The 115,343-nt window shown below is 47.4% G+C and carries 112 protein-coding genes and 3 tRNA genes (1 of these 115 running past the window's edge); 85 read left to right on the forward strand and 30 right to left on the reverse strand.

The window, feature by feature from the left end:
- A partial coding sequence (locus tag CWI73_RS10140) for a DegT/DnrJ/EryC1/StrS family aminotransferase (RefSeq protein ID WP_198675184.1) occupies positions 1-533 on the reverse strand: 533 nt, incomplete at its 3' end.
- Positions 534-847: 314 nt separating this feature from the next.
- On the opposite strand from CWI73_RS10140, the gene CWI73_RS10145 reads away from it, so the two are divergent.
- The 3 genes from CWI73_RS10145 (at position 848) to CWI73_RS10160 (ending at position 2,354) form a co-directional block, all read left to right on the forward strand.
- Positions 848-1,102 (forward strand): AbrB/MazE/SpoVT family DNA-binding domain-containing protein, encoded by a 255-nt coding sequence (locus tag CWI73_RS10145; RefSeq protein WP_126752685.1) that lies wholly within the window; start codon positions 848-850, stop codon positions 1,100-1,102.
- Entirely contained in the window at positions 1,099-1,443 is a 345-nt protein-coding gene (locus CWI73_RS10150; RefSeq protein WP_126752686.1) for a type II toxin-antitoxin system ChpB family toxin, read from the forward strand. The genes CWI73_RS10145 and CWI73_RS10150 overlap by 4 nt, the downstream gene beginning before the upstream one ends.
- 380 nt (positions 1,444-1,823) lie before the next feature.
- Positions 1,824-2,354 carry a helix-turn-helix transcriptional regulator gene (locus tag CWI73_RS10160; RefSeq protein WP_126752687.1) on the forward strand — a complete coding sequence of 177 codons (531 nt, stop codon included), beginning with the start codon at positions 1,824-1,826 and terminating at the stop codon, positions 2,352-2,354.
- Between the two features lie 115 nt (positions 2,355-2,469).
- Here CWI73_RS10160 and rpsT read toward each other — a convergent pair whose 3' ends face one another.
- On the reverse strand, positions 2,470-2,730 hold the full coding sequence (gene rpsT / locus CWI73_RS10165; RefSeq protein WP_053952959.1) for a 30S ribosomal protein S20: 261 nt from the start codon (positions 2,728-2,730) through the stop codon (positions 2,470-2,472).
- 186 nt (positions 2,731-2,916) lie between these two features.
- Between rpsT and CWI73_RS10170 the strand changes: the two genes are divergently transcribed.
- The 8 genes from CWI73_RS10170 to ispH all read left to right on the forward strand — a co-directional run bounded on the left by CWI73_RS10170 (position 2,917) and on the right by ispH (position 10,972).
- Entirely contained in the window at positions 2,917-3,210 is a 294-nt protein-coding gene (locus tag CWI73_RS10170; protein ID WP_126752688.1) for a nucleotidyltransferase family protein, read from the forward strand.
- Positions 3,207-3,569, forward strand: a complete 363-nt coding sequence (locus CWI73_RS10175; protein WP_126752689.1) for a HepT-like ribonuclease domain-containing protein — start codon at positions 3,207-3,209, stop codon at positions 3,567-3,569. Before CWI73_RS10170 ends, CWI73_RS10175 begins: the two co-directional genes overlap by 4 nt.
- A 36-nt stretch (positions 3,570-3,605) precedes the next feature.
- Entirely contained in the window at positions 3,606-5,168 is a 1,563-nt protein-coding gene (murJ, locus tag CWI73_RS10180; RefSeq protein ID WP_126752690.1) for a murein biosynthesis integral membrane protein MurJ, read from the forward strand.
- Between the two features lie 61 nt (positions 5,169-5,229).
- Positions 5,230-6,168, forward strand: a complete 939-nt coding sequence (gene ribF, locus CWI73_RS10185; RefSeq protein WP_126752691.1) for a bifunctional riboflavin kinase/FAD synthetase — start codon at positions 5,230-5,232, stop codon at positions 6,166-6,168.
- Positions 6,169-6,194: 26 nt separating this feature from the next.
- Positions 6,195-9,029, forward strand: a complete 2,835-nt coding sequence (ileS, locus tag CWI73_RS10190; protein WP_126752692.1) for an isoleucine--tRNA ligase — start codon at positions 6,195-6,197, stop codon at positions 9,027-9,029.
- Positions 9,022-9,546: a signal peptidase II gene (gene lspA, locus CWI73_RS10195; protein ID WP_126752693.1), complete on the forward strand. Its 525-nt coding sequence runs from the start codon at positions 9,022-9,024 to the stop codon at positions 9,544-9,546. Before ileS ends, lspA begins: the two co-directional genes overlap by 8 nt.
- Before the next feature lie 9 nt (positions 9,547-9,555).
- A complete protein-coding gene (gene fkpB, locus CWI73_RS10200) occupies positions 9,556-9,996 on the forward strand; it encodes an FKBP-type peptidyl-prolyl cis-trans isomerase (RefSeq protein WP_058579513.1) in 441 nt (146 codons plus the stop codon).
- A 31-nt stretch (positions 9,997-10,027) separates the two neighbouring features.
- Complete coding sequence (gene ispH, locus CWI73_RS10205) at positions 10,028-10,972, forward strand: 4-hydroxy-3-methylbut-2-enyl diphosphate reductase (protein WP_126752694.1); 945 nt, start codon at positions 10,028-10,030, stop codon at positions 10,970-10,972.
- Between the two features lie 11 nt (positions 10,973-10,983).
- Here ispH and CWI73_RS10210 read toward each other — a convergent pair whose 3' ends face one another.
- The 5 genes from CWI73_RS10210 to CWI73_RS10225 all read right to left on the reverse strand — a co-directional run bounded on the left by CWI73_RS10210 (position 10,984) and on the right by CWI73_RS10225 (position 12,857).
- Positions 10,984-11,316 (reverse strand): helix-turn-helix domain-containing protein, encoded by a 333-nt coding sequence (locus CWI73_RS10210; protein WP_126752695.1) that lies wholly within the window; start codon positions 11,314-11,316, stop codon positions 10,984-10,986.
- A gap of 68 nt (positions 11,317-11,384) precedes the next feature.
- Complete coding sequence (locus tag CWI73_RS10215) at positions 11,385-11,729, reverse strand: PulJ/GspJ family protein (RefSeq protein ID WP_157980636.1); 345 nt, start codon at positions 11,727-11,729, stop codon at positions 11,385-11,387.
- A complete protein-coding gene (locus CWI73_RS12515) occupies positions 11,710-11,904 on the reverse strand; it encodes a Type II secretion pathway-like protein (protein WP_157980637.1) in 195 nt (64 codons plus the stop codon). Before CWI73_RS12515 ends, CWI73_RS10215 begins: the two co-directional genes overlap by 20 nt.
- A gap of 18 nt (positions 11,905-11,922) precedes the next feature.
- Positions 11,923-12,447, reverse strand: coding sequence for a prepilin-type N-terminal cleavage/methylation domain-containing protein (locus CWI73_RS10220; protein WP_126752697.1), 525 nt, complete (start codon positions 12,445-12,447; stop codon positions 11,923-11,925).
- Complete coding sequence (locus CWI73_RS10225; protein WP_157980638.1) at positions 12,441-12,857, reverse strand: prepilin-type N-terminal cleavage/methylation domain-containing protein; 417 nt, start codon at positions 12,855-12,857, stop codon at positions 12,441-12,443. Before CWI73_RS10225 ends, CWI73_RS10220 begins: the two co-directional genes overlap by 7 nt.
- A 157-nt stretch (positions 12,858-13,014) precedes the next feature.
- On the opposite strand from CWI73_RS10225, the gene flhA reads away from it, so the two are divergent.
- Genes flhA through CWI73_RS10285 form a run of 12 tightly spaced genes read left to right on the forward strand, consistent with a single transcriptional unit; the run spans position 13,015 to position 25,373 of the window.
- Complete coding sequence (gene flhA / locus CWI73_RS10230; RefSeq protein WP_126752699.1) at positions 13,015-15,162, forward strand: flagellar biosynthesis protein FlhA; 2,148 nt, start codon at positions 13,015-13,017, stop codon at positions 15,160-15,162.
- A 17-nt stretch (positions 15,163-15,179) separates the two neighbouring features.
- On the forward strand, positions 15,180-16,529 hold the full coding sequence (flhF, locus tag CWI73_RS10235) for a flagellar biosynthesis GTPase FlhF (RefSeq protein WP_126752700.1): 1,350 nt from the start codon (positions 15,180-15,182) through the stop codon (positions 16,527-16,529).
- A gap of 56 nt (positions 16,530-16,585) precedes the next feature.
- Positions 16,586-17,458, forward strand: coding sequence for a MinD/ParA family protein (locus tag CWI73_RS10240; RefSeq protein ID WP_058579505.1), 873 nt, complete (start codon positions 16,586-16,588; stop codon positions 17,456-17,458).
- Positions 17,451-18,176, forward strand: coding sequence for an RNA polymerase sigma factor FliA (locus CWI73_RS10245; RefSeq protein ID WP_088768641.1), 726 nt, complete (start codon positions 17,451-17,453; stop codon positions 18,174-18,176). Before CWI73_RS10240 ends, CWI73_RS10245 begins: the two co-directional genes overlap by 8 nt.
- A 36-nt stretch (positions 18,177-18,212) precedes the next feature.
- Positions 18,213-18,596 (forward strand): chemotaxis response regulator CheY, encoded by a 384-nt coding sequence (cheY, locus tag CWI73_RS10250; RefSeq protein ID WP_053953012.1) that lies wholly within the window; start codon positions 18,213-18,215, stop codon positions 18,594-18,596.
- A gap of 13 nt (positions 18,597-18,609) precedes the next feature.
- Positions 18,610-19,359 (forward strand): protein phosphatase CheZ, encoded by a 750-nt coding sequence (locus CWI73_RS10255; protein ID WP_088768640.1) that lies wholly within the window; start codon positions 18,610-18,612, stop codon positions 19,357-19,359.
- 13 nt (positions 19,360-19,372) lie between these two features.
- Complete coding sequence (locus CWI73_RS10260) at positions 19,373-21,541, forward strand: chemotaxis protein CheA (RefSeq protein ID WP_126752701.1); 2,169 nt, start codon at positions 19,373-19,375, stop codon at positions 21,539-21,541.
- A 15-nt stretch (positions 21,542-21,556) separates the two neighbouring features.
- Positions 21,557-22,723 (forward strand): protein-glutamate methylesterase/protein-glutamine glutaminase, encoded by a 1,167-nt coding sequence (locus CWI73_RS10265; protein WP_053952943.1) that lies wholly within the window; start codon positions 21,557-21,559, stop codon positions 22,721-22,723.
- Between the two features lie 12 nt (positions 22,724-22,735).
- Positions 22,736-23,512, forward strand: a complete 777-nt coding sequence (locus CWI73_RS10270) for a ParA family protein (RefSeq protein WP_126752702.1) — start codon at positions 22,736-22,738, stop codon at positions 23,510-23,512.
- Between the two features lie 3 nt (positions 23,513-23,515).
- Positions 23,516-24,388: a chemotaxis protein CheW gene (locus tag CWI73_RS10275; RefSeq protein WP_126752703.1), complete on the forward strand. Its 873-nt coding sequence runs from the start codon at positions 23,516-23,518 to the stop codon at positions 24,386-24,388.
- Positions 24,389-24,410: 22 nt separating this feature from the next.
- Complete coding sequence (locus CWI73_RS10280; RefSeq protein ID WP_126752704.1) at positions 24,411-24,914, forward strand: chemotaxis protein CheW; 504 nt, start codon at positions 24,411-24,413, stop codon at positions 24,912-24,914.
- Between the two features lie 21 nt (positions 24,915-24,935).
- The gene (locus CWI73_RS10285; protein WP_053952939.1) at positions 24,936-25,373 is read left to right on the forward strand and encodes a DUF2802 domain-containing protein; all 438 of its coding nucleotides are present in this window, start codon (positions 24,936-24,938) and stop codon (positions 25,371-25,373) included.
- Here the strand turns inward: CWI73_RS10285 and CWI73_RS10290 are convergent.
- On the reverse strand, positions 25,370-25,651 hold the full coding sequence (locus CWI73_RS10290; RefSeq protein ID WP_053952938.1) for an EscU/YscU/HrcU family type III secretion system export apparatus switch protein: 282 nt from the start codon (positions 25,649-25,651) through the stop codon (positions 25,370-25,372). The genes CWI73_RS10285 and CWI73_RS10290 overlap by 4 nt on opposite strands.
- On the reverse strand, positions 25,648-27,441 hold the full coding sequence (gene fliK / locus CWI73_RS10295; protein WP_241968884.1) for a flagellar hook-length control protein FliK: 1,794 nt from the start codon (positions 27,439-27,441) through the stop codon (positions 25,648-25,650). The genes CWI73_RS10290 and fliK overlap by 4 nt, the downstream gene beginning before the upstream one ends.
- Positions 27,442-27,519: 78 nt before the next feature.
- Here fliK and ccmA point away from each other — a divergent pair, with 78 nt between their 5' ends.
- Genes ccmA through CWI73_RS10350 form a run of 11 tightly spaced genes read left to right on the forward strand, consistent with a single transcriptional unit; the run spans position 27,520 to position 36,244 of the window.
- Positions 27,520-28,194 carry a cytochrome c biogenesis heme-transporting ATPase CcmA gene (ccmA, locus tag CWI73_RS10300; protein WP_126752705.1) on the forward strand — a complete coding sequence of 225 codons (675 nt, stop codon included), beginning with the start codon at positions 27,520-27,522 and terminating at the stop codon, positions 28,192-28,194.
- On the forward strand, positions 28,187-28,870 hold the full coding sequence (gene ccmB / locus CWI73_RS10305) for a heme exporter protein CcmB (RefSeq protein WP_053952935.1): 684 nt from the start codon (positions 28,187-28,189) through the stop codon (positions 28,868-28,870). Before ccmA ends, ccmB begins: the two co-directional genes overlap by 8 nt.
- A 1-nt stretch (position 28,871) precedes the next feature.
- The gene (locus CWI73_RS10310; RefSeq protein ID WP_126752706.1) at positions 28,872-29,609 is read left to right on the forward strand and encodes a heme ABC transporter permease; all 738 of its coding nucleotides are present in this window, start codon (positions 28,872-28,874) and stop codon (positions 29,607-29,609) included.
- Positions 29,609-29,812, forward strand: a complete 204-nt coding sequence (gene ccmD, locus CWI73_RS10315) for a heme exporter protein CcmD (RefSeq protein ID WP_058579495.1) — start codon at positions 29,609-29,611, stop codon at positions 29,810-29,812. Before CWI73_RS10310 ends, ccmD begins: the two co-directional genes overlap by 1 nt.
- 9 nt (positions 29,813-29,821) lie before the next feature.
- On the forward strand, positions 29,822-30,304 hold the full coding sequence (ccmE, locus tag CWI73_RS10320) for a cytochrome c maturation protein CcmE (RefSeq protein WP_126752707.1): 483 nt from the start codon (positions 29,822-29,824) through the stop codon (positions 30,302-30,304).
- Complete coding sequence (locus CWI73_RS10325; protein ID WP_126752708.1) at positions 30,301-32,253, forward strand: heme lyase CcmF/NrfE family subunit; 1,953 nt, start codon at positions 30,301-30,303, stop codon at positions 32,251-32,253. The genes ccmE and CWI73_RS10325 overlap by 4 nt, the downstream gene beginning before the upstream one ends.
- Positions 32,246-32,797 carry a DsbE family thiol:disulfide interchange protein gene (locus CWI73_RS10330; protein WP_126752709.1) on the forward strand — a complete coding sequence of 184 codons (552 nt, stop codon included), beginning with the start codon at positions 32,246-32,248 and terminating at the stop codon, positions 32,795-32,797. Before CWI73_RS10325 ends, CWI73_RS10330 begins: the two co-directional genes overlap by 8 nt.
- On the forward strand, positions 32,794-33,252 hold the full coding sequence (locus tag CWI73_RS10335; RefSeq protein ID WP_126752710.1) for a cytochrome c-type biogenesis protein: 459 nt from the start codon (positions 32,794-32,796) through the stop codon (positions 33,250-33,252). The genes CWI73_RS10330 and CWI73_RS10335 overlap by 4 nt, the downstream gene beginning before the upstream one ends.
- A complete protein-coding gene (ccmI, locus tag CWI73_RS10340) occupies positions 33,245-34,453 on the forward strand; it encodes a c-type cytochrome biogenesis protein CcmI (RefSeq protein WP_126752711.1) in 1,209 nt (402 codons plus the stop codon). The genes CWI73_RS10335 and ccmI overlap by 8 nt, the downstream gene beginning before the upstream one ends.
- Positions 34,450-35,199: an MlaA family lipoprotein gene (locus CWI73_RS10345; protein WP_126752712.1), complete on the forward strand. Its 750-nt coding sequence runs from the start codon at positions 34,450-34,452 to the stop codon at positions 35,197-35,199. The genes ccmI and CWI73_RS10345 overlap by 4 nt, the downstream gene beginning before the upstream one ends.
- Before the next feature lie 55 nt (positions 35,200-35,254).
- Positions 35,255-36,244 (forward strand): response regulator, encoded by a 990-nt coding sequence (locus tag CWI73_RS10350; protein ID WP_126752713.1) that lies wholly within the window; start codon positions 35,255-35,257, stop codon positions 36,242-36,244.
- Here CWI73_RS10350 and CWI73_RS10355 read toward each other — a convergent pair.
- Positions 36,213-36,560, reverse strand: a complete 348-nt coding sequence (locus CWI73_RS10355; protein ID WP_241968885.1) for a DUF6170 family protein — start codon at positions 36,558-36,560, stop codon at positions 36,213-36,215. The two genes, CWI73_RS10350 and CWI73_RS10355, sit on opposite strands and share 32 nt — an antisense overlap.
- Positions 36,561-36,628: 68 nt before the next feature.
- On the opposite strand from CWI73_RS10355, the gene galU reads away from it, so the two are divergent.
- Positions 36,629-37,519: a UTP--glucose-1-phosphate uridylyltransferase GalU gene (gene galU, locus CWI73_RS10360; RefSeq protein WP_126752714.1), complete on the forward strand. Its 891-nt coding sequence runs from the start codon at positions 36,629-36,631 to the stop codon at positions 37,517-37,519.
- A 14-nt stretch (positions 37,520-37,533) separates the two neighbouring features.
- Here the strand turns inward: galU and cmoB are convergent, their stop codons facing one another.
- Entirely contained in the window at positions 37,534-38,505 is a 972-nt protein-coding gene (gene cmoB / locus CWI73_RS10365) for a tRNA 5-methoxyuridine(34)/uridine 5-oxyacetic acid(34) synthase CmoB (RefSeq protein ID WP_126752715.1), read from the reverse strand.
- 17 nt (positions 38,506-38,522) lie between these two features.
- Complete coding sequence (gene cmoA / locus CWI73_RS10370; RefSeq protein WP_126752716.1) at positions 38,523-39,254, reverse strand: carboxy-S-adenosyl-L-methionine synthase CmoA; 732 nt, start codon at positions 39,252-39,254, stop codon at positions 38,523-38,525.
- A 165-nt stretch (positions 39,255-39,419) separates the two neighbouring features.
- Between cmoA and CWI73_RS10375 the strand changes: the two genes are divergently transcribed.
- The 18 genes from CWI73_RS10375 to CWI73_RS10460 all read left to right on the forward strand — a co-directional run bounded on the left by CWI73_RS10375 (position 39,420) and on the right by CWI73_RS10460 (position 58,715).
- A complete protein-coding gene (locus tag CWI73_RS10375; protein WP_241968886.1) occupies positions 39,420-40,817 on the forward strand; it encodes a diguanylate cyclase domain-containing protein in 1,398 nt (465 codons plus the stop codon).
- Between the two features lie 69 nt (positions 40,818-40,886).
- Complete coding sequence (gene aspS / locus CWI73_RS10380) at positions 40,887-42,656, forward strand: aspartate--tRNA ligase (protein WP_126752717.1); 1,770 nt, start codon at positions 40,887-40,889, stop codon at positions 42,654-42,656.
- Positions 42,657-42,690: 34 nt separating this feature from the next.
- Positions 42,691-43,440, forward strand: coding sequence for a YebC/PmpR family DNA-binding transcriptional regulator (locus CWI73_RS10385; protein ID WP_053952922.1), 750 nt, complete (start codon positions 42,691-42,693; stop codon positions 43,438-43,440).
- 6 nt (positions 43,441-43,446) lie between these two features.
- On the forward strand, positions 43,447-43,983 hold the full coding sequence (gene ruvC, locus CWI73_RS10390; RefSeq protein WP_053952921.1) for a crossover junction endodeoxyribonuclease RuvC: 537 nt from the start codon (positions 43,447-43,449) through the stop codon (positions 43,981-43,983).
- Positions 43,984-44,004: 21 nt separating this feature from the next.
- The gene (gene ruvA / locus CWI73_RS10395; protein ID WP_126752718.1) at positions 44,005-44,622 is read left to right on the forward strand and encodes a Holliday junction branch migration protein RuvA; all 618 of its coding nucleotides are present in this window, start codon (positions 44,005-44,007) and stop codon (positions 44,620-44,622) included.
- 9 nt (positions 44,623-44,631) lie between these two features.
- Positions 44,632-45,651, forward strand: a complete 1,020-nt coding sequence (ruvB, locus tag CWI73_RS10400) for a Holliday junction branch migration DNA helicase RuvB (RefSeq protein WP_126752719.1) — start codon at positions 44,632-44,634, stop codon at positions 45,649-45,651.
- Between the two features lie 398 nt (positions 45,652-46,049).
- A complete protein-coding gene (ybgC, locus tag CWI73_RS10405) occupies positions 46,050-46,460 on the forward strand; it encodes a tol-pal system-associated acyl-CoA thioesterase (protein ID WP_126752720.1) in 411 nt (136 codons plus the stop codon).
- A gap of 3 nt (positions 46,461-46,463) precedes the next feature.
- Positions 46,464-47,174 carry a protein TolQ gene (gene tolQ / locus CWI73_RS10410; RefSeq protein WP_126752721.1) on the forward strand — a complete coding sequence of 237 codons (711 nt, stop codon included), beginning with the start codon at positions 46,464-46,466 and terminating at the stop codon, positions 47,172-47,174.
- A complete protein-coding gene (gene tolR, locus CWI73_RS10415; protein WP_053952916.1) occupies positions 47,171-47,599 on the forward strand; it encodes a protein TolR in 429 nt (142 codons plus the stop codon). Before tolQ ends, tolR begins: the two co-directional genes overlap by 4 nt.
- Positions 47,600-47,601: 2 nt before the next feature.
- Positions 47,602-48,498 (forward strand): cell envelope integrity protein TolA, encoded by an 897-nt coding sequence (gene tolA / locus CWI73_RS12635; RefSeq protein WP_273268193.1) that lies wholly within the window; start codon positions 47,602-47,604, stop codon positions 48,496-48,498.
- A gap of 12 nt (positions 48,499-48,510) precedes the next feature.
- Positions 48,511-49,860, forward strand: a complete 1,350-nt coding sequence (gene tolB, locus CWI73_RS10425; RefSeq protein ID WP_126752722.1) for a Tol-Pal system beta propeller repeat protein TolB — start codon at positions 48,511-48,513, stop codon at positions 49,858-49,860.
- 48 nt (positions 49,861-49,908) lie between these two features.
- A complete protein-coding gene (gene pal / locus CWI73_RS10430; protein ID WP_126752723.1) occupies positions 49,909-50,445 on the forward strand; it encodes a peptidoglycan-associated lipoprotein Pal in 537 nt (178 codons plus the stop codon).
- 23 nt (positions 50,446-50,468) lie between these two features.
- Positions 50,469-51,227 carry a tol-pal system protein YbgF gene (gene ybgF / locus CWI73_RS10435; RefSeq protein ID WP_126752724.1) on the forward strand — a complete coding sequence of 253 codons (759 nt, stop codon included), beginning with the start codon at positions 50,469-50,471 and terminating at the stop codon, positions 51,225-51,227.
- 134 nt (positions 51,228-51,361) lie between these two features.
- Positions 51,362-51,437, forward strand: a tRNA-Lys gene (locus tag CWI73_RS10440).
- A 29-nt stretch (positions 51,438-51,466) separates the two neighbouring features.
- Positions 51,467-51,542 (forward strand) — tRNA-Lys (locus CWI73_RS10445).
- Between the two features lie 96 nt (positions 51,543-51,638).
- Positions 51,639-52,679, forward strand: a complete 1,041-nt coding sequence (nadA, locus tag CWI73_RS10450) for a quinolinate synthase NadA (protein ID WP_058579477.1) — start codon at positions 51,639-51,641, stop codon at positions 52,677-52,679.
- 133 nt (positions 52,680-52,812) lie between these two features.
- Positions 52,813-57,279 carry a glutamate synthase large subunit gene (gltB, locus tag CWI73_RS10455; protein ID WP_126752725.1) on the forward strand — a complete coding sequence of 1,489 codons (4,467 nt, stop codon included), beginning with the start codon at positions 52,813-52,815 and terminating at the stop codon, positions 57,277-57,279.
- The gene (locus CWI73_RS10460) at positions 57,279-58,715 is read left to right on the forward strand and encodes an FAD-dependent oxidoreductase (protein WP_126752726.1); all 1,437 of its coding nucleotides are present in this window, start codon (positions 57,279-57,281) and stop codon (positions 58,713-58,715) included. Before gltB ends, CWI73_RS10460 begins: the two co-directional genes overlap by 1 nt.
- On the opposite strand, the gene CWI73_RS10465 is transcribed toward CWI73_RS10460, so the two are convergent.
- Positions 58,682-59,524: an SDR family oxidoreductase gene (locus tag CWI73_RS10465; protein WP_126752727.1), complete on the reverse strand. Its 843-nt coding sequence runs from the start codon at positions 59,522-59,524 to the stop codon at positions 58,682-58,684. The genes CWI73_RS10460 and CWI73_RS10465 overlap by 34 nt on opposite strands.
- A 72-nt stretch (positions 59,525-59,596) precedes the next feature.
- Here CWI73_RS10465 and CWI73_RS10470 point away from each other — a divergent pair, with 72 nt between their 5' ends.
- From CWI73_RS10470 to CWI73_RS10500, 7 genes are all read left to right on the forward strand, one after another.
- A complete protein-coding gene (locus CWI73_RS10470; protein WP_126752728.1) occupies positions 59,597-61,519 on the forward strand; it encodes a PilZ domain-containing protein in 1,923 nt (640 codons plus the stop codon).
- Positions 61,520-61,591: 72 nt separating this feature from the next.
- Positions 61,592-62,977, forward strand: a complete 1,386-nt coding sequence (locus CWI73_RS10475) for a M28 family metallopeptidase (RefSeq protein ID WP_126752729.1) — start codon at positions 61,592-61,594, stop codon at positions 62,975-62,977.
- Complete coding sequence (locus CWI73_RS10480; protein ID WP_126752730.1) at positions 62,970-63,947, forward strand: amidoligase family protein; 978 nt, start codon at positions 62,970-62,972, stop codon at positions 63,945-63,947. Before CWI73_RS10475 ends, CWI73_RS10480 begins: the two co-directional genes overlap by 8 nt.
- Positions 63,920-64,582 carry a gamma-glutamyl-gamma-aminobutyrate hydrolase family protein gene (locus tag CWI73_RS10485; RefSeq protein ID WP_126752731.1) on the forward strand — a complete coding sequence of 221 codons (663 nt, stop codon included), beginning with the start codon at positions 63,920-63,922 and terminating at the stop codon, positions 64,580-64,582. Before CWI73_RS10480 ends, CWI73_RS10485 begins: the two co-directional genes overlap by 28 nt.
- A gap of 125 nt (positions 64,583-64,707) precedes the next feature.
- On the forward strand, positions 64,708-66,339 hold the full coding sequence (locus CWI73_RS10490) for a methyl-accepting chemotaxis protein (protein WP_126752732.1): 1,632 nt from the start codon (positions 64,708-64,710) through the stop codon (positions 66,337-66,339).
- 46 nt (positions 66,340-66,385) lie between these two features.
- Positions 66,386-66,473, forward strand: a tRNA-Ser gene (locus tag CWI73_RS10495).
- 349 nt (positions 66,474-66,822) lie between these two features.
- The gene (locus CWI73_RS10500) at positions 66,823-67,161 is read left to right on the forward strand and encodes a hypothetical protein (protein ID WP_126752733.1); all 339 of its coding nucleotides are present in this window, start codon (positions 66,823-66,825) and stop codon (positions 67,159-67,161) included.
- A gap of 53 nt (positions 67,162-67,214) precedes the next feature.
- On the opposite strand, the gene bfr (CWI73_RS10505) is transcribed toward CWI73_RS10500, so the two are convergent.
- From bfr (CWI73_RS10505) to CWI73_RS10545, 9 genes are all read right to left on the reverse strand, one after another.
- Positions 67,215-67,682 carry a bacterioferritin gene (gene bfr, locus CWI73_RS10505; RefSeq protein WP_126752734.1) on the reverse strand — a complete coding sequence of 156 codons (468 nt, stop codon included), beginning with the start codon at positions 67,680-67,682 and terminating at the stop codon, positions 67,215-67,217.
- Positions 67,682-68,158, reverse strand: coding sequence for a bacterioferritin (gene bfr, locus CWI73_RS10510; RefSeq protein WP_053952900.1), 477 nt, complete (start codon positions 68,156-68,158; stop codon positions 67,682-67,684). Before bfr (CWI73_RS10510) ends, bfr (CWI73_RS10505) begins: the two co-directional genes overlap by 1 nt.
- 34 nt (positions 68,159-68,192) lie before the next feature.
- Positions 68,193-68,417, reverse strand: a complete 225-nt coding sequence (locus CWI73_RS10515; protein WP_126752735.1) for a (2Fe-2S)-binding protein — start codon at positions 68,415-68,417, stop codon at positions 68,193-68,195.
- 85 nt (positions 68,418-68,502) lie between these two features.
- On the reverse strand, positions 68,503-69,477 hold the full coding sequence (locus tag CWI73_RS10520; protein ID WP_126752736.1) for a calcium/sodium antiporter: 975 nt from the start codon (positions 69,475-69,477) through the stop codon (positions 68,503-68,505).
- Between the two features lie 43 nt (positions 69,478-69,520).
- Positions 69,521-71,401: an acetate--CoA ligase gene (locus tag CWI73_RS10525; RefSeq protein ID WP_275046256.1), complete on the reverse strand. Its 1,881-nt coding sequence runs from the start codon at positions 71,399-71,401 to the stop codon at positions 69,521-69,523.
- 96 nt (positions 71,402-71,497) lie between these two features.
- Entirely contained in the window at positions 71,498-72,439 is a 942-nt protein-coding gene (locus tag CWI73_RS10530; RefSeq protein WP_126752738.1) for a CorA family divalent cation transporter, read from the reverse strand.
- Positions 72,440-72,451: 12 nt separating this feature from the next.
- The gene (locus tag CWI73_RS10535; RefSeq protein WP_126752739.1) at positions 72,452-73,510 is read right to left on the reverse strand and encodes an ABC transporter ATP-binding protein; all 1,059 of its coding nucleotides are present in this window, start codon (positions 73,508-73,510) and stop codon (positions 72,452-72,454) included.
- Positions 73,511-75,139, reverse strand: a complete 1,629-nt coding sequence (locus tag CWI73_RS10540; protein ID WP_126752740.1) for an ABC transporter permease — start codon at positions 75,137-75,139, stop codon at positions 73,511-73,513.
- A gap of 21 nt (positions 75,140-75,160) precedes the next feature.
- On the reverse strand, positions 75,161-76,186 hold the full coding sequence (locus tag CWI73_RS10545) for a Fe(3+) ABC transporter substrate-binding protein (protein ID WP_126752741.1): 1,026 nt from the start codon (positions 76,184-76,186) through the stop codon (positions 75,161-75,163).
- 172 nt (positions 76,187-76,358) lie between these two features.
- Here CWI73_RS10545 and CWI73_RS10550 point away from each other — a divergent pair, with 172 nt between their 5' ends.
- From CWI73_RS10550 to CWI73_RS10565, 4 genes are read left to right on the forward strand one after another with little or no spacing between them, the layout of a single operon-like run.
- Positions 76,359-78,179 carry a cation:proton antiporter gene (locus CWI73_RS10550; RefSeq protein ID WP_126752742.1) on the forward strand — a complete coding sequence of 607 codons (1,821 nt, stop codon included), beginning with the start codon at positions 76,359-76,361 and terminating at the stop codon, positions 78,177-78,179.
- Entirely contained in the window at positions 78,145-79,398 is a 1,254-nt protein-coding gene (locus CWI73_RS10555; RefSeq protein WP_126752743.1) for a PqiA/YebS family transporter subunit, read from the forward strand. The genes CWI73_RS10550 and CWI73_RS10555 overlap by 35 nt, the downstream gene beginning before the upstream one ends.
- Complete coding sequence (gene pqiB / locus CWI73_RS10560) at positions 79,395-81,038, forward strand: intermembrane transport protein PqiB (protein WP_126752744.1); 1,644 nt, start codon at positions 79,395-79,397, stop codon at positions 81,036-81,038. The genes CWI73_RS10555 and pqiB overlap by 4 nt, the downstream gene beginning before the upstream one ends.
- On the forward strand, positions 81,028-81,567 hold the full coding sequence (locus CWI73_RS10565) for a PqiC family protein (RefSeq protein WP_126752745.1): 540 nt from the start codon (positions 81,028-81,030) through the stop codon (positions 81,565-81,567). The genes pqiB and CWI73_RS10565 overlap by 11 nt, the downstream gene beginning before the upstream one ends.
- On the opposite strand, the gene CWI73_RS10570 is transcribed toward CWI73_RS10565, so the two are convergent.
- A complete protein-coding gene (locus CWI73_RS10570; protein ID WP_126752746.1) occupies positions 81,564-82,862 on the reverse strand; it encodes a capsule assembly Wzi family protein in 1,299 nt (432 codons plus the stop codon). The genes CWI73_RS10565 and CWI73_RS10570 overlap by 4 nt on opposite strands.
- A gap of 119 nt (positions 82,863-82,981) precedes the next feature.
- Between CWI73_RS10570 and CWI73_RS10575 the strand changes: the two genes are divergently transcribed.
- From CWI73_RS10575 to CWI73_RS10630, 12 genes are all read left to right on the forward strand, one after another.
- Complete coding sequence (locus CWI73_RS10575) at positions 82,982-83,464, forward strand: putative periplasmic lipoprotein (protein ID WP_126752747.1); 483 nt, start codon at positions 82,982-82,984, stop codon at positions 83,462-83,464.
- Positions 83,465-83,596: 132 nt separating this feature from the next.
- A complete protein-coding gene (locus CWI73_RS10580; RefSeq protein WP_126752748.1) occupies positions 83,597-83,920 on the forward strand; it encodes a BolA family protein in 324 nt (107 codons plus the stop codon).
- An 85-nt stretch (positions 83,921-84,005) separates the two neighbouring features.
- The gene (gene fabV, locus CWI73_RS10585) at positions 84,006-85,184 is read left to right on the forward strand and encodes an enoyl-ACP reductase FabV (protein ID WP_126752749.1); all 1,179 of its coding nucleotides are present in this window, start codon (positions 84,006-84,008) and stop codon (positions 85,182-85,184) included.
- A 174-nt stretch (positions 85,185-85,358) separates the two neighbouring features.
- Positions 85,359-86,699, forward strand: a complete 1,341-nt coding sequence (locus tag CWI73_RS10590) for a Na(+)-translocating NADH-quinone reductase subunit A (protein ID WP_126752750.1) — start codon at positions 85,359-85,361, stop codon at positions 86,697-86,699.
- Between the two features lie 2 nt (positions 86,700-86,701).
- Positions 86,702-87,904, forward strand: coding sequence for an NADH:ubiquinone reductase (Na(+)-transporting) subunit B (locus CWI73_RS10595; protein ID WP_126752751.1), 1,203 nt, complete (start codon positions 86,702-86,704; stop codon positions 87,902-87,904).
- On the forward strand, positions 87,897-88,673 hold the full coding sequence (locus CWI73_RS10600) for a Na(+)-translocating NADH-quinone reductase subunit C (RefSeq protein ID WP_126752752.1): 777 nt from the start codon (positions 87,897-87,899) through the stop codon (positions 88,671-88,673). The genes CWI73_RS10595 and CWI73_RS10600 overlap by 8 nt, the downstream gene beginning before the upstream one ends.
- A complete protein-coding gene (locus CWI73_RS10605; protein WP_126752753.1) occupies positions 88,666-89,298 on the forward strand; it encodes an NADH:ubiquinone reductase (Na(+)-transporting) subunit D in 633 nt (210 codons plus the stop codon). Before CWI73_RS10600 ends, CWI73_RS10605 begins: the two co-directional genes overlap by 8 nt.
- Before the next feature lie 5 nt (positions 89,299-89,303).
- Complete coding sequence (nqrE, locus tag CWI73_RS10610; protein ID WP_088768577.1) at positions 89,304-89,912, forward strand: NADH:ubiquinone reductase (Na(+)-transporting) subunit E; 609 nt, start codon at positions 89,304-89,306, stop codon at positions 89,910-89,912.
- A 40-nt stretch (positions 89,913-89,952) separates the two neighbouring features.
- Positions 89,953-91,185 carry an NADH:ubiquinone reductase (Na(+)-transporting) subunit F gene (nqrF, locus tag CWI73_RS10615; RefSeq protein ID WP_380299030.1) on the forward strand — a complete coding sequence of 411 codons (1,233 nt, stop codon included), beginning with the start codon at positions 89,953-89,955 and terminating at the stop codon, positions 91,183-91,185.
- A 114-nt stretch (positions 91,186-91,299) separates the two neighbouring features.
- Complete coding sequence (locus CWI73_RS10620; RefSeq protein ID WP_241968887.1) at positions 91,300-92,220, forward strand: FAD:protein FMN transferase; 921 nt, start codon at positions 91,300-91,302, stop codon at positions 92,218-92,220.
- Positions 92,221-92,228: 8 nt separating this feature from the next.
- Positions 92,229-92,441, forward strand: coding sequence for a (Na+)-NQR maturation NqrM (gene nqrM, locus CWI73_RS10625; RefSeq protein ID WP_126752755.1), 213 nt, complete (start codon positions 92,229-92,231; stop codon positions 92,439-92,441).
- A 62-nt stretch (positions 92,442-92,503) separates the two neighbouring features.
- Complete coding sequence (locus CWI73_RS10630; RefSeq protein ID WP_126752756.1) at positions 92,504-94,615, forward strand: aminotransferase class V-fold PLP-dependent enzyme; 2,112 nt, start codon at positions 92,504-92,506, stop codon at positions 94,613-94,615.
- Here CWI73_RS10630 and CWI73_RS10635 read toward each other — a convergent pair.
- Positions 94,566-95,642 carry a WD40/YVTN/BNR-like repeat-containing protein gene (locus CWI73_RS10635; RefSeq protein WP_241968888.1) on the reverse strand — a complete coding sequence of 359 codons (1,077 nt, stop codon included), beginning with the start codon at positions 95,640-95,642 and terminating at the stop codon, positions 94,566-94,568. The genes CWI73_RS10630 and CWI73_RS10635 overlap by 50 nt on opposite strands.
- Before the next feature lie 73 nt (positions 95,643-95,715).
- Positions 95,716-96,468, reverse strand: coding sequence for a YciK family oxidoreductase (locus CWI73_RS10640; RefSeq protein WP_126752757.1), 753 nt, complete (start codon positions 96,466-96,468; stop codon positions 95,716-95,718).
- A gap of 186 nt (positions 96,469-96,654) precedes the next feature.
- On the opposite strand from CWI73_RS10640, the gene CWI73_RS10645 reads away from it, so the two are divergent.
- The 3 genes from CWI73_RS10645 to CWI73_RS10655 all read left to right on the forward strand — a co-directional run bounded on the left by CWI73_RS10645 (position 96,655) and on the right by CWI73_RS10655 (position 101,461).
- Entirely contained in the window at positions 96,655-99,012 is a 2,358-nt protein-coding gene (locus CWI73_RS10645) for a VolA/Pla-1 family phospholipase (RefSeq protein ID WP_126752758.1), read from the forward strand.
- Positions 99,013-99,083: 71 nt separating this feature from the next.
- A complete protein-coding gene (sohB, locus tag CWI73_RS10650) occupies positions 99,084-100,082 on the forward strand; it encodes a protease SohB (RefSeq protein WP_126752759.1) in 999 nt (332 codons plus the stop codon).
- 83 nt (positions 100,083-100,165) lie between these two features.
- A complete protein-coding gene (locus CWI73_RS10655) occupies positions 100,166-101,461 on the forward strand; it encodes a dicarboxylate/amino acid:cation symporter (protein ID WP_275046257.1) in 1,296 nt (431 codons plus the stop codon).
- Positions 101,462-101,479: 18 nt separating this feature from the next.
- On the opposite strand, the gene miaE is transcribed toward CWI73_RS10655, so the two are convergent.
- Complete coding sequence (miaE, locus tag CWI73_RS10660; RefSeq protein ID WP_198675186.1) at positions 101,480-102,271, reverse strand: tRNA isopentenyl-2-thiomethyl-A-37 hydroxylase MiaE; 792 nt, start codon at positions 102,269-102,271, stop codon at positions 101,480-101,482.
- 188 nt (positions 102,272-102,459) lie between these two features.
- On the opposite strand from miaE, the gene CWI73_RS10665 reads away from it, so the two are divergent.
- A complete protein-coding gene (locus CWI73_RS10665; protein ID WP_126752762.1) occupies positions 102,460-103,062 on the forward strand; it encodes a Yip1 family protein in 603 nt (200 codons plus the stop codon).
- A gap of 79 nt (positions 103,063-103,141) precedes the next feature.
- On the opposite strand, the gene CWI73_RS10670 is transcribed toward CWI73_RS10665, so the two are convergent.
- Positions 103,142-104,686 (reverse strand): M17 family metallopeptidase, encoded by a 1,545-nt coding sequence (locus CWI73_RS10670; RefSeq protein ID WP_126752763.1) that lies wholly within the window; start codon positions 104,684-104,686, stop codon positions 103,142-103,144.
- A 21-nt stretch (positions 104,687-104,707) separates the two neighbouring features.
- Positions 104,708-106,087, reverse strand: coding sequence for a cysteine--tRNA ligase (gene cysS, locus CWI73_RS10675; RefSeq protein ID WP_126752764.1), 1,380 nt, complete (start codon positions 106,085-106,087; stop codon positions 104,708-104,710).
- A 116-nt stretch (positions 106,088-106,203) separates the two neighbouring features.
- Here cysS and CWI73_RS10680 point away from each other — a divergent pair, with 116 nt between their 5' ends.
- Together CWI73_RS10680 and CWI73_RS10685 are read left to right on the forward strand one after the other, a co-directional pair.
- Complete coding sequence (locus CWI73_RS10680; RefSeq protein ID WP_126752765.1) at positions 106,204-106,701, forward strand: peptidylprolyl isomerase; 498 nt, start codon at positions 106,204-106,206, stop codon at positions 106,699-106,701.
- A gap of 2 nt (positions 106,702-106,703) precedes the next feature.
- Positions 106,704-107,405, forward strand: a complete 702-nt coding sequence (locus CWI73_RS10685) for a UDP-2,3-diacylglucosamine diphosphatase (protein WP_126752766.1) — start codon at positions 106,704-106,706, stop codon at positions 107,403-107,405.
- Between the two features lie 58 nt (positions 107,406-107,463).
- On the opposite strand, the gene CWI73_RS10690 is transcribed toward CWI73_RS10685, so the two are convergent.
- Positions 107,464-109,110 carry a M28 family metallopeptidase gene (locus CWI73_RS10690; protein ID WP_126752767.1) on the reverse strand — a complete coding sequence of 549 codons (1,647 nt, stop codon included), beginning with the start codon at positions 109,108-109,110 and terminating at the stop codon, positions 107,464-107,466.
- 154 nt (positions 109,111-109,264) lie between these two features.
- Between CWI73_RS10690 and CWI73_RS10695 the strand changes: the two genes are divergently transcribed.
- The 3 genes from CWI73_RS10695 (at position 109,265) to CWI73_RS10705 (ending at position 114,200) form a co-directional block, all read left to right on the forward strand.
- Positions 109,265-111,379: a TonB-dependent receptor gene (locus tag CWI73_RS10695; RefSeq protein ID WP_126752768.1), complete on the forward strand. Its 2,115-nt coding sequence runs from the start codon at positions 109,265-109,267 to the stop codon at positions 111,377-111,379.
- 153 nt (positions 111,380-111,532) lie between these two features.
- On the forward strand, positions 111,533-113,755 hold the full coding sequence (locus CWI73_RS10700) for a S9 family peptidase (protein WP_198675188.1): 2,223 nt from the start codon (positions 111,533-111,535) through the stop codon (positions 113,753-113,755).
- A gap of 52 nt (positions 113,756-113,807) precedes the next feature.
- A complete protein-coding gene (locus CWI73_RS10705) occupies positions 113,808-114,200 on the forward strand; it encodes an acyl-CoA thioesterase (RefSeq protein WP_126752770.1) in 393 nt (130 codons plus the stop codon).
- 20 nt (positions 114,201-114,220) lie between these two features.
- Here CWI73_RS10705 and CWI73_RS10710 read toward each other — a convergent pair whose 3' ends face one another.
- Positions 114,221-115,343 carry the final stretch of a zinc-dependent metalloprotease gene (locus tag CWI73_RS10710; protein WP_126752771.1) on the reverse strand. 1,283 nt of this gene lie beyond the right edge of the window, so 1,123 of the gene's 2,406 nt are visible here — the last part of the coding sequence; the start codon falls outside the window, past its right edge; it ends in the stop codon at positions 114,221-114,223.

Raw genomic sequence — 115,343 nt, forward strand, 5'->3', positions numbered from 1 at the left:
TAGCAAATCAGTGGCGATTCACTTTTTCCTTCAAACTTCACGCCAAAAGCATGGGATGCATCGTAAATAACCTTGAGTCCATTATTAGAAGCAACTTTTTGAATTTCCTCGTGATTACATGCGTTACCATAAATATTCACTGGAACAATAGCTTTGGTGTGTTCAGTTATGTGAGACTCGATTAGCTGTGAATCGAGGCACCAGGTTTGTTTGTCAACGTCACAAAATACAGGCTTCAGACCCTCCCAAACCATGGAACTAGCTGTAGCTACAAAGCTAAAGGGACTGGTTATCACTTCTGATTTAACCCTTAAATCTGATTTTATGTTTAGAGCTTTGAAAGCGATTTGTAGGGCTAGCGTTCCGTTTGCAACAAGTAGAAGATTTTCGACTCCCAGATAGCTCTCGAGCCTCGCTTTAAGCTTATCGTGTAACGGGCCGTTATTTGTAAGACGTTCGGTTTGATATATCTCATCAATGTAGGAATATAACTTGGCCTTGTCCGGAAGATGAGGTTTTGTTACTGGGATCATAAGTTAAGCTCTTTTAATATTCCCCAAAACTTCCAATTGTTTTGAAGTTACTGCCTACGATTGGAAATATGGCTATTCTTTTATAATATCATGTTGCCACTATGTCAGCCTAGTTGCCCAGTTGGCAACACTATCAAACAGTTAAAAACAAAAAAACCGACCATCACGTTACCGTGGATCGGTCTTTTTGGAGCAAACCCGCGACCAGACCGGTGTTTTTCAACTGTATTGTCCTACAAAACTATCTAATGGAATAGATTAAAATCTTTGCTATAGTAATAACAATGTTATTACGCTTGAAGGCGAGGCTTTGCATGGAAATACAAATCCGAAAAATTGGCAATTCAAAAGGCGCGGTTATTCCGGCTCCGTTGTTAAAGGAGTTAGGACTTGATATTGGTACCTCAGTGGATGCCCATACCGAAAACGGTCGCTTAGTCCTTGAACCAAAACGTGCGCCCAAATACCAGTTGGATGAGCTGCTGCAACAATGTGACCCACAGGCGGCAGTGCCCGATGATTTGACAAATTGGGAACAGGCTAATGCCGTTGGTAACGAATTGCTATGAAGGTTTTTGACCGCGGTGATATCGTACGAGTCGACCTAAACCCGACCAGAGGACGCGAACAGCAAGGGGATTTTAGACCTTGTCTGGTCATTTCAACGAGGACTTTTAACCAGCTAGGTTTGCACTGGCTGCTACCTATCACTCAAGGCAATAATATCGCTCGTTACCAAGGCTTTGCTGTTACTTTGATGGGCGCTGGAACTGTTACACAGGGCGTTATTTTGACCAATGCTATTCGTGCGATGGACTTGAACGTTCGGCGTTCAGAAAAAGTAGAACAGGTGCCCAATAGTGTTATTGCAGAAGTAAAGGCTAAGGTAGAGGCTATTCTTGAGGGGTAGCTGCTAACGTTTGTTAATGGTAACAAAAAAAACGTGAAGGCATACTAAATAGCCGTTTGTAGGCTATCTCTCAATTTCCTCTTACATCACGTAAATTTGACTAGACTTTAATCCATTCTCAATAGTGTTGACAGAAGTTAACATTCAACTACAATTGAGTTTTCTATCAGACGGCACCCGAATAAGGAAATTCAGGCGGCTATCGACTTTGCGTTAGTTTATGGCTGGCGTTTTATCCCGAGCCGAGGTCACGCATTTGGACGCTTAAAATGCTCCAAAGGACACAGACAGCACCAATTAAGTGTTTGGTCGACGCCAAAAAATCCAAAAACCCACGCACAAAGGATAGTAAAGCAAGTTATGGTTTGTGAGGAGTCAATATGACTGTTTATAGTTTTTCGTTGGTGCTGGATGGCGTCAATAGTGAAACGCCGAAACTCGAAGATCAACTGTACGAAGCGGGTTGCGACGATGCTTTGGTTTGCTTCTATGGACGAACTGTTTACTTGGTTTTTGACCGCGAATCAGAAAGTTTTAAGCAAGCCGTCTTGTCTGCTATTCAACAAATAGAGTCACTAGTAGGCTGTCGAGTCAAAGCGGTGGATGCCGGCGGTTATGTCGGGGTCAGTGATATTGCTGAACGAAGCGGGTTAACAAAGCAATCAATTTCATTATTGAAGGAGGGTAAACGCGGCAAAGGTGATTTTCCCTCCCCGTTATATCGTCTTTCAGGTCGGCAGCCATTATGGCAATGGAGCGAGATAGCAGAGTGGCTAGCGAATTACGATAAGTTGCCACAGAACTTGGCGAAAAACGCAGAGCTCGTTAACGATTTAAACCTGGCTTTACAGTTGAGAGAACCGAGCGTTAAGAGAAATGTGGATGTGTTGCTCAGTGAATTGAATACTTAGCTGAGTTAATTTAAGTTAGCGATAGTAATAAAAAAACCGACCAACACGTTACCGTGGGTCGGTTTTTTCAGTGTTAATGGCGATCTCGCGGAACGCCGTTAACAACGAATGCTGATTAAAGTGCTTGGATCTTAGCGTTTAAACGGCTCTTATGACGTGCCGCTTTGTTTTTGCTGATAAGACCTTTAGTCGCGTAACGATCCAGCATTGGGGTTACGTCTTTCATTGCAGCGTTTGCTGCTTCTTTATCTTTGCTTTCAATTGCTGCGTTTACACGTTTAAGGTAAGTACGCATCATTGAACGACGGCTTGCATTGTGGCGGCGATTTTTCTCGGCCTGAATCGCACGCTTTTTAGCAGACTTAATGTTAGCCAAGGTGAACTCCTAAATTCATTAACAGAACGCTTCTCTTATAAAGGTTGGCGATTATGCCGTTTTTGCCGCAAAAGTCAACAGCTGGAGCGATAAAAATAAGAGATAATTGACCTTTAGGTTTTGCTATTTCGCATGGCGAAAACAATGTTGATAGGTTATATTTCGGGTAACACTGTTGGAGGAAATATGTCTCGTTTATCATCGCTTTTGAAAAAGCATCGTCAGGAAATTCAGCAAATTGCTGAAAAGCACCATGCGAAAAACGTGAAGGTGTTCGGCTCTGCTGTGCGACAAGATGACTCTGCAGATAGCGATCTAGACTTACTTATTGAGACAACGCCAGAAACAACAATGTTTGATATTGGAGCTATCAAGTTTGAGTTGAATGAGCTACTGGGCGTTGAAGTGGATGTGCTGACCCCTAATAGCTTGCCTATGCATTTTAAAGAAAAAGTTGAGCAGGAAGCTCGTTTGATATGACCAGCAAAGAAAGCAGGGCTGTAGATTACTTAAATCATATTCGTGACGCGATAGAGCGCATAGAGTCATACACTTCTGAGCTAGATGAAAATACCTTTCTAAGTGATGAATTGGTTCAAGACGCCGTTATACGCAACTTGGAAGTTGTAGGTGAAGCGTCCAATAACTTATTAAAAAATTGTCCGATTACTGTCTCTAAGTTTCCTGATATCCCCTTAACCTCTGCATACCAAATGCGAAACGCGATTGCTCATGGCTACTTTAAAATTGATTACGAATTGGTATGGCGTACCATAGAACGTGAGCTTCCAACAATGCATGAACAAGTGAAAGAAGCACTAGAAAAAATCGCAAAATAATAATTACAGCACGTTTAGGGAATTAAAGGACTACCTGTGTCTAAGTCGTTACTTAAATCCGGTTTCATCGTAAGCTTCATGACCCTTATTTCGCGGGTTTTGGGCTTAGTGCGCGATGTAGTCATTGCCAACCTAATGGGGGCGGGTGCGGCAGCGGACGTATTCTTTTTCGCTAATAAAATCCCTAATTTCCTCCGGCGTCTATTTGCCGAAGGCGCATTTGCTCAGGCGTTTGTGCCGGTACTTACAGAATACAAGCAGGGCAAAGAGCTGCCAGAGCAACAACTCTTAATAGCGAGGGTGTCGGGTACGCTGGGCACTATTATTACCGTGGTCACGTTATTCGGCGTTATAGCTTCGCCCATTGTCACGGCGCTGTTTGGTATGGGCTGGTTCCTGGACTGGTGGCACGACGGGCCGCAGGGTCATAAGTTTGTGCTGGCCAGTGACTTGCTTCGCATTACCTTCCCGTATTTATGGTTCATCACTTTTACCGCCATGGCGGGCGCCATTCTCAACACGCTTGGGAAATTCGCGGTCGCGGCATTTACCCCAGTGTTTTTAAACATCGCGATTATCTCTGCCGCTATCTGGCTAGCACCTAACATGGAGCAACCCGAGTACGGTTTGGCGTGGGGTGTATTCTTCGGTGGTTTAATCCAGCTGTTGTTCCAAATTCCGTTCCTTAAAAAGGCGGGCTTGTTGGTGAAGCCTAAGTGGGGCTGGAAAGATCCAGGCGTCACGAAAATTCGCAAACTCATGCTGCCGGCTATTTTTGGGGTTTCGGTGAGCCAAATTAATCTGTTACTCGATACGCTCATAGCCAGCTTCTTAATGACCGGCTCTATCAGTTGGCTGTATTACTCAGACCGGCTTTTGGAATTTCCACTGGGGCTTTTCGGTATCGCCATAGCAACGGTCATACTGCCTGCGCTTTCTTCGCGCCATGTTGATAAGTCCACACAAAACTTCAGCGCCACTTTGGACTGGGGCGTGCGTATGGTGCTGCTTTTGGGCGTACCGGCTATGGCGGGGTTATTTGTACTTGCCGAACCTATGTTAATGGTGCTCTTTATGCACGGCGCCTTTAGCCCGGAAGACGCGCGCATGGCGTCGTATAGCTTAATGGCTTATGCGACAGGTTTAGTCAGCTTTATGTTGGTAAAAGTACTGGCAACGGGCTTTTACTCGCGGCAGGACACCAAACGCCCGGTCAAATTTGGCATTATTGCCATGGTTTCGAATATGGTGTTTAACGTCGCGCTGGCCATTCCCTTTAGTTATGTAGGCTTGGCAATGGCAACGACGGCGTCCGCGGCTATTAACGCAGGCCTGTTGGGCTTTACCTTATATAAAGAAGGGGTTTTAAAAGCACAGTCAGGCACGTGGCGCTTCATCGTTCAGGTGATTTTGGCAACGGCAGTCATGATAGGCGTCATTCTATGGCTAAACCCAGACGAAACAGCATGGCAGCAAAGTAGTTTAGTGGAGCGGCCGTGGATACTGGCACAAATGATCGGTGCCGGTGTGGCAGCCTATTTAGTGACCTTGCTTGTCACGGGTATGCGACCGCGACATTTCCGTGCTCGCGAGTACTGATTATCACGCGGTTATCGGTTATAATCGCGACTTTCTCAAACGACCTTAAGACTGTTCGGGTATGGAACTGATTCGCGGTACTCACAATTTACGAGACGAGCATAATGGCTGCGTGCTGACCATTGGTAACTTCGATGGTGTGCATTTGGGCCATCAGGCGGTATTGGCTCAGGTGCGTGAGAAAGCGAAGCAGCTTGGTGTTCCGTCAGCAGTTATGACCTTTGAACCGCAGCCGCAGGAGTTGTTCCAACCAGAACAAGCACCGGCACGCCTGACCAATTGGCGCGAGAAGTATACGGCGTTAAAAGTGCAGAATATCGACCGTCATATCGTTATTGAGTTTAATAAGAAATTCGCCAGCCAGCCGGCTCAGGAATTCATTGAGCAAACGCTAGTTAACAAGCTAGGCGTAAAATTCCTGGTAGTGGGAGACGACTTTCGTTTTGGCTATAAGCGAGAGGGCGACTTTGAGCTCCTGAAAAAAGAAGGTGACAAGCTGGGCTTTGAAGTGGTCGACACGCGCAGTTATCGTCAACAACAACAGCGTGTCAGCAGCACCGCCATTCGCCAAGCTTTGGATGAAGGTGACTTTGAGCTTGCCGAACAAATGCTGGGCCGACCGTACCAAATGATGGGAAAAGTGGTTCATGGTCGCAAGAACGGCCGGACGATTGGCTTCCCTACCGTCAATGTGCCATTAAAGCGTCTTAAAAGCCCGTTGCATGGGGTGTTTGCCGTAACGGCGGCACATCAGCAAAGCGGAGAGGCCTATTCGGGGGTGGCCAATTTGGGCACTCGACCCACATTAAATGGCGACGAAGTGCAGCTAGAGGTGCATTTGTTTGAGTTTTCAGGCAATCTGTACGGTCAGAATTTAACAGTCACTCCGGTGGCTAAACTGCGTAATGAGCAACGCTTTGCGTCGTTACAGCACTTACAAGAACAAATTGAAAAAGATGCCGCTCGCGCACGCGATGCTTTAGCGTGCCGGAGTCAGTAACTATGCGGAAATGGAAACAGTGACTAATGAGTGATTACAAACACACCTTAAACTTGCCAGAAACAGCGTTCCCAATGCGCGGCAACTTGGCTCAGCGCGAGCCGAAAATGCTGGAGCAATGGTATGAAGATGACCTCTACGGTCAAATTCGTGAGGCCAAAAACGGCAAGCCGAAATTTATTCTGCACGACGGCCCTCCTTACGCAAATGGGCAGATTCACATTGGTCACGCCGTAAATAAAATTCTGAAAGACGTTATTGTTAAAGCGAAAACATTAAGCGACTTTGATGCGCCGTATGTGCCCGGTTGGGACTGCCACGGACTGCCCATTGAGCTACAGGTAGAAAAAAAGCACGGTAAACCGGGTAAAAAGCTCGACTTAGCTCAGTTTCGTGAGAAATGCCGTGAGTACGCGCAAACCCAAATTGATCAGCAACGCACTGACTTTAAACGCCTCGGGGTGTTAGGTGACTGGGACAACCCGTACCTGACTATGAACTTCAAGCAGGAAGCGGACAGCGTTCGGGCATTAGCAAAAATTATTGATAAAGGCCACTTGCACCAAGGTTTCAAGCCGGTGCATTGGTGTACTGACTGTGGCTCGGCTCTGGCCGAAGCGGAAGTTGAGTATAAAGACAAAAACTCGCCAGCCATTGATGTCCGTATGCCTGTTGCGGCGACAGCCGAAACCGTTGAACGCTTTAGCACGCCAGAAGGGCATGTGGGTGAAGGCGATGTCAGCATGGTTATCTGGACCACCACTCCGTGGACCATTCCGGCAAACCGTGCGGTAACTTTGGCCGAAGGCCTCGAATACACGCTAGTACAAATTGAAGCCGACGGTGAACAACCGGCAGAGCGGGTCATTCTGGCGGATGATTTGGTAACAGATTGCATGGAGCGCTGGAATATTGCGCATTACCATAAGCTTGGCTTCTGCAAAGGCAAAGACTTAGAAGGCCTGCAGCTTCAGCATCCGTTGTTTGACTTACAGGTGCCGATTATTTTGGGCGACCACGTTACGACTGAAAGCGGTACAGGCTGTGTCCACACGGCACCGGGCCATGGTGTTGACGACTTTTTGGTCGGTCAGAAATACGGACTGGAAGTCTACAATCCAGTGGGTGACAACGGCGTGTATAAAGACGATACGCCGCTATTTGCCGGTCAGCATGTCTTCAAAGCGAACGAACCTATCGTGGATAAGCTGCGCGAAGTTGGCAATCTGATGCATGCGGAAAGTTACAACCACTCGTACCCGCATTGCTGGCGCCATAAAACGCCGATTATTTTCCGTGCAACACCACAGTGGTTCATTAGCATGGACAAAAAAGGTTTGCGTGCCGGCGCATTAGATCAAATTAAAAAAGTGGGTTGGTTCCCTGAGTGGGGGCAAAGCCGTATTGAATCGATGGTTGAAGGACGTCCGGACTGGTGTATTTCGCGTCAGCGAACTTGGGGCAACCCTATTGCGGTTTTTGTTAACCGCGAAACCGATGAGCTGCACCCGAACACGTTGGAGCTAATGGAAAAAGTCGCACAGCTGATTGAGAAAGAGGGCGTGCAGGCGTGGTTCGATTTAGAGCCGGAGACGTTGTTGGGCGATGAAGCGAACAAATACCGTAAAGTCACCGACACGCTGGACGTTTGGTTCGACTCAGGTGTGACGCACCACTGCGTGTTACGCGAATTTGATGGTTTACGTTGGCCAGCAGATTTGTACCTGGAAGGCTCGGATCAGCACCGTGGCTGGTTCCAGAGCTCATTGGTCACAGGCGTCGCTATGTATGACGAAGCGCCATATCACCAGGTTCTGACACACGGCTTTACTGTTGACGCGCAAGGTCGCAAGATGTCGAAGTCAGTGGGTAACGTGGTTACGCCGCAAGACGTTATGAATCAGCTGGGTGGCGATATTCTGCGCTTGTGGGTTGCTTCGGCCGATTATTCAGGCGAAATGACGGTATCCGATGAAATTCTGAAGCGCTCTGCCGATGCGTACCGCCGTATTCGTAATACGTCACGCTTCTTGTTAGCGAATTTAAGTGGTTTCGACCCGAAAAAAGATACCGTTGCGATGAACGATATGGTCGAGCTGGATCGCTGGATTGTCGGTCGTGCCGCAGATTTACAGAAGCAGTTACTGGAAGCGTATGACAATTATCAGTTCCACAGCGTGGTGCAAAAATTAATGCACTTCTGCTCGATTGAACTGGGCAGTTTCTATCTGGATATCATTAAAGACCGCCAGTACACGGCTAAGTCCGATGGTTTGGCACGTCGCTCTTGTCAAACAGCATTGCATCATATTGCCGAAGCCTTAGTTCGCTGGATGGCGCCAATTTGTAGTTTTACGGCTCAGGAAATTTGGGGGCTGTTACCGGGCGAGCGTGGCGAGTATGTATTTACTGAAAGCTGGTATGAAGGCTTTAGTGAGTTTGCCGGTGTGAGTGACGCTGAAAACGCCTTCTGGATGCAGCTGCTGGACGTACGTGACACCGTTAACCAGGCGCTGGAGCAATCTCGCCGTGACGATGTTATTGGCGGCTCTTTGCAGGCAGAAGTAACCTTATATGCTGATGATAAGCTGGCGACCTCTCTAAACCGTTTAGGTGAAGAGCTTCGTTTTGCGTTGCTAACGTCTGAAGCTCGTGTTGACGCATTGGACAATGCTCCAGCTAATGCGGTTAAAGCGGAGAAATTGGCGTTGGCGGTGGAAGTGAAGCAAAGTGCGTATAAGAAATGTGAGCGCTGCTGGCATCATCGTGAAGAAGTCGGCACTTTGTCAGCGCACGATGACTTGTGCCAGCGCTGTGTAACTAATATTGATGGTGAAGGTGAGGAGCGTCGTTTTGCCTGATTTCGCACATTCAAAAAGAGCCACTGGCTTACGCTTTTTGTGGCTGACGCTGTTACTGTTCGTGATTGACCAGGTCACCAAAATTTGGGTGGCCGGTGAATTTGAGCTTTATGAAAGCCGTGTTGTGATAGAAGGTTTATTTAACTTCACCTATGTTCATAACTATGGTGCTGCGTTTAGTTTCTTAAGTGACAGTGGTGGCTGGCAGCGTTGGCTGTTTACGGCTATCGCGATTGCCATTAGTGTGGTGCTGCTTATTTGGATGCGCCGTAATCCAGTGGGTTTATGGCGTCAGAACCTGGCTTTTGCACTGATTTTAGCCGGCGCAATAGGCAATGTTGCCGATCGCTTGATGTACGGTTACGTCATCGACTTTTTCGATGTGCATTATCAAGGTTGGCACTGGCCCGCGTTTAACGTTGCTGATATGGCAATAACAATAGGCGCCGCTTTGATGTTGCTGGAAGCCTTTTTTGATAACCGTCGTGACAAGTTAGACGACGGCGACAAGTCGTAGGGGTACGTTTTGAGTCGTTTACCAATTGAACATGGCCGCGAAGTGGTCATGCACTTTACCATTAAGCTGACCGACGGTTCGGTTGCAGACAGTACGAAAATGTCCGGTAAACCAGCTAAGTTTCGCATGGGCGATGGCAGCTTAACGGAAAATTTTGAAGCCTGTTTAGTAGGGCTTCGTGAAGGCGCTGAGCGTGAATTCACGTTGGAGCCTAAGGACGCTTTTGGAGAGCCTAACCCGGACAACTATTACTACGTTGATTCGGCTAAGTTTAGTGACGATACTAAGCCTGAGGTTGGCGCTATTTTAGCCTTTACTCAGCCGGATGGAACGGATTTACCGGGAATTGTTCGAAAAATTGAAGGTCCAACGGTGACTATCGATTTTAATCACCCACTGGCAGGACAGACGGTGATTTTTGAAGTAGAAATTATCAGCGTTGAGCCGTAACTGACTGAGTCGGTTGAACGCAGGAGGAACTATGCAGATTTTGTTGGCGAACCCACGTGGCTTTTGTGCAGGTGTTGATAGAGCCATAACCATTGTTGAGCGTGCACTAGAAATTTTTGAGCCGCCAATTTATGTGCGTCATGAAGTGGTTCACAACAAATATGTCGTCAATAAATTGCGTGATGCAGGCGCTATTTTTGTTGAAGAGCTGCATGAAGTGCCAGACGATCATATCGTGATTTTTAGTGCTCACGGCGTATCTCAGGCGGTACGTCAGGAAGCAAAAGATCGCGGTTTGAAGGTGTTTGATGCCACTTGTCCGCTAGTGACTAAGGTACATATGGAAGTCACCCGTGCCAGCCGAAAAGGCCACGAGTGTGTGCTCATTGGTCATGCCGGCCACCCGGAAGTTGAAGGCACAATGGGCCAGTATAAAAACGAAGAGGGCGGCATTTATCTGGTTGAGTCGCCGGAAGACGTTGAAAACCTGGAAGTCAAAGACCCGAAAAATCTTCATTACATGAGCCAAACAACGTTGTCGGTTGATGACACTGCCGACGTTATTGAAGCCCTGCGCCAGAAATTCCCAAAGATTAACGGCCCACGAAAAGACGATATTTGCTATGCCACCCAAAACCGTCAGGACGCAGTGCGTGAATTGGCCAGTGACGCGGATATAATGTTGGTTGTAGGAGCGCGCAATAGCTCGAACTCAAACCGTTTGCGTGAGCTCTCAGAAAAGATGGGCACACCGGCTTATTTAATTGATGATGCTGGCTGTATTGATAAGTCATGGCTTGAAGGCAAGGAAAAAGTCGCTGTTACAGCCGGCGCATCGGCACCTGAAGTATTGGTGCAGGAAGTCATTGCCAAGTTGAAGTCCTGGGGTGGAAAAACGGCTGTAGAACTCAGTGGCCGCGAAGAAAACATTACTTTCTCTATTCCTCCAGAGTTAAGACCTCACCCAGCAGCTTAGTTTTAGGGCTGTTAAAATAACTGTTCCGGACTAATATCCAACGCAATAGCGATGCGTTTTAACGTATCGCTTCTTGGGTTATACCCTGGACGCTCCATCTGCGCGACGGCTGATTGTGAAATACCAAGCTTACCTGCTAACTCTGTCTGACTGATTTTCTTAAACTTTCTCCAGGCTGCGACCATATTGCCGCCTGTTGATAGGCTGAGCTCTACTACCTCGTGAGGAATAAATTCATTGCTGTTTTGAGAGTGGAGCAAGGCGATATAATCTTCGTAGGGAATAACGGCATATTCGGGTTGCCCATTTTTCTCAATAATTTGTACGTCAGTAGGTGCGTTCATCTCTCTTTGCGGTTCTTTTTGTCTATTCCGTTTTATTTATTATATATTATAAATAAGTTATTGCTAATTTATCGAGATAACCAAATTTCCAATGAGTACAAACGCCTTTCTCCTCGACTTATCTTGATGTCGACCATGGCATTGTCCTCGTCTAATGAATTCACATTGGAGATAATGGTGAACCCGTTCTCAGTAGTTTGGGCAGGTGGGGGAGACCCACTTCTCCAAGCAATATGGGCATCTTGTATATAGCTATTCAAAGCTTCCACAGCCTGTGCTTTGCGTTCAGCTCTCTCAATAGCAGTTAATCCTATCTGAAGCAGTTGTTGGCTGCTTACAGCCCACATAGCCACAAGTGCGGAAGCCACTAATGTTTCAACCAGCGAAAAGCCTTTACTGCTGTGATGACTCATAAAGCACTTTTTGTTGGTTAAAGTCAGCCGCAAGTTGTTCAGAAAGCACTTGCCACTGATGCGCTTGTTGAGCTTCCAGCATTTGTGCATAAAACAACAGGGCAGCCAAGCTCGTGGAGCTAAGGCTTATGAGTGTGACTAACGTCAGTATCAACGCGAATCCTTTCGCTTTCATAATGAACATCCATTTCTGTTACTGAGGGAAAACGGTAATTGTCCGATTAAATTGTTGTTCCTGAGCGCCTTGGGGTGTGTCCCGAGAAACCAATAATGTAATAAACAGCTTTGAGCTGTTTCCAGAATTTAAGGAGGCGTCAGCTTCAACCCGTAATTCCCGAACGTTAAATTGCGCGCTATCGGTTAACGACTGCCAACCATAACCCGTACAGTCCAGCGTCATCGGGTTATGCTGCAATTGATAACTTCGAACCCGAAAACCGACAGAGCCCCCGTTTTGTGTCGGAAAGACATAGCAACCACGCTCCGGGCTTTGTACGTCTGCGACCATCACGTTGCTTAAACTGCTTAAAAACGTCTCTGCGACAGCTTGCCCGCTCAACATAAACCGAGCCTTTGATACCGAGCTATGTTGAGCGCCTTTCTGCCATTGCAATAACTGTTGTGCGGTCATGACAATAATGGCTCCCAGCGACGCAGCAATAAGTACTTCAACCAGGCTGTACCCATGACTTTTTTGAGCGATATTTCTGTCTAGCATAAGGGCAAACCAGGCAAAGACGGACCGTGACTGACGCAGGAGCGAACACGTCCTTTGCTACTAATAATGACTTTAACGGTATTATTTTCGTTCATGATTCGAATATGCCCGGGCGCAGCACCGCCAGAGTCGCCGTAAAATATCAACGGGCTTGTCGAGCTATAGGTAGATTCAGTAGCCGTCCCAAACACATTTGCACGCCCTCCGAGCGGCACAAACTCCGCAGTCGTATTGGTCTCTGTTCTTCGTGCCTTTGCTTTGACTTGGTGCACATACGACAGCCACCGAGAACTTGCCTGCTGCAGCAATAAACTCTCAGTCTGCTGCTTGAACAAAGGCATCGATACGGCGCCTAACCCAGCCGTAATAGCCAGTGCAATAAGTAATTCAATTAAGGAGTAACCGCGCACAGAGCCCCCTGTTATTCAAAGTGCTGATAGTTTATCCGCAGACCCAAAAATGTCTGTAAGCTAGCTCGCATCGTATTGTCAGCAAGTATTTAAAAAGCTGGCTCGATTCTTGAATGAAACACCGCAGGTTCAACTTTTTGACGCAACAGGAAGACGTATGGCGAGCGGTGCCGAAAAGTTAGTAAGTTTAAGAAATTTCACGCAAAACAATGCCCATTTAATTAAAGGCTTTGGTACGCCTTTAGCCATTATGGCCATTTTGGCGATGGTGGTGCTGCCTATTCCGGCAATGGTGCTGGATATTCTGTTTTCGTTCTCTATTACACTATCGCTAGTGGTTATGCTGGTTGCGGTTTATACCCAACGACCACTGGATTTCGCTGCCTTTCCGACAGTTCTGCTTATCGCCACAGTACTGCGGCTTAGCTTAAACGTGGCATCGACACGTATCGTTTTACTCGAGGGCCACAATGGGCCGGGCGCAGCAGGTAGCGTCATTGAAGCCTTTGGTAGTGTTGTCATCGGCGGTAACTACACCGTTGGTTTAGTGGTCTTCGCCATTCTCGTTATTATTAACTTCGTGGTTATTACTAAAGGTGCGGGGCGTATTTCCGAAGTAACCGCTCGCTTTACGTTGGACGCCATGCCAGGTAAACAAATGGCCATTGATGCTGACTTGAACGCAGGTCTCATTAACCAGGAAGAAGCTAAACAACGCCGTAGTGACGTCACACGAGAAGCCGATTTCTACGGTTCGATGGATGGCGCCAGTAAGTTCGTTAAAGGCGACGCTATCGCCGGTATTCTTATCCTGCTTATCAACATTGTTGGTGGCCTGCTCATTGGTATGATCCAGTACGGACTGACCTTCGGTGAAGCGGTAGAAGTCTACACGCTACTGACCATTGGTGACGGCTTGGTCGCCCAAATTCCAGCGCTGTTACTGTCTGTTGCGACTGCAATTATTATTACCCGCGAAAATGACAGCAAAGACATGGGTGACGCAGTCGTTCTGCAGTTGCTCGACAACCCGAAAGTATTGGTTATTTCCAGTTCAGTATTGTTCGCTATGGGTGTTATTCCGGGCATGCCGCATTTAGCGTTTCTAAGCATGTCGGCGGTTCTTGCGGGCGCTGCATACTTCAAACTTAAGAAGAACAAGACCGAGCAAGGCGAGCTGGTTGAAAAAGAACAAGAGCAGCAAGTTCAGCAGGCACAGCAAAAAGAACTGTCCTGGGACGACGTTCGCCATGTCGACACTATTGGCCTGGAAGTTGGCTACCGCCTTATTCCGCTGGTAGACAAGCAACAAGGCGGTGAGCTTCTCTCCCGTATTAAAGGTGTGCGTAAGAAGCAGTCGCAGGAATTCGGCTTCCTGGTGCCCGCGGTGCATATTCGGGATAACCTCGACTTAGGACCTAACAGCTACCGTATTACATTAATGGGCGTGACCATGGGCGAAGCGGAAATTCGCCACGATTGGGAGCTTGCTATTAACCCGGGTCAGGTCTTCGGAGAACTTGAAGGCGAAAAAACCACTGACCCTGCTTTCGGTCTGGACGCAGTATGGATCCGTCCAGAGCAAAAAGAGCACGCCCAAACTCTGGGTTACACCGTAGTGGATGCTGCGACGGTAGTGGCCACTCACTTAAGTCAAATTGTTACTAACCATGCGTCTCAATTGCTGGGTCATGAAGAAGCTCAAGAGCTGCTTGATCGCCTTGGCCGTACGCATCCTAAGTTGGTAGAAGGACTTATTCCTGACTTATTGTCCCTGGGCAACTTCGTGAAAGTGTTACAGAACTTACTGGATGAGGGCATTGCCATTCGCGATATGCGCACCATTGTGCAAACGCTGGTTGAGTATGCCGGACGCAGTCAGGACCCTGACGTATTAACGGCCGCCGTGCGAATTTCTCTGCGCCGACTGATTGTTCAGGATATCTCTGAAGGTGAAACAGAACTGCCTGTCATAACTTTGGCGCCAGAGTTGGAACAGATGTTGCATCAGTCACTACAGATGGCTGGTAACGACGGAAATCAGCAAGGCGCAGGTATTGAACCAGGTTTAGCCGAACGCTTGCAACAGTCGTTACGCGAAACGCATCAGCAGCAGGAAATGAACGGGGAACCGTCAGTGTTGCTGACATCCGGGCTACTACGCTCAACTATGGCGCGATTTGCGCGCCACGCTACCGACGGTATGCGTGTGTTGTCGTATCAGGAAATCCCGGATGACAAACAAATTCGCATTGTCAGCTCAATTGGTGGACAACAAAACAGTGGTGAACAAACCGCTACCTAAGACAACGGGAGTCGCTTGTGAAAATTAAACGCTTTTTTGCAGAAGATATGCGTCGGGGCTTACAGCAGGTTAAAGAAACCTTAGGTGCTGATGCAATCATTCTTTCAAACAAAAAGGTTAACGGTGGAATTGAGCTAGTGGCGGCTGTTGACCCTGACGCGCGTGCGCCGGAAGCGGCTCCAGAAACGTCCGCAAATACTCAGGCGCCGAAGACACAGCAGGAATCGGAAGTGCCGGCTCAGTCTTTGGCTGAGTTGTTACAGCGCCAAAATGCGACGTCTGCGTCTGCGCCTCAGCAACCTGAACCGCTAGCAGCGACTCAAGAAGACCATAGCGGTTATCAACAAATGGCGCACCAAGCTGCGTCAGCTCAACCGAAGCAACCACAAGCAGATATTTTCCCTGAGCAAATGAACACACCTGACAGTAACGACTCGGAAGCGATAGCGGAACTGCGCTCACAGGTTAACGGTATTCGTCAGCTGTTAGAGCACCAGTTAAGCGGCCTCATGAAGCAGGAAATGGAGCGCGAAGAGCCTGTGCGTGCCATGTTAATGCAGCGACTCATGACAATGGGCCTTAGCGAACGTATTGCTGACCAAATTGCCTGCTTTATTCCTGAAAGCAGCTCAGACGAAGATGCCTGGGAGCAAACCATGCATTTGTTGGAAGGTCAGCTGAATACCACCAACGACGATATTTTGACACGCGGCGGGGCTGTTGCTCTTGTCGGTCCTACCGGCGTGGGTAAAACCACCACTATTGCTAAGTTGGCGGCGCGTTATGCACAGCGTCACGGCGCGGATAAAGTCGCATTGATTACTACTGACACTTTCAGAATTGGTGCCAGTGAACAATTACAGACTTACGGACGTATTATTGGCTGTCCGGTGAAAGTAGCAAAAGATGCGAAAGAATTAGCTGACTCTTTGTTGTCGCTGCGCGATAAGAGCCTGATTTTAATTGACACAGCGGGTATGGGTCAGCGCGACAAGCGCTTAAGCGAGCAATTGGGGCAGCTTATTCAGAACACACGCCTGAGAGTTCGACCTTACCTGGTATTGTCGGCAACCTCACAAAACCAAGTGTTAGATGACGCGGTTAAGCAGTTCAAAACACTACCTTTGTCGGGTTGTATTTTTACCAAACTGGACGAATGCTTAAGTTTAGGAGAAAGTATCAGTGTGGCAATTGAAAACGGCCTGCCTGTTGGTTATGTGACCAATGGTCAGCAAGTGCCTGAAGACATTAAAGTTGCCGACGCAAATTATCTGGTGTCTGAAGCCGAGCGATTAATGGACAAAAGCATTTGTTCCTCGGTATCAGACGTGCCAAAATCGTACTGGAATGCGCCGTTTTCTCGCTGAGTGAGCCGTTATAAAATGACGCTGTTGTCGAAGAAGTAAAATAAGAGATACGCCCGATGGATCAAGCAAGCGGTCTGCGAAGAATGAAACAGTCAAAAGTAAAAGTCATAGCTGTCACAGGTGGTAAGGGTGGCGTGGGTAAAACCAACGTGTCACTGAATATGGCCATTGCTATGGCGAAGCAAGGGAAACGAGTACTGGTACTTGATGCCGACCTTGGCCTGGCCAATGTTGATGTCATGCTGGGCTTGCGTGTCGAACGCAATTTGTCCCATGTACTGAGCGGCCAATGCGAACTGGAAGATATTTTAATTGAAGGCCCGGGCGGCATAAAAATCGTTCCCGCGACATCGGGTACTCGCTCGATGGTTGACTTAAGCGAGTCAGAGCATGCCGGACTTATCCGCGCGTTTAGTCAATTGCAGGGAAATTATGACACTCTTATTGTCGATACGGCTGCCGGTATCGGTAACACCGTCGTCAGCTTTGCCCGCGCTTCGCAGGATGTCCTTGTGGTCGTCTGCGATGAACCTACCTCAATTACCGATGCTTACGCACTGATAAAAGTTTTAAGTCGCGAGCAGGGACTCTTCAAGTTCAAAGTGGTTGCCAATATGGTGCGCAATATGCGCGAAGGGCAAGTACTGTTCAATAAATTGACTAAGGTCACCGATCGCTTTCTTGACGTAGCGCTTGAGTTAGCGGCAATTGTTCCTCACGATGAAAACCTGCGCTTGGCGGTTAGGAAGCAACAACCGATGGTGTTGGCCTACCCTAAATCGCCAGCGTCACTGGCGTTTAAAGCATTAGCGAAGAAAGCTCTGGACTGGCCAATTCCTGCTCAGGCAGGAGGGCATTTAGAATTTTTCCTTGAGCAATTGATAACTTCTGCCGATAACGGGAGTAAGCGGGATGTTGCCAATGAATAAAGCCGCCGCTTATGCCGCAACAGCCGACAACCGTAACGCTATTATTGAGCAGCATACGGGGCTGGTTAAGCGAATTGCACATCACATGATGGCGAGGTTGCCTGCGAGTGTGCAAGTCGATGACTTAATTCAAGCGGGCATGATAGGCTTATTAGAAGCGGCGCGGAATTTTGATAACAGCAAAGGAGCCAGTTTTGAAACCTTTGCCGGAATACGTATTCGTGGCGCTATGTTGGATGAAATTCGTCGTGGTGACTGGGCTCCGCGCTCAGTTCACAGAAATCATCGCCGCGTACTAGAGGCCATACGGCAGGTAGAGAATGACACCGGTCGTGACGCAAAAGACACCGAAGTCGCTAGCAAGTTGGGCATTGGGTTGGATGAGTACCACGCTATTTTGCGTGATGTCAGTTCAGGGCGAATCATCGGTATTGAAGATTTAGGCGTTTCTGAAGATGCGATTATACCGGAGCAAGTGACGGGTTCGGCGTATGAGCCACAGCGCGATGTCGAAAATGCAGCGTTTCATAAAGCCCTGGTATCGACAATTTCTTCGTTACCAGAGCGTGAAGCTTTAGTGCTTTCATTGTATTATGATGAAGAATTGAATTTAAAAGAGATAGGTGAAGTGCTGAGCGTGAGTGAGTCTCGCGTTAGTCAAATTCACAGTCAGGCAATGGTGCGGCTCAAGTCGCGAATGCAGAATTGGGTTGAATAATTTTGGTGGTAATCGAGAGCCTCAGTGGAGGGTGCTTTGGATAAAAATATGAAAATTCTTGTTGTGGATGACTTTTCTACAATGAGACGAATCATTAAGAACTTACTTCGTGACCTTGGTTTTACGAATATTCAGGAAGCCGATGACGGCAACACGGCTCTGCCTATGTTGCAAAACGGCGATTTTGACTTTGTCGTGACCGACTGGAACATGCCGGGCATGCAAGGTATCGATCTACTGAAAGAAATTCGTAAGGACGATAATCTGTCCCACTTGCCGGTTCTGATGGTAACGGCGGAAGCTAAACGCGAACAAATCATTGCTGCAGCGCAGGCAGGTGTTAATGGCTACATCGTAAAACCATTCACCGCTGTGACGTTAAAAGAAAAGCTCGACAAGATTTTCGAACGCATTAGCTAAAAGGGCTATTACCATGTCTGATAAAGCCCATGATATTTCCCTCGAGCAGGCTCAAGAACTTGTGTCTTTGCTCGAAGAGGGAAAGCAGCAACAAGCCAATCAACTTCTGGAAGACGTATACAACCGTCGCAACGACAAACTGTTTACTTCAGTGGGTCAGCTGACGCGTGACCTCCACGAAGCATTGCAGGACTTCCAGCTGGACCCTCGCATTGTGCAGATGACAGAAGATGATCTTCCTGATGCGCAAAACCGTTTACAGTACGTTATTCAAAAAACAGAAGATGCCGCAAATCGAACAATGGATGCGGTAGAGGCGTGTTTGCCGATGGCTGACGACATGCACCAGCGCGTTGAAAGTGTCATGCCGGTCTGGAATCGTTTGATGAGCAACGATATTGAGATAAATGAATTCAAGTCTTTGTGCCATCAGGTCGATGATGTACTTAAGCGCTGTGGTGAAAATATGCCGCAAGTGCATGGCCTTATGACCGAAGTACTTATGGCTCAGGATTATCAGGATATTACTGGGCAGGTCATTCGACGGGTTATTCAACTGGTTGAAGACGTCGAGAAGAATCTCATTGAACTGTTAAAAATATTCGGCAAAGAAGAAGCTCGAAGAGAAGCTGAAAAAACCGAATCTTCAAAGCAGAAAAGTGCCAGTGAGGCAGAAGGCCCGATTATTGATGCCGATAAACGTGATGACGTTGTTGGTGGGCAAGACGAAGTGGACGACTTACTGTCCAGTTTAGGTTTCTAGGAGCATCAGTCGCATGAGCTTTGATATGGATGAAGACATACTGCAGGACTTTTTGATCGAGGCGGGAGAAATCCTCGAGCAGCTGTCTGAGCAGTTAGTTGAGCTAGAAAACGACCCAGAAAACAAAGATTTATTAAACGCGATTTTCCGTGGTTTCCATACCGTGAAAGGTGGCGCAGGCTTCCTGTCGCTAACCGCCTTAGTGGATACCTGTCACGGTGCTGAAAACGTGTTTGATACTTTGCGTAATGGTCAGCGCACGGTTACGTCAGACTTAATGGACGTGATTCTGCAAGCGTTAGACACTATCAATGCTCAGTTTGCCCAGGTTCAGGCACGTGAAGAGCCTGTACCGGCAGATAAAGACTTGCTCGAACTATTGCATAAACTCAGTCAGCCAGAGTCTGAAGACGAGGCGCCTATTGAAGCGCCGGCTAAAGAAGCTGAGCCGGAGCCGGAAGAAGCACCCAAAGAGGAAGCGACTGAAAGCTCAGGCGGCGACGGTATTGACGAGATTCAGGACGATGAATTTGAAGCGTTGTTGGACGAGTTACACGGCGAGGGGAAAGGCCCTGGCGCCGGTAAATCGGAACAGGCGTCAGAAAAGCCAAAAGCGTCTGCTGATTCCACCCAGAGTGACAGCGATGAAATTACCGACGACGAGTTTGAGTCGTTGTTAGATGAGCTGCATGGCTCTGGTAAAGCACCGGTAAGTGCGGAGAAAAAACAAGAAAAACCGGCAGATAGTGACGAAATAACCGACGATGAGTTTGAGTCGTTGCTCGATGAGCTGCACGGTTCCGGTAAGGCACCGACAAAGAGTGTAGATAACGGCAAAGAAGACAAGCCGAAAGATAAACCTAAGTCAGAGAAAAAAGCTGAAGCTAAGCCAGAGCCTAAACCTGAGCCAAAAGCCAAGCCTACAGCTAAACCAGCCGCTAAAGACGATAAACCGAAAGCGGCGGATAAGCCGGCTGACAAGAAACCTGCAGCACCGCAGCAACCAGCAGCAGAAACCACTGTTCGGGTCGATACCAAGCGTCTCGATGACATAATGAACATGGTTGGTGAGCTAGTCCTGGTGCGTAACCGCTTGCTGAGCCTGAGTAACTCAGACGACGCTGATAGCGATGAAATGGGTAAAGCCATTTCTAACCTGGATGTGGTAACAGGTGACTTACAAGGCGCTGTCATGAAAACCCGTATGCAGCCAATTAAGAAAGTGTTTGGCCGCTTCCCACGGGTGGTTCGTGATTTGGCGCGTAGCCTGAAGAAAGAAATTAATTTAGAAATGTTCGGAGAAGATACCGACTTGGATAAAAACCTTGTCGAAGCTTTGGCCGATCCGTTAGTTCACTTGGTTCGAAACTCTGTCGACCATGGTATTGAAATGCCAGATGACCGTGAAGCAAAAGGTAAACCACGGGCAGGTACGGTCACTTTATCAGCCTCTCAGGAAGGCGACCACATTATGCTGTCGATAAAAGACGACGGCGCGGGTATGGATGCTGAAAAGCTGAAAGGTATAGCCATTAGTAAAGGTATTTTGGATACCGATGCAGCGGCGCGTTTGAGTGACGAAGATGCCTATAACCTGATTTTTGCGGCTGGCTTTTCGACCAAAGAAGAAGTGTCTGATATCTCCGGCCGAGGTGTTGGCATGGATGTCGTAAAAACTAAAATCAGCCAGTTAAACGGTAGTGTCAAAATTCAGTCAGAACTGGGTAAAGGCACCGAGCTATTGATAAAAGTGCCGCTCACTTTGGCTATTTTGCCGACCTTAATGGTGGCTGTAAAAGATCAAACCTTTGCATTACCACTAGCGGTTGTCAGCGAAATCATTGATCTGGACATGAAGCGCACCAACACTGTCGATGGTCAGTTAACGCTTATTGTTCGTGAGCGCGCGATACCGCTGTTCTTCCTTGAGCACTGGCTGGTGAGAAACCCAGACCGCTCAAGCCGAAATGAGAATGGTCATGTTGTGGTCGTTCAAATAGGTAACCAACAAGTTGGCTTTGTCGTTGATGCCCTTATTGGTCAGGAAGAGGTGGTCATTAAACCATTGGATAAACTGTTACAGGGCACGCCGGGTATGGCGGGGGCAACTATCACTAGTGATGGTGGTATTGCGCTGATTGTCGACGTACCAAGCATGCTGAAGTATTACGCTAAACGATAACGGGACACACCGTTCATGACAGTTAAAGTTCTCGTAGTGGACGACTCGGCGTTTTTTAGACGCCGAGTTACCGAGATTCTGGAAGCACACTCAAATATACAAGTTATTGGCTCCGCTAATAACGGCGAAGAAGCTGTGGCGCAGGCAAAAGCCTTAAGACCTGACGTTATTACTATGGACATTGAAATGCCGGTGATGAACGGCATTGATGCGGTGAAAACCATCATGGGCAGCAACCCTTGCCCTATTTTAATGTTCTCGTCACTGACTCACGAAGGCGCGACAGCAACGTTAAATGCGTTAGAGGCCGGCGCTGCTGATTTCTTACCTAAGAAATTTGAAGATATTGCCCGTAACCGCGACGAAGCCGTCAAAACGCTGCAAGATCGAGTTCTGGCTATTGCGAATCAGCCTGCAGCGCGAACGCCAACAATTACTCGCACTCCGCCGCCTTCAAGCAGAACCACAGAGCCAGCAAAGCCGAAAGAGCCAACATCAGCACTCGAGCGTATTCGTCAACGCAACGAAGAGCGCCAGAGCCAGCGTGAAGCCGCATCACGGTTAGCTGACACTGCCGGTTCTCTGAGTATTAATCGGGCGTATCAAATTTTGGCGATTGGCACTTCAACCGGTGGTCCCGTTGCCTTGCAGAAAATACTGACGCAATTACCGGGCAATTTCCCGTACCCTATTGTTATGGTGCAGCACATGCCTGCGGCTTTCACTAAGGCCTTTTCACAACGTTTGGATGGTTTGTGTAAAGTGCGTGTGAAAGAAGCCGAAGACGGTGATGTGCTAACTCCCGGAACGGCTTATTTAGCGCCGGGTGGCAAACAGTTATTAGTGGAAGGGCGCTCGGGCAGTGCCAGGCTGCGGGTTAAAGAGGACACCAGTGGGCGAGTCACATACAAGCCAAGTGTCGATTTAACTTTTGCCAGCTTGTCGAAGGTTTATATGGGCAAAGTTCTGGGTGTTATTTTAACCGGCATGGGTGCCGACGGCCGCGAAGGCTCTCGTATGTTAAAACAACAGGGCGCTACTATTTGGGCTCAGGATCAGGCCAGCTGTGTGGTTTATGGAATGCCCCAAGCGGTGGCTTCAGCGGGTATTTCAACGAAAAGTATTAGTTTGGATAATATGGCGCGCTCAATCATGAAAGAAGTCGGTTACAGCGGCGTTTAATAGGGTGCTTATATGATTGTTTGGACGGTAGCTAACCAGAAAGGCGGCGTGGGAAAGACCACCACAACAGTCGCTCTGGCAGGGCTATTGGCCGAGCAGGGTAAGCGGGTTTTGTGTATTGACACCGACCCTCATGCCTCACTGACGTATTACTTTGGCTTTGACTCTGAAGAGCTCACCCACAGTGTTTTCGATGTATTCAGTGCGGGTAAAAACGTTAATCGCGAGCTTATGCGTGAGTGCATACTGCCCACCGAGTTTGACAACTTGAGTGTTATGCCGGCAACCATGGCTTTAGCCACACTTGACCGGAAGCTGGGCACACAGGGCGGTATGGGGCTGGTGTTAAAAAAAGGGTTAGCGTCTGTTGCAGAGGACTACGATTACGTTCTTATCGATGTACCGCCGGTACTGGGTGTACTGATGGTAAACGCATTAGCCTGTTGCAACCGCGTGCTTATACCGGTTCAAACTGAGTTTTTGGCGTTGAAAGGCCTCGACAGAATGATGCGTACGCTTATGCTCATTCAAAAGTCTCGTGGCGAAGAACGGCCATATACTATTATTCCAACCTTGTACGATAAACGAACCAATGCATCGTTGCAGACGTATAAGAAGCTCGTTGGTCGTTATGGTAAGTCGGTGTGGAACGGCATGATACCTATCGACACCAAATTCCGGGATGCGTCGAACGAGCAAACACCGCCGTCGCTTTATGCGCCTAAGTCACGTGGTGTGCTGGCGTATCAGTCGTTATTGATTCACTTGCAACAATTGGAGTTAGGCTAAGTTATGAACAGCAAACACTCCAGCAGTGAACAGGCAATGACCGAGTACCTCGATGCGTTACTGCTCGAGGAGGAAGTGGTTGAGTTCGACAATGAGCCGGTTAAGAAGTTGCTTGAACAGGCGGCCCCCAAAATACAGCAGGTGACTCAGCAAGAGTCGGTGGCACTGAACAGAGATGAAGATTTATTACCTTTAGTTTCTTTAAAAGCGGACGATACTGATACTAGAGAAGCGCTTACTGAGACTGAGACCGTAGTTGAAACGGATACTCAGGTTGAGCCTAAGGTAGACACTGAACAAGTCGCAGAAACTGAAGAGAGCGTTGATGTTGACGATGAAACCGGCGTCGCGACGCATACAGATGTTGAGGAAATGGCTCCAGCGGAAGAAGAGCCTCAGCCAGACGCTATGTCTGAGTATATGGAGGACGACTTTCAGGCGCTGTTCTTTAAGGTGGCGGGGTTAACATTGGCTGTGCCGCTGAAAAGTTTAGGTGGTATTCATCAGGTAGGGAAAATAAGCCCGCTGATGGGTAAACCAAAATGGTTTAAAGGCATAATGACAGAGCGGGAAGGCAAGCTACAGGTGGTTGATACTGCCCGCTGGGTTATGCCGGAGAAGTACACGGAAGAGCTGGAAGAGTCGTTGAACTATCAGTATCTTATAACTTTAAATGACAGTCCCTGGGGGCTGTTATGTGAAGAATTGGTAACCAGTGAGCCACTGCAACCAGAAGCCATTCAATGGCGTAAGGCAGGCAACAATAAACGTCCCTGGTTGGCTGGGGTGGTTCGTGACAGAATGTGTGCATTGCTCGATGTAAACGCATTGATTACACTTCTGGATAACGGTCTGGGACATATCCAGCAAGACTAAATAACGCATGGCGGAGTGAAACATGAGTAAAGATAATCGCGCTCTAAAGAATGAGACGGACGCTGACAGTAACGACGAAGTGCTACAGTGGGTGACGTTTCAGCTTGACGATGAAACCTATGGCATTAATGTCATGCAGGTTCAGGAAGTGCTTCGCTACAGCGAAATAGCACCCGTACCCGGAGCTCCGAACTATGTGTTGGGTATTATTAATTTGCGTGGCAACGTTGTCACCGTTATTGATACTCGCCTTCGCTTTGCTCTGCAGCCTACAGAAGTAACGGATAATACACGTATTGTTATCATTGAATCAGAAAAACAAGTTATTGGCATTTTGGTCGACAGCGTCGCCGAAGTGGTTTACCTGAAGACGTCTGAAATAGACAGCGCACCGAATGTGGGTACCGATGAGAGTGCCCGTTTCATTCAAGGCGTCAGCAACCGAGATGACGAACTGCTGATTCTGGTTGATCTGGATAAAATGCTAACCGATGACGAGTGGGATGAAATTTCTCGTCTGGGTTAATTGCGGGCAGGTGGTTTAACCATGACGCTTTGGCTTATTGCTTTATCAGCGCTGGCTCTTGGGCTGGCGCTGATTGCGTTGGTTGCGGTTATTATGACATCGCGGCGTCAGGCCGAGCTTATTGAGCGCCAACAGCAGCGACTATTAATGCTCACAGAAACGGCGACCGAAGTGCTTTCCCTAAAAGAACAATTGAATGAGCCTAAGCCTGATTCTAACTTCGCGGAAAAGCAGCTGTTGGCGCAGTTAGAACAGCAAGTCTCAACACTTAATGACGAGCAGCGTCGGTTACAGGAAAAACTTCAGGAGCTGGCTGAGCAGGATCCTGGCTCAAAATTATATCATCGAGCAAGTAAGTTAGTAGCCAGTGGCGCAACGGTTGAAGAGCTGATGCACGAGTGCGAGCTACCTCAGGCAGAAGCTGAACTGTTGGTATCCTTGCACCAGCGTAAAGGCTAACCTTCCTCCCATTGTCGCGGAAACTTACCATCCAACAAATAAGCAAAGGCAATAATTTCCGCAATAATAATGTAAAGCTCACGCGGAATTTCATCACCAACATTGAGTTTGGCAAGTGAGTCCGACAAGAGCGGATCTTCATGAACTAACACGCCATGCTCTTTGGCAACGGCGATAATTTCTTCCGCTAGCTCGTCAAATCCGCGAGCGATAACCTTGGGCGCGTTAAAGCCGTCATACGACAGCCCAATGGCTTGCTTCTCTTTTTTGTCCGTCATACTTTCACCCGAATAATGCCACTTTGTTGTGTCGCCAGGGTTTCCGGAATTCGCCCTTGCTGAACGCGAAACTTCACACTGTTAACCTCTAAATCGGACAACCGCTTCTCCAGTTGCTCCAGGTGTTTCTCGATAATGCTTTGCGCTGAAGGTGACTCGGCATAAAAGTCGACTGACGAGCCCTGCGGATGATACCGGCCTTTAACCAGTAAAGCGCCTGTTGCTTCTAACTCAAAGCGTAAGGTGAAAAGCCATAACGTGCGACCCTCCTGCTCCGGCGTATCGGGCTCTCGCTCTGGGCGAATAAGCAACTCGTTTTGTCCGGCCTTTTGTGGGTCGGTCGGCAGCAAAATGAAATACTCAGGCTGCTGCATCGGCGAGTCTTGTAGCCGTGCCTGAGCGCTTTGGGCTGAATTTAGTACGCCAGTGAATAACTGTAGCAGTCGTTGCAGTTGCTGCTGAGGCAATTGCAGTAACAGTTGATTAATGCGCTCGCGCACATCGCCAGCCACTTCTGGTGACGGATTCAGCACCTGCTGTATCAGCGCTTGAGTGAATTGTTTAGGAAGAGCTTGTGTATTGGTCTGCGTGCTGTTTTGTTGACTATTTTGCTGCAAGTTCAACCCCAGCAGCATCATCAACATTTTACCAAGGGAGCCCATTTGCTGGTTTGACTGAACACTGACTGGGCGCGCAGAAAACCAGTCGCTTACCCAACGTTGTAGCGCTTCCGGGCGTTGCATGGATTCGCCCGAGGGTTGTTGTTGCAGTACGACTTTAACTAACTGCTCAATGGCATTAGAGGGGGAACGTAACGCTGTAGTTAAGGTTGAGGCTGTCTGTGCCGCTTGTGCTACCTGAGTTCCGGACATCGTGCTGGTTGTACTTGTACTTGGCGTTGGCACTGCTTTTACACTGGTGTTTATTTTGGCGATAAGCGCAGACAGCTCGGGGATTTTTAATGAAGTATTTGCCGCATTATTGGGTGGCACTGCCGGCTGCGTCGAAAGTTGCGCTTTAATTTGCGCGACCAGTGTTTGCAGAGCTTGCTGAAATTGCTGAGGACTTAACTGGTGCGCTTGTTTAATAGCAATACCTCGCGAGAACTGAACAGGCCTACCTGTGTTAAGCAGAGTTTTCTCAGTCGGTGGCGTCAGGCTGTTGGCTGCAGGTGTCTGTATGGAGGCCGCTTTATTTGCACTAGTCGCCTTTAACAATTTTGTCGCCTGAGAACTTTCAACCAACGCTTTAACAAGCTTGGGCGGCAACTGTGTTATTGGTATATCGACCTTTGCAACCTGCGTTTTTGGCGCCCCGGCCTGCGGTGCGGCCGATTGAGGTTGCCCTGTGTGAGTTTGAGGTGCCGGCTGACCTTGTTGCGTATTGCCACTGGGCGGCAGTTTGCCCAGCGCTTGCGTAACAACCAGTTGCACCACAGGCTTGTTTCCCGGTGTCATCGATATTTGCAGCTGCAATTGCGTTCCCGGGGAAAGTTTTGACGGCAACTGTGCCATAAGTGCTTTTGGTGGGTTTGGCCATTGCCAACCGGCCCCTTGTATCTGAGGAGCTTGTTGTGTATTTCCGCCAGAGCTCCCTCTGGCTTGCGGCAAAAATACAGTGGCCGGTATTTGTAACGTTGGCTGACGTGGCCCTGACGGAGTGCTTCCTGTACCGGTATTTGGACCGGTTAAAATGCGCGCAAGGGTTGCTACGTTTTGCTTATCAATACGAGCCATAGAGCGCTCTGGAGCGTTCAGCATTTGTTGTAACAGTTGCGTGATATCAGCCATGCGCTTTACTCAAATTTTATGGTAGACTCGGTGGCATTTGCGTCAGCTTACCAGTAAGGGCTCAGTTGTAAAATCCGCATGACACAAGAAACTATCGCCAAAGTGCCACTATTGCACGCCGAGCAGCTTAGCTCAACGCGTGGTGGTCGAGTATTGTTTGATGAGCTGAGCTTCCAGTTACACCCTGGTGAGTTATGGCAGGTAACCGGCCCTAATGGGGCAGGCAAGTCAACGTTGCTGAGAATGCTGGCCGGGCTTTTAGAGCCTACTGAAGGGCGTATTCAGTTTAACGGCACAAGCTTGTACGACAACTGGCAAAGCTACTGTCAGCAACTGCTGTTTATTGGTCATAAAGCCGCTGTAAAAGGCGAACTTACCGCATTAGAAAACTTCTATTGGCAACAGCAACTCACCGCTAGCCCTAATACCGATGGCTGGGACTTATTGGAAAAGCTCGGTTTGCTGGGGTTAGAAGATGAGCTCACAGGCCGCTTATCAGCTGGCCAACAGCGACGTGTCGCTTTAACTCGGTTGTGGGCGAATAAGGCAAAGCTGTGGATTCTGGATGAACCCTTTACTTCCTTAGATGTACAAGGGGTTGCTCTGCTGCAAAAGCGCTTTGCTGAACACTTAGCCGACGAAGGCTGTATTATTTTTACTTCGCATCAGTCGCTGACTTTGTCCGAGTTATCGCCCAAACTTATCGACTTAAGTCAGGCTGCCCAGGTTCATAGTGAGGCGGCTTATGATTAACGCTTCCATGAGACAGGTTTGGCTGGCAGTACTGAAACGTGACTTACGCATTGCCGCGCGTCGACGCAGTGACGCCCTAAATCCACTATTGTTTTTACTGATGGTCGTCACTCTGTTTCCGTTGGGCGTCGGTCCGGGGCCTGATATTCTGGCGCGTATAGCGCCCGGGATTATTTGGGTGGCTGCTCTTTTAGCCAGCCTGCTAGGGCTCGAGCGTTTATTTAAAGACGATTTCCAGGACGGCACGCTGGAACAGTTGTGCTTACTGCCACAGCCGCTGGCGTTCACTACAACCGCCAAAGTGATGGCTCACTGGCTGTTAACGGGACTACCTTTAGTCATATTGTCGCCGTTGCTGGCGCTACTGCTAAGCTTGCCGATGCAAGGCTGGTGGGCGTTAGCGCTCAGTTTGCTGCTTGGCACACCAGCTTTGAGTGCACTCGGCGCTATTGGCGCGGCGCTAACCCTCCAGGTTCAGCGCGGCAGTTCACTAATTAGCCTTATCCTTATTCCGTTATTTATCCCGCTGTTGATTTTTGCCACCGCCGCTGTTGAAAATGCCTCTATGGGGCTTGCAGTGCACGGACAATTGGCTATTCTTGCGGCTATTTCTGTTTTGACCATAACATTGTCCCCGCTGGCGATAGCGGCGGGCATAAAAATGAGTGTGAATTAATATGTGGCGATGGTTACACCCTTACGCAAAGCCTGAAGCAACCTATCGACTTGTCGAAAAGTTACTGCCGTGGTTTGCGGCATTAACCTTTATTTCGTTGGCCGTCGGCGTGATTTGGGGCCTGGCATTCGCGCCGGCAGACTACCAGCAGGGCGATAGTTACCGAATTATATTCCTGCATGTACCGGCGGCTATTTTTTCAATGGGCGCGTATGCCGGTATGGCAATAATGGGTGGCATAGCACTTATTTGGCAAATTAAAACAGCGGAGTGGTCGATACCGGCCATAGCCCCTGTCGGAGCTGCGTTGACGGTTGTCGCCTTGTTGACCGGGGCCATTTGGGGTAAGCCCATGTGGGGCACTTGGTGGGTTTGGGACGCACGCCTTACTTCCGAGCTTATTCTTTTATTCTTATACATTGGTGTTATGGCGCTTTATTTTGCTTTCGATGACGCCAGAACAGGCGCTAAAGCCGCTGCCATACTCTCGCTTGTGGGGGTTATTAACCTGCCTATTATTCATTACTCCGTTGAGTGGTGGAATACCCTGCACCAAGGGGCGACTATTACCAAATTTGAGAGACCGTCGATAGCAACCAGTATGCTTATTCCATTATTAATATGCCTGGCAGGCTTCCTATTTTTAACCATTTCACTGGTGATGATGCGGTTAAAAAATGAGATACTACGACATGAATTAGGTCGCCCGTGGGCGCAGCAGGAACTGGAGAAAAACTGATGCCATTCGACAGTTTTCAGGACTTTATCATTATGGGCGGCTATGGCTTATATGTTTGGTTGTCTTTTTTCTTGAGCTTTGTCGTTATTGCGTTAGTTGCGCTGGAAACGGCTATCGCTCGTAAGTCCTTGCGGAAGAAAAGCCAGCAGTTGCAGAATCGTCAGCAGCGCTTAGCCAAGCGACAACGGTCAGTGTCGCAGTAGGAGAGAAGTATGAATCCGAGACGTAAACAAAGACTTACCTGGGTGCTTATTTTAGTGTTCGGGGTGTCTGTAGCGACAGGACTAATGTTGTACGCATTAAGCCAAAGTATTGACTTGTTTTACACGCCGAGCGAGCTGGTAGAAGGTAAGGGCGAAGACAAGCAAAAGCCACAGGTTGGTCAGCGTATGCGTGTTGGCGGCATGGTGGTTGAAGGCTCGGTTAAACGCGACCCGAAAACCCTGGAAGTGTCTTTTAATATTACCGACACAGGCCCTGAAATCACGGTGCTTTATCAAGGTATTTTGCCGGACTTATTCCGCGAAGGTCAGGGCATTGTTGCTCAGGGTGAATTGGTAGAGCCTACCGTTTTGAAAGCAACGGAAGTGCTGGCTAAACACGACGAAGAATATATGCCGCCGGAGTTAGCCGAAAAAATGAAAGGCATTAAGCACGTAAACCCCAACAAATCCTATGAGGATGGTGATCTATGATTGCTGAAGCAGGCCATCTCGCTATAGCCATAGCGCTGGCATTCTCTTGTTTGTTGGCGTTCTACCCCCTTTGGGGCGCAGCCAAAGGCCATGGTGGCATGATGTCACTGGCAAGGCCTTTTGCCCTAGGCCAGTTTTTCTTCACCGCTGTGGCTTTTGGACTATTGGTTTGGGGATTCGTCAGTAATGACTTTAGTATTGCCTATGTTGCTGCAAACTCTAACTCAGACTTACCGGTTGCCTATCGGGTAACAGCGGTATGGGGCTCGCATGAGGGCTCTTTTCTTTTATGGATGCTGATGCAGGCAGGCTGGATAGCGGCCGTTGCGCTGTTTTCACGTTCCATGCCTTTGCCTATGGTGGCGCGGGTTTTAGCCATTCTTGGTTTAATCAGTATTGGCTTCTACTTATTTATGTTGACAGTGTCCAACCCGTTTGACCGCGCGTTACCGTTAATTCCTGTCGACGGACGTGACTTAAACCCACTGTTACAAGACCCGGGCATGATCATTCACCCACCGTTATTGTATATGGGGTACGTAGGCTTCTCGGTGGCCTTTGCGTTTGCCATTGCTGCGCTTATGTCCGGTAAGCTAGATGCAGCCTGGGCACGGTGGTCACGACCGTGGACATTAGCGGCCTGGATTTTCCTGACTCTGGGTATCGCAATCGGTAGTTGGTGGGCCTATTATGAACTTGGCTGGGGTGGCTGGTGGTTCTGGGACCCGGTCGAAAATGCCAGTTTTATGCCGTGGCTGGTTGGAACGGCTTTGCTGCACTCGTTAGCGGTTACCGAAAAGCGGGGCAGTTTCAAGTCCTGGACGGTATTGTTGGCAATAGCCGCCTTTAGTTTGAGCCTGCTGGGTACTTTCCTGGTTCGATCCGGGGTCTTGGTGTCGGTGCATGCCTTTGCGTCAGACCCAACCCGTGGTTTATTTATTTTGGTCTTACTCGCATTGGTTATTGGCGGGTCTTTAATACTGTACGGCATGCGTGCCGGACAAATGCAGAGCTACAGCCGATACGAGCTATTTTCCCGCGAAGTCATGCTGCTGGGTAACAACGTCTTGCTGATGGCTGCGATGGTTGTGGTCTTCCTTGGCACTATGCTTCCGTTAGTGCATAAAGAAACTGGCTTGGGCAGCATTTCAGTCGGTGAGCCCTTCTTCAACAGCGTCTACAGTTGGTTGGTCATTCCATTCGCACTGTTGGTTGGCCTGGGGCCTCTGTTGCGCTGGCGTCGACAGGCACTTAAGCCTCTACTGAAGCCTATTGCGTTGGCACTTAGCCTTGCTGTGGTACTGGCTTATGCGCTACCAAAAATATGGGCTGACGAGTTGCCGACAATGGTGGTTATAGGCTTGTTTTTAGCATTTTGGGTTGGTCTGGCAACAGTAACCGAAGTACAGCAGACAGTGAAACAGCGTAAACAAGGCTGGCATGGTATTACCCGCCTGTCGGGTAGCCACTGGGGCATGGTGCTGGGTCATATAGGCTTTGCAGTAACCTTAATTGGCATCACTCTGGTGTCACATTATGAACAGGAAAGAGACATTGCCTTGGCGCCGGGACAGTCAGTTAACATTATCGGCTACAACGTCAGCTTTGATTCCTTAGACCACCGCGAAGGGCCTAACTACAACTCCGATGCGGGGGAGTTCACTGTTACAAAAAATGGTGAGCTTGTTACTGAGGTGACCAGTGAAAAGCGCTTTTACCGAGTGCAGCGAACCAGCATGACGGAAGTCGGTCTCGATGCAAGCCTATTAAGAGATATCTATATTGCCATGGGCGAACCTCTGGAAGATGGCGCATGGGCGATACGCTTTTACGTTAAGCCATTTGTTCGCTGGATATGGCTTGGTGCGATTATTATGGCAATAGGCGGTGTCTTTGCTATGGCGGATAAACGCTATCGTAAGCGCAAAAACGGAGGGGCAAATGAATAAGAACCTTCGCTGGATAGTTTTATTTGCACCGCTCGTTTTATTTATCGCATTAGCGGCCTTTTTACTAAAAGGGCTGGGCAGTGATCCGACTAAGCTCGATTCAGCTTTAATTAATGAACCGGTACCGGCGTTTAAGACAGTTGATCTTTATGACACCAGCATTGCTTATGATGAGTCAGTGTTAAAAGGTGAACCCATGTTGTTGAATGTATGGGCAACCTGGTGTCCGACGTGTCGTGCAGAGCATGAGTTTTTGAACCAACTAGCGTCAGAAGGTATACCCATTGTCGGCTTAAATTACAAAGATGACTCGCGCGAAAAAGCAGTGAACTGGCTGAATACATTAGGCGACCCATATACGGTCAATTTGTTTGACCCTGAAGGCGATGTTGCCTTTGAATTCGGCGTTTACGGAGCGCCGGAAACGTATTTTATTGATGAAAAAGGCGTTATTCGGTATCGCCATGTCGGCGATGTGAATGCTCGGAATTGGCAAAGTACCTTAAAACCAATTTATGAACAGTTGAAACAGGAGGCACAATGAGTCGGTTACTCCCAATGCTTTTCCTGTTGAGCGCCTTTGCTTTTAGTGTGGTAGCGCAAGATGCGACACAACGCTCGTTTGACAACGAACAGCAACGAGAAGTGTATCAACAGTTGATTAAAGAGCTGCGCTGCCCGAAATGTCAAAATCAAAATATAGCCGACTCTAATGCTCCGCTTGCAGAAGACATGCGCGACAAAAGCTACGAGATGCTGAAAGCGGGTAAGTCGAAGCAGGAAATCATCGACTTTATGGTCGAGCGGTACGGTAACTTTGTGCATTACAAACCGCCGTTTACGGCCGCGACAGCAGTACTTTGGTTCGGCCCTGTGGTTATTTTGATTATCGGTATTGGTGTTGCTGTTTTGCTGACACGCAAGAAAAAAGAGCAAACAGCTTTGACCCCTGAAGAGCGCGCTCAGTTAGAGCAGCTAAGGAAAAACGACAATGACTAGTTTAATCATCGTAATGTTGTTGATGCTGTTAGTTGCTGTCGTTTTTATTCTGTTAGCGACAGGAAAACAGCGACGCATTCTAAAAAGACAGGATGAAAATAAACGCTGGTACGAGCAACGTTTCACGGAGCTTGAAGAAGAGCGCTCATTGCACGGCTTGTCTGATGAAGAGTACGAGTATTCAAAGCAGGAGCTCGATAAAACCTTTGTTAATGACAGTAAGGACATTGAAGAAACTATAGAATGGCGCCCGGCACCCGTCGTATTACCGGCTGTCATTGTTGTGATTATATCGGTTGCTCTGTACTGGAGTTTTGGTAGCTGGCAATTGCAGGAGCAAGCGGCAGACGCTCGTGAGCGTTTACCAGAACTTGGCAAAAAGTTACTGAGCGAACAGACTCAGGCTGCCGATCCGGAAGAACTTAACCTGTTCGCTTTGGGACTTCGTCAGAAGCTTATGAGCGACCCGAATGATGCCATTGCATGGTGGATATATGCGGGGTTAATGGTTGACATTGGCGCACCGGAAGAAGCGGACGAGGCCTTCCAAAAGTCACTAGACTTAGAACCCGAGCGGCTGAATACCCTGGTGAGCTACAGTCGTTTCTTATTAATGTCCGGCTCAGCTCAAAATAAAGCGAAAGCTGCGAATTTGTTAGCCCGGGCATTGAAGCTAAACCCAGCCAATATAGAGGCGCTTTCGCTACTGGGTTTTGTGGCTTATGAACAACAGGACTGGGAGCAGGCAATTCAGGCATGGACGCTGTTACAGCAGCAGTTATCGCCAGGCTCGGAGCGTTATGTGGCTGTTCAGAATGCGTTAGCAGATGCGAAGCAGCAACAGGCTAACGCTGGGGTGACATTAACCGTTACGGTGAACATCGATAATGCGGTTCAGGAGTTTCTGCCCGAAGGTGCAACGTTGTTTGTTTATGTCACCGGAAATGATGCGCCTATGCCAGCAGCGGTGGTCCGCGAGCCGGTCGAAGGCTTTCCTGTGACTTATACCTTATCTAATGCTAATGCTATGTTGCCAGACCATAAATTGTCTGACTTAGACGAGTGGACCGTTCGTGCTCGTGTTTCGCAAGACGAGAACATTGAAGCGGAACCTGGTGATCTGGAAGCGCCAACAGTGACTATTAAAGCTAAAGCGAATCAAACAGCGTCAGTGACTTTATCAACACGGATTCAAGAATGAAAAAATACGGATTGTTACTTTTCTCAGTATTGTTAGTAGGCTGCTCATCGACTCCGGAAGACCCTTATGCCGACCCGCGCGACCCGTTTGAGGATTTTAACCGGGGCATGTGGGAATTTAACCGCGACGTTGATGAAACCGTCATTCAGCCTGCAGCCAATGTTTATGATGACGTACCAAAGCCTATTCGTACGTCACTGTATAATGCTGTTGAAAACTTAGAAGAGCCGTCCTCTTTTGTGAACAATATTCTGCAGTGGAAACTCGGTGATGCCGGTATATCGTTAGGGCGCTTTTTAATTAACTCAACAGTTGGGCTTGTCGGTCTTTTTGATGTGGCTACGCCAATAGGTCTGGAGAAAAAAGAAGAGAGCTTTGGCCAGACTTTAGCTGTTTGGGGCGTTCCTGAAGGACCTTACGTAATGCTGCCGTTAATAGGACCAACGGTGATTGTTGATCGCGGTGGCGATTACGCTGACGGACAATACTTCCCATATCCGTCACTGACCTGGCCAGTCGATATATTTCGTTATACCGTTAAAGGTTTAGAAATGCGCATACGTTTGCGCGACCAGGAACAGGTTCTGGAAAACTCACTTGACCCTTACTCATTCGTTAAAGATGTTTATTATCAGCGTTGGCAAGATCAAGTCTATGATGGCAACCCACCATTACCAGAAGACGATTTTGAAGACTTTGATGACTTCGACGATGATTTTGAGGATTTTGACGACGAGTCACGTTGACGGATCTCTATTCCTGAACAATGCTTAAAACATGGTGAGCGAAGAGAATGAGACCATGTCGAAAGCGCACGTTGCGGTTATTGAAGATGACTTAGTGTTCCAGTCCATGCTGAAAGAGTACCTCTGTCAGCATGGCTATGATGTTCGCTGTGCCGGCGCTGGGCAGCAGGGGCTTGAACTGTGCGAACAGCACTGCCCCGACGTGGTTCTTTGTGACTTAAACCTACCTGACATTAATGGCTTAGAAGTCATTGAAAAGCTATTAAAGGTCTGTGCTCACCTGCCTATCATTGTTATTTCAGCATCTGAAAAAATGTCAGATATCCGTGAAGCAGTTCGTCTTGGTGCTTGGGATTACCTTGTTAAACCACTACAAAGTCTCGATGTATTAGACAGCGCCATAGGCCATTGTCTGGAACGTCATGAGCTCGAAGCCTCTTATTTACACGATATTTGGGAGCTAGATGCTCACATCAATGTGATTTACCAAGACGATATGATAGCCGGCAAGCTGACAGAAGAGCTTTTGCCCAAAAGCCCTCTCAGAGTTGGGGCGTACAATTTCGAATGTATGACAGACCCTGCCGATACAACGCCTACCTGGGTTGACTATCGCTCTTTAGGAAACGGCAAAGTATTAGTGGTTATGGCGGCGGCGCAAAACGCAACTGAGCAAAACTTGGTGCCATTATTGGTGCTTAAAACCTTGGTTGACCCTGTCATACGCCAGTATCTATCGGGCATGGATAACACCCTGGTGCTGCCGGGTTCGCTATTAGAGCATTTGAATATTGAGCTTTGCCACTCTCAGGTCAGAACCGCCTTCGATATTCTGGCGGGTGTGCTGGATACAGAAACTGGACAGTGGCAATGGGCGCAGGCGGGCGATAAATTAGAGCCTTCACCCAGTGCGAAACCGGACTTAGCGCTGGGTATTTGGAAACATGCGAATTATCGTACGCATCAATTAGAGTCCTTGCATCGTCTGCACTGTCGCAGTTATGGCAAAGAACTTATTGTGAGCGCTGAGCCTCAAATTGCTTAATAGCTTTGTCGATATAGGGCATCGACATATTGATATTAATAGGCTGGGTGAATAGCGGATAGCCAATACCTGCCGCGAGTAGCGCGAGCAACTTCCACCATCCTTCTACCTCTACCACCAAAAAAAAGATAACGCAGATAGGAACCAGCTTCGCTAAGTTACAAATAAGTCGGCGGGGGACTGGCATTTTCTGCTGGGCGATTGATAGAATCATCGCACGCTCAGTAAAACTGTATGAGTCAAGCTGTGGTATTTTGCGGGAAGAAAAATATAACGCCATAATTTGTTTTATTGAATTTTGTACAATGGCTTGCATTGTAACACGCTTAGCGGGTATAAACTTGCCCTCTTTATTTGAATGAATTTATTGTAAGGACAGCAGCTATGGTCAAAAAAGTTGTAATACCGGTCGCGGGACTCGGCACCCGGATGCTACCGGCAACCAAAGCCATTCCAAAGGAAATGTTACCACTGGTCGACAGACCGCTTATTCAATACATTGTCGAAGAGTGCGCGGCAGCTGGCCTTACCGATGTTATTTTGGTAACGCACTCGAGTAAGAACTCAATTGAAAACCATTTTGATACCAGTTTCGAATTAGAAACTACGCTTGAGCAACGCGTTAAGCGACAATTGTTAGCGGAAGTGCAGGCTATTTGCCCCCAGAACACAACCATTATGCACGTGCGTCAGGGCCAGGCGAAAGGCCTGGGTCACGCGGTACTCTGTGCAAAACCGCTTGTCGGCAATGAGCCATTCGCTGTTGTATTGCCTGATGTTTTAGTAGACGAAGCCAGCTGCAGTTTAAACCGCGATAACTTAGCCGAAATGGTTAGAAACTTTGATGAAACAGGTCATTCTCAGGTGATGGTTGAGAAAGTGCCGCAGGAAGACGTCAGCAAATACGGTATTGCGGATATTGGTGGCGAAGAGTTGAAGCCGGGCGAACAATCGCCGATTACTCAGTTGGTTGAGAAGCCGTCTAAAGAAGAAGCGCCATCTGACTTGGCTGTGGTGGGACGTTATGTATTCTCGGCTGACCTATGGCCACTGCTGGAAAAAACACCGGTTGGTGCGGGTAATGAAATACAGCTAACGGATGCAATGGCAATGTTGCTTGAAAAGCAGTCGGTAAATGCTTACTACATGAAAGGCAAAAGCCATGACTGCGGTAATAAGCTTGGCTATGCACAAGCTTTTATTGAACACGCGATGCGCCACCCAGAACTGGGTAGCGACATGAAGCAGTATATTAAGTCGTTAAAAAGCGCTTAAATTGCAAAAAAGCGCTAAACTCGGGCTGTTAATACGGCCCGAATTGGCGCTTTATAACCTTCCACGGTTAAATCCGGGTTCTTAGCATCCAAAAAGTCGGCTAAAGACTCACCCGTCATCCAATCTGTGCGCCTTTGCTCTTCAAGCGAGGTCGTGTTGTGATCAACAATTGCAATGTCTTTAAAGCCTAACCGCTCTAGCCATACCGATAAGGCCTTTGCACTGGGTAAAAACCAAACATTTCGCATTTGAGCATAACGCTCGCCGGGCAGCATAACCGTTGTTTCGTCGCCTTCAACGACAATGGTTTCTAATACCAGCTGGCCCCCCGGCTTTATGAGCGATTTAAGCTCCTGCAAAAACGCCAGAGGCGAGCGACGATGATACAAAACGCCCATGCTGAATACGGTATCAAAGCTCTTTAACTCCGGCATGTGCTCAATGCCGACTGGGAAAAAGTGTGCTTTGTTCTGGTACTTTGCCGGCATCATGTTGCGAATAGCCTGGAACTGCATTAAAAACAGTTCGCCCGGGTCTATGCCCCAGACTCTCTCGGCACCCGCTTCAAGCATGCGCCATAAATGATACCCACTACCGCAGCCGACATCTAACACCTGCTTACCTTTTAAATCATCGATATGAGGTTTTACACGTTGCCATTTCCAGTCTGATCGCCATTCGGTATCAATAAACACTCCAAATAGGTCAAACGGTCCTTTACGCCAGGGTTGTAACTGCTGAAGCAGGCCGGTAATGCGAGCGCGATCTGAATCGGATGCTTCTTCCGGAGAACCTACGGTGACGGTGTCGCCTAACTGGCAGTTTTCGGTCGGAATGTGGGGTAACTGCTCAATTACGCGTTGCCAGCGTTTTAAATTGCCGTGAGGGTTGTTGTTAAAGACCGTCAGCTGCGGCGCTAACGTATCCAGCCATTGTTTGTGCGGACTGCCGATTAGCGCTTTCAGGTCGTTGCTAAAGTCAATCATTGTTGAGTTATAATCCTTTATTTAACCGCTAGCATGGCTGCGAAATTAAAACACTGGAACCATACAGTATGATGTTTAAAGCCGACTTTTTGAAAACGCTGCTCATGTGCCTCTAAGGTATCAATTTTCATGACGTTTTCGATAGCTGCCCGCTTTTGGCTAATCTCCAGTTCGCTGTAACCGTTAGCGCGTTTGAAGTCGTGATGTAAATCGACCAGCATGTCGTTCATAGATTCATCCGCATGGCGAAACTTCTCGGCAATGAGCAACACTCCACCGTCAGTTAATCCGCCGTAAATACGCTGGATCATGGCTTCGCGTTTTTCTGGTGGCACAAATTGTAAGGTAAAGTTCAAAACCACCACCGATGCGTTTTCAATGACAGTGTTGGTAATGTCCTCACAACGCAGCTCCACGGGAACCTGACTTTTAAAGCCGCCTAAATGTAACTCCGCACGCTCAACCATAGGTTCGGAGTTATCAACCGCGACAATTTTACAACCGTCAAAGTTTTCGCAGCCCTTGCGCATAGCCAGTGTCGCAGCACCTAACGAACAGCCTAAGTCGAACAACTGAGTATTCTTCTGCGCATAACGACTTACCAATTGGGGCAAGGTTTGCAGAATACTCGAGTAGCCGGGCACCGAGCGATTGATCATATCGGGAAACACTTCAACAACTTGCTGGTCAAAGCAGAAGTCAGACACACTCGGCAGAGGTTTAGAAAAAATAGTGTCGTGTTGGCTCATGGGTCAACTTACAAAATAAATAAACATATTGTGTATTTTACCGATAATTAGTGCTGACGGACAGCCGCGTTTTGATTAATATATCGCCGTCTTATTGGGAGGAGCCTGTTGTTGGTAAGTACTTGGCATAAAACATTGTATTTTTGTTCGGTAATGAGTCTGGCTATGTCGCTTTTGACATTATTGCCGGCGCCGACTTATGCCTATGCTCCAGATGCATGGTTAGAGCAACATTCGACCATTCGCGTGGGCGTGCCGAACCAATTACAACCACTGATTTACGAAACAGAAAACGGTGTCGCCGGGCTCGATGTCGACTTACTTAAGCAATTTACCGCGGCGATGGACGTCGAGTTAGTCTGGACGCCGTGCGGCCAGTGGCAAGAGTGTTTAGAGGCCATTTCTAACAAAGAAATTGATATTTTAACCAGTGTCTCCTATTCCGTTGAGCGTAACCAGAGCATGGACTTTACTCAAAGTTACTGGTCTATGCCCTGGGCTGCGCTGACTATGGACTCTACCATACGTGCTGGCAGTAGTTTGAGAACGAGCGAGCTGCACGGTCAGCGGGTTGCTGTTGTTAAAGGGTACAGCATAGAGTCTCAGCTGGTTAATACCGGGCGCATTGAAGTGGTTAGTGTGTCCGATATTGATGAAGGTATTGACCGGTTGCGCAACCGCATGGTCGATTCTTATGTCGATAGCCTGCCTATTTTAGTGGATGAACTTCAGGAATATCCGTTACCTGGATCGAAGCTGTCGGTGCTGGATTCGACTCAGGGTAACGCCTTATATCTTGCGGTGCGCGATGACTGGCAACCGCTGGTGACTATACTGAACCGAGGTATTAATTCACTAACACCACAGCAGCGAGACGCGTTAAAACGCAAATGGTATGGGTATGAACTAGAGCAGGGGTGGAGTGACGAAGAGCTGCTTGAGTTGGGAATGAAAATAGGCTCGGTTGTGCTTTTAGTTATTCTTAGCTTTGGTATATGGAACAGCCGTCTTCGTAAAGAAATTAAAGCCCGTAAAGCGGCTGAGCGCCATATTCGTCATATTGCCACCCACGACGAACTGACGGGGTTGCCGAATAGAAACCTAATGCAGGATCGTCTCGAACAGTCGTTACGCCAGAGCGAAAGAACGCAAAAACCATTTTCAGTACTGTTTTTAGATCTTGATGGTTTTAAGCAAATCAATGACGATTTTGGCCATAATTATGGCGACGAGTTACTTGTTCAAGCGTCTCAGCGCATGAAAACGCTATTGCGGCGTTCCGATACGGTCTGCCGTCACGGTGGCGACGAGTTTGTGGTGATACTACCAACCGCCGTGGCCGTGGGTTCAGCACTTGCAGTAGCCCGTAAGTTGGTCGTGCAGCTAGCCAAGCCCTACAAAGTCAAAAAACAGCAACTGGAAGTGAGCGTATCTATTGGTGTCGCTATGTACCCTGCTCATGGCACCGATGTAGACAAGTTACTGCGCTCCGCCGATAAAGCCATGTACGCGGCTAAAGCCGCGGGTAAAAATGATGTGCGCTTAGCCAGTACCGACGGATGACATTCAGCCCTAGTTAGCTATAATGTAGCGCTTCACTTTTAACGAATTCGTCGGTAGTAGGAAAAGTACATGCGCACGCATTATTGTGGACAAGTAAACGCAGAACTCGCAGAGCAACAAGTTACTTTATGTGGCTGGGTTAATAAACGTCGTGACTTAGGCGGCCTGATTTTCATCGATTTACGCGACAGAGAAGGTCTTATTCAGGTTGTTTTTGACCCAGACCAAAAAGCGTTGTTCGAGCAGGCTGAGAAGTTACGTCAGGAATTCTGTGTACAAATTACCGGCACAGTAAACCGTCGCCCTGACAGCCAGGTAAATGCCAACATGAAAACCGGTGAGGTTGAGTTGTTGGCATCAGAGCTTAATATTTTGAGCCGATCTGAACCGCTGCCTATCGACTTTAACAGCCAGGTCAGTGAAGAAGCGCGTTTGCGTTATCGCTATCTGGACCTGCGCCGTCCGCAAATGAACGAAAAGCTTCAATTCCGCGCTAAAGTTACTAGTGCAGTAAGACGTTTTCTGGACGACAACGGTTTCCTGGATATAGAAACTCCAATGTTAACGCGTGCTACCCCGGAAGGAGCGCGTGACTATTTAGTGCCAAGCCGCACGCATAAAGGTCGCTTCTTCGCGTTGCCACAAAGCCCGCAATTGTTTAAGCAACTACTGATGATGTCGGGTTTTGACCGGTACTACCAAATTGTAAAATGCTTCCGCGACGAAGATTTACGCGCTGACCGCCAGCCTGAATTTACTCAGATAGATATCGAAACCTCTTTCATGACCGCTGAACAAGTTATGGAAGTGACTGAAAATATGACTCGTGAGTTGTTCGACAAGTTACTGGGAATTGAGCTGGGCGAGTTCCCGAGCATGACTTGGCATGAAGCCATGAAGCGTTATGGTTCAGACAAGCCAGATTTACGTAACCCATTAGAGTTGGTTGACGTTGCAGACTTATTAAAAGACGTTGAGTTTAAAGTGTTTTCCGGTCCGGCGAACGATGAAAAAGGGCGTGTAGCCGTTATTCGTCTGCCAGGTCAGGCGGAAAGTGTGTCGCGTAAAATGATTGATGAATACACCAATTTTGTGGGTATTTACGGCGCGAAAGGACTTGCCTGGATAAAAGTAAACGATTTGGCTCAAGGCCGAGATGGCTTGCAGTCGCCAATTTTGAAATTCTTACCAGACGATGCATTGAACGCAATTCTTGAGCGTACAGGGGCGGCTACCGGTGACATCTTGTTCTTTGGATCAGACAAAGCCAACACCGTTGCTGAAGCAATGGGGGCGCTGCGCCTTAAGTTGGGTGAAGAGTTTGGCCTTGTCAGTGACGAGTGGAAACCATTGTGGGTTGTTGACTTCCCAATGTTCGAAGAAGACGATGACGGCTCGCTAGCGGCCTTGCACCACCCGTTTACAGCACCAGTTAATGTAACACCGGATGAGTTACGTGCTAATCCGGCTCAGGCGCTGTCTAATGCTTACGATATGGTTTTAAACGGTGTCGAAGTTGGCGGTGGTTCAACACGTATTTTCGAAAACGAAATGCAGCAAGCCGTATTTGAAGTTCTGGGCATTGGCAAAGAGGAAGCACAAGAGAAGTTCGGCTTCTTACTTGAGGCACTTAAATACGGTACACCACCGCATGCCGGCTTAGCTTTCGGCTTAGACAGGCTGGTTATGCTGATGGTTGGAGCAAGCTCAATTCGTGACGTTATCGCTTTTCCGAAAACAACTACTGCAGCTTGCGTGCTAACGGACGCTCCAGGGTTAGCCAACTCGGACGCGCTGAATGAACTTGGCGTTAAGAGCACCGTCGAAGACACAGAGTAAGTACATTCAACGATTAAAGTTTGTGGGGTGAAACATGGCAGGTCACTCGAAGTGGTCGAACATAAAGCACCGAAAAGCCGCGCAGGATGCTAAGCGCGGCAAAATTTTCACAAAATTGATTCGCGAAATTAACGTCGCCGCTCGTGAAGGCGGTGGCGATCCTGAAACGAATCCGCGTCTGCGCGCAGCAATCGATAAAGCGCTGTCCAATAACATGAAGCGAGACACCATAGATACCGCAATAAAACGCGGCACCGGTGAGATGGAGGGGGACAACGTCGAAGAGCTGACCTACGAGGGTTATGGTCCTAATGGCGTGGCCATTCTTCTGGAATGCATGACGGACAACAAAAACCGGACGGTGTCTGAAGTGCGTTATGCCTTCAGTAAGCACGGCGGAAACTTAGGTACAGACGGCTCGGTGGCTTACTTATTCAATAAAATGGGTGTCATTAGCTACGGAACGGACGTTACCGAAGAAGACGTTATGGAGCCAGCACTTGAAGCGGGTGCTGAAGACATCGTGAAGTATCCGGGAAGCGGTCTGGATGTTATGACGTCACCGGAAAACTTTGGTCCTGTGAAAGATGCCCTAGACGCCAAAGGGCTGGAATCGTCCAATGCGGAAGTGACTCAGGTGCCAGACACCAAAGTTGACTTGGACGAAGACAGTGCGCGTTCATTTTTGAAACTGCTGGACGCACTGGAAGACTTAGACGACGTTCAGAACGCTTACCATAATGCTGACATCTCTGATGACGTATTGGCGAAGCTGGACGATTAAGGAATTATGAGCGTCATATTAGGCATTGACCCGGGCTCACGGTTAACCGGATATGGCGTTATTCAAAAACATGGCCGTAAATTTCACTATTTAGGCAGTGGTTGCATTCGCGCGACAGGAACGTCGGCAAAACCACTGTCGCTCGCCGAAAAACTACGGCTGATTCATGACAGTGTCAGCGAGTTAATCACTCAGTTTAGCCCTACCGAATTTGCTATTGAACAAGTGTTTATGGCGAAAAACCCTGATTCAGCCTTGAAGCTGGGGCAAGCGCGGGGAGCGGCCATAGTAGCTGCGGCAAGAGCCGGGCTGCCAGTGGCTGAGTATTCGGCGCGCCAGATAAAACAAGCCGTTGTCGGTAACGGCGGTGCAGAAAAAGAACAGGTACAACATATGGTCGTCGCGCTGCTTAATTTACAAAAGACACCGCAAGCCGATGCAGCTGACGCATTGGCGGTAGCACTATGCCACGCGCAAAGCGCAGAAAGCCTGCTGAAAATGTCAGGGGCAGCGAGGAAAACCGTTCGCGGTAGGCTACGTTAATTTAATAGGGAGAAAGCCGTTGTGATAGGACAAATTCAAGGCACATTGTTAGCCAAACAGCCACCGGAAGTATTGGTCGATGTGAATGGCGTCGGGTATGAGGTGCAATTACCCATGACCTGCTTTTATGACTTGCCTGCGACAGGACAGCCTGTAACGCTGGTAACGCACTTTGTTGTCCGTGAAGATGCACAGCTCTTGTACGGCTTTAACTCATTGTCGGAGCGCTCACTGTTTCGATTATTAATAAAAACCCAAGGTGTAGGACCAAAGCTGGCGCTAGGCATTTTGTCAGGCATGTCTGCGGACGAATTCGTGTTTGCTGTGAATCAGAATGACGTGAGCCGCTTAGTGAAACTGCCGGGCGTTGGCAAGAAAACCGCGGAGCGTTTAGTCATCGAAATGCGCGACCGACTGAAAGACTGGAACTCTGCAACGCCGTTTACCGATTCTATGCCCGTCGATAATAAAGGCGGTGATGCTCGTGTCCACCCAGCTGATACTCGCTCTGATGCTGTTAGTGCTCTGGTTGCACTTGGGTACAAAGAAAATCAGGCTGAAAAAGCCATTCAGAAAGTGTACTCTGCTGAACATAGTAGTGAAGTTCTGATACGACTTGCGCTAAAAGAGCTGTCTTAAGGTAAAACAATGATAGAAGCCGACCACATTCCAACTGACCGAATTGTTGAAGCCGATGTGCAGGGCGACGATGAAGCCATAGATCGTGCTATTCGCCCGAAAAAGCTGGATGAATACACGGGTCAAAAACACGTCGTTGAACAAATGGCGATTTTCATCGAGGCAGCTCGGAAAAGGCAGGAAGCGCTTGACCATTTATTGATTTTTGGCCCGCCGGGATTGGGAAAAACTACGCTGGCAAATATTGTTGCTAATGAACTGGACGTCAATATTAAGACGACGTCAGGGCCGGTTCTGGAAAAAGCGGGCGACTTAGCCGCACTATTAACGAACTTAGATGAGCACGATGTTCTTTTTATTGATGAAATTCACAGGTTAAGTCCCGTTGTTGAAGAAATTTTGTACCCGGCAATGGAAGATTACCAGCTGGATATTATGATAGGAGAAGGGCCGGCCGCGCGCTCGATAAAGCTCGACTTACCGCCTTTCACTTTAGTTGGGGCAACCACCCGCGCCGGGGCTTTGACGTCGCCTTTGCGTGACCGTTTTGGCATTGTGCAGCGACTAGAATTTTATGACGTAGAAGAGTTAACCGATATTGTGTCGCGTTCCGCTCATTTTATGAACGTGACAATGAAAGAGGGCGGTGCCAAAGAAATTGCACGACGCTCGCGAGGAACGCCGCGTATTGCAAATCGCTTGTTACGTCGGGTAAGAGACTATGCAGAAGTTAAAGGTAACGGCGAAATCGATCAGGAAACCGCAAATGCAGCATTAACTATGGTCGATGTTGATCATGCTGGCTTTGATTACATGGATCGTAAGCTTTTATTAGCCATTATGGAAAAGTTTATGGGCGGCCCTGTGGGGCTTGATAACCTTGCAGCGGCTATCGGTGAAGAAAAAGACACCATTGAAGATGTGCTTGAACCTTACCTTATTCAGCAGGGCTTTTTGCAAAGAACGCCGAGAGGTCGTTTAGCCACTCCAAGAGCTTATCAGCACTTTGGATTGAAACCTGAGAAATAGGCAAAAAAAAGCCCGCACAAAAGTACGGGCAAATAGAACAACAAGAAGGAAGTTAAATCCAGGGAACAATCTTCAAACAATCTAAGAAGAAGTGACAACCAATCTCTTCGTCTCTGATATGTGGGGTATTATAAGTATTATATGCGCTTGATCAAACAAGAAAAATTACTTTCTCGCATAAGGAAAACTAATCCGTTATAAGGTGAACTTGTTCAAAAAAAGCTCAACAAAATTATAACAAAACAAAAAAGTCTAATTAAAACAACGGGTTTTTGTTTTTATGTTTCAGTTCTGTCATAAAAAAAACTCTGCTGATAATTTGACCATCGATACTTTTGGCGGTTTCTTTACAAATTATTACATTACGGTAACTTTTCAGAACTTTACCTGAGGTGCTAATGTCTCAATATCAATTTGAATGGCCTATCCGCGTGTATTACGAGGACACAGATGCAGGTGGTATTGTTTATTACGCCAATTATCTCAAATTCCTTGAGCGGGCCAGGACAGAGTGGTTACGCTCTTTAGGGATTGAACAGGACACTTGGTTAGCTCACAATATAGCCTTTGTGGTGCGTAAGGTTGAGCTTGATTTAAAAAAAGGGGCTCGATTCAACGACGAGCTAACAGTAACTGTTGACGTTATAAAAAAGAAAAAAGCGTCGTTAATGTTTGAACAAAATGTTTTGGGAAAAGATGGCAGTGTTCATTGTTCGGCAGTTGTAACTGCTGCGTGTGTTGATAACTCGGTAATGAAACCTGTAGCTATTCCGACATCTATTTTATCGCGTATTGAAACAGAGGTTTAGAGCGTGCAAGCAGAGCTATCGTTTATTGATTTATTTTTGCAGGCCAGCTTATTGGTAAAGCTGGTTATGATCATCCTACTCGCTATGTCTGTTTGGGGCTGGGTACTGATATTCCAACGTCGGAAAGTACTTAATCAAGCGCAAAAAGACGCGTTAAAGTTTGAAGATCGCTTTTGGTCGGGTGTGGATTTAGCCCGGCTTTATCAGGAGATATCTGCGCGTGCAAAAAATGCTCGCGGCATGGAGTTAATGTTTCATGCTGGATTTAAAGAGTTTGCAAGGCTTCGTAACCAGTCCGCCGGGAGCAACCAATCAATGCTTGAAGGGGCGTTCCGTGCGATGCGTGTTGCTCACGCCCGTGAAATGGAGAAGCTAGATAGCCATTTGGGTACGCTGGCAACCATTGGTTCTATTAGCCCTTATATCGGTCTTTTCGGTACCGTATGGGGTATTATGAATGCGTTTATCGCGTTAGGGGCCGTGCAGCAGGCGACACTGGCGATGGTCGCTCCGGGTATCGCCGAAGCACTTATCGCAACCGCGCTGGGCTTATTTGCTGCGATACCGGCGGTTATTGCGTTTAACCGTTTTACGACCCGCGCGGAGAAAATTGATAGTCAATACATGAACTTTATTGACGAATTTACTTCTATCTTACAGCGTCAGGCACTGGCGAAGTTATCTAAAGAAAAAGTGGAAGGTGAGTCACTATGATGGTCATGCCGCGCAAACGGCGTAAGCCGGTTGCTGAGATAAACGTGGTGCCATACATCGATGTGATGCTCGTTCTTCTTATTATTTTTATGGTAACGGCGCCATTAATTACTCAAGGGGTAAAGGTAGACTTACCAAAAGCGACGGCAGAGCCATTGTCGGAAGACAGTAAGCCCCCGTTGGTAGCCTCTGTTGATGCCGAAGGCCGCTATTACCTGAACCAGGGTGATAGCCAAGACACGCCAATGCAGGCGGATGAGCTTGCGACTTTAGTGGCGGCGCATTTGCAAGTAGAACCTGACACGCCTGTTATGGTGAACGGTGATGGTGCGGTATCTTATAACCAAATTGTTCAATTGATGGTGCTATTGCAAAGAGCTGGTGTACCATCGGTTGGGTTAATGACAGATTCGTCGGAAGAGTAGTTGTGGATAAATCGGAGAGCTTAACGTTACCGCTCATATATTCTATAGCAATACACGCTGTTATAGCGGGTGTATTGCTTATTAGTTTTGAGTTTACGCCATCGACACCAGAAGCGATGGAAGTTAACTTAAACCAAAGCGACATTGAACCTGCGGAAGAAATTGTCAGCGCAGTTTCCGTTGATAAAGCTAAGGTGCAGGAACAAGTTGATAGAATGAAGCGACAAAAAGCCGAAGCAGAGGCTGCTGAGCAGCGTCGAATTGAGCGTTTAGAGCGCCGAGCTGAGGAAGCACGTAAAGCTCGAGAGCGCGAAGAGCAACGTCAAAAAGAAATTGAACGTCAGCAAGAAATTGAACGCCAGGAAGCGGCACAAGCGCGCAAAGAAGCTGAACAAGCTAAGAAGGAAGCACAGCGCCTAGCGGAAGAGCGAGCAAAAGCAGAAGCGGCAGCTAAAGAAGCAGAGCGTCGCAAGAAAGAAGCGGAAGAAGCTGAACGAAGGGCTGCGGAAGAACGACGTAAACGCGAGGAAGCAGAGCGACGTGCAGCTGAAAGGGAAGCTCAACTGAAAAAAGAAATGGAAGAAGAGCGCGCTCGCCGTCAGGCGGCGAGACGCCAGCAAGTGTTGAGTGAAGTTGAAAAGTATCAGGCATTAATACGGCAGACCATTCAACGTAACTGGACAGTTGACGACTCCATGCAAGGCAAGTCATGTGAGTTAACCATTAGCGTTGCGCCAAGTGGATTTGTTAAATCGGTAGATACCGGGAACGGTGATGCCAGTGTGTGTCGCTCAGCGCGTAATGCTGTTTTAAAAGCAAATACGCTACCGGTGTCGGAAGACCCGGAAATTTACCAGCAGATGAGTACAATTAAACTGACTGTTAAGCCACAGTTGTAATTAAGGTGACCAATGAGAAAAATCGTATTTCAAGCCCTGGCTCTGCTATTTGTTGTGATGAGCTCTGCCCGTGCAGGTGTGTTAGAAATCGTCATTACCGAAGGTATCGATACGGCACGACCTATTGCTGTGGTTCCTTTTGAGTGGAAAGGCGAAGGGCAGCCACCAGGAAATTTAACTGAGGTTATCGCTGCCGACTTAAGACGAAGCGGTCGATTTAACCCGATTCCTACAACAGCAATGCCCCAACGTCCGACCAAAGACGGGGATATTGACTACTCTGCCTGGGCGAAAATGGGTGTTGAAGCGGTGTTGGTGGGGTCTGTAGAACCGTACTCTGTTGACCGTTATATGGTTAAGTTTGAGTTAGTTGATGTATTGCGCGGACAAATTACTGGTGGTAACGCACAAATGTTGCGCGATGGGGAATTAGTGCAAAGCAATGATCACGTACTAGATTCGCGCTCAAGTGTCATAGATGGGGATCAGTTCCGTAGCTACTCTCACCGTATCTCGGATGTTGTTTATGAAGCGCTGACCGGTGAAAAAGGTGCGTTCATGACTAAGATTGCTTACGTGACAGTGAACCATGATGATCGCTACCCCTATAAACTTGCCGTAGCTGATTACGACGGCGCTAATGAAAAGATCTTGCTGCGCAGTCCTGAGCCGCTGATGTCTCCGTCTTGGTCACCAGACGGTAACAAGTTGGCTTACGTGAGTTTTGAAAATAAAACTGCAGAGATCTTCATGCAGGATATTTATACCACGCGTCGTGAAAAGCTAACGTCGTTTCCGGGTATCAATGGCAACCCGGTGTTTTCACCGGATGGTTCAAAATTAGCGATGGTGCTCTCAAAAGATGGCAACCCGGAACTCTATGTTTTAGATATAAAAACGAAAAACTTGCAACGAGTTACGCGGAATCGTACGATTGATACAGAACCGAGTTGGACACCTGACGGAAAGTCGCTAGTATTTACGTCCGAACGTGGTGGCAGACCTCAGCTTTACAGTGTAGAGCTGTCTTCTGGTCAGGTTCGGCGTTTGACGTTCGAAGGTGAGCAGAACTTAGGTGGTACGGTAGCGCCGTCAGGTGAAAACATGATTCTGGTAAACCGTACCAGAGGGAACTATCATATAGCTAAGCAGGAGTTCCCACGAGGAACAATGCAAGTTTTAACGAAAACGTCTTTGGATGAGTCACCAAGTATCGCGCCGAATGGCAGTATGGTGATATACAGTACAACGCATAATAACAAGCAAGTACTGGCATTGGTCTCTACCGATGGGCGTTTTAAAGCAAGGTTACCGGCTTCTGATGGGGAAGTGAAATCTCCCTCTTGGTCGCCATTTATGTAAATAGCCTGAATGGTTGAATTGTTCGATTAAACGATAAGGACGAAAAGGATGCAGCTTAATAAACTTTTTAAAGCTCTGGCAATCGTTGTACCAATGGCAACTCTGGCCGCATGTAGCTCAAACCAGGAAACCGATTCAGGTATGGGCGCAGGTCAGGAAACAAATCAACAAGCAGAGCAAGACTCTGGTGTTGAGGTTGGTGCAGCAGAGCGTCAAAAGACTCTTGAAGAACAGCGTCAAGAGAAAATGGAAGCATTACGTAAAGAACACATTGTTTACTTTGCTTTCGATAAATCAAGCGTACAATCTGAGTACGCTGAGTTATTAGCAGCGCACGCTGATTACCTTGTGAAGAACCCGTCAGTCAAAGTTGTTATTGAAGGTCACGCAGATGAGCGTGGTACGCCTGAGTACAACATTGCACTTGGCGAGCGCCGTGCTCAAGCGGTTGAAAGCTACTTGCACAACTTAGGTGTTCAGGACTCTCAAACTTCAACCGTATCTTACGGTGAAGAAAAGCCTTTAGTTGATGCGTCAACTGAAAGTGCGTACGCGAAAAACCGTCGTGCGGTTTTAGTGTACTAATCCCAGACTTAAACGGGTAGTTCATGAAAAAAATGCTGTTAGCTGTCAGTTTGTTAGTACCTGGGCTTGCATTAGCCCAGGCGCCTGTTTCAGGTTTGTCTTCTTCAGGTGATGTTGAGAAACGCCTAAAGCAAATTGAGCGTATGCTCGAAGCTCGTTCTACTGCGCAACTTAACATGATGGATCAACTTAATTCTGTGCAACAAGACGTTGCAGAATTAAGAGGTATAACTGAAGAGCACGCCTACCAATTGGAACAACTTTTACAACGCCAGCGCGAGCTGTATCAGGAAATTGATCGTCGCTTTAGCCAGCTAAAGGACAACAATAGCCAGAGTAATAGTGCCGGCGCGGGTTATTCCGATATGCAGCAGGTACCAACGCAAACTGATAGCAGCAGTTATTCAGCGAGCTTGAGCGAAAATGACGCCTATGACAAAGCCATTGCTTTGGTTTTGGAAGATAAGCGTTATGATGCTGCCATTCCGGCTTTCCAGTCCTTCCTGGAGAGCTTTCCCAACTCTACTTACGTGCCAAACGCCCATTACTGGCTGGGACAGCTTTATTTTGCTCAGCAAGAGTATGATAAGGCCGAACAGCAGTTCATGACGGTAGTTGAAGACTATCCGGATAGTAATAAGCGTGGCGACTGTTTATTGAAGCTTGGTGCTATCGCAAATGACCAAGGTAATACCGCTGATGCTAAGCGTTATTACGAAAAAGTTATTAGCGAGTACCCAGACAGTACTGAAGCAAATTTAGCCAAGCAAAGACTGAATTAACTAACACGAGCGCAACATGTGTTCGTGAATTAATCAGTCAGACAGTTTTTTTCAATTTTAAGTTGCATAAGCGCGTTATTTCAGTAAACTATGCCGCCGTTGCCAAGCAGAACTGGTAACGAATAGTTAGCGTTGGGTTGTTAGCTCAGTTGGTAGAGCAGTTGACTTTTAATCAATTGGTCGCAGGTTCGAATCCTGCACAACCCACCACTCGCTAACGCTAAGAAAATCAGAAATATGGGTTGTTAGCTCAGTTGGTAGAGCAGTTGACTTTTAATCAATTGGTCGCAGGTTCGAATCCTGCACAACCCACCACTTCTTCTTTCTGATAACTTAACTACAACCCCCTCTTGAATTCGATTATACTAGCCGCCACGTTATACAGAACACTTGGACATAAGCTGTAATACCATGACTGAGATTCAAACGCTGGATACCCTTGATTACCGGTTTCCGCCAAAACCTAAGCCTTTAACGCCTGAAGAAAAGCAGGAAACTGTCGCGCGTATAAAAGAGCTCTTAAAAGAGAAAGACGCGGTGTTAGTGGCTCACTACTATACTGACCCTGACATTCAAGCTTTGGCTGAAGAGACGGGCGGCTGTGTTGCAGATTCTCTGGAAATGGCACGCTTTGGTCGTGACCATCCGGCGAAGAAGTTAATTGTTGCCGGTGTTCGCTTCATGGGGGAGACGGCGAAAATACTGACACCGAATAAACAGGTGTTAATGCCGACCCTCGATGCCGAATGCTCTTTGGATTTAGGTTGTCCTCCAGATAAGTTTGCGGAGTTTTGTGACCAACACCCTGACCGGACCGTTGTGGTTTATGCAAATACCTCAGCAGCGGTTAAAGCACGTGCTGACTGGGTAGTGACATCCAGTATGGCACTGGAGCTGGTTGATCATCTCGATGCGAAAGGCGAAAAAATACTATGGGCACCCGATAAACATTTAGGCGGTTATATTGCCCGTGAAACAGGTGCAGACATGCTGTTATGGCAGGGTGCTTGTGTTGTACACGACGAGTTTAAAGCGAAAGCTCTAAACGACATGAAAGCGTTACATCCTGACGCAGCCATTCTGGTTCACCCAGAGTCGCCTGAAAACATTGTTGCAATGGCCGATGCTGTCGGTTCAACCTCGCAGCTCATAAAAGCCAGCCAGGAGCTTCCGAACGACACCTTTATTGTGGCTACCGACAAAGGCATTTTTTATAAAATGCAGCAGTTGCAGCCGAATAAGACGTTTATTGAAGCACCTACCGCGGGTAATGGTGCAACGTGCCGAAGCTGCGCGCATTGTCCGTGGATGGCAATGAACGGCCTTAAAGCCATAGAGCAAGCGCTAGAAACCGGTGGCAAAGAGCATGAAATTCATGTTGACCCGGAACTCGGTAAGCAAGCTATGGTGCCTCTTGATAGAATGCTGGCCTTTGCCGCCACGCTGAAATAACCCCAAAGGCCTCAATCCGAGGCCTTTTTTACCTCTATACAACCTATTTATAACGATAATAAATAAGCTTCCTACCGAACTCCACAACTGCATGCTAATCTAAAATAATTGATTATTTATGCAGGGGCGTTGCATGGGGCTGTATCAAAATGCAGATGTAAGAGACAACTGTGGCTTTGGCTTAATTGCTAATATCAATGGTGAGGCCAGGCATGAGTTAATAGCCACTGCATTGCATGGTCTGGACAGAATGCAGCACCGTGGCGGTATTGGTTCGGATGGTAAAACAGGCGATGGCTGTGGTCTTTTATTGCAGTTACCTGAACAGTTTTTCAAGGACTACGCGAAGTCTCAGAATTGGTCGCTCAGTAAAAAGTTTGCTGTTGGTATGGTGTTTTTCAGTAAAGACCATGACAAAAAGGAAGCCGCCCGCCAGCTTATCGAGCAAGAGTTACAAAAAGAAACCCTAACAGTAAATGGGTGGCGTAAGGTTCCGACAGACCGGACTATTTTGGGTGAGCAAGCCTCACTGTCAGAGCCTGATATCGAGCAAGTCATTGTGTCAGCGCCACCCGGTTGGCGTAAAAAAGACCTGGAGCGTCGGCTATATATGGCGCGTCGCCGCATCGAACAGCATTATGCCGACAATAGTGAACTGTATATCGCCTCTTTATCAAGCTTAGTCATTGTTTACAAAGGTCTGGTGTTAGCAAAAGATCTGGCTAGTTATTATCACGATCTCACTAATGATAAACTGACGACGACTATTTGTGTGTTTCATCAACGCTTTTCAACGAATACTGAACCCCGTTGGCCATTAGCACAGCCATTTCGCTTTCTCGCTCATAATGGTGAAATTAATACCATACGGGGAAACCGGCAGTGGGCGAGGGCTCGAGCCTATAAGTTCCACACGCCGTTACTGCCAGACTTACAGAATGCAACGCCTTTAGTTGGCATGAGCGGTTCAGATTCTGCCTCCCTCGATAATATGCTGGAATTGCTATTAGCCGGTGGTATGGACTTATTCCGCGCAATGCGCTTGTTAATTCCACCTGCCTGGCAGGGCGATGCAACTATGTCGGAAGATATGCGTGCATTCTACGAGTTTAACGCGCTTCATATGGAGCCCTGGGACGGTCCTGCCGGTGTTGTCTTAAGTAATGGTCGCCATGTGGCTTGCAGTCTGGATAGAAACGGCTTACGTCCTGCACGTTATGTGTTGACCAAATCTGGCACTCTCACTATTGCGTCAGAGGTGGGGATTTGGGATTACGACGAAGCCGAAGTCAAAGAAAAAGGTCGACTGGGACCGGGGCAGATGATGGCCGTCGACACCTATACCGGAAAAATTTGGTATAACGATGACATAGAAACGGAGCTTAAAGACCGTCACCCCTACAAGCAATGGTTGTCGCAAAACCGTCGCCATTTAGTGCCGTTTGAACGCAGTCACGCCGACAAAATAGGCCAGCGACTGTATGACGACGAGACAATGGCGGTATTTCATAAAGCGTTTCTTTACTCAGAAGAAGAGCTGCAACAGGTGATGAGTGTTCTTGCTAAAGACGGTCAGGAAGCGGTTGGCTCCATGGGCGACGATACCCCGCAAGCTTTTTTGTCAAAGCAACCTCGACTGCTTTATGACTATTTCCGGCAGCAGTTCGCGCAGGTTACCAACCCGGCAATTGACCCTATTCGGGAGCGTCACGTTATGTCGTTAAGCACCATCATTGGCCGTGAGCATAACGTCTTTAATGAAGCGTCCGGCGATGCCGACCGAGTGGTTTTTGAGTCGCCTATTTTAATGTATACCGACGTTAAGCAACTGCGAGAGTTAGATGAAAAGCACTACCGCAGTATGGATTTCTCACTGGCCTTTAATCCGGCAGATAAGTCGTTACAACACGCGCTCACTGAACTTGTTGAGAATGTGGTTGAAGCAGTAAGGCAGCAAGGCGTGGTCATTGCCATTCTTAGCGACCGTCATTTTGAAAAAGGTGATGTTACTATTCCGGCACCAATGGCGGTTGGCGCGGTTCAACAGGCATTAGTGCATGAAAACCTGCGCTGCGACTCCAATATTATTATTGAAACTGCGTCAGCGCGTGACTCGCATCACATGGCGGTTCTGCTGGGGTTAGGCGCCACGGCTATATACCCATTTTTGGCGTACGAAACGGTTGAGCAGCTCGTTGAAAAGCACAAAGTCGACTTATCCGTCAGAGAAGCACTACTGAATTACCGCAAAGGGCTGAATAAAGGGCTGTTGAAAATACTCTCGAAAATGGGCATTTCGACAATCTCCGGCTACCGTGGCGCATCGCTGTTTGAAGCCGTTGGGCTTAATCAGGATGTCAGAGAGCTGTCCTTTTGCAATATGCCTGCGCGCATTAACGGAACAGGTTTTGACGACATACAGCAGGATTTACTGCAGCGTTTCCAGAAAGCCTGGTTAAAGCGCAAACCCTTAGCGCAGGGCGGTTTATTAAAGTACGTTCATGGCAGTGAGTATCATGCTTATAACCCCGATGTTGTGGTGGCCTTACAGGAAGCTGCCAATACCGGAGACGAAGGCGCTTACAAGGTTTACGCCAAGCATGTGAACGAACGACCAGTGACTCATATTCGTGACTTGCTGGACTTGAAGCTGCCGGAAACCCCCGCTATCGACATTAAACAGGTTGAACCCAAAGAGCGTTTGTACCAACGCTTTGACACCGCCGCTATGTCCATTGGTGCGCTCAGTTCAGAAGCCCATGAAGCACTAGCGATAGCAATGAACCGAATTGGTGGACACTCCAACTCAGGAGAAGGGGGCGAAGACCCTAAACGGTTCTATACTGAAAAGAACTCTCGTATTAAACAAGTAGCGTCAGGGCGTTTCGGTGTGACACCGCATTACCTGGTGAATGCTGACGTTATTCAAATTAAAGTGGCTCAAGGTGCGAAACCCGGAGAGGGTGGGCAACTTCCTGGCGAGAAGGTGACTGCGGAAATTGCCCAGTTGCGCTACGCAGTGCCGGGTACGACATTGATATCACCGCCGCCGCATCATGATATTTATTCGATTGAAGATCTCGCCCAGCTTATTTTTGATCTTAAGCAGGTAAATCCAGCGGCGCTGGTATCAGTAAAGTTGGTTTCTACGCCGGGTATTGGAACCATCGCTACGGGAGTGGCAAAAGCCTATGCTGACCTTATTACGGTCTCGGGCTACGACGGTGGCACCGGTGCCAGTCCGTTAACCTCAGTGAAGTATGCCGGCTCACCCTGGGAGCTGGGACTCGCTGAGGTGCATGAAGCCTTGGTTACCAACAAACTAAGGCACAAGATACGGCTGCAGGTAGATGGTGGCCTGAAAACCGGCAAAGACATTGTCAAAGCCGCTATTTTAGGTGCGGAAAGCTTTGGTTTCGGTACTGCGCCGATGGTCGCTCTGGGCTGTAAATACTTAAGGATTTGCCACTTAAATAATTGCGCGACAGGTATTGCAACGCAAGACGAATTACTCAGGAAGAAGCACTTTTCTGGCTTGCCGGAAAAAGTCATTCGATTGTTTGAGTTTATGGCGGAAGAAGTGCGCGACATTCTGTCTTACTTGGGTGTAACAGAGCTTACGGACGTGATTGAACGCACAGATTTGCTGGAGCGCTTACCGGGTGAAACGAAACGTCAGCAAGCGGTAGACTTAACCGAATTGCTTGCGTCGTCGGGCATTCAGTCTGAATATCCATTGCATTGCACAGAAAAGAACGAGCCTTTCGATAAAGGCGACTTGAATCAGCAAATATTATCAGCGGCTCAGTCTGCCGTGGAAAATAAGTCAGGCGGCAAGTGGTCGTTCTCCATTCAAAATAACGACCGCTCTGTTGCCGCTAGTTTATCGGGCCATATTGCTAAATGGCATGGTAATCAGGGTATGGCGACAGCGCCTATCACTTTGAACTTTAACGGTACGGCAGGCCAAAGCTTCGGTGCCTGGAATGCCGGAGGCTTAAAACTAAGACTGATCGGAGATGCCAACGACTACGTCGGTAAAGGCATGGCTGGCGGTGAAATTGTCTTAAAGCAGCCTCTAAATGCAAATTACCTAAGTCATAAAGCAGTCATTATGGGGAATACCTGTTTGTACGGTGCCACCGGAGGCAAGCTCTATGCGGCCGGTGGTGCCGGCGAACGTTTTGCTGTGCGTAATTCAGGTGCCACCGCTGTGGTTGAGTCTATTGGTGATCACGGCTGTGAGTACATGACAGGCGGTATTGTCGCAGTATTAGGCGATTGCGGCATTAACTTTGGTGCCGGTATGACAGGCGGTTTTGCCTACTTGCGTGACTTAGACGGAGATTTACACCGCCGTTTAAACCATGAGTTGGTTGAAGCACTGGATATTGAAACCTCTATTATTAAAGAGCATTTGCGTGGGCTTATTCATGAACACCATGAAGCCACCGGCAGTGCATACTCCAGAAAGCTACTAGCGTCCTTTGACGAGACGGTAAAAAGCTTCCGTATTGTGAAGCCAAAATCTCAGGACGTGTCCGACTTACTGGGACACCGCGCACGCTCTACTGCTGAACTTCGGGTACAGGTGATGTAATGAATAAAAATGTGTATCAATTTCTAGACGTTCAGCGAATCGATCCGCCGAAAAAGGCTGCGGATGAGCGTCGCATTGAATTTACCGAAATTTATGAGCCGATGTCGGGTATACAGCTGCAAGGGCAGGCTGATCGTTGCCTGGACTGCGGTAATCCGTATTGCGAATGGAAGTGTCCGGTTCACAACTATATTCCCCAATGGTTGGAATTAGCGAATCAGGGGCGGGTAACGGAAGCCGCAGAGCTTATGCATAAAACCAATAGTCTGCCAGAGGTCTGTGGTCGTGTGTGTCCGCAAGATCGTCTCTGCGAGGGGGCTTGCACGCTTAACGATGGCTTCGGTGCTGTCACTATTGGCAGTATTGAAAAGCAAATTGTCGATGAAGCCTTTGCCAACGGCTGGCGACCCGACTTAAGTGGGGTCGCACAGCGAGTGGAGCGAGTCGCTGTTATTGGCGCAGGACCGGCCGGTTTAGCCTGTGCCGATGTACTGGCGCGTAATGGTGTTACCGCAACGGTGTATGACCGCTACCCTGAAATTGGTGGGTTACTGACTTACGGTATTCCACCGTTCAAACTCGACAAGGCAGTCATGAAGTTACGCCGCGAGATATTCACTGAAATGGGCGTGCAATTCGAACTGGGCGTGACTGTTGGTGAGGATATCGAGTTCTCGGAACTGCTTGATCAGTATGACGCTGTGTTTCTGGCGCTAGGCACCTACAAAGCACTGGATGGCGGCTTAAAAGAGCTAGAGCATAACGGAGTGTATCCGGCATTACCGTTTCTTATCGGTAATACACAAACCTTAATGTCGCATAAGCCCATGCCGCAATACCCGCATATTGACCTTAACGAGCAACAAGTGGTGGTGCTGGGTGGTGGTGATACCGCTATGGATTGTGTACGCACTTCAATTCGGCAAGGTGCAACGTCGGTGACTTGCGCTTACCGACGTGACGAAAGCAATATGCCTGGCTCGCGCCGCGAGGTGGAAAACGCCAAAGAAGAAGGCGGTGAGTTCTTATTTAACGTTCAGCCAGTGGAAATAGAAGCAAACGAGTCTGGACAGGTGACTGGTGTCAAAATGGTGAACACGGCATTAGGACAGCCCGACAGTGATGGCCGACGCCGGCCTGAGCCCGTTGAAGGCTCAGAATTCACTTTGCCTGCAACGGCGGTAATTATCGCTTTTGGGTATCAGGCAAACCCACCCGAGTGGCTGAAGAAGCATAATGTTGAACTGAGCGATTGGGGCACGGTGTTAACCGACTCCAATCGAGAGTTCGCTATGCAAACCAGTCACCCGAAGATCTTCGCCGGCGGTGACATGGTTCGCGGCGCAGACTTGGTTGTTACCGCTATAGCCGAAGGTCGCTCCGTCGCTGAAGGAATGCTCGATTATTTTGACCAGCTATTAATAAAAGCCTCATAGCCTTCGACAAAGGTGGGGTATTTAAGCTTATAGCCGCTGTTTTTCAGGCGGCTATTGTCACATCGCTTTGAACCTCTGGGACCCGGACCAGGCTCAACGTCAGAGGTAATACTGGCTCCGAGTTGCTTCGCTAACCATTGATACATGTCGTATTGTTTAACGGGTTTATCGTCACTGACAAGATAAAGCGGCTGCGGGCTTTTAATCGATGTTAATAACGCATGAATAAAACCGGCGACATCATCTTGATGAATTCGGTTTGTCCAACTGTCACGTAAACTCATATTCCCGGCAACCAACTGCTTTAATAGATAGTCTCTGCCTTCACCGTAAATACCGCTACAACGTAAAATCGTGGTTTGTGTTGGCAGCGAGTCAATTAGCGACTCGGCCTGTAACAACGCCTGACCAGATTCAGACGTAGGAGCCGTTTCACTGGTTTCATCTATCCATTCGCCATCTTGCTGAGCATAAACGCCGGTACTGGACACATAAATAATGTAAGGCTGTTGCCCACTTTGTGCTAATACCTGCTGCAAGTGCCGACAGGGCACAACATAACCATCGTGGTAGCGTTGCGAGCCTGAACGCGACGGAGTCAGAGTAACGACAATAGCGTCCCATTGAGTGGTGAATAACCGCATTAGATCCTGTTCGTTATTAAAGTCGCCAGCGACAAGCTGAACACCATCAATAGTGGGTTTGCTGTCGGGGTGTCGGCAAAGACCGGTGACACTATGTCCACCTTTAACCAACAAGCGCGCAGTGCGTTGCGCGATGTCTCCGTAGCCGAGTAAAAGCGTTTGCATGATCAACCCCTTAGCGTTAATGTAAATAAAATGTATCAGCGACTTAAATAACGATAAAAAAACAGTGCCACAATGACCCTCAATGCCGCCTTGCAGACACTCGTTGACGAGTTAAAGACAGAGTATCATCGCTCGCAGTTTGAGTCTGTATTTAAGCGCAAAACCAAACACCTCAGCGGCCCCGATAAGCTGAAAGTAAAAATGGCCATTACCGAATTGGCAAAACCAGCGTTAGGCGTTGTCGATTTGCGAAAGAAAGTCCCCTATGAGGTCTTTCCTTACTCCTTTCAGGGGCGCACCCATTATTTTGACAGCCGAGCACAACAACTGTTTGAAAAAGGTCTGAAAGCGTACAAAGGCGTTTTTACCGAAGACACTAAACAGCAAATTCTGGCGTTGAGAAATCAATACACTCATGAATTAACGGCAAGTAATACACAAGCGACTTCCTTAGACAGCTTTATAGCCGGGCATCCTTATTCTCGTCGGGAAGAGCGTATGAACTTTGTCTCGCCGATTTCTTTTACGTTAGCGGATGGACAGTCGTTCACTGCAACGTCGGTGGATATATCGACAAATGGTCTGCAAATAAAAGTGGAATCTTCCGAACAAATAAAGTCGTTACTTTTTGCTCAGCTGGAAGTGTGCTTTTCTGGCATAGCAGAGAATTTTGTGGTTAGCAGTAAGCCGTGCGTGCAATACCGCGTGGTTGCTGTGCAGAGCAGTGAACCTTATGTGTACTTGCGGCTAAAACGATTAGAAACCGATGACAACAACGCCTTTCGCACGTTTATTGATGAGCTTATCAACCAGTATAAGCACCGCTATAAAGTCAATATTGATCATAGCTTGCAAAGGGTAAAAGCCCGTGGTTATGAAGCGTTGTGGGCGAGCGTCTACGGTGGATTAAAAATAGTCTTGCCAGACGATAAACCAACTTGTTGTGTTCTGGCTACTGAAACTAACCGGACTTTATTAAACAGTTGGCAAAAGCATGCCACTGATACGCTCGCGCAACTCATGGAAATGGCCTGGGTGAAGCAATCGGTTGATGAGCTGAAAGCGGAACGTAAGCAAAGTCGACGTCAGCTTTGTTTTTTCAGATTGAGTCTGCCGCTAAATAAGCGTTGGCACGAGTACATTGTTCCTGTCGCCGAATTGAGCAAAGAAGCAGGCTGGCTAGGGTCGTTATTTGCATTAAAACAGGCTGGATACCCTGTACAGATTTATGAAATAACCCTAACGCACGATGCCAAGCGACAGGCAGTATTTGCAGAGCTTCAGAAGTTGCCGCTGCCGTTAGTGAATGACACAAATGTTGAGAAGCTAGCGCTGTCAAAGTTGAAACCTTACCAGTTAAAAGACCCTTCGTTACGGAAAGTCTCAGTTATTGAGAGCGATGAGAACACTCTGTCAGTGCAATTTAGCAATTCCTTATCGAACGCCTTATTTGTTCATAAAGACGGCGGTAAGTGGCAGCCTACAGTCGCCGGCTTAATGCCCTTTAGCGAAGGTTTGCCTGAAGTCTTTAAAGACGCCGGCTTTTGGCTCAGTGACAGTGATAAAGTATTGGGGGGGCGACAGTTACAGCGGCAAATTATTGATGCGTTAAAGCGAACAAAAGATCCCAGCGATTTGCCAACGATTGTTGTATTACGAGTGCCGCACCTTCCAGGCAAAGAAACGGTAATAGGGCGGTCATTAAAGACCTACAAGACCTTTAATGAAGCGGCTGAATATGTGAATTTTCTAAAAGATGACGGTCAAATTTTAGCCTTACACATCCACGGCAGCTGCTGTGAAGCCAACTTGAGCGATGCGGTGCGTAACGAATTGTCCTATATAAGCCGCTATCTACCGCACCGGGCGAAAGAGTTTGAAGCGGAATTTCTTCAGTGTAAGGCAGTTATTACCGTGTCAGACGTGACTCAAAGCCTGATTCATTTATCGTCACTTGTACAACAGCCAAAGAGCGTTCTAAAGCAAGCCAATTAAGCGCCTTTTCATCCTGGTTGTCATACCGCATAATCAAATGACATTACTTCAATAGTTAAGAAGGGTTGTTTTATGACTAAACAATGGTTAGCGCCTGCGCTGTTACTGGGGCTGGGTACGACGTTTTCATTCGGAGCTCATGCTCAGGACGCAGTGAGTTATGAAGACAAAGAAGAGCTGCACGACATTGTGAAAGCCGTAGAAGCCGACAACATAGAAAAAGACATTCGTAAGTTAGTCAGCTTTGGCACCCGTCATACTTTGTCAGAAACTGAATCCGATACTCGTGGTATTGGTGCTGCGCGTCGCTGGATTTATTCGGAGTTTGAGAAAATTTCGCAAGCCTGCGGTGGTTGTCTGGAAGTTATGTATGTCAGTGACGTTGTGTCTGGCGAAGACCGCATTCCAGACCCGGTAGAAGTAAAAAGCGTTATTGCTATTCAAAAAGGAACAACCGATCCGAATCGCTACGTCATGATGTCAGGCGATATCGACTCTCGCGTTAGTGACGTTATGGACTACACATCAGACGCTCCCGGTGCAAATGACAATGCATCAGGTGTTGCAGGCACCTTGGAAGCAGCACGTGTTCTGAGTCAATACGAGTTTGATGGCTCTATCGTTTACGCCGCTTTGGCGGGCGAGGAACAAGGCTTGTTTGGCGGTAAAATTTTAGCGAAGAAAGCCAAGGATGAAGACTGGCACCTGACCGCCGTGTTAAACAATGACATGATTGGCAACATCGAGGGCATAAACGGGGTTATCAATAACTCAACAGCTCGGATTTTCGCAGAAGGTACTCGCATGAACGAGTCTGACCGTGAAGCCACTATGCGTCGTTACTATGGTGGAGAGGTTGACTCTCCGTCTCGCAATTTAGCGCGTTACATAGACTGGGTGGCAGACCGATATGTGCCGAACTTAGATACCATGGTCGTTTATCGCTTAGATCGCTTTGGCCGCGGTGGTCATCACAGACCCTTTAACGACCTCGGCTATCCGGGCATTCGTATTATGGAAACGAATGAAAACTACAACCGTCAGCATCAGGACTTGCGTACCGAAAATGGCATCAAATACGGTGACACTATTGACGGTGTGAACTTTGAGTACGCTGCTAAACTAACCGCATTGAACGCCGCATCATTGGCTAGCATGGCGTGGGCGCCACGACCTCCGGCAAACGTTGAAATTGAAGGGGCTGTAAAACCGGATACAACCTTACGCTGGAGTTCGCAAAGCGAAGATGAAGAGAACATTGCTGGTTATAAAGTGTATTGGCGTTTAACTGACGCACCACAGTGGCAGTTTAGCCGCTATGTTGGCAACGTGAATGAATATACGCTGGAAAACATTGTGATCGATAACTACATTTTTGGTGTAGCTAGTGTAAGCAAAGACGGCTTTGAAAGCCCGGTTGTTTTCCCAGGACCAGCAGGACAGTTTTCGATTGAGTGAGACGTACTTTAAAGAACTACCTGTGCCACTGAATGACAGCGACGAACCAAGAACTGTTGGTTTTGAGCTGGAGTTCAGTGGCTTAACATTAGAACAGACATCGACAATTTTGTGCTCAGTCGTCGATGGTGAATGTGTTCGTGAATCAAAAGCAGAGCACAAAGTTAAAACCTCAGACCTGGGCACTTTCAATGTCGAAATTGACTGGGCGTACCTTAAGAAAAAAGCGAAAGCAGAGGGCGCCGACGAGTCCAGCCTGTTAAAAGAGCTGGGCAATTTAGCTGAGCGTTGGGTGCCGATTGAAATTGTCTGCCCACCGTTAACGCTAGCGCAGTGCAAGGTCCTGACAACACTCGTTGATAAGCTTCGTAAGGCAGGCGCTAAAGGTACCGATGAGTCCTGGATAGCCGCCTATGGGGTTCATATCAATGCTGAAATTCCCAAACTCGATGCGCCAACGGTACTGCGATATTTGCAGGCCTATGGTCTGCTGCAATGGTGGCTAATCGAGAAGCATCAGGTTGATACCACACGCAAAATCAGCCCGTATATTGATAAATACCCTGAAGACTATCTGCACCGCCTGATGACTCAGGAGGAGGCTGATATGTCGACACTTATTGATGATTATTTGTCGTTTAACGCAACTCGAAACCGAGCGCTTGATATGCTTCCGCTGTTTAGCATGGTTGACGAAGACAGGGTTATGAATGCTGTTAATGACGGAAAAATAAAAGCACGTCCAACGTTTCATTATCGCTTACCGAATTGCCAAATTGAGCATCCCGGCTGGCAGCTTAGTGAAGAATGGAACTTATGGTGGGTGATAGAAGCTTTGGCAAGTGACCAAAACGCTTTGGCGTATTGGCGCAATGCATTTCTCGAGGCGGAAAGGCCAATAATGGGCGTCGCCGAAACGGACTGGAAAGAAAGGCTAACGCAATGGCTCAGCGACCGCGAGTGGTGGTAACAGGGGCTGCACGAAAGTGGTCTCCCTCGTGGTGGTGCACCTGGCTGGCGCTCAGGCTACTTGGTGCCCACCCCATAAGAGTCAGTGTCAGGCACCGCTGTGAAAGCTCTAACGTGGATGCCGTAATTATTGGTGGTGGCGATGATATCAGTCCGTCTCACTACAACCAGCCTCCTGAGCCCGATGGCGAATATGACCCCGATCGCGATGACATTGAAATTCGCTGGATACAATGGGCGCTTGAGAATAGAAAGCCACTTTTGGGCATTTGCCGAGGCTCTCAGCTTATTAATGTCGTGCTTGGCGGTGAGCTTAACCAGAACATAAAAGAGCTGAGAAAGCTGACCTATAACCGTCCGGGCTTGTTGCCGACCAAACAGGTGTTTTTAGAAAAAGAAAGCTTACTGTCTGAGGTATGTAAAAAGCGCAAACTCCGGGTGAACAGCTTGCACTCTCAAATTGTAAAACGGGTGGGTGTGGGCATGCGAGCTACCGGCTGGGACTTAGATGGCTTTATTCAGGCATCTGAAAGTGATGGTCGAGAACGAGCCGTTATTGGCGTTCAGTGGCACCCGGAGTATATGTTTTATGTCCCCAGCCAACTCAGAATTTTTCGTTGGTTATTAAGTCGTTAAAAAATTAACCGTTAAAACCGATTAATTTCATCTTATTTTATCCATTCTTTCTGATCCTTCCTTTCAGTTATTCTGTATAAACATTCAATTAAATATTATCCCGGCAGTTTTGAGGTAAGAAAACGATGACGATAGCAAATCGGTTATACGCAGGCTTTGTGTTTATTCTGTTATTGCTTGCAATAACTACCATTATTGGCACCTACCAAGTAGGCGAAATTGATAAAACTCTGGTGCGGGTCAACGAGGTCGGTAGTGAGAAACAACGGTTTGCTATTAATTATCGTGGCAGCGTGCACGACAGAGCCATTGCGTTACGCGACTTAGTGTTAGTCGAGCGCGCAAGCGAACGGCCGCCGTTGAGAGAACTTATTGCGAAGCTTAAAAACGACTACGCAGAGTCTCAACAGGGGATGAAGAGCATCGTTTCTAATGAGAAGCTCGTTAATAGTGAGGAAAAGTCATTGTTGGCGGCTATAGCGGAAATACGCGAGCAAGGTTTAGAGTCTGCTGCGGAAGTTGAGCGCTTGCTGCAGTCGGACCAACGTCAGCAAGCGCAGGACTACGTTATTCGTGAGCTGGGGCCTATTTACGCTGAGTGGCTTAACCGTATTAACGACTTTATCGACTATCAGGAAGCGAGCATCTCTAAGGGCACCCAGGGTGTTATGGAGCGAAGCGAAAACTTTGCCACGTTAATGTGGTGGATAACGGCGTTCGCGATTATTGCCGGTGGTTTGGTTGCGTGGAGAATTGTGGTTCGACTAACGCACAGAATTGGTGGTGAGCCAGAAGAAGCGGCCGAGGTGCTTCAGAAAATTGCGGACGGCGATTTAACCGTTGAAACACGTTCAAAATACAAAGGCAGCATGATGGACGACGTGAATACCATGGTCCGCCGCTTACAAGGCTTGCTGAAAGAAGTGAATGAATCGGCGACCACTTTGGTAGATGCTTCCTCTGAGCTTTCAGAAACTGCAGACAATAACCAGCAACTGGTTGTTGAGCAGCAAGAGCAGACGACTCAAGGTGCGACAGCGATTCACCAGATGTCGCAAACGGTTCGTGAAGTTGCGCAGCATACCGAGGAAGCGGCGCAGCTAGCCGATGACACCGACAAGGAAACCGTCAACGGCAGCCGTGAAGTAGAAGCAACGGTGCGCTCTATTGAAGAGCTGGCTAAACAGGTTGAAAGTGCTTCAGCGGTTATTGGTGAACTGTCTGACAATACCGCTGAAATTAATAAAGTGTTAGAGGTTATTGAAGGCATTGCTGACCAGACCAACTTGCTGGCGCTGAACGCAGCAATAGAGGCAGCCCGCGCAGGTGAACATGGACGAGGCTTCTCAGTAGTCGCTGATGAAGTTCGGGCTCTGGCAAACAGAACTCAGGACTCTACACGCAGTATTCAAAGCCTTATTGAAACTATGCGTGGCAGCGCAACCAATGCCGTTGACGTGATGGAACAAGGCCGCCAGAAAGCCACAGAGAGTGTTGAGCAAGCGCGCAGAGCAGGGGAGTCATTGCAGTCCGTAAACACCTCGGTTGCGAAAATGAGCGACATGAACGCACAAATAGCAACAGCCGCTGAAGAGCAGACCGCTGTTGCGGAAGAAATTAACCAGAACTTCACCTCTATCACCGAAGCCGCTGAGCAAGCCGCTGCTGGCTCTGAGCAAATTAGTGAAGCCAGCCGCGAGCTGCAAGAGCTGGCACAACGGTTAAATAAAGGCATGAAACGCTTTAAAATTGCTTAAAGCCCTTGATTAGAACGGCTAAAACCCCTACCATAGCGGCCGTTCTGGAGAGGTGGCCGAGTGGCTGAAGGCGCACGCCTGGAAAGTGTGTATACGGCAACGTATCGAGGGTTCGAATCCCTCTCTCTCCGCCAGATACAAAGAAACCGCCCTTGTGGCGGTTTTTTTGTGTCTGCAGAAAGAGGACTTGATGAGAACCCTAAGGTTCGACAAAACGGCAGGAAAGCCGTTTTGAACAGCGCTTTAGCGCTGCCCGAAGGGCGAGGGCCATGGAGGGCCCGAGTTAATCCCTCGATCGAAGCCAGATACAAAGAAACCGCCCTTGTGGCGGTTTTTTTGTGTCTGCACGGCTCGTTTCTATTGCAATAATCCCCCCGGGTGGTAGTTTAAAAATTCGTTTAATAGGTAAGTACCAGGGAAGGTGTGACATTGCATTTTGTTCTGGCGCTTTCCTGCCAAGTAATAAACCAATAAGGATAGGTTATGTTTAAACGAGTTTTACCGGTAGTGGCAGGCGCAATTATGCTATCTGCGTGCAGCGGCGGAACACCGGCGTGCAGTGACTCAGAAACAGTCGATTTAGTTTTGGAAATTAGTAATGATGAGTTAGTTGCTCAGTTTGGAACTGAATTTGCGAGTTTAATTGATATGTCATTAGATGCTATTCGCACGCAAGGGCACGATGAAAAGCTTGATACTTATCAGTGCGCTGCTGATTTAATTATGTCTGGCCCGGGCGGTGAGAGTAATGTGCCGGTAGAATATACCGTTGAGTCAACCGACGACGATGACGAGTTTTATGTCACTGTTTATGGCTTATAAGCCAAATACTAAAAAGGCGCCTTCTGGCGCCTTTTTGCTTTCATAAACAAAACTTACATCATTTTCTGTAAGTAAAGTTGTTCACCCAGCTTGTCCATTAAGCCCAACTGAATTTTCAGCCAATAGGCATGGTCTTCCTCGGTGTCTTTTAAAATACCAACAAGCATATCGCGTGTTACATAATCGTCGACTTCTTCACAATACTCGATAACTTCACGCAATGTTTTTGCGTTGTTGTACTCAAGTTGTAAGTCGTTTTCCAGCATTTCACGAACGTCAGAGCCAATATTGTGAGGCTCCCGGTTATTCATGTTTGGTTCGCCTTCTAAAAACAGAATACGACGAATAAGTAAATCAGCATGACCGCGTTCGTCATCAATTTCATGGTTAATGCGCTCATAAAGCTTCATTAAGCCCATGTCTTCGTATTGACGTGAATGGGAGGTGTATTGGTCAATTGATGTCAGTTCAAACGCGAGCAAACGGTTTAATTGCTCAACAACATTGTTATCTCTGCGCATTACTCAGCCTCATCCATTTTTGTTTGTAAGTACACCTCATTACCAAGGCGGGAGATAAGATCAATTTGGGTTTCCAACCAGTCCAGGTGTTCTTCCTGAGCGTCCAGAATATCCCGTAACGCTTTACGACTGACATAGTCTTTGTGCTCTTCACAAACTTTTATAGCGTCGCGTATGGCGCTGACGTCACCAAACTGCACCTTGTGGTCAAGCTCCAACATTTCGCGAGGCTCTTCTCCAACATACAGCTTTCCTAGCTCTTGTAAATTAGGAATACCCTCTAGAAATAAAATGCGTTCGATAATAACGTCGGCATGCTTCATTTCTTCAATGGACGCTTTATAAACAGCTTTGTTTAAGCTGTTGAAGCCCCAGTTTTGGTACATACGGGCGTGTAGAAAATACTGGTTGATAGCGGTCAGCTTTAAGGTCAGCACCTTATTAAGCTGCTGAATAACTTTTGCATCACCTTTCATAGTTCGAGCTACCTCTTAATTCACAACGTATGAATTAAGTGTAGCACACTGATACTGGCAGCGAAGTCTCTTGAGATTTTTTCGGGGAGTTTTCCTGAAGCGCTTCGTTAAGAACGGTTTTTGCACAGTCTTTACAACAGCCACATTGCGAAGCTACACCGTATTGCTGGCGTAGATCACGCATTGACGAAACCTCTCCACAGCTTACTGCCTGGTGGATGGTTTTATCATTGACTCCTTTACAAAGACATACATACATAGACTATCACCTCAACGAGTTAGTGATAGTCTATTTTAAATGCGAACTATTTGCAATAGCTTTTGAGTGGTACTTACCGTACTTACTAAGGGTTAATAAAACCAGTTTTAAGCAGGTAGAGGGTGTAAGCAATGTATAAAGCGATAAAAATAGCGCCATGAACACGGTTAATACGCCCCTGGCGAGCTTTACGTATACCAAAGCCCATTAATAGTAATGTCAGAATTGCCATGGCAACCCAGTCACGGCTTAGTACTAATGGCTCCAAAGAAATTGGCTTTATCGCGCCGGCAATACCCACTACAGCCAAGGTATTAAACATATTTGAGCCAATCACATTCCCTAATGCCAGGTCATGTTCATTTTTGCGTGTTGCTGCAATAGCGGAAGCCAGTTCTGGTAAAGAAGTGCCAATGGCAACGACGGTCAAGCCAATAACAAGGTCACTGACACCTAATGCCGTTGCAATATTAACTGCTCCCCAAACCAGTGCTCTTGAGCTGACAATAAGCAGCAATAAGCCAACAATTAACCAAATAATAGCGGGCTTCATGGGGAGCGGGTGTGCGTCGAGCTCTTGAGTGTACTCAGCAGCGAGCGCGTCGTCACCGCTTTTCGAACCAACCCAGACGGACCAACCCATATAAGCAAAGAAAACCAATAGAAGAATAGCCGCTTCGAGATGGGTAATTTCGTAATCCAGTAAGAAAATAGCGCTGAGGAGCGTGATACCAATAAGTACTGGCATTTCACGACGAATAACCACTGATTTCACGGCAATAGGCGCTAATACAGCGGTGATGCCCAGGACTAAAGCGATATTGGTTATGTTAGAGCCATAGGCGTTACCCAATGCTAGAGCAGGGTTGCCATCAATAGATGCAATGGCCGAGACAACCATTTCCGGAGCCGAAGTGCCAAATCCAATAATCACCATTCCGATAACTAACGGAGCCATGCCTAAATGACGAGCAACAGCAGCGGCTCCTTCAACGAACTTGTCAGCACTCCAAACCAGAACCGCCAAACCAATAATAACTGCAACTATTGATAACACCATAAAAACTCACGCTTTATCCACTGAATAAACAATGGGCGCTAGTTTAACTCAGTGTTTGTTTTAAAGCATCAATACTTGTTGGGTCATCAATAGTTGATGGTACGGACACCTCATTGCCTTGTACTAGCTGTCGAATAATCCGGCGCAAAATTTTGCCTGAGCGTGTTTTGGGTAAACGCGGCACAATGTGTAAGGTTTTCAGACAGGCAATAGCGCCAATTTTATTGCGAACGAGCTGTATGAGCTCGTCCTGCAATTGCTCTTGAGTAATATCGACAGCGTTTTTCAGTATGACAAAACCGACCGGTAGCTCACCTTTAAGATCGTCCGGTTGTCCAACAACAGCGCATTCGGCCACTGCGGCATGACTGGCCAGTATTTCTTCCATTTCGCCTGTTGAAAGTCGGTGACCGGCGACATTAATAACATCATCCGTACGTCCCATAATGAAGACATAGCCGTCTTTGTCGATGTAGCCACCGTCGCCGCTGCAGTAGTACCCCGGGAAGGCTTTCAGGTAACTGTTGTGCAAACGTTCCTCGTCTTCCCAAACGGTTGTCAGGCAACCAGGGGGTAGGGGTAACCTGACACAAATGGCACCTTCTTCGCTGTTGTCGACCGACTTGCCCAGAGGATCAAGTACCGATATTTCATAGCCGGGGACAGGAAATGTCGATGAGCCGGGTTTAACTTTAGCCGACTCAATGCCGACCGGGTTGGCGCACATTGGCCAGCCGCTTTCTGTTTGCCACCAGTGATCGTAAACCGGTTTGTCGGTCAACTCTGTGGTCCACTCATAGGTGGCCGGGTCAAGGCGCTCGCCGGCCATATAAATTCGTTCTAATGAGCTAATATCGTACTTTTCCAAAAACTTGCCGTCGGGGTCTTCTTTTTTTATTGCCCGAAACGCGGTTGGTGCTGAGAATACCGCTTTGGCTTTGTACTGCTCGATAATTCGCCAAAAAGCTCCCGCGTCTGGCGTATTAACGGGCTTGCCTTCATACAGCACTGTGCTGCACCCAAAAATTAATGGACCGTAGACAATGTACGAGTGCCCGACAACCCAACCGACATCTGAAGCGGTAAAGAAGGTGTCTCCGGGGTTTAAGCCATACACATAGCTCATTGAGAAATTTAAAGCGGTTGCGTAACCGCCGTGGTCGCGTACCACCCCTTTCGGCTTACCGGTGGTTCCTGAGGTGTAGAGAATATACAGCGGGTGTGTTGAAGGTAAGGCAACTGGCTCTGCGGGTGCGGCTTTTTCGACGGCATCTTTCCAGTCGATATCCCCCTCATTGTTTAGCTCGGCGGTGCATTCCGGTCTTTGGTAAACAATGACTGAGCTGGGCTTGTGTGTTGCTTCCTCTATGGCTCTATCGACAATGGGCTTGTACTCAAGAACTTTGTTAACCTCGACACCGCAAGAAGCGGTGACAATAGCCTTGGGTTTAGCATCGTCGATTCGAACCGCCAACTCATGCGCAGCAAAGCCGCCAAACACAACAGAGTGAATAGCGCCAATGCGGGCACAGGCCAGCATGGCAATGGCAGCTTGTGGAATCATTGGCAAATAGATAACCACCCGGTCACCAACGTTGACCCCCTGAGCCTTTAAGGCGCCGGCAAAAGCCGCCACTTCTTCCCTAAGCTGGCTATAGGTGTAATGGTTTTGTGTATTGGTAACGGGAGAGTCGTAATACAGTGCTACCTGGTCACCACGACCTGCATTAATTTGTGCGTCTAACGCTAAATGACTGACATTTACTTTGCCGTCTGGAAACCAGTCAGCCATGCCGTTTTTGCGAACATTGGCTGCGGTTTTGGGTGGGGTAAACCAGTCTAGGCGACTGGCCTGTTCAAGCCAGAATCCTTCCGGGTCTTGCTGGGCTTCAGAATAAAGCTTCTTATAAGCTTGCATAGCAATGTCCTTACTTCTTAAATACTGATGCTTTCAAGCTTATTCTGTTACCCGCAATTTCCCATTCGACTTAGGTCTAACTAAGGTGACTTTTACAGATTTTTACCAAAATCGGAGCCTTCGCAGCAGTAAGAACTCGACAACGGCAATGACAATCAGGGCGACACAAAAAATGAGGAAAGCATCCTCACTTTCCACTCCAGGCATACCGCCAATATTGATGCCGAAAACCCCCGTCAGGAAACTTAACGGTAGGAAAACACCGGCAATAACTGACAGCCAGTACGTGTTTCGATTCATTTTTTCGGCTATGGCTTGCTGTATTTGCTCACGCTGCATCCAAATCTGTTCAAGCATTAAGTCAATTTGTTCGAACAGTCGTTGGGTAGTATCGCGCTCATTAATAAGCCACTGATGCAGCTCACCTGGCATAATGCGTTCGGCTTCCGTAGTGAGCTTTTCTAACGCTGCTAATTGCGGGCGTATGAAACGGTTTAAACGCAACAAACGACGGTGCAGCGACGTTAACTGAAGTTGCAAAGACGCAGTGTCGTCGAAACCTTGCCCTTCAATTTTCTCAATAGCGTCTTCAGCATTTGACACAACGTCTTCGACTTTTAGATTAATTTGCTCAATAAGGCTGACAATAAAGTCGTGTAAAGAATCCGGGCCGGATTGATGTTTAAGCTGATCGCGCAAATGCGCAATGGCATTGAATGGGCGCTTTCTAAAGGTATAGAGCGCGCCTTTGTAATAGAGCAGGCGTAGGCTCAGCATATCTTCTGGCTGCTCGCCGCTAGCCAGATTAACTCCGCGTAGTAGCAGAATAAAGCCATCGGGTAAGCGCTGAAAACGAGGGCGGGTGTCTTCTTCCAGTACAGCGTCAATGAGAGGCTCCGGAATACCGGCCTGAGTAAGCCAATCACTAAGCCCTTCAGCGTCTCGTTGAAAATGAAACCAGCAATTCGGCTGATGAGTCTGTGGCGATGCGCAGGCTTTGGCGGGACTTGTTGAAAAGTCCCAGCTATCAATAAGAAAGTCCATTTGAACCTCGTTTTAGTCGGGTAACTCACACAATGATGCGTCAAAAACCACTAAATGGTCAAAGTCTACGTCTATTCCTACGGTTGCGCCATCTTTGAGAGGTTGGTGTGAAGGACCTACGGCAAGCACACGACTTGTATCTGACAGCTCGAGTGTATAAAGGTAGTGCGAGCCACGAAAACCTTTACCAACGACAATAGCTTTCATAGCACTGTCTTTATTCAGAACAATATCGTCCGGACGAACTAAGAAGTTCACTTGCATATTAGGGTGGTTTTTAATGTCGTCGTGCTCGATAACACCAAAAGCGCTGTGCAGCTTATGCTCTTTCACTTCGCCTTGCAGTAAAACACCGCGGCCAATAAAGTCAGCAACCAGCTCGTGTGTAGGTTCGTGATATAACTCATACGGTGTTTCCCACTGTAAGAGTTGACCTGAGTACATAACGCCGGCTTTATCAGCCATAGCAAAGGCTTCTTGTTGATCATGAGTGACTAACAGTGCCGTTATGTTCTCTTCTTTTAATAAGTGACGAACGTCGTGCGCCAGAATTTCACGTAATTCGGCGTCCAGGCTGGAAAATGGTTCGTCCAGAAGCATTAATTGAGGCCGTGGTGCTAATGCTCTGGCCAGAGCGATACGTTGTTGCTGTCCACCTGAAAGTTCATGAGGATAACGCTTCTGGTAACCGTTAAGATCGATACGCAGGAGCAACTCTTTAACGCGTTGCTCTTGCTCCGACTGGCTCCAGTCTTCAATGCCAAAGCGAATATTTTGCTCAACGGTTAAGTGAGGAAACAGTGAAAAGTCTTGAAACATCATGCCGATATTCCGCTTTTCTGTCGCTAATTGCATTGAACTGCTGGAAACGACTTTGTCGTGCAGTGATATTTTTCCGGACGACACAGGATTAAAGCCGGCAATGGCACGCAGCAACGTGGTTTTCCCACAACCACTAGGACCTAGTAGGCAGCCAATATCGCCGGGCGCAAGAGATAAACTGAGCTGATCAACAATGCGGTTGCCAGAAAGCTCGATACTGACCGATTCGAGATTCAGTAAAGTACTCATTTAATCTCCTGTTTTAATGGATTTATTACGTAGCGCCCGGGACAGCATCATAACTGGAATAAGCCCAACCGCAACTATCATTAATGCAGGTGGGCCTGCGTCGGCTAGGCGCTCGTCAGAAGCCATTTCAAATGCGCGAACGGCCAGCGTGTTGAAATCAAAAGGCCGTAACACTAATGTTGCCGGCAGCTCTTTCATGACATCGACCAGGACTAAGATTAACGCAGCCAGTAGTGGGCTTTTTAACAGAGGCAAATGCACTTTCCATAAAATACGGCGGCCACTTGCCCCCAGGGTGCGGGCGCTGTCGTCCATTTGCGGAGTAATCTGCTCAAGCCCTGAGCTTACCGTTTGTAGCGATACCGACAGGAAACGAACGCTATAGGCGAATAGCAGAGCAATGACTGTCCCTGAAAATATCAGTCCTGGGTTCATACCAAAGAGCCACTTGCTGGCTGCTATAAGTTGATGATCGAACCAGGCCAGCGGCGACAGCAGACCAACCGCAATAACAATCCCCGGAATAGCGTAGCCCATTCCTGCCAGCGTAATAGCGGCGCGTAAAGGGCGAGTTGGGTGGCGACGGCGACCATAGGCCAACCACAACGCCAGTAAAACGGTAATGCATGCGGCTAATAGGCCTAACCATAGCGTATTGCCGGTTAACACCCAGAAGGAAGATTCGAGCCATACATCGGATTTTTCTACTGACCACCAAAGCAGTTGCGAGGCAGGAATGAGAAAGCCTAAAACAACAGGTAACCAACAGGTAAAGGAAGCCAGTCCTGCCCGCCAGCCTTTTAGTGGACGTCGTTGTGGTGTGCGGTTTGACGAGCGCTGTTGGTAAAAGCGGGCTCTGCGGCGCGAATAGCGCTCAACCATGATTAATACAATGACGAATATCAGTAGCAGGGCAGATAACTGCAATGCACCCTGGGCGTCGCCAATGCCATACCAGGTCCTGAAAATACCGGTGGTAAAAACAGTAACACCGAAGTATTCCATGGTGCCGTAGTCGGCCAGTGTTTCCATTAATGCCAATGTGACGCCGGTGGCAATGGCAGGGCGGGCTAATGGCATTGCAACTCGCCAGAAGCTTTTTAGTGAGCCCGCCCCCAGCGTTCGTGCGCTTTCAAAAGCCGCCGTCGACTGCTGCATAAAGGCTGCACGGGTAATTAAATAAACATAAGGGTATAAAACGACACACAAAACAAATACGGCACCGCCCAAACTACGAATATTCGGGAACCAGTAATCGCCAATGGATACGTTGAATAGATCGCGAATGAGTTGCTGCACAGGTCCAGCATAGTCAAGCAAGCCAGTGTAGGTGTAGGCGGTTATGTAAGCGGGCATGGCCAGTGGCAACAGCAAGCCCCAGCTTAAATATCGCCAACCGGGAAAGTCGTACTGACTGATGCACCAGGCGGTACTGACACCCAACACAGTAACGCCCAGACCAACGCAAACCAGTAAAATAAGAGAGTGGTTAATGTATTCAGGAATAACCGTTTGCCAGAGATGAGCAAGGATGTCCCATTGCGGGTTTAATAAGGATAGGGCCACCACAATAAGTGGCAGCCCTATTAATACCGCCACGGCAAAAAGTAACAGCGTGCCACGGCTCATGCAGTACACTCCATGTTTAAATTAACGCCAGCCGGCACGGTTCATTAAACGTACGGCCTCACCGTTGTTCTCACCCAGAACGTCCATTGAAATGTCGTCCTGCTTGAACTCACCCCACTGTTGAAGTGTTTCACTCCACTCAACACCGTCTCGTACGGGGTATTCGTAATTGGCTTGAGCATACCATTTCTGAGATTCCTCAGAGACTAAAAACTCGATAAGTTTTTGAGCTTCGTCAATATTTTTGGCGTGCTTGGTAATACCGATACCAGACACATTAACGTGAGTGCCCTGAGCATCTTGAGCAGGCCAGAAAATTTTCACTTTCTGCGCAGCTTCGCGCTCGTCCGCGTCGTCTGAGTTCAGCATGTGGCCAAAGTAGTAAGTGTTTGCAATAGCGACGTCACAAACGCCGTAAGCCACACCTTTAATTTGGTCTCTGTCGCCGCCTACCGGTTTACGAGCAAAGTTTGAAACAAAGTCTTCAGCCCATGTTTGTGTTTTCTCTTCACCATGATGTTCAATGAGTGCGGCAACAAGTGACTGGTTATATAGGTTGTTTGAAGAGCGGATACAAATACGGTCGTTCCACTGCTCTTCGGCAAGGCTTAAATAAGATTCAAGTTGTTCTGGGTCTACTCGATCTGGTGAGTAAAAAATAGGGCGAGCGCGTAAGCTTAGACCAAACCAAAGGTTGTCTTTTGAGCGAAAGTGTTCCGGTACCGCAGACTCAACTAGTTTTGAGTTTAAAGGCTGGAATGCATCCGCTTCAACGGCACGGTATAACGCACCAGCATCAACGGTTAAGAATAAGTCAGCGGGGGTGTTTTCGCCTTCTGAGCCTAAACGAGCCAATAACGCATCGGCTTTACCCGTTAAAAGGTTGACTTCAATACCGGTTTTCTCCGTGAATTGCTCTAAAACAGGTTTGATTAGGGCTTCTTTACGTGCTGAGTAAATGTTGACTTCAGCAGCGGCGCTAGTGAATGACACCAGTGTCGCAGAAGTCGCAGCAATAACCGTGAGTAAGCGATTTAACTTGCGCATATCCTTTTGACCTCTATACGAACGTTCGATGAATTTCGCTCGATTATATCAGAACAGATGAATAATGATAGCCATTCTCATTTGAAATGTGTCATCCAAATTTTCAATTTGCGGGTAGTCAATAACTTAGCTTCTGCTATTCTAAAAACGACTGTCTATATGCGGAGAATCTATGTCGGAATTATCATTGTTAGCGTTAATTGGTGTGCTGTCCATTAGCTGCCAATGGTTGGCTTGGCGAATTAAACTGCCAGCCATATTGCCGCTGCTTATCTGCGGCTTGGTACTTGGGCCAACATTAGGGTTGCTAGACCCTGATGCGTTATTCGATGATTTGTTGTTTCCTTTTGTGTCCTTAGCCGTTGCTGTCATTCTGTTTGAAGGCAGTCTAACGCTAAAGTTTGAGGAAATAAGAGGGCACGGACGAATGGTGACCAATCTGGTCAGCGTTGGTATGTTAGTGACCTTTTTGGTTATTGCCGTTCTTACCCATTTTATAATGGGGTACGGCTGGGAAATATCCGCGTTGTTTGGAGCGTTGGTTGTTGTGACAGGGCCTACTGTTATTCAACCAATGATACGTTCCATTCGCCCTATAAATAAGCTTGCGAACATTCTCCGCTGGGAAGGCATTATTATTGACCCATTGGGCGCATTGCTCGCAGTTCTGGTTTATGAATTCATTATTGCCAGTCAGGACGTTGCGTTTTTACATGCACTGCAAGCGTTTGCCACAACGGTAGCTATTGGCTTTGCTTTAGGTTGGGGGGCCGCGCGTTTACTTGGGCTGGCTTTAGGTCGTGGCTGGTTTCCGCATTATCTGCAAAACGTTGCGACTTTAACCATAGTGTTGGGTGTATTTGCGTTGTCGAACGCTATTCAGCATGAATCAGGTTTGTTAACGGTGACTGTCATGGGCATGGTTATGGCAAATACCCGCAACCTGAACATGGAAGAAATATTGGAGTTCAAAGAAACACTGAGTGTACTCCTTATTTCTGCGCTCTTTATTATTCTGGCTGCTCGTCTCGACTTTGCTGAATTCGATGCTCTGGGTATGCCGGCAGTCATTCTTATCGCAATTATCTTGTTCGCCGTGCGCCCTTTAGCGGTTTGGCTGTCTGCTATAGGTACAGAGCTTAGGTTTAAAGATAAGTTATTACTGTCCTGGATTGCTCCGCGCGGTATTGTTGCGGCCGCGGTTTCAGCGTTATTCGCATTAAAAATGGAAGAGTCCGGTTGGGAAGAGGCTGCGGCCATCGTACCGTTGGTCTTTGTGGTTATTATGACTACGGTGGTTCTGCAGAGCTTAACGGCTAAACCGCTTGCGAGAATGTTAGGGCTTCTGGAGCCGGCGGCAAAAGGCTTCTTGATCTTCGGGGCTAACCAAATGACGCGGGCCGTCGGTAAAGCCTTGCAGGAAAGTGGCGTGAATGTGCGCCTTGCTGATACCAACTGGGAAAATATTAAGCTGGCGCGTATGGATAACCTGCCGGTATATTTCGGAAACCCAGCCTCTGAGCATGCGTCCAATAATATCGATTTAACAGGCCTTGGCCGCTTGCTGGTGATGTCGCCCTATAAACAGTTAAACCCGCTAGTTTCGATGTATTATCAGGACTGGTTTGGTTCCAGAAAAGTGCATGGGCTAAATGGCGGTGAGCAGGACTATCGGGCAAGTCACCAGCTGACGGAAAGCTACCGTAAGACGCTGAACTTATTCGGTGAAAGTGTGACTTACTCGAAGTTAGCGAGCCTTCACTTTCAGGGGGCTAAAATTAAGTCGACACCTATTACTGACAGCTTCAGCTTTGCGGATTATCAGCAAAAATACGGCACACGAGCACTGCCAATGTTTGCAATTGATGAAGCAGAGAAATTGCATATTTTCACGACTGAGCGTGAGTTAATACCGCAACCAGGCTGGACGGTTATAGCGATGATCTCTACGGAAAGCGATGAGTCAGAAAGTGAGAAACCTAACGCCAACTGAGCCTGATATTTTAGGCTGCCCCCGATGCGACTTAATTTGCCGCGTCGGGGCTGTTGAATTAGGTCAAAAAGCGGAGTGTCCAAGGTGTGGTTACAGGCTGCTTGGCAAATCAGAGTACCGAGCAGACAAGTTACTGGCTTATTCTGTTACCGCTATTGTCTTACTTATTTTCGCGTTAACTCTGGACTTTATTCAATACGACAGCTCTGGACTGACTCAGTCAATGACGCTTCTGGATGCCGCCTGGCAACTATCGTACTTCCATGAAAAGTTATTGGCTGTCATTGTTTTACTGACCGTTATTTTGTATCCCTTACTGTATTTGTTCAGTCTTATCGCTGTGTTTGTCGCCTTAAAAGCAAGAGCTTCAGCGATAGCTCGTTATTGTCTGCGATTAAGTTCGCACGTTAAACCCTGGCTTATGGTCGATGTGTTTTTGTTGGGGACGCTGATTTCGCTGATAAAAATTTCTGGCCTTGCTAATGTTCAATTAAAGCTGGGCTTTTGGCTATTTTGCGGGTTTGTTGCGTTTTTATTGGTGACCTATTACTTAGTGAATACGATGAACTTATGGTCGGTCGTTGGGAAGCAAACAAAAACGCTCAACAATGCAAAAGCTGGAATAACCGCACGCGAACAAGGTTATAAGGTGTGTGAAGTGTGTCACCGGTTAGTGTCTTTTGGCGTGTCAGACTGTCCGTGTTGCGGGGACGATATTGACCGACACTGGTGGCGCTCTCCACAAGCAACGTTGGCATTAATTCTCGCAGCAACGCTTTTACTGATTCCGGCCCATTGGCTACCGATAATGGAAACGGTGCATTTTGGTGACGCCCAGCCATCGACGATTATTGGAGGTGTTATCGAGCTATGGCACTCTGGCGATGGGCCTATTGCTGCTATTGTATTTATTGCCAGTTTAGTTATTCCTGTTGCTAAGATACTCGCTTTGTTGGGATTAATGGCGTTGGCACGTTGGCAAACGCCGCAAGCAGTCAATCATAGGTTGATTCTGTATAAAGTAACTGACTGGATTGGCCGTTGGTCGATGATAGATATTTTTGTTGTGGCTATTTTGGTTGCGTTAGTAAGAAGCGGTACCGTAATGTCAGTTTATCCAGGCGCTGCGGCTATCGCCTTTGGTGCTGCTGTGGTATTGACCATGTTAGCGGCAATGAGCTTTGATACTCGTTTATTTTGGCGTGAGGCAGAGAAATGACAGAATCCGATGTCGCGAAAGTCAGCCGTTTAAAAGTACTGTCGCCGGTATGGATAGTGCCTATCGTCGCATTTTTTGTTGCAGGCTGGATGGTTTGGCAGGACACCAGTGGCGCTGGCCCGACAATTACTATATCGGTGTCAGATGCAGAGGGCATAGAACCGGGAAAAACACGGATAAAAGTACGCAATGTTGATGTGGGGAAAGTCACGGAGGTACGCCTGTCGGACGATTTTAAAGAAGCGGTTATTGAAGTGTCAATGAACGAGAGCACTGATCGCATGCTGAACAGCGACACTGAAGTATGGGTTGTGAAACCCAGAATTGGGCGTCGTGGCGTTAGTGGCCTGGGCACCTTGCTGTCAGGTGCTTATATTCAATTACAACCGGGTGATAGTGGCGATTTTCAATCACATTTTACCGCGCTCGAAAACCCGCCGGTGACACCTCAGGAAACGCCGGGCAAGCGGCTGACGCTAGTGAGTGACGGCCAAACCCAAGTGGCTGTCGGAGACTCCGTTCAATATCAAGGCTTCACGGTGGGTCAAGTTGAGCAAACGGAGTTTTTGGTGGATAAGCGTGAAAGTCGCTATCAAGTTTTCGTGAAAGCCCCTTATGATGAATTGCTCACAGAAAACACACGTTTCTGGTTACAACGCGGCGTATCCGTTCAGTGGAACTCTCAAGGCATTGATCTCGCGCTTGGCTCAATAGACTCATTGCTGGGCGCTGCCATTACTTTTGGAGTACCGGAAGGCCAGCCGCGGGGCGATAAACTCCAACAGTCAACAAGCTTTGAGCTGTTTAACAGTTTAGAAGAAGCTAAGCAACAAGGCTTTATTCATGGCATTGATTATGTGGTGTTGCTCGACGAGTCCATAGCAGGACTTGAGAAAGGAGCTCCTGTGCAGTTTAAAGGTGTGCGTGTCGGCACGGTTAGAGAGGTGCCGTTGCGCTGGTTCCCGGATGAAAATGATGAGGCACCTCTGAAACGCATTCCTATTCTAATTCGTTTTGAACCCGAGCGTTTACGGGGGTTAGTGGCTGACACCAATATTAATAGTTGGGAAAAGCGTTTACCGGAGCTGTTTGAGCAGGGCCTGCGAGCTAATATACGGGCATCAAACTTGCTGACAAATACACTGTTTGTCGATGTCAGTTTTTACTCTGATGCAGAGCCGGTTGAGGGTGACCAGAAGTTTGCCGGCTACCCGGTTATGCCGGCGATGGCCAGTGATTTCACACGCCTGGAGGAAAAGCTAACGCAGCTGATGGATAAGTTTAATAAACTGCCGCTAGAGAATAGCTTGTCGGATTTTTCACAAGCGATGCAGTCGGTTGATGATACGGCTAACACCTTAGATGGTATTTCAAAATCGCTGGCGCAAGTGCTTGAGCAACCAGAAATAAACCAGCTTCCAAAATTGTTGAAGCAAAACTTACAACAGTTACAAGAGCTAACCGGTAGCTTAAGTGACGATTCTCCAACGCGTCGGCAGTTAAACCAGACCTTAAATGAAGTTGAAAAGCTCTCAAGAGATTTACAGCCAGTTATTGAGCAGCTTCAGCAGCAACCTAACTCACTGATTTTTAGCCCATCAGTGACACCAGATCCGGAGCCAAAAGCCTATGAAAATTAAAAACGTATTAGCCGGCTCGGTAAGCTTAGCGGCATTGTTTTTAGCGGGCTGTTCTAGCCAAAGTTACAATATTACGCAGTATCGTTTACCGCATTTAAGCCAGTCGGTTGACGCCGTTTGCCCCGCTTCGCAGCGAAGCATTGTCGTAGGTGAAGCGGCGTCTAAAATGGGAATACAAATTCAGCAGGATGAAACGCGTTGGCATACGGCAAAACAGCACCGCTGGAGCACGCCTTTGTCGAACCAGTTGCAACGCAGCATTCAGCGGCTAATGCTGAACGATGACTGCACTGGACTATTAACTGTCACTATTGAAGATTTTTATGGGAGTTATAATTCGCATGCGGTCATTGCTGGTCATTGGCAATACGAGATGGAGAACAGCGGCAATACAGTCAGTGGTGCATTTACTGAAAAAGTGCCATTAAAAGCCGACGGTTACGCTGCTTTAGTCAATGCGTTAGATGAAGCCTGGTTGCACAGTATGGACACCATTAGCTTGTCTGTTAACTCGATGAGTGGCGATTAAAACCGCCACTCCCAGCTGAGTTGAACGCCAACGTCCTGATCAATCATAGGTGAGTCAAGGTATTGAACCGATAACCTGACTAAACTGTCCCAAACTGGCTGTGTACGACGAATTAAAGCGCGCGATGTGCTGTCGGATCCGTCGTTATTGCTGCGACTGACTAACACGGTCCAGGCGGAACCATCATTTGAAAACTGACGGTAACTAAAGGACGCAGTTTGACTCCCTTTGGGAAAAGGTGAGCCCGGGTTCCGCTGGTGACTTAAAAAGTACTGCCTTCCTGCGTTGTTCGTCGAATAAAAGTCATGCTCATTGCCGCCGTCTAACTGACTGTATTCGACCGTAACGCTATGACGAACGCTGTCAGAGCCCATCATCCACTGGCCACCAAGGGTGTAAGCTGGTTTATCATCACTTTCTAGTTGCTTGTCGATACCAATTTCAGCATAACCGGAAAATTGGTGTTTGCCCCAGTTAAAGCCGGTTCTGGCGTCAGCGGTCAGCATTCGGTTACTGATAGTATCTTCTTGCTGTTCTATGGCGCTAATGCCGAACCAAAGCTTACTTAGAAACTGGCTAGAAAAGCGAATGCCATGAATTTGATAATGCTGGCTGTAGCCGTCGTCCTGGTAACCGCTAAATAAACTGATTTTGAACGGAGCCATGCCTGCCGGAGGATAGTCAGGCGCATAGTCAACGCGAACTTTTGGAATAGGTCGTGCATTATTAGAAAAGAGCAGGCTACTGTGCTCGGCCGGCCCCCAACGCAGTGGTAATGCATCGACACTAAAACTCCAGTCATTCAGGTTGTAGGCAAAATAACTACCGTCTAATGTCTTTTTGTGGTCGCCTTCGAAAGGATCCTGTCGATAATTGACTTGTACACGCGCTGCCCAGCGCTCACCATGCATGGTTCGGCTTAGGCTTATTTTGCCTTCTTCGTAGGTGTCGTCGCCGTAGTCTAAAACCGCATTTTCAGAGTCGGTCGCCGCGATATACCAACGTGTTTTAGGACCACTTTGCGCTTGTGACAAACTGTGCCGAACGTGCTGAAGTGCTAACTTCTGAGTATTTGAAAGTTCACTTGGGTCTAGAGCATCGAGTTGGGGTAAAATGCTTTTCCAGGCTACCGGGTACTGCTGAATAGGTGTTTCTATTAAACCTGACTCAGCAAGTACAATAAGACTATTACGTAACTCGACATCGCTCGCTTCAATCCAGACAGAAGCGTAAGAGGGTGACGCAGCGGCGGCGCACAAGGCTGCCGCTAAATATGTGTGTTTTATGAAGCGCATTCACAGACAATTTAGTTATTAGAATTGCATTATATAGTGCCAGATTTTTTAACACGAAGACAACGGTTTGTTGATGCGAGTGCGTTATAATACGCTCGCAAATGAGAGAGGGCTGAAGAATGAAAAATTGGGTGTTCGCATTAGTTGCTTTGCTAGTGTTGGTTGGCTGTAAGCAGCAAACCACCAACACCTTGAAAGAGGGTGAAATTATATCGCTGGATCAACAGGTATTGCCAAACAGCGAGTGGCAACTGAGCCGTTCTGTTATTGAATTGAGTTTCTGTCGCGACAGGGTCAACGAAGACCTTCTCGCGTCTGAAAGTGAGTTAAGAGGTTGGCGTGGCTCCGGTGAACCTACTGCGTTTCCGCCGTATCGTGAAGAGGGGCTTGAGAAGCTTGCGGAACTCTTGTCAAAACAGCCAATGACGGGTCAACCAACATTGTTATGGCAAAAAGACGGAAATGTCAGTGCACAGCGTTATCACGTGGCTATGCCTGCAAATGTATCAAAAGGCGAATTGGAAGATGCGGTGTTTCCTTTGGTTGCTTTTTTATCATCATCGGATCAGGTCTGTCACGTTGCTGTGGATGATTTTTACTGAATATAAAATAAGACAGCAAACTTTATTTGCCGATTTTTCGTAGAGTTAGGGTAATGAATAGAAAAAACTCCTGCGAACGAACAGGAGTCTACTAGACTAAATACTATGGCATTGAGTGCAGGAGATAACGTCATGTCAGTAAGCTTAAAAATTGAAAACAAACTTCGCGATGCGTTCGCCCCGGTACACCTTGAGGTACAGGATGAGAGCCATATGCATTCAGGCGGACCCAATGCAGAGTCACACTTTAAAGTCGTGTTGGTAACGCCTAAATTTAGCGGTGAAAGACTGATTAACCGACATAGGGCAGTCAATAAAATTTTAGCCAATGAGCTCATGAATGATATCCATGCGTTGGCGTTACATACGTACACGGAAGGAGAGTGGGAACAGGTTTCCGGAACGGCCCCACGTTCGCCTAATTGCATGGGCGGTTCGAAAGTCGCGGCGCATTAAAGAAAAATTAAGCATGTCTGATGTGTTCCTGCGCTTTCATTGGTTACAATGGGGGAAATAATCCGGAAAAAGGGAACATATCGACATGGTTATTAAGCCTAAAATCAGAGGGTTTATTTGTACAAACGCACATCCGGTTGGCTGCGCCGAAAATGTTAAACGTCAAATAAGTTACGTTAAGCAGCAACCGCCTATCGAAAATGCACCGAAAAACGTTCTTGTTATTGGATGCTCTACCGGTTACGGCTTAGCTTCACGTATTACCGCCGCCTTTGGTGGACAAGCGCATACACTGGGCGTTTGCTTTGAGAAAGAGCCAACAGAAAAGAAAACAGCCACCGCAGGCTGGTACAACACTGCAGCTTTTCATCAGGAAGCTGAAAAAGAAGGTCTTAAATTCCACTCAATTAACGGTGATGCGTTCTCAGATGAAATAAAACAAGAGAGCATCGAGTACATCAAAGACAACATGGGCAAAATTGACCTTGTTGTTTATAGCTTAGCGTCACCTAAGCGCAAAGATCCTGAAAGCGGCGAGCTTTATAGCTCTGTGCTTAAGCCAATCGGTAAGCAATACACGACGAAAACTTATAATACCGACAAAGATCAGGTGCACGAAGTGACTCTTGACCCGGCGACTGATGACGACATTGCAAATACGGTTAAAGTCATGGGCGGTGAAGACTGGGAGCGTTGGATTAAAGCTCTGCACGATGCCGACCTTCTGGCGAATGACTGTCAGACAACGGCTTATACGTATATCGGTAAGAAACTGACTTGGCCTATTTATGGTCATGCAACCATTGGTCGGGCAAAAGAAGATCTCGACAGAGCCTCATCTGCGCTAGGTGAGACTTATAAAGACGTTAACCTGAAAGCTTATGTGTCTTCACTGAAAGCTTTGGTAACACAAGCCAGCTCCGCTATTCCTGTGATGCCGCTTTATATTTCGCTGATTTACGGCGTAATGAAAGAGGAAGGAACGCATGAGGGGTGTATTGAGCAAATTTATCGCTTGTTTACTGAAGGGCTTTATGCTGAAAACCCAGAGCTTGACGAGGCAGGGCGCCTGCACATGGATGGCTATGAAACCAATGACAAAACACAAGCTAAAGTTGAAGCGCTTTGGGATAAAGTCACTCAAGAGAACTTCCACGATTTAGCGGACTATGACGGTTACCACAACGACTTTTTGAACCTGTTTGGCTTTGGTTTTGACAACGTCGACTACGATGCTGATGTAAATCCAAAAGTAAACTGGTAAGCGTTGTAGGAAAAATGCTAAAATTCCGACGATAAGTGTGGAAAACGTTTCAAGTTACCGGCAAAAAGACCCCTGGCTGGGGAAAGTTATGCCGGTAACTTTTTGATTTTTCAGGTTTCAGTCTTTTATGACTGGTTGTGATGAATCTTCCCTTAACGAGTAGTGCAAACGCATATGATTACGATCAAAAAAGGGCTGGACATCCCTATTAAAGGGGCGCCCCAGCAAAAGTTATCCGACGGTAAGGCCGTAACAACGGTTGCTACCTTAGGTGAAGAATACGTGGGTATGCGCCCAACCATGCACGTGAAAGTCGATGACCGCGTTAAAAAAGGTCAAATGATTTTCGAGGATAAGAAAAACCCTGGTGTCAAATACACAGCTCCCGGAGCTGGTGTTGTTAAAGACATTCTGCGTGGTGAGCGTCGTGTTTTACAAGCAGTAGTTATTGAACTGGATGGTGAAGAACAGGTCACCTTTGATAAGTTCGATAGCGATAAACTGACCTCGCTAGGTCGTGAAAAAGTGCAGGAAATATTGGTTGAATCAGGCCAATGGCCGGCACTTCGCACTCGTCCTTACAGTAAAGCTCCTGCTCTGGATGCGGAAGCAACCGCTATTTTCGTCAATGCGATGGATACAAATCCATTAGCTGGCGACCCAACGGTTTTCATTAGCGAACATAAGCAAGCCTTTATCGATGGTCTGAAAGTTTTATCAAACCTGACTGAAGGAAAACTGTTTGTTGCTAAAGCGGGCGACGCTGAAGTTGACACTGGTGATGCAGAGGTTACTTTGGAGTCCTTCCAAGGGCCACACCCTGCAGGGTTAGTGGGTACCCACATTCACTTCTTGCAGCCAGCGAGCTTGCAACGTCCGGTTTGGCACATTGGCTATCAGGATGTTATCGCTTACGGTAAGTTGTTCACCACCGGTGAAATCTTTACTGATCGTATGGTGGCATTAGGCGGTGAAGGCGTGAAAGAACCACGTCTATTGCGTACTCGCATGGGCGCTAACTTACACGAGTTGACAGCCGGTGAGTTAGCAGGTGATAACCAGCGTATTATTTCTGGTTCTGTTTTACACGGACACACAGCTGATGATGCTCATGCATGGTTAGGTCGCTTCCATAACCAAGTGAGTGTTATTCCTGAAGGCAACGAAAAAGAGTTTCTTGGTTGGCTACGCCCGGGCTCAGACTTGCACTCAGTTACCCGAGCTTACGCGGGGCATTTTAATCCGAAAAAGTTATTTAGCATGACAACCTCGACAAATGGTTCGTCACGCTCAATGGTACCTATTGGTAACTATGAGCGCGTCATGCCTTTGGATATTTTGCCAACCTTATTACTGCGCGACTTACTGTCTGGCGATACAGATGAAGGTCAACAACTCGGTTGCTTAGAGTTAGATGAAGAAGATCTGGCACTGTGCACCTATGTTTGCCCCGGTAAATACGAGTATGGACCGGTGTTGCGTGATTGTCTCACTAAGATTGAGAAAGAAGGCTAACCATGAGCTTGAAAGATACTCTTGAACGTATTGAACCGCAGTTTGAGAAAGGCGGTAAATACGAGAAGTGGTATGCGCTTTACGAAGCGGTAGCCACAATTTTATATACGCCGGGTACCGTGACTAAGTCTGGTACACACGTGCGTGATCGCATCGATTTGAAACGCATCATGATTTTGGTGTGGATGATGACATTCCCGGCAATGTTCTGGGGAATGTACAACGTCGGTAACCAGGCAGCTTTAGCATTAGCAGACGGTTATGCGTTATCGGACGCATGGCAAGTGGGCTTATTCCACTTGTTAGGCGGAGAGTTTGGTGCTGATGCGGGCTGGGGCACTAAAATGTGGTACGGTGCCTGCTGGTATCTACCTATTTATGCGGTCACCTTTATTGTTGGCGGCTTCTGGGAAGTTTTGTTTGCGACCATTCGTAAACACGAAGTTAACGAAGGTTTCTTTGTTACTTCGGTTCTGTTCTCACTGATTTTGCCAGCGACAACTCCGCTTTGGCAGGTTGCTTTGGGTATCACGTTCGGCGTGGTTATCGGTAAGGAAATCTTCGGTGGTACAGGCCGTAACTTCCTGAACCCGGCATTAACCGGTCGCGCATTCTTATACTTTGCATATCCGGCAAGCATGTCAGGTGACTCTATCTGGACAGCAGTAGATGGCTTCTCCGGTGCAACTAACTTAGGTGCTGCAGCACTGGGTAACCTTGATTACGGCAACACTGAACTCTGGTGGGATGCCTTCATGGGTAACATTCAGGGCTCAATTGGTGAAGTCTCAACACTGATGATTCTTATCGGTGGTCTGGCATTAATTTACCTCCGCATTGCATCATGGCGTATCGTTTCTGGTGTCTTTGTGGGGATGGTGCTGTTCTCAGGCCTACTCAACCTTATTGGTAGCGACTCAAACCCGATGTTCGCTATGCCTTGGTACTGGCACTTAGTACTGGGTGGTTTTGCTTTTGCGATGATGTTTATGGCAACTGACCCTGTATCTGCGTCATTTACAAACAAAGGTAAGTTCGCCTACGGTCTGTTAATTGGCTTCATGACGGTGATGATTCGTGTCATTAACCCGGCATTCCCGGAAGGTATTATGCTGGCAATCTTGTTCGCGAACGTTTTTGCACCGCTGTTTGACTACTTTGTAGCACAGGCAAATATTAAACGGAGGTTAGCACGCAATGTCTAATAAGAATGAAAGCTTAGGCAAAACGATAGGTGTCGTGCTGGCGCTGTGTTTGGTGTGCTCTATATTAGTAGCAGGCTCAGCGGTAGCGCTTAAGCCAATGCAAGAGAAGAACGCCGCACTGGCAATGCAACGTAACATTCTAAATGCAGCTGGCATTCTGGAAGACGGGATGGATATTCCTGCTGTGTATGATGAACGTATAAAAGCTTTGGTTGTCAGTCTTGAAGACTATCAAGTACTACCAGACAAAAACCCTAAAGAGTTTGATAACCGAAAAGCAGCCGGCGACCCTGAAACCAGCAAACGACTTGATAAAAGTGAAGATATTGCTGGCTTAGGCACCATGGAAACCATGACCGAAGTTTACTTAGTTATGGATGAAAGTGGTAAGCGAAATGGTGCCGTTCTACATATCCGTGGCCAAGGGCTGTGGGGCACCATGTACGGCTTAATCTCTTTGGAAGATGATTTAAACACAGTACGTGGCGTTAATTTTTATGAACATGCCGAAACTCCTGGGCTAGGTGGTGAAATTACTAACCCTAGCTGGGTTAAAACCTGGGAAGGTAAAGAGATTTTCGGCGACGACGGAAAAGTGAAGTTTGACTTGGTTAAAGGTGGTGCTTCTGGTGAGCACGAAGTCGATGCGCTGTCTGGCGCAACATTAACCAGTAACGGCGTCGATGCACTTATCGATTTTTGGATGGGTGATAAAGCTTATGGTCCGTTACTTGAAAAACTTCGCAAAGGGGAGTTGACCAATGGCTAGTGCAAAAGAAATGAAGTCCGTACTGTTCGGGCCAATCTTCGCTAACAACCCCATTGCATTACAAATACTTGGTATTTGTTCGGCTCTGGCGGTAACGTCAAAAATGAGCAACACATTGGTTATGTGTATTGCACTGACAGCGGTTGTTGCTTGTTCAAACTTGTTTATTTCAATTATCCGTAATCACATTCCTTCAAGTGTGCGGATTATTGTTCAAATGACCATCATTGCAAGTCTGGTTATCGTGGTTGACCAGGTTCTGCGCGCTTACGCTTATGAAATATCTCGTGAGCTGTCGGTATTCGTTGGCCTTATAATTACCAACTGTATTGTTATGGGGCGTGCAGAAGCTTATGCCATGAAGAGTACTCCGTTCATGTCATTATTGGACGGTATTGGTAACGGCTTAGGTTACTCAATTGTACTGTTGGTTGTTGGCTTTGTCCGTGAGCTGTTTGGTTCAGGTAGCTTGTTCGACGTACAAATTCTGCCACTAGCGTCAGAAGGCGGCTGGTACGAGCCTGTTGGCTTGTTGCTAATGCCACCAAGTGCGTTCTTCATCATTGGCGGATTCATTTGGGTACTTCGTACTTTCCGCACTGAACAAGTCGAGCCTAAGGAGTAAGAGCCATGGAACAGTATATTAACCTGTTTATCCGAGCTATTTTTATCGAAAACCTGGCATTGTCGTTCTTCTTAGGAATGTGTACGTTTCTTGCGGTTTCTAAGAAAGTAAAAACGGCTTTCGGGCTAGGTGTTGCGGTTATCGTAGTGCTTGGTATTTCGGTACCAGTGAACAACATTATTTATCACAACATACTGGCGCCGGGCGCATTAGATTGGGCGGGCTTCCCTGATGCTGATCTAAGCTTCCTGCGTTTCTTAACCTTTATCGGTGTTATTGCGGCACTGGTTCAAATTCTGGAAATGACTTTGGACAAATACGTGCCTGCACTTTATAACGCGTTGGGTATTTTCCTACCGCTAATTACCGTTAACTGTGCCATTTTCGGTGGTGTTTCGTTCATGGTTGAACGTGACTACAACTTTGGTGAGTCAGTGGTTTACGGTATTGGTAGTGGCGTTGGCTGGTGTTTAGCTATCGTAGCTCTTGCAGCTGTGCGTGAAAAACTCAAATATGCCGATGTACCTGATGGTTTGCGTGGATTAGGCGCAACTTTCATGTCAGTAGGTTTGATTGGTTTAGGCTTTATGTCGTTCTCCGGCGTATCTCTTTAATCCAGTGTGTTGAATCAGTAAACGTTAAAGGTACGAATCGATGGATATTACTCTGATAACGCTCGGTGTAGGGATGTTTACCATCATCGTACTGATTTTGGTGGCGATAATTATGTTCGCTAAATCAAAGTTAGTACCGCAGGGCGATGTAGAAATCCTGATTAACGAAGACGAAGACAAGAAGATTGTGACCCAGCCGGGCACCAAGTTATTGGGCGCATTGGCAAACGCGGGCATCTTCGTATCTTCTGCTTGTGGTGGCGGTGGTTCATGTGGACAGTGCCGTGTCACCATTAAAGAAGGTGGCGGTGATATTCTGCCAACTGAGCTTGATCACATTACTAAACGTGAAGCACGCGAAGGTGTTCGCTTGTCATGTCAGGTTAACGTCAAGCAGGACATGAAAATTGAGCTGCCTGAAGAAATCTTTGGTATCAAAAAGTGGGATTGTACCGTTAAGTCGAACGACAACGTAGCAACCTTTATCAAAGAGTTTGTTGTACAGTTGCCGGAAGGTGAAGAAGTACCATTCCGTGCCGGTGGTTACATTCAGATTGAAGCTCCACCGCACCATGTTAAGTATAAAGACTTTGATATTGCACCAGAATATCGCGGTGACTGGGAACGCTTTGGATTCTTAGATGTTGAGTCTAAAGTTGATGAAGAAGTTGTTCGCGCATACTCAATGGCAAACTATCCTGAAGAAAAAGGCATCATTATGCTGAACGTTCGTTGTGCGACACCGCCACCGAACGACTTGAGCTTGCCAGCAGGTAAAATGTCTTCGTATATCTTCAGCCTTAAGCCAGGCGATGAAGTTACTATTTCTGGTCCATTTGGTGAATTCTTCGCTAAAGAGACAGATGCAGAAATGGTCTTCATTGGTGGTGGTGCAGGTATGGCGCCAATGCGCTCGCACATTTTTGACCAGTTACGTCGCTTAAATACAGATCGTAAAATTACGTTCTGGTATGGCGCTCGTTCACTGCGTGAAATGTTCTATGTTGAAGACTTTGACATGCTGCAAGAAGAAAATGACAACTTCGAATGGCATGTTGCGTTGTCCGATCCGCAACCGGAAGATGACTGGGAAGGTGACACCGGCTTTATCCACAATGTCTTGTACGAGCGCTACTTGAAGGATCATGAAGCACCGGAAGACTGTGAGTATTACATGTGTGGACCACCGGTTATGAATGCAGCAGTAATCAATATGTTGAAAGACCTAGGGGTCGAAGACGAAAACATCATGTTAGATGACTTTGGTGGTTAATTGGTGATGCTGTCGAAATTATCGATTGTAAAACTATGGCTAGCTCTTTTAGGGCTAGCCTTTTTAGTCTCTTGCTCCGATGCGCCTGAGCGTATCGAGTTTAGCGGAGGGACTATGGGAACAACCTACAGTGTTGTTCTATTTAGTAAAGATCCGCGTCATTCAGCGGAAAAAATTCAAACGAAAGTCGATACCGTGTTAGAGCGTGTCAATGCACAAATGTCGACTTATGATCCGAACTCTGAACTGTCACAGTTTAACCAGTTGGAAAGTACCGAGCCGGTTGTGATTAGTCGTGACCTGGAAAGAGTGGTTAGCCGGGCTTTAACTATTGCTCGCGAAACCAATGGAGCTTTAGACATAACCGTTGGTCCGTTGGTGAACCTATGGGGTTTTGGACCAAACGCCAAGCCTGAACAGCAGCCAACAGCAGAAGAGCTGTCAGCTATTTCTAAGCGAGTTGGGTATGAAAAGCTGAGTGTTAGTAACCATCAGCTGATAAAAGCGCACCCCGAAATGTATGTCGATTTATCGACTATTGCCAAAGGCTATGGTGTAGATAAAGTTGGAAACTTAATGGACCAGCTGGGTATTAAACAATACCTTATTGAAATCGGTGGTGAAATTTTGGCCAAAGGTGGGAAGCCAGCTGATGAAGACTGGAAGTTGGCCATTGAAAAGCCGATTTCTACGGAACGAGCTGTTCAGGAAATTGTCGAATTTAAAGAAGGCGCATTAGCGACTTCAGGTGACTATCGAAACTATTTTGAAGAGAATGGTCGTCGATATTCACATATTATTGATCCAGCAACGGCAGAACCAATACAGCACAACTTGGTATCTGTGTCAGTCTTTGCGGATGATGCAATGTCAGCAGACGCTTATGCAACGGCTTTATTGGTGATGGGCACCGAGAAAGCAAAGGCGTTTGCAGATGCAAATCAGCTTGCCGTTATGCTGATTTATAAAACTGATGAAGGTTTTGAAGAGTATACCAGTCAGTGGTTTAAACCTTTATTAGTGAGCAATAAATAGGAGTAGTCATGCAAACCTTTTTAATGGTATTTGCCTTATTTGTCTTAGTCGTTTTGGCAATGGCCATTGGTTATATGGTACAGCGCAAGTCAATTTCAGGTAGCTGTGGTGGTATTAGCTCACTGGGCATGGACAAAGCTTGCGATTGCGATGACCCTTGCGATAAGCGCAAAGCACGTATGAAAAAAGAACAGCAGTGGAAAGAAAACCAGATTAATTGATCAAAAACCCCATACAGGTTATAACGATATAACTTTTGGTTTTACAAGCGAATGGGGGAGAAATGAAGCCGATAGACATTCAGACTAACGGTAATGAGTTATATCTCGATTGTAACGCAACAACGCCGGTTCTCCCTCAAATCGCCAAAGCAGTTTCTCACACTATGGAAACTGTATTTGGAAACCCATCCAGTAGCCATATCACCGGTCTTAAAGCTCGCTATATTTTAGATACTACCAGGCAACTTGCGCGCAAAGTGGTTGGTTTAGAGCGCGGGCGACTCATATTTACGAGTGGTGCCACCGAAGGTATTCAAACCGCGGTTGTTTCTGCCATCTCTCATACGATGAAAACTCGGCCTGGCTCTAAATACCTTTTATATGGGGCGACAGAGCATAAAGCTGTTCCGCAAGCGTTAGAACACTGGAATGAACTGCTTGGTCTGCACGCTGAACTGAAAGCGATTCCGGTCGACCGTGAGGGGCGTTTAGATCTTGATTTTATAGCGCGACATGTCAGTGATGCCGCAATGATATGCACAATGGCGGTAAATAATGAAACGGGCGTTAAACAGGATATTAAAGCCCTGGAAGAGGTAATAAGAGCCAATAATGCGTCTATCCCCTGGATGGTGGATTGCGTTCAGGCGCTCGGTAAATTGCCTCTGACGCTTGATGAAACAACCATAGATTACGCGCCTTTTAGTGGACATAAACTATATGGTCCCAAAGGGATAGGCTTTATGGCGGTTCGTGAGCAGGCGCCATTCACGCCGTTACTTATTGGCGGTGGGCAAGAGTCGGGTCAGCGCTCAGGGACAGAGAATCTGCCGGGTATTGCGGCGCTTAACGCATTGTTTGAGTTACTTGTGACTGACAACGAGGTGCTACAGTCGGACTCCAGGCTGCTAGAGTACCGTCGGCAGCTTGCGGAAAGCTTACAAACGGCATTTCCAACACTTGTGTTTAACCACGATTTTGAACTGAGTGTACCGACAACACTGAACTTCTCTGTGCGCGGCGTTGCGTCAAGAGACATTATGGATGTTTTTGACGCGTGCGGAATTCGTGTAAGCGGCGGTTCAGCCTGCAGCTCTAAAGTGGTCGGTAGTTTTGTGCTAAGAGCAATGGGACTCGACGACTGGCAAAGCCAAGCCGCCATTCGCATGTCATTTGGTCCGGCGACCACGCAGCAGGACATTGATGAGGCGTGTTATCGAATACGACAAGCCGGTGATGCTCTTAAACATTCATGTCTACTCATTGCAGATACAAATAATGATAACGATGCTGCGTTAGATGGCGTCGTTCAATTAAAATATGATGCGCACTGCTGTTATTTAATTATTGATAAGGCTGCAAAGGAACTGGTTGTTATAGACCCTCACCCAGCTTTATCAGCTCGTATTGAGAACATCGTTACTTGTCGAAACTACAAGGTAAAGGCGGTTTTAAGTACAGGCTCAGATACAGATATTACAGAAGCTGCAGAGTTGCTAAGAGGTATTTTACTAAAAGAGTCCAGCACTCACGACGCCATTGGTTGGCCTCAGAGCAATAATCGTAGCTGTGACGCTGTTCCTGTCGATTCTGAAATTGATATAGATGGCTGTATTGCTATTGGTGAAAGACGGCTGTTTCGCGTCAATAGTGAGCACCCGGTGTTTGCCTTGAGTGAGCCGGCCGGCTTGAAAAGCCAGGTTAAGACCGACTTCGTATTCCCGGGGGATGCACCGCTTCACAATTATGAAAAAGCGGTGTCTGGTGATGCACTGGTTTGCCCGAAAGATGATCCCGAGCATCGTATTGTCTATTCGTTATGCGAGACTTTTGGTCAATGCGATCCATTTGAGGATGTAAATATACCCATTGGTGAAACCGATGAATTTTGGTATCGGGATGATCTTGTCGTGATTGACGTACGAGAACGTCAGGAGCATGTTGTGTCTGACATTCCATGCACAGCTGACGTTATTAATGTGCCGGTCACTGAAGTCATACAATTTATTCATGACCACCAGACACTCAAAGAACGCGATATTATCTGTGTCTGCCGTTCGGGAAACCGCAGCGCTGTTGTTGCTAATGTTTTACAACGCCATGGCTTTAAACGAACGCGTCACCTTATGGGAGGGCTTGCTCTTTTGAGCTCGCCGGCTGCCAAAGCAGTCTAGCGATAAAACCGTCTTTGCCGACGAACCAACAACTAATATCGCCGTGGCACTGCACATTCCAAATGTTTTTATCAGATAATGGATACCACTGGCCGGAACCAACGTTTAATGCTGTGGCGCCTTGTGGGTTAGAGGTTAGCAGCCAGTCTCCTTCGTGTGAGACTTTACTGAGGCTGTATAGCGCACCGCTAAGAGGAGGCTCGGGTAACGCCTTGAACTCTTCGTTGGAATAGTGCCACAAGCGTGAAGCCTCTTGTTCGTCGCTTTCTTCACTCAGTGAGCCGCCGGCAATATAAAAGTTGTCTTCATCGTCAGGCCAAACGCTGGTGATACCTGCCATAGGACCTGCCTGCATAGGTGCATCGATAACCTTAAAGCGAATACCGAAGGAGCCTTTAACTAATACCCGCGCTTTGTCGGCATTACCGGTTGCTATCATCCAGGTGTCATTGTTAAAACGTGCGCAGCTACCACTAGAAGCAAAGCCACCTTCGTTCGATTGCGGCGGCTCAGCAACAGCGGAACGAACCTGCATCCAATTGCGGCCGTCGGCGCTTCTGACCATGCGCCACTCGTCACCAACACTGTCACCATACACCCAAGCTTCACCGCTAGGTGCTAATGCCATGCAATTGAAAAATGAGTCACCTTCACCACGATAGCGTAAACGCCAGCTATTGCCGCCATTTTCGGTGTAGTAGATTCTTGACTGACCGCCGTCACCGACACTCATTGCATAAGCCCGGCGGTCATCAATAGCCTCAATGTCCCGAAATTGAAGATCGTCCGGGCCGGGCTGGAAGTACTGCCAGCTTTTTCCGGCGTCGGTTGAGCGAGCAACCGTTCCGTTTTCACCAGCGACCCAAATGGTGTTGCGGCTGACCGGGCTTATGCCAATCCAGTGTTGCTCTTTAATTGTATCGAGTATTTCCAGCTCTGGCGGTGCGGCTGCGGAGCCAAAAGTTGAAGCTCCGCTCAATAATGCCGCGGCGCAGCATGCGTTTCGTACTAGCTTCGTCATCGCCATTGTTATAACCCGTTATTAACAGTTGCTAGCGAGTGTAGCACGCGTAATGAACCCAGAGCTACATCAAAGCGATTTACTGCGCGTCAAAGCAAATGCCATTGTCGTGTTTGCTGTCATCACCCATTAAATAAAGGTACGTTGGCATAATTTCGGCGGGTGTTTTCAGGCTCTTAGGGTCCTCAGCAGGGTACGCTTTTGACCGCATGCTGGTTCGTGTTGCGCCTGGATTAATGACATTAGTGCGTAGCTTTGTGCCCTCGTACTCGTCGGCGATAACTTCAGCCATGCCTTCGGTCGCAAACTTACTGATAGAGTATGCGCCCCAATAAGCTCTACCTTTGCGTCCAACACCTGAAGACGTAAACACCAGAGACGCATTCGGTGCTTTCTCCATAACCGGTATTAGTGCTTGGGTCATTGCGAATTGACCTGTGACATTGACCTGCATAATGTCATCCCAGCTGTCCTTTTCAATGTGAGTAAAAGGCGACAAAATGCCGAGTAAACTGGCGTTATGCAATACGCCGTTCAGCTGACCAAACTGTTCCTGAATAGTCGCAGCCATATCACGGTAGTGGGACGGTGTGGCACCTTTTATATCTAACGGAATGATAGCCGGCTGAGGGTATCCTGCTTCGACAATAGCATCGTAAACAGCTTCTAGCTTTTCAACAGTGCGGCCGAGCAATATAACAGTAGCACCGTGTTTCGCGAAGGTTACTGCGGATTCTTTACCAATGCCGTCACCTGCACCAGTGACTAAAATAACTTTGTCTTTTAAAAGGTCAGGCGTTGCTTTGTAATCGTGTACGGTTTTAATTTTCATAACTGTTTTCTAATACCATTGGACTGTGGTCGGGTGAGTAGGCTATTGTAACGATATTCGAATAACTTCTCAGCAAACGAACGAAAAATCGTTAAAAAGCCTTTAATCTTATTTAATACAGGTGTATAAATTTCGTTAAGAGAAGGTACAGAATAACAAAACATAAAAAAGGATTGGGGATACCTCATGAAGAAATTACTACTCCCATTGGCAATCGGTTCGGCTCTGAGCCTTGTAGGTTGCGGAAGCGGTGACGAAGCACCTATTACGGAAAACGAAGTGAATGTCGCTGCGACACGTGTTGTGTTCGACCCGTCAAACGGTGAAATACCAGCGCCGACGAATATTTTATTGAGCGGCAGTGTTGATGGCACGCTGAATATTCCGGTAACAGATCCAAGTGATACAGCGAATCCACAGGTCGCTATTAACGGCTTAGACGGTTGGGGGACACACTCAACTCTAACTTTCGACTTCTCTCTGCCACTTGATGAAAATGGTGAAAGAGTTTTGGTTGATACGGCAAGTATTGAAGCGCAGGGCGCAGTTCGAGTATTTGAAACTTACCAAGGCGGAAATGAGGTTTCCCCCGCATGCGAAGCACAAAGCCCCGCGGTAGTTTGCGGTATTGCAGGCGAACTCCAGCACAATACTCATTTCACCGTTAAAGCGACAGGTGAAGGTAGAGGTTTAGCTGTTGTTCCTTTACAGCCGCTAAAACCTAAAACAGGTTATTTAGTCGTGCTAACTGACAACATTCAAGATACGCTAGGTCGCCGTGTAAAGGCGTCACAAACATACACATTGATGAAAGAGCCTGTTGATGAAGCTCCAGCCTCAGATACAGAATCAGCACAAAACTTACAGGCTCTTATTAATAGCTATGAGGGGGCGCTAGCTCAGTTTGGTGTCGACCCTGAAGACGTGATTTACAGCTCAAACTTTACCACTCAGTCGGTAGGTGACGTGCTGGAGATGAGTAAGCGTTTGCTAGCGCTTGCTCAAGGAGCTGGCTCTGGCCCAGCGGTAACCTTCGATTCAACTGGTGAACCTTTAAGTAACCACGTATCTAATCAAATAAGCGACCCTCAATTGTTAGCTGTAGCTCAGAATACTATGGTTTATTCTGAGTCAATTGGTTTGCCGTATTACCTTTCTACCCCTCAGAGCGTAGAAGATGACGCTCATCTAACTGGGCGTTGGGAAGCAAAGTGTGATAGCCCAGTTACTATCGTTGGTGGTATTGAAAATGACGAGATTCCAGAAAATGCTTTAGGTTTAGGTATTACTAAAGAAGCTATTGCAGCTGATAAACCTGGGGTTATAAGCACGATAGTACAGGCTTGCATTGCCTCTCCTGATGGTAGTGACGTTGACTTAGGAGTGGATGACGCTAGACACCTAACTCAATACAATCCAGTACCTAAGGTAAAATCTATTGATAATGCTTCGGTCACTATGGTTGTACCAGCATGGCAAGCCGCTCCTACAGGCGGTTGGCCGGTTGTAATTCTTCAGCATGGTATTGGTAGTAGCGCTCAGGAGTCAGCTTTAGCGATAGCGACACAGTTATCGGCAAGAGGCTATGCTACTGTTGCGATTGACCACCCGATGCATGGAGCTAGAGGATTCGATGTAGATGGTGATGGTGAAATAGATATTACTGCGTCAGGTCAAGAGAATGTTACAAACTATATGAACCTAGGTAGCCTTTTGACTACTCGAGATAATGTTCGCCAGTCAATTGCGGACTTATTAGCCTTGCGTCTGGGACTAAATAATTCTCCGGCTGCGGGTGTTCAAATTAATCCGCAAGAAGTTTATTTCATCGGACACTCTTTAGGTGCTATCGCAGGAACTGCATTTTCTCGGTTAGCTAACGAACCTTTAGATCCAACAATAGATCCAGCTTTTAAGGTTAAAGGTTCTGTTTTGGCTATGCCTGGTGGAAGCTTAGCTAACTTCCTATTGGCCTCTGAAAGTTTTGGCCCGACCATTAAGTCGAACTTACTTTACTCATCGGACGATGCGTTTAAAGCAGCAGCTAACCAAGCAATTGCCGGTGGGGCGACACTGGAGCAGTTTTATGCAGGATTTATGGAACAAGCATCCGCTGAACAGGTAGCTGAGATTAATGCGACATTCGAACAGTTTGCCTTTGCTGCTCAAACTGTTGTTGACTCGGGTGATCCTGTTAACTATGCGTCAGGCTTTAAGGACACTACTCCAGTTTTTCTTATTGAAGCTGATGGCGATACTGTTATTCCTAACGCAGTAGAAGACAAGCCGTTAGCGGGTACTCAGCCACTAGCTAGACTGATGGAATTGCAAAATGTTTTAGATCTAGAAACGTCCGGGGAAGTTACTTCGGGTTATGCGAGCTTCGTAGGTGGTGCTCACTCTTCTCTACTTAACCCAATTCCAGATGGCCTTGAGCCTGCTGTATCTTCTGCTGTGACAACCGAGATGCAGACCCAGATCTTAAGCTGGTTTGGCAGTGATCTAACTCAAATAGAAGTGTCAAACGAAGAAGTGGTAGAATAACCTCAGGTTATTGAAAACTTGTTATTCAAAGGCCGGCAGTTATGCTGGCCTTTTTCGTATTGGAGAGGTGTATGGAGTTTCTGATAGATATTGGTTCGTTTTTGTTGAAGGCGGCCATTATTGTTATTGCTGTAGGCTTTATTATTGGTTTGCTGGCACAAGCGGCTCAAAAGCAGAAGAAAAGTAAAGGTGACTTACAGGTAACAGACCTGTCTAAAGAGCTTAAGGACCTTAGTGAGCAACTTAAACTAGAGCTAATGGATAAAAAAGCTCGCAAGAAAGCAATGAAGGCGCTGAAGAAGAAAAAGCACGCAGATGACAAAAAGCAGCGCCTTTTTGTGCTGGACTTTAAAGGCAGCATGGACGCTAAAGAAGTCGATAATTTACGTCAGGAAGTGAATGCCATTTTGCAGTTAGCAACCGAGAAAGACGAAGTTCTCGTCCGTTTAGAAAGTGGCGGTGGGGTTGTTAACGGTTATGGATTAGCCGCGGCACAACTACAACGTATTAAAGCTCACGGCCTCACACTGAATGTGGCCATAGATAAAGTAGCGGCAAGTGGCGGTTACATGATGGCCTGTGTTGGTCACAAGCTGTTAGCCGCACCGTTTGCGTTTATTGGCTCTATTGGTGTGGTGGCACAAATACCTAACTTCCATCGCTTCCTGAAAAAGCATGATGTCGATTTTGAACAATTAACTGCAGGCGAATATAAGCGAACATTGACGTTATTTGGTGAGAACACCGATGAGGGACGCCGTAAATTTAAGCAAGACTTAGAGGCTATCCACCGCCAGTTTAAGGCATTCGTTCAGGAGAACCGTCCTGAGCTCGATATTGATAAGGTTGCCACGGGCGAAGTTTGGTCGGGTCAGGAAGCAAAAGAACTTGGTTTGGTAGACGAGGTGACCACGAGCGACTCCTGGTTACTTGAGCAACATAAAACGTTCAACGTATTGCAACTTAATTATGTGGTGCGTAAACCCATGAGCGAGCGCTTTGCAAAAGGTCTTTCAACAGTCATTCAAACCTTAAAGTCGTCGTTGACGCGTTCAGATATCGCACAATAACTGCGGTTAAACGAAGCTGGCAACAACAAAGCTGCGCAGCTAACAACTTTTTGGTAGTCTAACGCAGTTTTTAAGAATGAATAATAAAGGACGCTTATGAGCGAAAAGAAAAACTCAGCCTGACAAGCCGCATTGTTATCGGCATGGTCGCTGGGATCATTCTCGGTACAATCATTCGTTACGTGGCCGGCGACAATGCTTGGGTGTCACTGTATTTAACGAACGGCTTGTTTGATGTTGTCGGTCAAATATTCATAACCTCATTGAAAATGTTGGTTGTGCCATTAGTGTTTGTCTCACTGGTGGTGGGAACTTGCTCGTTGAGCGACCCGAGTAAACTTGGGCGCTTAGGCGGTAAAGCTGTGGGCATGTATATGATAACGACCGCTATCGCCATAAGCTTTGCCATATTCTCGGCTGTTTTAGTGCAACCTGGTTCAGGTATTGAACGCTCTTCAGAGGCAACGTTTGAAGCCAATGAAGCGCCATCTATTAGTGAAGTGATTATTAACCTCTTCCCGGATAACCCAATTAATGCCATGGCAGAAGGTAACATGCTGCAAATTATTGTATTTGCGCTGTTATTCGGTATTTCTATGGCATTAGTTGGTAAGCCTGGTGAGCGCCTGAAAGGCTTCTTTGATGACTTAAACGCTGTGATCATGAAGCTGGTTGTCATACTTATGGCTGTTGCGCCTTATGGTGTGTTTGCGCTAATGGCGAAGCTATTCACCGAAATTGGCGTAGAAATGATAGGCAGTCTGGCCAAATACTTCCTGTTAGTACTCTTTGTGCTGATTGCTCATGGCCTTATTGTATACCCACTGTTTATGCGGGTACTGACTCGCGTCAAACCGGGTATCTTCTTGAAGAAAATGCGTGATGCACAGTTGTTCGGTTTTAGTACCGCGAGCAGTAACGCAACCATGCCAATTACACTAGAAACGGTTACCCGCCGTTTAGGTGTCAGCAATAGCGTTGGTTCGTTTACTGTGCCATTAGGTGCCACCATTAACATGGATGGTACTGCGATAATGCAAGGCGTGGCGACAGTATTCATTGCTCAGGTCTACGGTTTAGACTTAGGTATTGCAGAGTACTTAATGGTTATTATGACGGCGACTCTGGCGTCTGTTGGTACCGCTGGTGTACCGGGTGTTGGCTTAATTATGCTGGCTATGGTGCTACAGCAAGTTGGCCTGCCGGTAGAGGGTATTGGCTTAATTATCGGTGTTGATCGCCTACTTGATATGACCCGAACTGCGGTTAACGTCACTGGTGATGCAATGGTCAGTACCGTTGTTGCTCGCTCAGAAGGGGACTTTGATGAAGAAGTCTACTATGACGAGAATGCCGGTAAGAAATTAGAAGAGCTTTAAATAAAGCCGGCGTGCGCATTAGGCGTACGCCGGTACTCCCGAATGGAAACGTAACTCAGTATCTTCCGAGCGAATCAATTCAGCTTCCCATTCTCTAAACTGTTTAACTCTGTCACTGATATTAGTCTCACTGAGCTTTTGCGCCAGCTCTAAATAATCCTGGTAGTGACGAGCTTCCGAACGCAGTAATGAAACGTAAAACCTGGCTATGTCTTCGTCCAGGTACGGAGCCAAGGCCGCAAAGCGCTCGCACGAGCGAGCTTCAATGAGTGCACCGATAATCAGCTTGTCAATAAGTGCTTCAGGCTCGTAAGTTCTAACCTTTTGCAGCAACTGTTTTGCATAGCGTGATGCCGTGAGCTTCTGCAACGGAATGTTCCGAGCTTCCATAATTTCATAAACCTGCTGAAAGTGGTGAAGCTCCTCGCGTATTAAACGCGACATCCGCTCAATAATGTCGTCAGCAAAAGGTTGTGACTCTGCCGCTTTTAACGCATGAGATAGCTGCTTGCTTTTCTGCACATCGTTCAAGGTGCCAATACCTCTGTAGACGAGATCTTCATATGGCTGCAGAGCGTCTAAAAGCAACTGACCATGACTTTCTGACACCGCATAGCGGCGCAATAACAAAGCGGCGCTCTGGGCTGCTTTGAGCTCACAATGGAGATGATCGAGCAAAATGATGGGCAAGTTTTCTGCTTTCGCAGCTTCTTGTATCCACTCATCGGGAGTTGTGCATAGTAAAAACTCATTAATGGGTTCAAGAAGCGGTAAATAGGGCGAAACAACAGCGGTATTCAAAACGGACATTCCCCGGTTAAATTGGTTAAAAATCTTAACAAAACTGAACTATAGTTATATTAAAAATGCTTGACAGTGTTAGTTGAGTGCTGAATATTAGTCGTATGGGTGAATTTTTCAGCAGTACCTGAATCTAATAATTATAACGTATTTAAGAATTGGGCGGTATGACCGCGTATTACGGGGAAGGTGAAGTTATGATACTGAATCACATTTGGGGTTTGTACGCACACCCGGTACAAGAATGGAAAACCATCGACAGTAAGCGTGAAAGCTTTATGTATTCATGCTCTCACACATTACTGGTCGCTATTCTGCCATGTCTTGCCGCATTTTATGCGTCCTCGAAGATTGGCTGGAGTGTGGGTGCACGCGAGGCTATCTATCTTGCAGAGAGTAGTGCGGTTATGCTTGCCGTCGCAATGTACGTTGGTATTATCGCAGCAACCTTCGCACTGGCCTATCTTATTTACTGGATGGCAAAAACGTTTGGGGCGGATCCTAGCTACACCAAGTCGCTGGAGCTTGCCGCTTATGCTGCAACACCGGTGATCATGTCGGGTATTGCGGCATTGTACCCTGAGTTGTGGTTTGTGGCGTTAGTCTTCCTGGGCGGCGTTGCCTACTCGGTTTACCTGCTGTATTCGGGTCTGCCGGTTATCATGCACATTCCTGAAGAGCGTGGCTTTTTATACGCGAGTTCAGTTGTGACTGCCGGATTAATCGCTATGGTGGTACTGATGGTAACAACCGCTATTCTCTGGACAAATGGCTTCGGGCCTGAGTTTGTGTCAGGTTAACAGAAGCGTTTAGATTTGATAAAAAAGCTCGGACCATGTTTCATGGTATCCGAGCTTTTTTGTATTTATGGACAGGCTTTTACTTCTTAAGGTAATGGCCAGCCAGACAAGTTACCGGTGCCGCAGTTGGCTTACCGTGTTGCCAGTCACCACCTTCAACACCGCTGCCAGCAATGTCGATATGGATATAACTAAGCGGACGTGAGCTATCAATGCCGTGGTTATCCAAGCCGGAAACCCCAACCAGAAATGCCATTGGGAACTGGTGGCCTCGTGGCGTTGTTGCTGAAGGACCATTATTGGACGACAGCAAGTCATCACACAAGGTACGGCCTTTTACAAAGTCAAAGTCTTCACGGCGTGACCAGGAAATTTCAGTTGGGTCACCATAAGTTTCCCCCGCTTCGAATAGCGCGTCCGGTAATTTTTGACGGCGTGCATGACCGTTAGGAACCAATGCACTGTATGGTCCTTTGGCCAGCGCTGCATGCCCAGTTAATGTAGCGACGGTATAGAGTTCGTGCTCACCGTCTGTTTGCGCAGCCTCTTCACGTAAATGAGACAGCAAGTCAGCCATTATTAAGCGACCTTCAGCGTCAGTATTACCGATACGAACACGTTTGCCGCTGTGGCCGGTAATAATTTCGTCGGCGACAAAAGCGTCAGAGCCAATACTGTTGCGAACAGCACCAATCTCGGCAATGACATTTAAATGCTCAGGCTGCAACTCAGCAACGGTTTTCATAAAGCCGGCAACACCCGCAGCACCGCCTTTGTCACGACTCATACCTGCCATGTGACCACCGGTTTTTAAATCTGCACCACCGGTGTCATAGACAATGCCTTTACCAGCAAACATAACGGTGCGTTCAGGCTGACTGCCATGATATTCCAAACGAATGACGCAAGGGCGATGGCGCTCAACAGCCATCGATGAGCGGCCAACAGCTGCCAGTAGCGGGTACTCATGTTGTAACTGTTGAGAGTCGTCGATAACGCTGACTTTTACAGGGGTATGTGCGAATGCCTGACGGCAGTATTCTGCAAAACGAGGTGGCGCCATGCGCTCAGGCTCGGTACCTGCTAAGTCGCGGGCAACACGCTTGCCTGCTTCAACAGACATGGCCCAGTCAGCATCGAGTTCACCAACCAAAGTCACGTTTTCTGTTGGCTCAATCGCTTCTTCGCCATGTGCTTCACGCGCTTCCAACGGTTGATATAGTGACTGACAGACACCCAAGTAGGCGGCTAAGAAAGCCTGCTGGTAGCGGGTATCATTGATATCAACATTATTTAAGGCAATAACCGGATGGCGAGCACCGGCGTCTTGGGCAATTTTTGCCGCTTTATGTGCCGCATCGAAGACTTGGCGAACGTCGTCGAAGTCTCTGTTAAGTGGGCCTGTTGGCGCTGTTACTAAGCGCTGGCCTGGAACCCCCTCAGCCTGGAGCAATAATACATCGCTACCAACGCGCTGATCGGTTGTTTTCGCTTGTTGAATTTTTTCAGCTAATGCTGAGTCATCAATAGTGTCAAAGTGACCAATGACAATCAGTGCGTCAGTGCCGTCTTTTGAATAAGCGTCAGCAAGTGAGCTGACTACGTCTAATTTTGGAAATGCCATAAATACCTCATTTCTAAATGGTTAAGCGCGACGCCAGCGTGTGCCTTCAGGACCGTCTTCTAATTCAATACCCATAGCAGTCAGCTCGTCACGAGCTTCGTCTGCTACGGCCCAGTTTTTTTCTGCACGCGCATTGTTTCGCTTGGCGATAAGCGCTTCAATTTTGGCAACGTCGTCATCGTCGCCTTGAAGAAACTGGTTTGGGTCACGTTGCAGTAATCCCATAACCGCTGCAAATTCTTTTAAAATGGATGCAAGCTGTGCTGTTTTTTCTGAGTCATTGTCGCGGTGGCGGTTAATGTCACGAGCAATGTCAAATAGCACACTCATGGCTTCCGGTGCGTTAAAGTCGTCATCCATTGCGTTTTGGAACTGCTCCCAGTATGCATTTCGTAGTTCTACGGAAGCTGTTTGGGGTTCAATATCCCGCAGCGCGGTATACAAACGCTCAAGCGCTGAGTGGGCCTGATTTAAATTCTCTTCAGTATAGTTTAACTGTGAACGGTAGTGGCTCGACAGTAAGAAATAGCGAACAGTTTCCGCATCATAGGCTTTTAATACTTCGCGGATAGTGAAGAAATTGCCTAAAGATTTCGACATTTTTTCGTCGTCTACCTGCACCATGCCGCTATGCATCCAGTACTTCACATAGTCCGAATGGTTGGCGCAGCAGCTTTGCGCAATTTCATTTTCGTGGTGAGGAAAGGCCAAGTCTGACCCGCCACCATGAATATCGAAGGTGGTGCCAAGGTGTTTTTTGTTCATGGCCGAACACTCAATATGCCAACCCGGACGACCCTCACCCCAGGGCGATGACCAAGCAGGTTCGCCGGCTTTCGCTGCTTTCCACAGCACGAAATCGAGTGGGTCGTCTTTTTCTTCATCGACATCGACTCGAGCACCAGACTGCAGTTGTTCTAAGTCCTGACGACTGAGCTTGCCGTACTCTTTGAACGTCGACACATCAAACAAAACGTCGCCACTGTCGGTTTTATAGGCATTACCACTGTCGATAAGATCCTGAATCATTTTTAGAATCTCATCCATGTGTTCAGTAACTTTGGGTTCAATGTCCGGACGCAGCAGATTTAACGCATCGAAGTCTTCATGCATCGCATCGATAAAGCGTGATGTTAATGCGTGAAAGTCTTCGCCGTTCTCTGCTGCCCGTTTGATGATTTTGTCGTCGAGATCTGTAATGTTACGGACATAGCTGACGTTATAACCCAGCTTGCGCAAATAGCGCACGACAATATCAAAAGCAACGTAAGTGCGGGCGTGACCAATATGGCAATAATCGTACGTTGTGACCCCGCAAACATACATTCCAACGTGCCCCGGCTGAATAGGCTCGAATGACTCTTTCTTGCGTGTCAGGGTATTAAAAAGGGTGATTGCCATAATGAAATCTCTTAATTCTCTGCCGTTACGAGTGAAAATAAAGCGCCTATGATACCACCGATGCCTTGGCTCTGGTACACTATCGGCTGGTTTGTTACAGGAAACAGGTAGAAAAAATGCAGGTCATTTTACACACAAATTTTGGCGATATTACCTTAGCAATGCATGAAGATACGGCTCCAAAAACAGTCGATAACTTTTTGCAATACGCGCGTGACGGTTTTTACGACGGCACCATTTTCCATCGAGTGATTAATAACTTCATGGTTCAGGGCGGTGGTTTTGAACCGGGTATGAAACAAAAAGAAACGCGCGACAATATTGAAAACGAAGCACCAACCGCGAAACCTAACGTTGTTGGCTCAGTGGCAATGGCCCGCACGCCGGATCCTCACTCGGCGTCTTCGCAATTCTTCATTAACGTGAATAACAACGACTTTTTAAACTTCCAGAATGAAACACCAAGCGGTTATGGCTATTGCGTGTTTGCAGAAGTCACGGACGGTATGGATGTTGTAAATACCATCAAAGAGGTGAAAACCGGTTCAGCAGGTTTCCATCAGGACGTGCCTGTTGAAGATGTTGTTATCGAAAAAGTCTCTGTTAACGACTAGCTATGACAACTGCGTTCATCGCTGACTTACATTTAAGTCCTGGGCGTCCGGACATTCTGGACGCTTTCGCAAACTTTTGTGAGCAAAGCACTGGTTTAGATGCTCTCTATATTCTGGGGGACTTGTTCGATGCCTGGCTTGGCGATGACGACAGCAGTGAATTTGCCTTTCAAATAAAGTCTCAGATTAAGCGTCTCAGTGACTCGGGTGTAAAAATCTATTTCATGGCAGGCAATAGAGACTTTATGGTTGGCGAGCGATTTGCCACTGAAACCGGTATAACCTTACTGCCAGACGAAACCGTTATTAACCTTTATGGTGAACGGGTTTTACTGATGCACGGTGATACTCTGTGTACTTTAGATAAAGGCTATTTGCGTTACCGGCGAGTCATTCAAAACCCGGTAGTTACCGGAGTTTTACGAAACTTACCACTGTCCTGGCGTATGCGTATTGCTAATAAATTAAGACAAAGCTCAAACAGCCAGCGGCCTCAATTAACTGCTGAGCAATTGTATAAAATGGATGCTCAGCACCCTGCGGTGTTGCAGGTAATGGAAAAGCACCAGGTGAATCAGCTTATCCATGGACACACCCATCGACCTGCCATACATTGTTTTAAGTTGAGTGACGGCACACCGGCAAAACGTGTTGTTCTGGGCGACTGGTATACTCAGGCCAGTGTTTATCGAGTGCCGAAATAACGTTAAGCAATAAAAAAGGGAGCCTAATAGCTCCCTTTTTCATTATTTGAAAAAAGCCTTAGTCGTTAAATTGCTTTCCAAAGAAAGAATCTTCCAACCACTGTGGACGTTGAGCTGCGTTCGCAATTTCTTCGCCAATAGCGAAGTTGATATTAGTAAAGCGCGCACCTGCTTCATAGTTAATATCGAGGTTAAGTCCGTCACTTGGCTTATGGTAATGTTCAGCGAAGAACTTACCCCAAACTTCGCCGCCATCTTCACCTTCGGTACGAGAGTTAAAGCCAGTCATTAAGAATACCGCAGGTATGCCTTTCTTAACCAATGTATAGTGATCTGACCGGGTAAAAATAGCTTGTTCAGGCATGGGATCCGGGCTTTGTGCAGTATCGTATTTTTCAGCCGCTTTGCTAACTGTTTCTCCGAGCGTTGAATGTGAGGCACCAAAGGCAACAACGTCAGCAAAGTCATAAAGCAATACCGGCATATCCAGATTCACGTTAGCAACGATGCTGTTTAACGGAACGGTTGGATTATTGGCAAAGTAATCAGCGCCTAATAAACCTTTCTCTTCAGCAGTTACTGACAAGAACATAATAGAACGTTTGAACTCTTTGTCTGACTCGACGAATAAACGTGCAGTTTCCAACATGACAGCCACACCGCTGGCGTTATCCATAGCACCGTTATTAATGTTGTCTTCGCGGCTCATGTCTTTAATAACGCCAATATGATCGGAGTGCGCAGTGTAAACAACATACTCGTCTTTAAGCTTTTCATCAGAGCCCGGTAAAACAGCGGCAACGTTAGGACTGCTGATTTCCTCGTGGCGAGATTCACGCTTTAGAGTTACTTTTCCGTCTAATTCAAAACCTTTCGGAGAATAGTCCGGATCTTCCTGAATCTTTGTGAAAATAGCATCTAGTTCTGTTGGCGCGTTCGCAAACAAACGTTTGGCCGGCTCGTCATCTAAATAAGCAGACCCACTAATTTGTTGCTCCTGACCTTTAGGAAGTCCGTTTGGTCCTAGCCAGGTCATACGAGGTGTTTTTGTATAATAAACACTGGTTTCGTATTTGCGGACTTCTTCGCGCACAGGCGTATGCAAGGTAATAATACCGATAGCGCCTTTTTCGCGAGCGATGTCAGACTTAATGTTAGACAGGTGGGCGCCTTCTTCACTTGGTAAAAATTCAGGGCGTCCCGTTAACATGACGACAATTTTGCCTTCAACGTTTAAGCCTTCGTAATCGTTAAGACCAAACTCTGGCGCTTCCATACCATAACCAACAAATACCAAAGGTGCAGATACTTGGTCTTGCTCGCTGTAATGGCTTGGCCCGGTAATAAACTCTTTCGGGAATTCGAATTCGACGGTTTCACCATTTATTTCGTAAGTCATTGACGCACTATTTTCTTTTAAGGTGCTTTTACGAAAGGGAATACGCTGATAGTAGGTGCCATCATCGCCGGCAGGCTCTAAACCCAGGCGTTTAAATTCAGAAACTATATAGTTCGATGCAATTTCATGACCTTCGCTGCCGGTTTGGCGACCTTTAAGATCATCGTCAGCTAAAAACTCAAGGTGTGAGCGAATGTTGGCTTCTTTAGCACTGACACTAACGGTCTGAGACTGAGTCTCAGGTGCACCACAAGCGGCAACGAATACGCTGAGCGCCACCGGTGCAAGGATACGAGAGAATTTCATGAGTTGTCCTCTGGTTTTAATTGTTCTCGAGAATCTAATCGATTGTACCTGAGCCAACAGCATTCAACCATAGATTACAGCTAAAAGAGTGTTGCAAAATGTTGTTGAGTTACGTAATGTTATAATATAACACAATCAAGAAGGGCGATTTGTCATGAAGTTGAATGCTTTAACCTTAGCTATTCTCGCTGTTTCATCGACGGCATTGGCGCAAGACCAGGAGCATGAGCATCCGGACCCCACTGAGGTTATCACCATAACGGCAAACCCATTAGGAAAAAACGCTTTAGAATCGACGCAACCCGTCAGTATTATTTCAGGTGATGAGCTTAAACAAAAACACGCACACAGTTTAGGTGAGACGTTGTCGTCCGAACCCGGAATTAACAACACACATTTTGCCAATGTGGCCGGGAGCCCTATTGTACGTGGCCTTGGTGGTCCACGCGTCAAAATCACCCAAAATGGATTAGACACCGGTGACGTATCCCGCGGAAGCCCGGACCATGCAGTGACAACCGAAACCAGCACGGCTGAACAAATAGAGGTTTTGCGTGGGCCGGCAACGCTTCTATACGGTAGTGGTGCTATTGGCGGGGTTATCAACGTCGTCGACAACCGTATTCCGAGCGAACCGATTTATGGGTTGCAAGGTAATGTGAATGGCTCGTTGTCGTCAAATAATGACAACAAAGAAGCATCGTACGACCTGCAAGTAGGTAATGGCACCTGGGCGCTTTATTCTGATGCGTTTGTACGAGATGCGAGTGACTATGAAATGGCGTCCTTTATCAATGATGAAGGCGAGCGCGTTGACTCCGTTGAAAACAGTTTTGTTGAAGCTCAGGGCGGAACACTGGGTGTGAGTTATCAATTTGATAACGGCTTTTTTGGACTGTCTTATCAGGGACTGTCGCAAGACTATGGTATTCCAGGACATGCTCATCATGAGGAAGGGCACGAAGAAGAAGCTCATGAAGAAGAGTTGCTCGAGGCTCATGGTCCTTACGCAAATTTAGAGCAAGATCGCGTTCAACTTGCGGGTCAATGGAGAAGTCCGTTCAGCGGTATTGAGCAAGTGGATTTTCGAGGCGCTCTTACTGATTATCAACATCAGGAAATCGAAGAAGACTTCGTCGCCACCCAGTTTGAAAATCAGCAGAAAGAAGTTCGCTTAACGGCACGTCACCAAACGTTAGCGGGCTGGTCTGGTGCTATAGGCTGGCAGTGGGACATTAGTGACAAGTCAGCCATTGGTGAAGAAGCCTTCACACCGGATACTTCCCGCAGAACGCAAGGACTTTTCTGGGTGGTTGAGCAGGAATTTGGTGATCACCATGTTGATTTAGGTGCGCGTTATGAACGTACGTCGTTAGCCAGTGAAGACTGGCAGCTCAATACTTTCAGTGCGGTTTCTGCCTCGGCGGGTTATTTGTATCATTTTGATAAGCACACATCTGTATCCGTTAACTTGAGTCATGCTGAGCGAGCACCGAGTGGCACGGAAGTGTTTTCCAACGGCAACCATTTTGCGACTCGTACCTATGAGTTAGGACTTGGCTATGAACTGCATGAAGAAGAGTCGGGTGAGTATCATATAGAAGCCGCTGAACATAGTATCGAAACCGAGCGTTCAAATAACCTGGACCTTGGTGTACATTATGAAACAGATACATTCCATGCGAATTTTAATGTGTTCTATAACCGTGTTGATGACTTTATTTATGATGACTTTGTTGGCATAACCAGTGAACAGATTCATGGCGATGAAGAGCACGAAGAACATGAGCACGAAGAGCACGCTCACGGTGAAGCTTTGCAGGTGGTTCAGTTTAGTCAACTAGACGCTGAACTTTACGGCTATGAACTGGAGTTAGACTGGCGATTAAATGACGCTTGGTCAGTACACAGCTTTAGTGACTACACTCGCGCGAAACAGCGTGACGGTGGTAATTTAGCTCGAATTCCGGCTCAACGTCTGGGGGCTGAAGTTCGCTATCAGGCGCAAAGTTGGGATGGCTCTCTCGGTTACACGCGTTATTTCTCTCAGGATAAGGTGGCAGTGAACGAGTCAGAAACCGATGCTTATGGCCTGTTAAATGCACGCGTAAACATGTATCCAAACTGGTTGGCAAATTATGGTGCGACCCTTTATTTGAAGGGGGAAAACCTTACCAACCAGCTCGGCTTAGTGCACAGCTCATACCTGAAAGAAGAGGCTCCGGTAATGGGGCGTCAGTTCCAGGCAGGAGTGTCTATTACTTTCTAAAGCCCGAATACACCGCCACTGCTTTTTAGTGGCGGTGCTCTAGTGACAGTATTTTCCCGTCAGTTCACCGCACAGTCACCGACATTTCATTGTCAGTTTGCTATCATTGTTAACAGCTGTTTAACAAATCATTTTAAGGTAGCTGTTTTGTCTATTAAATCCCGCTTTGTCACCTCATTGATTGGTGTTTTTTGTGTCGTCTTAAGTACGTCGGCAACGGCCGAGAAACTCACAATAGAGCGTTTGTTTAGTGCGCCGTCTTTGGTTGGTGAAAAGCCGCGGTCATTGCGTTTTGCGCCTGGCGACAATTACTTGTCGTACTTAAAGGGCAGTGAAGCGAACCCGGACCGTTATGACTTGTGGCTATACGACATTAAAAAAGCAGAGCACACAAAACTGGTTGCTGCTAATGACTTAACGTCCACCTCGCAGGAGTTATCGGAAGAAGAAAAGGCTCGTCGGGAACGTCAACGCATTAGCGGATCCGGTATTATTGAGTACAGTTGGTCAAAAAGTGGTGACGCCATATTGTTTCCTTACAACGGCGATGTTTTCTATTATTCAGTAAAAAATACTGAAGTGACGAGGCTGACTGAAACGGAAGCTTTTGAAACCGATGTCCGTTTGTCTCCAAAAGGAAATTTCGTTTCTTTTATTAGAAATCAAAACCTTTTCTATATCGATTTAGCGAGTGGAAAAGAGACGGCAGTAACTACTGCAGGTGGTGAGTTAGTTAAATACGGTATGGCGGAGTTTGTTGCGCAGGAAGAGATGAAGCGTATGACCGGTTACTGGTGGGCGCCTGACGAGTCAGCTATTGCCTTAACGCGTGTTGACGAGAGCCCTGTTCCGGTGGCGACCCGAACTGAAATATACGCTGATACTGTCAAGGTGATTAAACAGCGTTATCCGTTTGCCGGCGCAGATAACGTCAATATTGATTTGGGGGTATACCAACTTGCTGATGCTTCCATGCAATGGCTTGGTTTAGATGAACTGGGCGATGGATATTTAGCTCGCGTAAAGTGGTTGAATGATAGCAAAAGGTTGAGTTATCAGTGGCAAAGTCGAGATCAACAACGTCTGGACTTACGTCTTTTTAATGTGGATACCGAACAGCAACAGATCTTGGTTGAAGAAACCTCGGATACCTGGATAAACCTTCATAATGACCTCTACTTCCTGGAAGACAATAACCATTTTATTTGGGCGTCAGAGCGTAGTGGATACAAGCATTTGTACCTTTATAGACTTGATGGCTCATTAATTCGCCAACTAACATCAGGTGACTGGATGGTCGACGAGCTGGAAGCCGTTGACGAAAGTACCGGTATTTTGTATTTCACTGCTCGTCGCAAAAGTCCGCTTGAACGTCATTTATATCGTGCTCAGTTAAATAGTGGCTCAAGTAACAACCCAACGCAGATCACGCAACGTGAGGGTATGCACGATGTTGAGTTCTCCTCGACGTTCCACCGCTATATCGACACATTTTCATCGCCAGAGCAGCCCGTACAAGTCAGTCTGCATGGGCCTACGGGCGAACGACAGGCTTGGCTACTGGAAAATAAAATTGATAAAGGCCATCCGCTTGCTAACTACCTGCGCGACTGGAATTATCCAGAATTTGGTCAGTTAACCGCTGAAGATGGACAGACGTTATATTACAAAATGACCAAGCCGTCGGACTTTGATAAAGCCAAGAAATACCCCGTTATGGTGTACGTTTATGGTGGTCCTGGTGCGCAGCGTGTGACGAAAAGCTGGGGAAATCATTTTGTTCAGTACATGACGCAACAGGGCTTTATTGTTTTTACGTTAGACAATAGAGGCTCTGATAATCGTGGAAAAGCGTTTGAAGCGCCTATTTATAAAAACATGGGCTCGCCGGAAGTAACCGACCAGGTAACGGGAGCGAAGTTCCTTAAGTCTCTGCCTTACGTTGATGAAGATCGCATTGGCATTTATGGGCACAGCTATGGCGGCTACATGACTCTTATGACCATGTTTAAAGCGCCTGAACATTTTAAAGCGGGGGTTTCAGGAGCCCCCGTAACAGACTGGCGCTTGTACGACACCCATTACACCGAGCGTTTTATGGGCATGCCTGATGAAGGTGAAAACTATGAGAAGGCGTCAGTATTTCCTTACGCAGACGGTCTTAAAGGTGAATTATTGATGTATCACGGAATGGCTGATGACAACGTATTGTTTACCCACAGTACCAAGCTCTACAAGCAGTTGCAGGATAATGAGCAATCATTTGAAATGATGAACTACCCGGGTAAGAAGCACTCAATTAACGGACGTCATACAAAAATTCACCTTTACTCGATGATCGCCCAATTTTTTCAACAAACCATTGGCGAACAATAGGTTATAATATGCGCATATCCTTCTCGAAAGAGTTCTCAACAAAGGAGTGGTTATGCGCTTTTTATCTCGCCGTTTAGTAATGCCTAATGATCTTAACTTCGCAGGTTCGCTGTTTGGTGGCCGTATTCTGGAGTGGATTGACGAAGAGGCATACATTTTTGCCAGCTGCCAGTTAGGCGCTAAAAGCCTGGTAACGAAACACATTGGTGCTATTACTTTCGAAACTTCAGCATTTCAGGGCGACGTCGTTGAGTTTGGTCTGGAGGTAAAAACAGTAGGGCGTACTTCGTTAGCCATTACTTGCTTAGTGCGTAACAAGCATACGAAACAGAATATTTGTACAGCTGACGATATTGTCTTTGTTCACATTGATCCTGAGACTCGTAAGCCAGCGGCTCACGGTAAAACGAAGGACGAACTGGACGATTTTGCAGGGTCGCTATAAGCAACCCTGCAAGTTATCAATTAGATAGGTGAGCCTGGAGGAAGTGCTTCAGGCTCATAATTTTTCGGCCATTCACCATTCTCTATAAAACGTTCAATATCGGCCGCAAGCTGTTTAGCAAAGTTGTTATTGCTCGATGCTAGCGTGTTTTTCATACGTTGTATTTCAGGCATCATCAGCAACCGGCTTTCGGGGGCTAATTCTGCGCGCTGAACTGCCTTAATAAGCGCATTCACAGCTGTTGCTACCAGTCGCTGGTTCAGCGGACTGGCATTGTTTTCATTCCAGTCATTAAAGACCCGCTTAAAAATTTGCGAGCTCAACTGGGCTGGTGAAGGCACATTAGCATCAGCGTTATGCTGCTGCGCTAAACGGTTTAAGCGTTGTGGGTTCAGCATCAATTGCAGTGAGTGATTTGCAGCACTCGCGGCCATGCTGACAGGATCTGGAATTAACCCAGTTTTACCATCAAAGCGTTCGCGTGAGCCGTTTTCACCATAGGCCAGCGGCACTAACCATTGCTGTACATGTGTGGGTATCTGCAACGTTTCTGCACTGATAGTTCTGAGTAACTGAGACAAAGCAGATTGCTGGCGCGAGCCGCCAATTGCTTTGTACCCGTCCGTATTATCACTGGCCAGGTAATACTCATAATTGACACCACCAAGCCACTTAACCGCCGCTTCCGCTTGATAACGATGCAGTAGATAAACGGGAACGAAATACTCTTGTAGTCGACTCAGCGGTTCATTGTCATTTAAAAAAGCTTTGCTGAAGTTATTCAGAACTTGCTCTCTAACTGTCAGTAAACGCTCCAGTTCGGTAACCGGATTACTGCCGTTATCCCACAGGTGTGCGGTCGGATGAGCGCCTCCAGCGGGGCGAGCATCTCTGTCTGAAATAAAGCTCAACCCTAAGGCGTCGTTTTTATCCAAAATACGAGCTAACTGGTCAGTCGCTGATGGCATACCACCGAAGTCACTGTACCCATACGCAATGACTTGCTTATCCCACACTCCCAAACCGAAATCGTAGGCATCAGTAAGGGTTAGTGTTCCGTTGGTAGTCAGGTTGACCAATGGATGAGGGTAGTCCATAACGGACGCACGGTCAGACGTACTTGCGGCAAAGTTATGGGCAATA

The sequence above is a fragment of the Idiomarina piscisalsi genome, assembly GCF_003987095.1.
GTDB lineage: Bacteria > Pseudomonadota > Gammaproteobacteria > Enterobacterales > Alteromonadaceae > Idiomarina > Idiomarina piscisalsi.

What these genes read in the sequence shown, in the direction of transcription:
- miaE (WP_198675186.1), bottom strand. Translation starts at nt 102,271, where the DNA reads ATGTCCGTTTTGAATACCGCTGTTGTTTCGCCCTATTTACCGCTTCTT.
- cysS (WP_126752764.1), bottom strand. Translation starts at nt 106,087, where the DNA reads ATGGCAATCACCCTTTTTAATACCCTGACACGCAAGAAAGAGTCATTC.
- CWI73_RS10665 (WP_126752762.1), top strand. Translation starts at nt 102,460, where the DNA reads ATGATACTGAATCACATTTGGGGTTTGTACGCACACCCGGTACAAGAA.
- pqiB (WP_126752744.1), top strand. Translation starts at nt 79,395, where the DNA reads ATGACAGAATCCGATGTCGCGAAAGTCAGCCGTTTAAAAGTACTGTCG.
- CWI73_RS10255 (WP_088768640.1), top strand. Translation starts at nt 18,610, where the DNA reads ATGTCTGATAAAGCCCATGATATTTCCCTCGAGCAGGCTCAAGAACTT.
- CWI73_RS10270 (WP_126752702.1), top strand. Translation starts at nt 22,736, where the DNA reads ATGATTGTTTGGACGGTAGCTAACCAGAAAGGCGGCGTGGGAAAGACC.
- galU (WP_126752714.1), top strand. Translation starts at nt 36,629, where the DNA reads ATGGTCAAAAAAGTTGTAATACCGGTCGCGGGACTCGGCACCCGGATG.
- CWI73_RS10635 (WP_241968888.1), bottom strand. Translation starts at nt 95,642, where the DNA reads ATGGCGATGACGAAGCTAGTACGAAACGCATGCTGCGCCGCGGCATTA.
- CWI73_RS10690 (WP_126752767.1), bottom strand. Translation starts at nt 109,110, where the DNA reads ATGAAATTCTCTCGTATCCTTGCACCGGTGGCGCTCAGCGTATTCGTT.
- CWI73_RS10260 (WP_126752701.1), top strand. Translation starts at nt 19,373, where the DNA reads ATGAGCTTTGATATGGATGAAGACATACTGCAGGACTTTTTGATCGAG.
- nqrM (WP_126752755.1), top strand. Translation starts at nt 92,229, where the DNA reads ATGCAAACCTTTTTAATGGTATTTGCCTTATTTGTCTTAGTCGTTTTG.
- CWI73_RS10265 (WP_053952943.1), top strand. Translation starts at nt 21,557, where the DNA reads ATGACAGTTAAAGTTCTCGTAGTGGACGACTCGGCGTTTTTTAGACGC.
- tolR (WP_053952916.1), top strand. Translation starts at nt 47,171, where the DNA reads ATGATGGTCATGCCGCGCAAACGGCGTAAGCCGGTTGCTGAGATAAAC.
- fabV (WP_126752749.1), top strand. Translation starts at nt 84,006, where the DNA reads ATGGTTATTAAGCCTAAAATCAGAGGGTTTATTTGTACAAACGCACAT.
- nqrF (WP_380299030.1), top strand. Translation starts at nt 89,953, where the DNA reads ATGGATATTACTCTGATAACGCTCGGTGTAGGGATGTTTACCATCATC.
- CWI73_RS10645 (WP_126752758.1), top strand. Translation starts at nt 96,655, where the DNA reads ATGAAGAAATTACTACTCCCATTGGCAATCGGTTCGGCTCTGAGCCTT.
- CWI73_RS10550 (WP_126752742.1), top strand. Translation starts at nt 76,359, where the DNA reads ATGTCGGAATTATCATTGTTAGCGTTAATTGGTGTGCTGTCCATTAGC.
- CWI73_RS10600 (WP_126752752.1), top strand. Translation starts at nt 87,897, where the DNA reads ATGTCTAATAAGAATGAAAGCTTAGGCAAAACGATAGGTGTCGTGCTG.
- sohB (WP_126752759.1), top strand. Translation starts at nt 99,084, where the DNA reads ATGGAGTTTCTGATAGATATTGGTTCGTTTTTGTTGAAGGCGGCCATT.
- CWI73_RS10210 (WP_126752695.1), bottom strand. Translation starts at nt 11,316, where the DNA reads ATGAACGCACCTACTGACGTACAAATTATTGAGAAAAATGGGCAACCC.
- ribF (WP_126752691.1), top strand. Translation starts at nt 5,230, where the DNA reads ATGGAACTGATTCGCGGTACTCACAATTTACGAGACGAGCATAATGGC.
- ybgF (WP_126752724.1), top strand. Translation starts at nt 50,469, where the DNA reads ATGAAAAAAATGCTGTTAGCTGTCAGTTTGTTAGTACCTGGGCTTGCA.
- CWI73_RS10145 (WP_126752685.1), top strand. Translation starts at nt 848, where the DNA reads ATGGAAATACAAATCCGAAAAATTGGCAATTCAAAAGGCGCGGTTATT.
- CWI73_RS10170 (WP_126752688.1), top strand. Translation starts at nt 2,917, where the DNA reads ATGTCTCGTTTATCATCGCTTTTGAAAAAGCATCGTCAGGAAATTCAG.
- CWI73_RS10220 (WP_126752697.1), bottom strand. Translation starts at nt 12,447, where the DNA reads ATGCTAGACAGAAATATCGCTCAAAAAAGTCATGGGTACAGCCTGGTT.
- CWI73_RS10520 (WP_126752736.1), bottom strand. Translation starts at nt 69,477, where the DNA reads ATGGTGTTATCAATAGTTGCAGTTATTATTGGTTTGGCGGTTCTGGTT.
- CWI73_RS10175 (WP_126752689.1), top strand. Translation starts at nt 3,207, where the DNA reads ATGACCAGCAAAGAAAGCAGGGCTGTAGATTACTTAAATCATATTCGT.
- CWI73_RS10555 (WP_126752743.1), top strand. Translation starts at nt 78,145, where the DNA reads ATGAGTCAGAAAGTGAGAAACCTAACGCCAACTGAGCCTGATATTTTA.
- ccmI (WP_126752711.1), top strand. Translation starts at nt 33,245, where the DNA reads ATGACTAGTTTAATCATCGTAATGTTGTTGATGCTGTTAGTTGCTGTC.
- CWI73_RS10530 (WP_126752738.1), bottom strand. Translation starts at nt 72,439, where the DNA reads ATGGACTTTCTTATTGATAGCTGGGACTTTTCAACAAGTCCCGCCAAA.
- CWI73_RS10310 (WP_126752706.1), top strand. Translation starts at nt 28,872, where the DNA reads ATGTGGCGATGGTTACACCCTTACGCAAAGCCTGAAGCAACCTATCGA.
- bfr (WP_126752734.1), bottom strand. Translation starts at nt 67,682, where the DNA reads ATGCGCAGAGATAACAATGTTGTTGAGCAATTAAACCGTTTGCTCGCG.
- CWI73_RS10545 (WP_126752741.1), bottom strand. Translation starts at nt 76,186, where the DNA reads ATGCGCAAGTTAAATCGCTTACTCACGGTTATTGCTGCGACTTCTGCG.
- CWI73_RS10590 (WP_126752750.1), top strand. Translation starts at nt 85,359, where the DNA reads ATGATTACGATCAAAAAAGGGCTGGACATCCCTATTAAAGGGGCGCCC.
- CWI73_RS10595 (WP_126752751.1), top strand. Translation starts at nt 86,702, where the DNA reads ATGAGCTTGAAAGATACTCTTGAACGTATTGAACCGCAGTTTGAGAAA.
- CWI73_RS10280 (WP_126752704.1), top strand. Translation starts at nt 24,411, where the DNA reads ATGAGTAAAGATAATCGCGCTCTAAAGAATGAGACGGACGCTGACAGT.
- CWI73_RS10575 (WP_126752747.1), top strand. Translation starts at nt 82,982, where the DNA reads ATGAAAAATTGGGTGTTCGCATTAGTTGCTTTGCTAGTGTTGGTTGGC.
- nadA (WP_058579477.1), top strand. Translation starts at nt 51,639, where the DNA reads ATGACTGAGATTCAAACGCTGGATACCCTTGATTACCGGTTTCCGCCA.
- CWI73_RS10215 (WP_157980636.1), bottom strand. Translation starts at nt 11,729, where the DNA reads ATGAGTCATCACAGCAGTAAAGGCTTTTCGCTGGTTGAAACATTAGTG.
- aspS (WP_126752717.1), top strand. Translation starts at nt 40,887, where the DNA reads ATGCGCACGCATTATTGTGGACAAGTAAACGCAGAACTCGCAGAGCAA.
- ileS (WP_126752692.1), top strand. Translation starts at nt 6,195, where the DNA reads ATGAGTGATTACAAACACACCTTAAACTTGCCAGAAACAGCGTTCCCA.
- CWI73_RS10335 (WP_126752710.1), top strand. Translation starts at nt 32,794, where the DNA reads ATGAGTCGGTTACTCCCAATGCTTTTCCTGTTGAGCGCCTTTGCTTTT.
- CWI73_RS10240 (WP_058579505.1), top strand. Translation starts at nt 16,586, where the DNA reads ATGGATCAAGCAAGCGGTCTGCGAAGAATGAAACAGTCAAAAGTAAAA.
- CWI73_RS10490 (WP_126752732.1), top strand. Translation starts at nt 64,708, where the DNA reads ATGACGATAGCAAATCGGTTATACGCAGGCTTTGTGTTTATTCTGTTA.
- CWI73_RS10570 (WP_126752746.1), bottom strand. Translation starts at nt 82,862, where the DNA reads ATGCGCTTCATAAAACACACATATTTAGCGGCAGCCTTGTGCGCCGCC.
- CWI73_RS10350 (WP_126752713.1), top strand. Translation starts at nt 35,255, where the DNA reads ATGTCGAAAGCGCACGTTGCGGTTATTGAAGATGACTTAGTGTTCCAG.
- CWI73_RS10330 (WP_126752709.1), top strand. Translation starts at nt 32,246, where the DNA reads ATGAATAAGAACCTTCGCTGGATAGTTTTATTTGCACCGCTCGTTTTA.
- CWI73_RS10620 (WP_241968887.1), top strand. Translation starts at nt 91,300, where the DNA reads ATGGGAACAACCTACAGTGTTGTTCTATTTAGTAAAGATCCGCGTCAT.
- gltB (WP_126752725.1), top strand. Translation starts at nt 52,813, where the DNA reads ATGGGGCTGTATCAAAATGCAGATGTAAGAGACAACTGTGGCTTTGGC.
- fliK (WP_241968884.1), bottom strand. Translation starts at nt 27,441, where the DNA reads ATGGCTGATATCACGCAACTGTTACAACAAATGCTGAACGCTCCAGAG.
- CWI73_RS10245 (WP_088768641.1), top strand. Translation starts at nt 17,451, where the DNA reads ATGAATAAAGCCGCCGCTTATGCCGCAACAGCCGACAACCGTAACGCT.
- CWI73_RS10565 (WP_126752745.1), top strand. Translation starts at nt 81,028, where the DNA reads ATGAAAATTAAAAACGTATTAGCCGGCTCGGTAAGCTTAGCGGCATTG.
- CWI73_RS10685 (WP_126752766.1), top strand. Translation starts at nt 106,704, where the DNA reads ATGACAACTGCGTTCATCGCTGACTTACATTTAAGTCCTGGGCGTCCG.
- CWI73_RS10695 (WP_126752768.1), top strand. Translation starts at nt 109,265, where the DNA reads ATGAAGTTGAATGCTTTAACCTTAGCTATTCTCGCTGTTTCATCGACG.
- pal (WP_126752723.1), top strand. Translation starts at nt 49,909, where the DNA reads ATGCAGCTTAATAAACTTTTTAAAGCTCTGGCAATCGTTGTACCAATG.
- CWI73_RS10160 (WP_126752687.1), top strand. Translation starts at nt 1,824, where the DNA reads ATGACTGTTTATAGTTTTTCGTTGGTGCTGGATGGCGTCAATAGTGAA.
- CWI73_RS10385 (WP_053952922.1), top strand. Translation starts at nt 42,691, where the DNA reads ATGGCAGGTCACTCGAAGTGGTCGAACATAAAGCACCGAAAAGCCGCG.
- CWI73_RS10535 (WP_126752739.1), bottom strand. Translation starts at nt 73,510, where the DNA reads ATGAGTACTTTACTGAATCTCGAATCGGTCAGTATCGAGCTTTCTGGC.
- CWI73_RS10465 (WP_126752727.1), bottom strand. Translation starts at nt 59,524, where the DNA reads ATGCAAACGCTTTTACTCGGCTACGGAGACATCGCGCAACGCACTGCG.
- CWI73_RS10670 (WP_126752763.1), bottom strand. Translation starts at nt 104,686, where the DNA reads ATGGCATTTCCAAAATTAGACGTAGTCAGCTCACTTGCTGACGCTTAT.
- CWI73_RS10345 (WP_126752712.1), top strand. Translation starts at nt 34,450, where the DNA reads ATGAAAAAATACGGATTGTTACTTTTCTCAGTATTGTTAGTAGGCTGC.
- ccmB (WP_053952935.1), top strand. Translation starts at nt 28,187, where the DNA reads ATGATTAACGCTTCCATGAGACAGGTTTGGCTGGCAGTACTGAAACGT.
- CWI73_RS10705 (WP_126752770.1), top strand. Translation starts at nt 113,808, where the DNA reads ATGCGCTTTTTATCTCGCCGTTTAGTAATGCCTAATGATCTTAACTTC.
- CWI73_RS10325 (WP_126752708.1), top strand. Translation starts at nt 30,301, where the DNA reads ATGATTGCTGAAGCAGGCCATCTCGCTATAGCCATAGCGCTGGCATTC.
- ybgC (WP_126752720.1), top strand. Translation starts at nt 46,050, where the DNA reads ATGTCTCAATATCAATTTGAATGGCCTATCCGCGTGTATTACGAGGAC.
- CWI73_RS10375 (WP_241968886.1), top strand. Translation starts at nt 39,420, where the DNA reads ATGTCGCTTTTGACATTATTGCCGGCGCCGACTTATGCCTATGCTCCA.
- tolB (WP_126752722.1), top strand. Translation starts at nt 48,511, where the DNA reads ATGAGAAAAATCGTATTTCAAGCCCTGGCTCTGCTATTTGTTGTGATG.
- ccmA (WP_126752705.1), top strand. Translation starts at nt 27,520, where the DNA reads ATGACACAAGAAACTATCGCCAAAGTGCCACTATTGCACGCCGAGCAG.
- CWI73_RS10470 (WP_126752728.1), top strand. Translation starts at nt 59,597, where the DNA reads ATGACCCTCAATGCCGCCTTGCAGACACTCGTTGACGAGTTAAAGACA.
- cmoA (WP_126752716.1), bottom strand. Translation starts at nt 39,254, where the DNA reads ATGAGCCAACACGACACTATTTTTTCTAAACCTCTGCCGAGTGTGTCT.
- ccmE (WP_126752707.1), top strand. Translation starts at nt 29,822, where the DNA reads ATGAATCCGAGACGTAAACAAAGACTTACCTGGGTGCTTATTTTAGTG.
- CWI73_RS10290 (WP_053952938.1), bottom strand. Translation starts at nt 25,651, where the DNA reads ATGACGGACAAAAAAGAGAAGCAAGCCATTGGGCTGTCGTATGACGGC.
- CWI73_RS10275 (WP_126752703.1), top strand. Translation starts at nt 23,516, where the DNA reads ATGAACAGCAAACACTCCAGCAGTGAACAGGCAATGACCGAGTACCTC.
- CWI73_RS10475 (WP_126752729.1), top strand. Translation starts at nt 61,592, where the DNA reads ATGACTAAACAATGGTTAGCGCCTGCGCTGTTACTGGGGCTGGGTACG.
- CWI73_RS10580 (WP_126752748.1), top strand. Translation starts at nt 83,597, where the DNA reads ATGTCAGTAAGCTTAAAAATTGAAAACAAACTTCGCGATGCGTTCGCC.
- CWI73_RS12515 (WP_157980637.1), bottom strand. Translation starts at nt 11,904, where the DNA reads ATGAAAGCGAAAGGATTCGCGTTGATACTGACGTTAGTCACACTCATA.
- CWI73_RS10500 (WP_126752733.1), top strand. Translation starts at nt 66,823, where the DNA reads ATGTTTAAACGAGTTTTACCGGTAGTGGCAGGCGCAATTATGCTATCT.
- CWI73_RS10485 (WP_126752731.1), top strand. Translation starts at nt 63,920, where the DNA reads ATGGCTCAGCGACCGCGAGTGGTGGTAACAGGGGCTGCACGAAAGTGG.
- CWI73_RS10355 (WP_241968885.1), bottom strand. Translation starts at nt 36,560, where the DNA reads ATGCAAGCCATTGTACAAAATTCAATAAAACAAATTATGGCGTTATAT.
- CWI73_RS10515 (WP_126752735.1), bottom strand. Translation starts at nt 68,417, where the DNA reads ATGTATGTATGTCTTTGTAAAGGAGTCAATGATAAAACCATCCACCAG.
- CWI73_RS10540 (WP_126752740.1), bottom strand. Translation starts at nt 75,139, where the DNA reads ATGAGCCGTGGCACGCTGTTACTTTTTGCCGTGGCGGTATTAATAGGG.
- CWI73_RS10285 (WP_053952939.1), top strand. Translation starts at nt 24,936, where the DNA reads ATGACGCTTTGGCTTATTGCTTTATCAGCGCTGGCTCTTGGGCTGGCG.
- ruvC (WP_053952921.1), top strand. Translation starts at nt 43,447, where the DNA reads ATGAGCGTCATATTAGGCATTGACCCGGGCTCACGGTTAACCGGATAT.
- nqrE (WP_088768577.1), top strand. Translation starts at nt 89,304, where the DNA reads ATGGAACAGTATATTAACCTGTTTATCCGAGCTATTTTTATCGAAAAC.
- CWI73_RS10680 (WP_126752765.1), top strand. Translation starts at nt 106,204, where the DNA reads ATGCAGGTCATTTTACACACAAATTTTGGCGATATTACCTTAGCAATG.
- flhA (WP_126752699.1), top strand. Translation starts at nt 13,015, where the DNA reads ATGGCGAGCGGTGCCGAAAAGTTAGTAAGTTTAAGAAATTTCACGCAA.
- CWI73_RS10640 (WP_126752757.1), bottom strand. Translation starts at nt 96,468, where the DNA reads ATGAAAATTAAAACCGTACACGATTACAAAGCAACGCCTGACCTTTTA.
- ruvB (WP_126752719.1), top strand. Translation starts at nt 44,632, where the DNA reads ATGATAGAAGCCGACCACATTCCAACTGACCGAATTGTTGAAGCCGAT.
- CWI73_RS10630 (WP_126752756.1), top strand. Translation starts at nt 92,504, where the DNA reads ATGAAGCCGATAGACATTCAGACTAACGGTAATGAGTTATATCTCGAT.
- CWI73_RS10460 (WP_126752726.1), top strand. Translation starts at nt 57,279, where the DNA reads ATGAATAAAAATGTGTATCAATTTCTAGACGTTCAGCGAATCGATCCG.
- bfr (WP_053952900.1), bottom strand. Translation starts at nt 68,158, where the DNA reads ATGAAAGGTGATGCAAAAGTTATTCAGCAGCTTAATAAGGTGCTGACC.
- CWI73_RS10150 (WP_126752686.1), top strand. Translation starts at nt 1,099, where the DNA reads ATGAAGGTTTTTGACCGCGGTGATATCGTACGAGTCGACCTAAACCCG.
- ispH (WP_126752694.1), top strand. Translation starts at nt 10,028, where the DNA reads ATGCAGATTTTGTTGGCGAACCCACGTGGCTTTTGTGCAGGTGTTGAT.
- ccmD (WP_058579495.1), top strand. Translation starts at nt 29,609, where the DNA reads ATGCCATTCGACAGTTTTCAGGACTTTATCATTATGGGCGGCTATGGC.
- CWI73_RS10605 (WP_126752753.1), top strand. Translation starts at nt 88,666, where the DNA reads ATGGCTAGTGCAAAAGAAATGAAGTCCGTACTGTTCGGGCCAATCTTC.
- cmoB (WP_126752715.1), bottom strand. Translation starts at nt 38,505, where the DNA reads ATGATTGACTTTAGCAACGACCTGAAAGCGCTAATCGGCAGTCCGCAC.